The 113,163-nt window shown below is 71.3% G+C and carries 101 protein-coding genes and 1 pseudogene (2 of these 102 only partly in view); 62 read left to right on the top strand and 40 right to left on the bottom strand.

What is annotated here, in order from left to right; translation table 11 throughout:
* On the top strand, positions 1 to 199 hold the 3' portion of the coding sequence (locus tag ACZ39I_RS18375; protein ID WP_467245400.1) for a nucleobase:cation symporter-2 family protein. Its footprint begins 1,190 nt before the window's first position; the window shows 199 of its 1,389 coding nt (coding positions 1,191-1,389); its start codon lies beyond the left edge, outside the window; its stop codon occupies positions 197 to 199.
* Here the strand turns inward: ACZ39I_RS18375 and ACZ39I_RS18370 are convergent.
* Positions 119 to 472 (bottom strand): ArsR/SmtB family transcription factor, encoded by a 354-nt coding sequence (locus ACZ39I_RS18370; protein ID WP_467245399.1) that lies wholly within the window; start codon positions 470 to 472, stop codon positions 119 to 121. The two genes, ACZ39I_RS18375 and ACZ39I_RS18370, sit on opposite strands and share 81 nt — an antisense overlap.
* 160 nt (positions 473 to 632) lie before the next feature.
* Here ACZ39I_RS18370 and ACZ39I_RS18365 point away from each other — a divergent pair, with 160 nt between their 5' ends.
* On the top strand, positions 633 to 1,712 hold the full coding sequence (locus tag ACZ39I_RS18365) for an NADH:flavin oxidoreductase/NADH oxidase (RefSeq protein ID WP_467245398.1): 1,080 nt from the start codon (positions 633 to 635) through the stop codon (positions 1,710 to 1,712).
* 336 nt (positions 1,713 to 2,048) lie between these two features.
* Here ACZ39I_RS18365 and ACZ39I_RS18360 read toward each other — a convergent pair whose 3' ends face one another.
* A complete protein-coding gene (locus tag ACZ39I_RS18360; protein ID WP_467245397.1) occupies positions 2,049 to 3,350 on the bottom strand; it encodes an extracellular catalytic domain type 1 short-chain-length polyhydroxyalkanoate depolymerase in 1,302 nt (433 codons plus the stop codon).
* 1,004 nt (positions 3,351 to 4,354) lie between these two features.
* Here ACZ39I_RS18360 and ACZ39I_RS18355 point away from each other — a divergent pair.
* Positions 4,355 to 5,332 carry a pectate lyase family protein gene (locus ACZ39I_RS18355; protein ID WP_467245396.1) on the top strand — a complete coding sequence of 326 codons (978 nt, stop codon included), beginning with the start codon at positions 4,355 to 4,357 and terminating at the stop codon, positions 5,330 to 5,332.
* A 44-nt stretch (positions 5,333 to 5,376) separates the two neighbouring features.
* Positions 5,377 to 6,180: a pectate lyase gene (locus ACZ39I_RS18350; RefSeq protein ID WP_467245395.1), complete on the top strand. Its 804-nt coding sequence runs from the start codon at positions 5,377 to 5,379 to the stop codon at positions 6,178 to 6,180.
* A 64-nt stretch (positions 6,181 to 6,244) separates the two neighbouring features.
* On the opposite strand, the gene ACZ39I_RS18345 is transcribed toward ACZ39I_RS18350, so the two are convergent.
* On the bottom strand, positions 6,245 to 7,003 hold the full coding sequence (locus ACZ39I_RS18345) for a PaaX family transcriptional regulator C-terminal domain-containing protein (RefSeq protein WP_467245394.1): 759 nt from the start codon (positions 7,001 to 7,003) through the stop codon (positions 6,245 to 6,247).
* Between the two features lie 75 nt (positions 7,004 to 7,078).
* Here ACZ39I_RS18345 and ACZ39I_RS18340 point away from each other — a divergent pair, with 75 nt between their 5' ends.
* Positions 7,079 to 8,737, top strand: a complete 1,659-nt coding sequence (locus ACZ39I_RS18340; RefSeq protein WP_467245393.1) for an acyl-CoA dehydrogenase family protein — start codon at positions 7,079 to 7,081, stop codon at positions 8,735 to 8,737.
* Positions 8,738 to 8,909: 172 nt separating this feature from the next.
* Here the strand turns inward: ACZ39I_RS18340 and ACZ39I_RS18335 are convergent, their stop codons facing one another.
* Complete coding sequence (locus ACZ39I_RS18335; protein WP_467245392.1) at positions 8,910 to 9,497, bottom strand: Rv1733c family protein; 588 nt, start codon at positions 9,495 to 9,497, stop codon at positions 8,910 to 8,912.
* A 285-nt stretch (positions 9,498 to 9,782) separates the two neighbouring features.
* Between ACZ39I_RS18335 and ACZ39I_RS18330 the strand changes: the two genes are divergently transcribed.
* From ACZ39I_RS18330 to ACZ39I_RS18315, 4 genes are all read left to right on the top strand, one after another.
* Entirely contained in the window at positions 9,783 to 10,868 is a 1,086-nt protein-coding gene (locus ACZ39I_RS18330; protein ID WP_451474550.1) for a WD40/YVTN/BNR-like repeat-containing protein, read from the top strand.
* A 392-nt stretch (positions 10,869 to 11,260) separates the two neighbouring features.
* The gene (locus ACZ39I_RS18325) at positions 11,261 to 12,049 is read left to right on the top strand and encodes a DeoR/GlpR family DNA-binding transcription regulator (protein ID WP_467245391.1); all 789 of its coding nucleotides are present in this window, start codon (positions 11,261 to 11,263) and stop codon (positions 12,047 to 12,049) included.
* Positions 12,050 to 12,163: 114 nt separating this feature from the next.
* Positions 12,164 to 12,367: a hypothetical protein gene (locus ACZ39I_RS18320; protein ID WP_467245390.1), complete on the top strand. Its 204-nt coding sequence runs from the start codon at positions 12,164 to 12,166 to the stop codon at positions 12,365 to 12,367.
* Positions 12,368 to 12,458: 91 nt separating this feature from the next.
* Positions 12,459 to 12,581, top strand: coding sequence for a hypothetical protein (locus ACZ39I_RS18315; protein ID WP_467245389.1), 123 nt, complete (start codon positions 12,459 to 12,461; stop codon positions 12,579 to 12,581).
* A gap of 45 nt (positions 12,582 to 12,626) precedes the next feature.
* Here the strand turns inward: ACZ39I_RS18315 and ACZ39I_RS18310 are convergent, their stop codons facing one another.
* A complete protein-coding gene (locus ACZ39I_RS18310; RefSeq protein ID WP_467245388.1) occupies positions 12,627 to 13,304 on the bottom strand; it encodes a uracil-DNA glycosylase in 678 nt (225 codons plus the stop codon).
* 152 nt (positions 13,305 to 13,456) lie between these two features.
* On the opposite strand from ACZ39I_RS18310, the gene ACZ39I_RS18305 reads away from it, so the two are divergent.
* Positions 13,457 to 14,449 carry an N-acetylglucosamine kinase gene (locus ACZ39I_RS18305; protein ID WP_467245387.1) on the top strand — a complete coding sequence of 331 codons (993 nt, stop codon included), beginning with the start codon at positions 13,457 to 13,459 and terminating at the stop codon, positions 14,447 to 14,449.
* A 95-nt stretch (positions 14,450 to 14,544) separates the two neighbouring features.
* Entirely contained in the window at positions 14,545 to 15,468 is a 924-nt protein-coding gene (locus tag ACZ39I_RS18300; protein WP_467245386.1) for a sirohydrochlorin chelatase, read from the top strand.
* A gap of 77 nt (positions 15,469 to 15,545) precedes the next feature.
* On the opposite strand, the gene ACZ39I_RS18295 is transcribed toward ACZ39I_RS18300, so the two are convergent.
* Entirely contained in the window at positions 15,546 to 16,577 is a 1,032-nt protein-coding gene (locus ACZ39I_RS18295) for a lactonase family protein (RefSeq protein WP_467245385.1), read from the bottom strand.
* Positions 16,578 to 16,682: 105 nt separating this feature from the next.
* Entirely contained in the window at positions 16,683 to 18,170 is a 1,488-nt protein-coding gene (locus tag ACZ39I_RS18290; RefSeq protein WP_467245384.1) for an FUSC family protein, read from the bottom strand.
* 210 nt (positions 18,171 to 18,380) lie between these two features.
* Here ACZ39I_RS18290 and ACZ39I_RS18285 point away from each other — a divergent pair, with 210 nt between their 5' ends.
* Both ACZ39I_RS18285 and ACZ39I_RS18280 read left to right on the top strand, forming a co-directional pair.
* Positions 18,381 to 18,857 carry an Lrp/AsnC family transcriptional regulator gene (locus ACZ39I_RS18285; RefSeq protein WP_467245383.1) on the top strand — a complete coding sequence of 159 codons (477 nt, stop codon included), beginning with the start codon at positions 18,381 to 18,383 and terminating at the stop codon, positions 18,855 to 18,857.
* A gap of 20 nt (positions 18,858 to 18,877) precedes the next feature.
* A complete protein-coding gene (locus ACZ39I_RS18280) occupies positions 18,878 to 19,567 on the top strand; it encodes an HAD family hydrolase (protein WP_467245382.1) in 690 nt (229 codons plus the stop codon).
* A 347-nt stretch (positions 19,568 to 19,914) separates the two neighbouring features.
* On the opposite strand, the gene ACZ39I_RS18275 is transcribed toward ACZ39I_RS18280, so the two are convergent.
* From ACZ39I_RS18275 to ACZ39I_RS18265, 3 genes are all read right to left on the bottom strand, one after another.
* Entirely contained in the window at positions 19,915 to 21,312 is a 1,398-nt protein-coding gene (locus ACZ39I_RS18275) for an FAD-binding oxidoreductase (RefSeq protein WP_467245381.1), read from the bottom strand.
* A gap of 100 nt (positions 21,313 to 21,412) precedes the next feature.
* Positions 21,413 to 24,001, bottom strand: a complete 2,589-nt coding sequence (locus tag ACZ39I_RS18270) for an ATP-binding protein (protein WP_467245380.1) — start codon at positions 23,999 to 24,001, stop codon at positions 21,413 to 21,415.
* A gap of 151 nt (positions 24,002 to 24,152) precedes the next feature.
* The gene (locus ACZ39I_RS18265; protein WP_467245379.1) at positions 24,153 to 24,650 is read right to left on the bottom strand and encodes an FBP domain-containing protein; all 498 of its coding nucleotides are present in this window, start codon (positions 24,648 to 24,650) and stop codon (positions 24,153 to 24,155) included.
* 70 nt (positions 24,651 to 24,720) lie between these two features.
* Between ACZ39I_RS18265 and ACZ39I_RS18260 the strand changes: the two genes are divergently transcribed.
* Positions 24,721 to 25,290, top strand: a complete 570-nt coding sequence (locus ACZ39I_RS18260; protein ID WP_451474541.1) for a TetR/AcrR family transcriptional regulator — start codon at positions 24,721 to 24,723, stop codon at positions 25,288 to 25,290.
* Positions 25,291 to 25,306: 16 nt separating this feature from the next.
* Entirely contained in the window at positions 25,307 to 26,476 is a 1,170-nt protein-coding gene (locus tag ACZ39I_RS18255; RefSeq protein ID WP_467245378.1) for a GDSL-type esterase/lipase family protein, read from the top strand.
* Positions 26,477 to 27,319: 843 nt separating this feature from the next.
* Here the strand turns inward: ACZ39I_RS18255 and ACZ39I_RS18250 are convergent.
* Positions 27,320 to 28,105 carry a LysR substrate-binding domain-containing protein gene (locus ACZ39I_RS18250; RefSeq protein WP_467245377.1) on the bottom strand — a complete coding sequence of 262 codons (786 nt, stop codon included), beginning with the start codon at positions 28,103 to 28,105 and terminating at the stop codon, positions 27,320 to 27,322.
* Positions 28,106 to 28,163: 58 nt separating this feature from the next.
* Between ACZ39I_RS18250 and ACZ39I_RS18245 the strand changes: the two genes are divergently transcribed.
* On the top strand, positions 28,164 to 28,547 hold the full coding sequence (locus ACZ39I_RS18245) for a DUF5997 family protein (protein ID WP_467245376.1): 384 nt from the start codon (positions 28,164 to 28,166) through the stop codon (positions 28,545 to 28,547).
* 75 nt (positions 28,548 to 28,622) lie between these two features.
* Complete coding sequence (locus tag ACZ39I_RS18240; protein ID WP_467245375.1) at positions 28,623 to 30,791, top strand: TerD family protein; 2,169 nt, start codon at positions 28,623 to 28,625, stop codon at positions 30,789 to 30,791.
* 261 nt (positions 30,792 to 31,052) lie between these two features.
* On the opposite strand, the gene ACZ39I_RS18235 is transcribed toward ACZ39I_RS18240, so the two are convergent.
* Positions 31,053 to 31,919, bottom strand: a complete 867-nt coding sequence (locus tag ACZ39I_RS18235; RefSeq protein ID WP_467245374.1) for a fructosamine kinase family protein — start codon at positions 31,917 to 31,919, stop codon at positions 31,053 to 31,055.
* Between the two features lie 192 nt (positions 31,920 to 32,111).
* Here ACZ39I_RS18235 and ACZ39I_RS18230 point away from each other — a divergent pair, with 192 nt between their 5' ends.
* Genes ACZ39I_RS18230 through ACZ39I_RS18210 form a run of 5 tightly spaced genes read left to right on the top strand, consistent with a single transcriptional unit; the run spans position 32,112 to position 37,483 of the window.
* Positions 32,112 to 33,446, top strand: coding sequence for an ABC transporter substrate-binding protein (locus tag ACZ39I_RS18230; protein WP_467245373.1), 1,335 nt, complete (start codon positions 32,112 to 32,114; stop codon positions 33,444 to 33,446).
* Complete coding sequence (locus ACZ39I_RS18225; protein ID WP_467245372.1) at positions 33,443 to 34,357, top strand: carbohydrate ABC transporter permease; 915 nt, start codon at positions 33,443 to 33,445, stop codon at positions 34,355 to 34,357. Before ACZ39I_RS18230 ends, ACZ39I_RS18225 begins: the two co-directional genes overlap by 4 nt.
* Positions 34,354 to 35,298 (top strand): carbohydrate ABC transporter permease, encoded by a 945-nt coding sequence (locus ACZ39I_RS18220; protein WP_467245371.1) that lies wholly within the window; start codon positions 34,354 to 34,356, stop codon positions 35,296 to 35,298. The genes ACZ39I_RS18225 and ACZ39I_RS18220 overlap by 4 nt, the downstream gene beginning before the upstream one ends.
* A 26-nt stretch (positions 35,299 to 35,324) precedes the next feature.
* On the top strand, positions 35,325 to 36,233 hold the full coding sequence (locus tag ACZ39I_RS18215) for a 5-dehydro-4-deoxyglucarate dehydratase (protein ID WP_467245370.1): 909 nt from the start codon (positions 35,325 to 35,327) through the stop codon (positions 36,231 to 36,233).
* Positions 36,230 to 37,483, top strand: a complete 1,254-nt coding sequence (locus ACZ39I_RS18210; protein WP_467245369.1) for a glucarate dehydratase family protein — start codon at positions 36,230 to 36,232, stop codon at positions 37,481 to 37,483. The genes ACZ39I_RS18215 and ACZ39I_RS18210 overlap by 4 nt, the downstream gene beginning before the upstream one ends.
* A gap of 60 nt (positions 37,484 to 37,543) precedes the next feature.
* Here the strand turns inward: ACZ39I_RS18210 and ACZ39I_RS18205 are convergent, their stop codons facing one another.
* Positions 37,544 to 38,470 carry a hypothetical protein gene (locus tag ACZ39I_RS18205; RefSeq protein ID WP_467245368.1) on the bottom strand — a complete coding sequence of 309 codons (927 nt, stop codon included), beginning with the start codon at positions 38,468 to 38,470 and terminating at the stop codon, positions 37,544 to 37,546.
* A gap of 95 nt (positions 38,471 to 38,565) precedes the next feature.
* On the opposite strand from ACZ39I_RS18205, the gene ACZ39I_RS18200 reads away from it, so the two are divergent.
* From ACZ39I_RS18200 to ACZ39I_RS18170, 7 genes are all read left to right on the top strand, one after another.
* On the top strand, positions 38,566 to 38,952 hold the full coding sequence (locus ACZ39I_RS18200) for a hypothetical protein (RefSeq protein WP_467245367.1): 387 nt from the start codon (positions 38,566 to 38,568) through the stop codon (positions 38,950 to 38,952).
* Entirely contained in the window at positions 38,949 to 40,175 is a 1,227-nt protein-coding gene (locus ACZ39I_RS18195; RefSeq protein WP_467245366.1) for a hypothetical protein, read from the top strand. Before ACZ39I_RS18200 ends, ACZ39I_RS18195 begins: the two co-directional genes overlap by 4 nt.
* 167 nt (positions 40,176 to 40,342) lie before the next feature.
* A complete protein-coding gene (locus tag ACZ39I_RS18190; protein WP_467245365.1) occupies positions 40,343 to 41,929 on the top strand; it encodes an oxidoreductase in 1,587 nt (528 codons plus the stop codon).
* A gap of 97 nt (positions 41,930 to 42,026) precedes the next feature.
* Positions 42,027 to 43,070: an NAD-dependent epimerase/dehydratase family protein gene (locus ACZ39I_RS18185; protein WP_467245364.1), complete on the top strand. Its 1,044-nt coding sequence runs from the start codon at positions 42,027 to 42,029 to the stop codon at positions 43,068 to 43,070.
* A gap of 137 nt (positions 43,071 to 43,207) precedes the next feature.
* Entirely contained in the window at positions 43,208 to 44,962 is a 1,755-nt protein-coding gene (locus ACZ39I_RS18180) for a C40 family peptidase (protein ID WP_467245363.1), read from the top strand.
* A gap of 199 nt (positions 44,963 to 45,161) precedes the next feature.
* Positions 45,162 to 48,065, top strand: a complete 2,904-nt coding sequence (locus ACZ39I_RS18175) for a glycosyl hydrolase 115 family protein (RefSeq protein WP_467245695.1) — start codon at positions 45,162 to 45,164, stop codon at positions 48,063 to 48,065.
* 208 nt (positions 48,066 to 48,273) lie between these two features.
* Positions 48,274 to 49,044, top strand: coding sequence for a LuxR C-terminal-related transcriptional regulator (locus tag ACZ39I_RS18170; RefSeq protein WP_467245362.1), 771 nt, complete (start codon positions 48,274 to 48,276; stop codon positions 49,042 to 49,044).
* Here ACZ39I_RS18170 and ACZ39I_RS18165 read toward each other — a convergent pair.
* The 6 genes from ACZ39I_RS18165 to ACZ39I_RS18140 form a co-directional block, all read right to left on the bottom strand.
* The gene (locus tag ACZ39I_RS18165; RefSeq protein ID WP_467245693.1) at positions 49,019 to 50,494 is read right to left on the bottom strand and encodes an MFS transporter; all 1,476 of its coding nucleotides are present in this window, start codon (positions 50,492 to 50,494) and stop codon (positions 49,019 to 49,021) included. The two genes, ACZ39I_RS18170 and ACZ39I_RS18165, sit on opposite strands and share 26 nt — an antisense overlap.
* Positions 50,495 to 50,601: 107 nt before the next feature.
* Positions 50,602 to 52,047 carry an alpha-amylase gene (locus ACZ39I_RS18160; RefSeq protein WP_467245361.1) on the bottom strand — a complete coding sequence of 482 codons (1,446 nt, stop codon included), beginning with the start codon at positions 52,045 to 52,047 and terminating at the stop codon, positions 50,602 to 50,604.
* A 62-nt stretch (positions 52,048 to 52,109) separates the two neighbouring features.
* Positions 52,110 to 55,487, bottom strand: coding sequence for a pyruvate carboxylase (locus ACZ39I_RS18155; RefSeq protein WP_467245360.1), 3,378 nt, complete (start codon positions 55,485 to 55,487; stop codon positions 52,110 to 52,112).
* Positions 55,488 to 55,622: 135 nt separating this feature from the next.
* A complete protein-coding gene (locus tag ACZ39I_RS18150; protein ID WP_467245359.1) occupies positions 55,623 to 56,411 on the bottom strand; it encodes a DUF427 domain-containing protein in 789 nt (262 codons plus the stop codon).
* Positions 56,412 to 56,425: 14 nt separating this feature from the next.
* Entirely contained in the window at positions 56,426 to 57,634 is a 1,209-nt protein-coding gene (locus ACZ39I_RS18145; protein WP_467245358.1) for a cysteine desulfurase-like protein, read from the bottom strand.
* A 144-nt stretch (positions 57,635 to 57,778) separates the two neighbouring features.
* Positions 57,779 to 58,156, bottom strand: coding sequence for a MerR family transcriptional regulator (locus ACZ39I_RS18140; RefSeq protein WP_467245357.1), 378 nt, complete (start codon positions 58,154 to 58,156; stop codon positions 57,779 to 57,781).
* A 100-nt stretch (positions 58,157 to 58,256) separates the two neighbouring features.
* On the opposite strand from ACZ39I_RS18140, the gene ACZ39I_RS18135 reads away from it, so the two are divergent.
* The 3 genes from ACZ39I_RS18135 (at position 58,257) to ACZ39I_RS18125 (ending at position 61,434) form a co-directional block, all read left to right on the top strand.
* Positions 58,257 to 59,330, top strand: coding sequence for an alkene reductase (locus ACZ39I_RS18135; RefSeq protein ID WP_467245356.1), 1,074 nt, complete (start codon positions 58,257 to 58,259; stop codon positions 59,328 to 59,330).
* A 74-nt stretch (positions 59,331 to 59,404) separates the two neighbouring features.
* The gene (locus ACZ39I_RS18130) at positions 59,405 to 60,664 is read left to right on the top strand and encodes a glycosyltransferase family 4 protein (RefSeq protein ID WP_467245355.1); all 1,260 of its coding nucleotides are present in this window, start codon (positions 59,405 to 59,407) and stop codon (positions 60,662 to 60,664) included.
* A complete protein-coding gene (locus tag ACZ39I_RS18125; protein ID WP_467245354.1) occupies positions 60,661 to 61,434 on the top strand; it encodes a hypothetical protein in 774 nt (257 codons plus the stop codon). Before ACZ39I_RS18130 ends, ACZ39I_RS18125 begins: the two co-directional genes overlap by 4 nt.
* Positions 61,435 to 61,446: 12 nt before the next feature.
* On the opposite strand, the gene ACZ39I_RS18120 is transcribed toward ACZ39I_RS18125, so the two are convergent.
* Positions 61,447 to 62,604 (bottom strand): cytochrome P450, encoded by a 1,158-nt coding sequence (locus ACZ39I_RS18120; RefSeq protein WP_467245353.1) that lies wholly within the window; start codon positions 62,602 to 62,604, stop codon positions 61,447 to 61,449.
* A gap of 121 nt (positions 62,605 to 62,725) precedes the next feature.
* On the opposite strand from ACZ39I_RS18120, the gene ACZ39I_RS18115 reads away from it, so the two are divergent.
* The 4 genes from ACZ39I_RS18115 (at position 62,726) to ACZ39I_RS18100 (ending at position 67,725) form a co-directional block, all read left to right on the top strand.
* A complete protein-coding gene (locus ACZ39I_RS18115) occupies positions 62,726 to 64,114 on the top strand; it encodes a hypothetical protein (RefSeq protein ID WP_467245352.1) in 1,389 nt (462 codons plus the stop codon).
* A 61-nt stretch (positions 64,115 to 64,175) separates the two neighbouring features.
* Positions 64,176 to 65,420 carry an AAA family ATPase gene (locus ACZ39I_RS18110; RefSeq protein ID WP_467245351.1) on the top strand — a complete coding sequence of 415 codons (1,245 nt, stop codon included), beginning with the start codon at positions 64,176 to 64,178 and terminating at the stop codon, positions 65,418 to 65,420.
* 8 nt (positions 65,421 to 65,428) lie between these two features.
* Positions 65,429 to 66,697 (top strand): vWA domain-containing protein, encoded by a 1,269-nt coding sequence (locus ACZ39I_RS18105; protein ID WP_467245350.1) that lies wholly within the window; start codon positions 65,429 to 65,431, stop codon positions 66,695 to 66,697.
* 128 nt (positions 66,698 to 66,825) lie between these two features.
* Positions 66,826 to 67,725: an amidohydrolase family protein gene (locus tag ACZ39I_RS18100; RefSeq protein ID WP_467245349.1), complete on the top strand. Its 900-nt coding sequence runs from the start codon at positions 66,826 to 66,828 to the stop codon at positions 67,723 to 67,725.
* Here ACZ39I_RS18100 and ACZ39I_RS18095 read toward each other — a convergent pair.
* The gene (locus ACZ39I_RS18095; RefSeq protein WP_467245348.1) at positions 67,709 to 68,143 is read right to left on the bottom strand and encodes a GNAT family N-acetyltransferase; all 435 of its coding nucleotides are present in this window, start codon (positions 68,141 to 68,143) and stop codon (positions 67,709 to 67,711) included. The genes ACZ39I_RS18100 and ACZ39I_RS18095 overlap by 17 nt on opposite strands.
* 26 nt (positions 68,144 to 68,169) lie before the next feature.
* Between ACZ39I_RS18095 and ACZ39I_RS18090 the strand changes: the two genes are divergently transcribed.
* The 4 genes from ACZ39I_RS18090 (at position 68,170) to ACZ39I_RS18075 (ending at position 71,402) form a co-directional block, all read left to right on the top strand.
* Entirely contained in the window at positions 68,170 to 68,697 is a 528-nt protein-coding gene (locus tag ACZ39I_RS18090) for a CGNR zinc finger domain-containing protein (RefSeq protein WP_467245347.1), read from the top strand.
* Positions 68,698 to 68,827: 130 nt separating this feature from the next.
* Positions 68,828 to 69,739, top strand: coding sequence for a metal ABC transporter solute-binding protein, Zn/Mn family (locus tag ACZ39I_RS18085; protein WP_467245346.1), 912 nt, complete (start codon positions 68,828 to 68,830; stop codon positions 69,737 to 69,739).
* Positions 69,736 to 70,536, top strand: a complete 801-nt coding sequence (locus ACZ39I_RS18080; protein WP_467245345.1) for a metal ABC transporter ATP-binding protein — start codon at positions 69,736 to 69,738, stop codon at positions 70,534 to 70,536. The genes ACZ39I_RS18085 and ACZ39I_RS18080 overlap by 4 nt, the downstream gene beginning before the upstream one ends.
* Positions 70,533 to 71,402, top strand: coding sequence for a metal ABC transporter permease (locus ACZ39I_RS18075; protein ID WP_467245344.1), 870 nt, complete (start codon positions 70,533 to 70,535; stop codon positions 71,400 to 71,402). Before ACZ39I_RS18080 ends, ACZ39I_RS18075 begins: the two co-directional genes overlap by 4 nt.
* A 21-nt stretch (positions 71,403 to 71,423) precedes the next feature.
* Here the strand turns inward: ACZ39I_RS18075 and ACZ39I_RS18070 are convergent, their stop codons facing one another.
* Positions 71,424 to 72,200, bottom strand: coding sequence for a helix-turn-helix domain-containing protein (locus tag ACZ39I_RS18070; protein WP_467245343.1), 777 nt, complete (start codon positions 72,198 to 72,200; stop codon positions 71,424 to 71,426).
* A 70-nt stretch (positions 72,201 to 72,270) separates the two neighbouring features.
* Between ACZ39I_RS18070 and ACZ39I_RS18065 the strand changes: the two genes are divergently transcribed.
* The 3 genes from ACZ39I_RS18065 (at position 72,271) to ACZ39I_RS18055 (ending at position 75,236) form a co-directional block, all read left to right on the top strand.
* Complete coding sequence (locus tag ACZ39I_RS18065; RefSeq protein WP_467245342.1) at positions 72,271 to 73,092, top strand: phytanoyl-CoA dioxygenase family protein; 822 nt, start codon at positions 72,271 to 72,273, stop codon at positions 73,090 to 73,092.
* Between the two features lie 2 nt (positions 73,093 to 73,094).
* Positions 73,095 to 73,376 carry a hypothetical protein gene (locus ACZ39I_RS18060; protein WP_467245692.1) on the top strand — a complete coding sequence of 94 codons (282 nt, stop codon included), beginning with the start codon at positions 73,095 to 73,097 and terminating at the stop codon, positions 73,374 to 73,376.
* 90 nt (positions 73,377 to 73,466) lie between these two features.
* The gene (locus tag ACZ39I_RS18055) at positions 73,467 to 75,236 is read left to right on the top strand and encodes a SpoIIE family protein phosphatase (RefSeq protein WP_467245341.1); all 1,770 of its coding nucleotides are present in this window, start codon (positions 73,467 to 73,469) and stop codon (positions 75,234 to 75,236) included.
* A 12-nt stretch (positions 75,237 to 75,248) separates the two neighbouring features.
* On the opposite strand, the gene ACZ39I_RS18050 is transcribed toward ACZ39I_RS18055, so the two are convergent.
* The 3 genes from ACZ39I_RS18050 to ACZ39I_RS18040 are packed head-to-tail and all read right to left on the bottom strand — an operon-like array spanning position 75,249 to position 77,940.
* Positions 75,249 to 75,791 (bottom strand): hypothetical protein, encoded by a 543-nt coding sequence (locus tag ACZ39I_RS18050; RefSeq protein ID WP_467245340.1) that lies wholly within the window; start codon positions 75,789 to 75,791, stop codon positions 75,249 to 75,251.
* Positions 75,788 to 77,248, bottom strand: a complete 1,461-nt coding sequence (locus ACZ39I_RS18045; protein ID WP_467245339.1) for a sensor histidine kinase — start codon at positions 77,246 to 77,248, stop codon at positions 75,788 to 75,790. The genes ACZ39I_RS18050 and ACZ39I_RS18045 overlap by 4 nt, the downstream gene beginning before the upstream one ends.
* The gene (locus ACZ39I_RS18040; protein ID WP_403670151.1) at positions 77,245 to 77,940 is read right to left on the bottom strand and encodes a response regulator; all 696 of its coding nucleotides are present in this window, start codon (positions 77,938 to 77,940) and stop codon (positions 77,245 to 77,247) included. The genes ACZ39I_RS18045 and ACZ39I_RS18040 overlap by 4 nt, the downstream gene beginning before the upstream one ends.
* 173 nt (positions 77,941 to 78,113) lie before the next feature.
* On the opposite strand from ACZ39I_RS18040, the gene ACZ39I_RS18035 reads away from it, so the two are divergent.
* Together ACZ39I_RS18035 and ACZ39I_RS18030 are read left to right on the top strand one after the other, a co-directional pair.
* Positions 78,114 to 78,920: a DUF3152 domain-containing protein gene (locus tag ACZ39I_RS18035; protein WP_467245338.1), complete on the top strand. Its 807-nt coding sequence runs from the start codon at positions 78,114 to 78,116 to the stop codon at positions 78,918 to 78,920.
* Between the two features lie 64 nt (positions 78,921 to 78,984).
* Positions 78,985 to 82,305 (top strand): S8 family serine peptidase, encoded by a 3,321-nt coding sequence (locus ACZ39I_RS18030; protein ID WP_467245337.1) that lies wholly within the window; start codon positions 78,985 to 78,987, stop codon positions 82,303 to 82,305.
* Positions 82,306 to 82,392: 87 nt separating this feature from the next.
* Here ACZ39I_RS18030 and ACZ39I_RS18025 read toward each other — a convergent pair whose 3' ends face one another.
* On the bottom strand, positions 82,393 to 82,842 hold the full coding sequence (locus ACZ39I_RS18025; protein ID WP_467245336.1) for an ArsI/CadI family heavy metal resistance metalloenzyme: 450 nt from the start codon (positions 82,840 to 82,842) through the stop codon (positions 82,393 to 82,395).
* 89 nt (positions 82,843 to 82,931) lie between these two features.
* Here ACZ39I_RS18025 and ACZ39I_RS18020 point away from each other — a divergent pair, with 89 nt between their 5' ends.
* Genes ACZ39I_RS18020 through ACZ39I_RS18010 form a run of 3 tightly spaced genes read left to right on the top strand, consistent with a single transcriptional unit; the run spans position 82,932 to position 84,507 of the window.
* Positions 82,932 to 83,324 (top strand): ArsR/SmtB family transcription factor, encoded by a 393-nt coding sequence (locus ACZ39I_RS18020; RefSeq protein ID WP_352386709.1) that lies wholly within the window; start codon positions 82,932 to 82,934, stop codon positions 83,322 to 83,324.
* Positions 83,321 to 84,091, top strand: coding sequence for an aquaporin (locus ACZ39I_RS18015; RefSeq protein WP_467245335.1), 771 nt, complete (start codon positions 83,321 to 83,323; stop codon positions 84,089 to 84,091). Before ACZ39I_RS18020 ends, ACZ39I_RS18015 begins: the two co-directional genes overlap by 4 nt.
* Entirely contained in the window at positions 84,088 to 84,507 is a 420-nt protein-coding gene (locus tag ACZ39I_RS18010) for an arsenate reductase ArsC (RefSeq protein ID WP_467245334.1), read from the top strand. Before ACZ39I_RS18015 ends, ACZ39I_RS18010 begins: the two co-directional genes overlap by 4 nt.
* 39 nt (positions 84,508 to 84,546) lie before the next feature.
* Here ACZ39I_RS18010 and ACZ39I_RS18005 read toward each other — a convergent pair whose 3' ends face one another.
* Positions 84,547 to 84,972 carry a YjbQ family protein gene (locus ACZ39I_RS18005; RefSeq protein ID WP_467245333.1) on the bottom strand — a complete coding sequence of 142 codons (426 nt, stop codon included), beginning with the start codon at positions 84,970 to 84,972 and terminating at the stop codon, positions 84,547 to 84,549.
* Positions 84,973 to 85,094: 122 nt separating this feature from the next.
* On the opposite strand from ACZ39I_RS18005, the gene ACZ39I_RS18000 reads away from it, so the two are divergent.
* The 5 genes from ACZ39I_RS18000 to ACZ39I_RS17980 all read left to right on the top strand — a co-directional run bounded on the left by ACZ39I_RS18000 (position 85,095) and on the right by ACZ39I_RS17980 (position 89,169).
* A complete protein-coding gene (locus ACZ39I_RS18000) occupies positions 85,095 to 85,178 on the top strand; it encodes a putative leader peptide (RefSeq protein WP_350495123.1) in 84 nt (27 codons plus the stop codon).
* A gap of 124 nt (positions 85,179 to 85,302) precedes the next feature.
* Positions 85,303 to 86,202, top strand: a complete 900-nt coding sequence (locus tag ACZ39I_RS17995) for an ABC transporter permease (RefSeq protein WP_467245332.1) — start codon at positions 85,303 to 85,305, stop codon at positions 86,200 to 86,202.
* A complete protein-coding gene (locus tag ACZ39I_RS17990; RefSeq protein ID WP_467245331.1) occupies positions 86,175 to 86,993 on the top strand; it encodes an ABC transporter ATP-binding protein in 819 nt (272 codons plus the stop codon). Before ACZ39I_RS17995 ends, ACZ39I_RS17990 begins: the two co-directional genes overlap by 28 nt.
* A 43-nt stretch (positions 86,994 to 87,036) precedes the next feature.
* Positions 87,037 to 88,053, top strand: a complete 1,017-nt coding sequence (locus ACZ39I_RS17985; RefSeq protein ID WP_467245330.1) for an ABC transporter substrate-binding protein — start codon at positions 87,037 to 87,039, stop codon at positions 88,051 to 88,053.
* A gap of 39 nt (positions 88,054 to 88,092) precedes the next feature.
* Positions 88,093 to 89,169, top strand: a complete 1,077-nt coding sequence (locus ACZ39I_RS17980; protein ID WP_467245329.1) for an NAD(P)-binding domain-containing protein — start codon at positions 88,093 to 88,095, stop codon at positions 89,167 to 89,169.
* A 13-nt stretch (positions 89,170 to 89,182) separates the two neighbouring features.
* Here the strand turns inward: ACZ39I_RS17980 and mltG are convergent, their stop codons facing one another.
* Together mltG and ACZ39I_RS17970 are read right to left on the bottom strand one after the other, a co-directional pair.
* Complete coding sequence (gene mltG / locus ACZ39I_RS17975) at positions 89,183 to 90,034, bottom strand: endolytic transglycosylase MltG (protein WP_467245328.1); 852 nt, start codon at positions 90,032 to 90,034, stop codon at positions 89,183 to 89,185.
* 63 nt (positions 90,035 to 90,097) lie between these two features.
* Complete coding sequence (locus tag ACZ39I_RS17970; RefSeq protein ID WP_467245327.1) at positions 90,098 to 91,954, bottom strand: ABC transporter ATP-binding protein; 1,857 nt, start codon at positions 91,952 to 91,954, stop codon at positions 90,098 to 90,100.
* Between the two features lie 94 nt (positions 91,955 to 92,048).
* Between ACZ39I_RS17970 and ACZ39I_RS17965 the strand changes: the two genes are divergently transcribed.
* Complete coding sequence (locus ACZ39I_RS17965) at positions 92,049 to 92,486, top strand: MarR family winged helix-turn-helix transcriptional regulator (protein WP_467245326.1); 438 nt, start codon at positions 92,049 to 92,051, stop codon at positions 92,484 to 92,486.
* Between the two features lie 113 nt (positions 92,487 to 92,599).
* On the opposite strand, the gene ACZ39I_RS17960 is transcribed toward ACZ39I_RS17965, so the two are convergent.
* Together ACZ39I_RS17960 and ACZ39I_RS17955 are read right to left on the bottom strand one after the other, a co-directional pair.
* Positions 92,600 to 93,970, bottom strand: a complete 1,371-nt coding sequence (locus tag ACZ39I_RS17960; protein WP_467245325.1) for a cation:dicarboxylate symporter family transporter — start codon at positions 93,968 to 93,970, stop codon at positions 92,600 to 92,602.
* Positions 93,971 to 94,316: 346 nt separating this feature from the next.
* A complete protein-coding gene (locus ACZ39I_RS17955; protein WP_467245324.1) occupies positions 94,317 to 95,042 on the bottom strand; it encodes a hypothetical protein in 726 nt (241 codons plus the stop codon).
* 181 nt (positions 95,043 to 95,223) lie between these two features.
* On the opposite strand from ACZ39I_RS17955, the gene ACZ39I_RS17950 reads away from it, so the two are divergent.
* The 4 genes from ACZ39I_RS17950 to ACZ39I_RS17935 all read left to right on the top strand — a co-directional run bounded on the left by ACZ39I_RS17950 (position 95,224) and on the right by ACZ39I_RS17935 (position 100,054).
* Positions 95,224 to 97,074, top strand: a complete 1,851-nt coding sequence (locus ACZ39I_RS17950) for an ABC transporter transmembrane domain-containing protein (protein ID WP_467245323.1) — start codon at positions 95,224 to 95,226, stop codon at positions 97,072 to 97,074.
* On the top strand, positions 97,071 to 98,852 hold the full coding sequence (locus ACZ39I_RS17945; RefSeq protein ID WP_467245322.1) for an ABC transporter ATP-binding protein: 1,782 nt from the start codon (positions 97,071 to 97,073) through the stop codon (positions 98,850 to 98,852). Before ACZ39I_RS17950 ends, ACZ39I_RS17945 begins: the two co-directional genes overlap by 4 nt.
* A gap of 380 nt (positions 98,853 to 99,232) precedes the next feature.
* On the top strand, positions 99,233 to 99,703 hold the full coding sequence (locus ACZ39I_RS17940) for a DUF5709 domain-containing protein (RefSeq protein WP_467245321.1): 471 nt from the start codon (positions 99,233 to 99,235) through the stop codon (positions 99,701 to 99,703).
* A gap of 90 nt (positions 99,704 to 99,793) precedes the next feature.
* Positions 99,794 to 100,054: a type B 50S ribosomal protein L31 gene (locus ACZ39I_RS17935; RefSeq protein ID WP_020118411.1), complete on the top strand. Its 261-nt coding sequence runs from the start codon at positions 99,794 to 99,796 to the stop codon at positions 100,052 to 100,054.
* Positions 100,055 to 100,077: 23 nt separating this feature from the next.
* Here ACZ39I_RS17935 and ACZ39I_RS17930 read toward each other — a convergent pair whose 3' ends face one another.
* Positions 100,078 to 100,872 (bottom strand): metal-dependent hydrolase, encoded by a 795-nt coding sequence (locus ACZ39I_RS17930; RefSeq protein WP_467245320.1) that lies wholly within the window; start codon positions 100,870 to 100,872, stop codon positions 100,078 to 100,080.
* A gap of 145 nt (positions 100,873 to 101,017) precedes the next feature.
* On the opposite strand from ACZ39I_RS17930, the gene ACZ39I_RS17925 reads away from it, so the two are divergent.
* Positions 101,018 to 103,531, top strand: coding sequence for a DEAD/DEAH box helicase (locus ACZ39I_RS17925; RefSeq protein ID WP_451476171.1), 2,514 nt, complete (start codon positions 101,018 to 101,020; stop codon positions 103,529 to 103,531).
* Between the two features lie 37 nt (positions 103,532 to 103,568).
* Entirely contained in the window at positions 103,569 to 104,435 is an 867-nt protein-coding gene (locus ACZ39I_RS17920; RefSeq protein WP_467245319.1) for an acyl-CoA thioesterase, read from the top strand.
* Positions 104,436 to 104,458: 23 nt separating this feature from the next.
* Here the strand turns inward: ACZ39I_RS17920 and ACZ39I_RS17915 are convergent, their stop codons facing one another.
* Both ACZ39I_RS17915 and ACZ39I_RS17910 read right to left on the bottom strand, forming a co-directional pair.
* On the bottom strand, positions 104,459 to 105,340 hold the full coding sequence (locus ACZ39I_RS17915; RefSeq protein WP_467245318.1) for a DUF6397 family protein: 882 nt from the start codon (positions 105,338 to 105,340) through the stop codon (positions 104,459 to 104,461).
* Between the two features lie 124 nt (positions 105,341 to 105,464).
* A complete protein-coding gene (locus ACZ39I_RS17910; RefSeq protein ID WP_352386747.1) occupies positions 105,465 to 105,878 on the bottom strand; it encodes a roadblock/LC7 domain-containing protein in 414 nt (137 codons plus the stop codon).
* A 94-nt stretch (positions 105,879 to 105,972) separates the two neighbouring features.
* Here ACZ39I_RS17910 and ACZ39I_RS17905 point away from each other — a divergent pair, with 94 nt between their 5' ends.
* The gene (locus ACZ39I_RS17905) at positions 105,973 to 106,401 is read left to right on the top strand and encodes a PPOX class F420-dependent oxidoreductase (RefSeq protein WP_467245317.1); all 429 of its coding nucleotides are present in this window, start codon (positions 105,973 to 105,975) and stop codon (positions 106,399 to 106,401) included.
* Between the two features lie 28 nt (positions 106,402 to 106,429).
* On the opposite strand, the gene ACZ39I_RS17900 is transcribed toward ACZ39I_RS17905, so the two are convergent.
* The 5 genes from ACZ39I_RS17900 to ACZ39I_RS17880 form a co-directional block, all read right to left on the bottom strand.
* The gene (locus ACZ39I_RS17900) at positions 106,430 to 107,035 is read right to left on the bottom strand and encodes a GTP-binding protein (RefSeq protein WP_352386751.1); all 606 of its coding nucleotides are present in this window, start codon (positions 107,033 to 107,035) and stop codon (positions 106,430 to 106,432) included.
* Positions 107,036 to 107,164: 129 nt separating this feature from the next.
* A complete protein-coding gene (locus ACZ39I_RS17895; protein ID WP_467245316.1) occupies positions 107,165 to 107,578 on the bottom strand; it encodes a DUF742 domain-containing protein in 414 nt (137 codons plus the stop codon).
* A gap of 22 nt (positions 107,579 to 107,600) precedes the next feature.
* Positions 107,601 to 108,074 (bottom strand): roadblock/LC7 domain-containing protein, encoded by a 474-nt coding sequence (locus tag ACZ39I_RS17890; protein ID WP_393601061.1) that lies wholly within the window; start codon positions 108,072 to 108,074, stop codon positions 107,601 to 107,603.
* The gene (locus ACZ39I_RS17885) at positions 108,071 to 110,596 is read right to left on the bottom strand and encodes a sensor histidine kinase (RefSeq protein WP_467245315.1); all 2,526 of its coding nucleotides are present in this window, start codon (positions 110,594 to 110,596) and stop codon (positions 108,071 to 108,073) included. The genes ACZ39I_RS17890 and ACZ39I_RS17885 overlap by 4 nt, the downstream gene beginning before the upstream one ends.
* A gap of 64 nt (positions 110,597 to 110,660) precedes the next feature.
* Entirely contained in the window at positions 110,661 to 111,434 is a 774-nt protein-coding gene (locus ACZ39I_RS17880; RefSeq protein WP_467245314.1) for an MHYT domain-containing protein, read from the bottom strand.
* Between the two features lie 151 nt (positions 111,435 to 111,585).
* Here ACZ39I_RS17880 and ACZ39I_RS17875 point away from each other — a divergent pair, with 151 nt between their 5' ends.
* Positions 111,586 to 112,185 (top strand): class I SAM-dependent methyltransferase, encoded by a 600-nt coding sequence (locus tag ACZ39I_RS17875; RefSeq protein WP_467245313.1) that lies wholly within the window; start codon positions 111,586 to 111,588, stop codon positions 112,183 to 112,185.
* A 57-nt stretch (positions 112,186 to 112,242) separates the two neighbouring features.
* Here ACZ39I_RS17875 and ACZ39I_RS17870 read toward each other — a convergent pair.
* Positions 112,243 to 113,163 (bottom strand): annotated as a pseudogene (locus ACZ39I_RS17870) (NAD(P)/FAD-dependent oxidoreductase); it runs 338 nt beyond the window's last position.

Below are 113,163 nucleotides of genomic sequence, written 5' to 3'. Positions count from 1 at the left end.
GATCTACGAGAAGTTCCCCGACTGGTTCCAGACGGTGATGAACAGCGGCATCAGCGCGGGCTGCCTGACGGCGATCGTGCTGAACCTGCTCTTCAACCACCTGCCCTCGAAGACCGCGTCAGGCGCTCCCGACCCGGACGGCCTGGCGGGTGGCGGCGTCGAGGAGGCTGTCGAGAAGCCCCGGGAAGAGATCGTCTAGGTCGTCCCGGCGCAGACCGTTCATCTTGGCCGTGCCCCGGTAGACCTGCCGGATCACTCCGCTCTCGCGCAGCACCCGGAAGTGGTGGGTGGTCGTCGACTTGGTGACGGGCAGATCGAAGTGCGAACAGGAGAGCTCGTCGCTGACCGCGGCGAGCTCTCGCACGATCCGCAGGCGCATCGGGTCGGAGAGGGCGTGCAGGACGCCCTCCAGCCGGATCTCGCCGCGCTCCGGGTGCGGAAGGGTACGACTGCTGACGGCAGGGGAGGTCACGGCGGCTCCACTTCTCCAGGCTTCCCGGGGCTCTGCCGACTCGGGACCGGCCCTCGGGGACCCCCATTGTACGAGACCTCTCGTAGTTTGACATCCGACGTACTACGATGCCTATCGTACGAGTCGACCAGCACCGGTCCCGTGACGATTGGAACCCGCCGTGAGCGCACTCTTCGAGCCCTTCACCCTCCGCGACGTGACGATCCCGAACCGGGTGTGGATGCCGCCGATGTGCCAGTACTCGGCCGCTCCGGACGGCCCCGGGATCGGCGCCCCCGACGACTGGCACTTCGCGCACTACGCGGCCCGCGCGGCCGGCGGGACGGGCCTGATCATCGTCGAGGCCACCGGCGTCAGCCCCGAGGGCTGCATCTCCCCCTACGACCTCGGCATCTGGAACGACACCCAGGTCGAGGCGTTCCGCCGCATCACCCGCTTCCTGGTCTCCCAGGGCACGGTGCCGGGAATCCAGCTCGCCCACGCAGGCCGCAAGGCGTCCACCGACCAGCCGTGGAAGGGCGGCGCGCCGCTCGCCCCGGACGCGGGGGGCTGGCAGCCGCTGGGCCCGAGTGCGCTGGCCTACGACGAGAGGCACCCCGTCCCCACAGAGCTGACGTCCAATCAGATCGCCGAGGTGGTCGGTCAGTTCGCGGACGCGGCCCGTCGCGCGCTCGCCGCCGGTTTCGAAGTCGCCGAGATCCACGGCGCCCACGGCTATCTCATCGGCAACTTCCTCTCCCCGCACAGCAATCACCGCACCGACGAGTACGGCGGCTCGTACGAGAACCGCACCCGCTTCGCGCTCGAGGTCGTCGACGCGGTGCGCGAGATCTGGCCCGACGACAAGCCCCTCTTCTTCCGCATCTCGGCGACCGACTGGCTGGAGGAGGGCGGCTGGACCCCGGACGACACCGTCCGCTTCGCCCACGACCTCCAGGCCCACGGCATCGACCTCCTGGACGTCTCCAGCGGCGGCAACGCGTCCGGCGTCCGCATCCCGGTCGAACCCGGTTACCAGGTCCCCTTCGCCGCCCGCGTCAAGGCGGAGACCACCCTCCCGGTCGCCGCGGTCGGCCTCATCACGGACACCGAACAGGCCGAGAAGATCCTCTCCAACGGCGAGGCGGACGCGGTGCTGCTGGGCCGCGAGCTGCTGCGGAACCCGTCCTGGGTCCGGCATGCGGCACGCGAGCTGGGCGGGGAGGTGCGGGTGCCGGACCAGTACCACCGGTCCGTGTGACGCCGATTCCGTAGGGGAATGGGTCCGGCATCCCTTTCGGGCGCGTCCGCCGAGCGGATCGACGGCGCGTCAATCGCGACAACTTCACACGCGGCCTGCACGCCGGCAGGGCCTCAGTTGATCACCGTCGGTTCAGGGTGGTCGGCCTGAGACACCTGCCATCCTGCCTGCGGCTCGCGCTCGGTTCGATCGCCCTCCCTCTCGGAGGAGGCCCCGAGCATGGAGCCGCGAATCGTCCTGGACATCCTGGGCGCGGCAAGCGGCACGCCGTCCGGCGGGACGCCCGTGCACTGCGCCGGAATGCCCCGCCGGAGGACCGCGATGGCCGGTGAGTCCTCAACTCGATGTGCAGGTCGCTCCGTTGAGAGTGAAGCCAGCCGGAGCCGCGCTGTTCCCGCTGTGGTTCGCCTGATAGCCGATGCTGACGCTCGCGTTCGGCGCCAGCGTGCCGTTGTACGTCGCGTTCGTCGCCGTCACCGCCCCGGAGGACGGGGTGTAGGTGGCACCCCAGCCGTTGGTGACGGTCTGTCCGGCGGGGAGGGTGAAGGCCAGCTTCCAGCCGTTGACCGTCGTCGTGCCCGTGTTGGTGACAGTGACCGATGCGGTCAGGCCGGTGTTCCAGGCGTTCGTCGTGGCCGTCACCTTGCAGGCGCCGGGTTGGGGCTGGGGCTCGGGCGCGGGGCCGCCGGCGTTCAGGCCGAAGAAGGTCAGGGCGCGGTCGGCCATGCCCCAGCTGTACAGGTTGTGGCCGACGCCCTGGAGGCTGATCGCCTCGACGGGGGCGCGGTCACCGGTGGCGCCGTAACGGGTGCGGGTCCAGCCGGAGACGGGCGAGTCGGTGGCGGCGGGCGTCTGGCTGACGCCGAGGACGTTCGTCCACTCCTTGATCTCCTCGCCGAAGTTCGGGTAGCGCAGCACGTCGTCCTCGGTGCCGTGCCACACCTGCATGCGCGGCCGGGGGCCGGTGTAGCCGGGGTAGGCGGCGCGGACCAGGTCACCCCACTCCTGCGGGGTGTGGGTGATGGTGCCGCCCGAGCAGGCGCTGTTCCACTCGGAGCCGTCCGTCGTCGCGAAGCAGCCGAAGGGGACGCCGGAGAACGCCGCGCCCGCCGCGAACACGTCCGGGTAGTCGCCCAGCAGGACGTTCGTCATCATCGCGCCGGAGGAGATGCCGGTGGCGTAGATCCTGCCGGTGTCGGCGGAGTAGCTGTTCACGGTCCAGTCGATCATCGACTTGATGCCGACGGGGTCGCTGCCGCCGCCCCGCTTCAGCGCCTGCGGGGAGGACACGTCGAAGCACTTGCTGGACCGGGTGACCGAGGGGTAGATCACCACGAAGCCGTAGGTGTCGGCCAGTTGGGCCCACTCGGTGCCGTTGTACATGGCCGGGCCCGAGCCGGTGCAGTAGTGCACGGCGACGACGACCGCCGGGTGCGCGGTGACGTTCTGCGGCACGTACAGGTACATCTGGAGGTTGCTGGGATTGGCACCGAAGCCGGTGACCTCGGTGAGGGTCGCCGTGGGGACGGCCTCCGTGCGGGCCGATGCGGTGGGAACGGCGGCGAAGAGCGCCGCCGCGAGTAAGGCCAGCAGGGTCGGCAGTACGGAACTCAGCGGTCTCCTGGAGGTGGTGGACACGTCCTTGCCCCTCTCTTTCGGAAGGATCGGCAGAATGAGTTGATCTGGGTCAACGGGGCGAGTCGCCGCGGCAGTTGGGAGTAGGTGAGACAGCTCGACGTGTCGGGAGATCGTGCCGACCGAGCACAACCGCTTCGGCCTGTTCGAGGTGAGCCACGTGTACCGCGTCGCCGGGACCGCAAATTGCCTGACGCTGGTGGAGGCCCTGGCGACCGACTCCGACTGGCGCCGCTGGTTCCGCGCCTGGACCGCGGCTTCTTGCGTGCGATGGGGAAGCCCCGGGGCACGGCCGCATACCGGCCGCCGTGTCCGGGTGAGTACCCAAGGGGGTCAGGGGCGCCTCGGCCGCCTGCCACCAGCCGACGAGGCTCGCATGGGCGAGGCTCCACGCGCCGGCGGGGTCCGAGGTTGCCATGTGGACGTGCCGGCGATACCTGTACCGGAAGACAGCCGGGCCCTTCACGGAGACGATCGGCCGGCCGGTGTCCCGATCGGGGTCGTTCAGCGGGTCGGCGGAGATCCAGCCGAAGAACTCCGGCAGCGGGTCGGCCCGGTCGCCCGCGACCGCAGGCCCGGGAGCGAGCGACGGCAATCCCGGAGCGAGCAAGGTGAGCACCGAGCCGCCGACAGACGTACGCATGTGTGGAGTCGCCACCGACTCACCCTCTCGGAAGCTCTCGGAGGTCCTCGGAAATCCCGCGGAAGGGAAGCGTCCGGCGAGCATCGTGGCATGCACATGGCCGCCATGGAAGCGCTCCCACACGTCGAAAGAATTCGCTCGCCCCCACCGCCGCCTCCCCCACCTGGGCGACCGAATGTCTTCTGCGCAAAGCGTTGACCAGAAAGCGCTTACCCTCTACGTTCCGTTCAGCGATGTGATCGACCCACTCCACCTGGGTCACACATTGCGGCTCTGCGCTGCATACACGATTCAACATGGAGAACAGCTTTCACGTATATGACCAACCAGGCGTCAGGCAGGCGCCACGAAGGGACGCACCCGCATGCGTACTCGCCCCCCACGTACACAAGCGCAAAGATCCGCTCTTGCCGCCGGTGCGGTCGCGCTCGCGACGGCGGCCGCGCTGGCCGTCCCTCAGTCGGCCGCGGCCGCCGAGACCTCCCCCATCGGTTTCGGCGCCGGAACGACCGGCGGCGGCAGCGCCTCCGCGGTCACCGTCTCCACGCTGAGCGCCTTCAAGACGGCCGTCACCGGCAGCACGGCGAAGGTCGTCAAGGTCAACGGCCTGATCTCGCTGAGCGGCTCGGTCGATGTCGGCTCCAACACCACGGTGCTGGGTGTCGGTTCGTCGTCCGGGTTCACCGGCGGCGGACTGCGGCTGAAGAAGGTCACGAACGTCGTGGTCCGCAACCTGAACATCAGCAAGCCCCTCGCGCCGGCCGACGGCATCGAGGTGCAGGCCTCGACGAAGGTGTGGATCGACCACAACTCCTTCTCGGCGGACCGAGATCACGACAAGGACTACTACGACGGGCTGCTGGACATCAACCACGGCTCCGACAACGTCACGGTGTCCTGGAACACCTTCAAGGACCACTTCAAGGGCTCGCTCGTCGGCCACAGCGACAACAACGCGAGCCAGGACACCGGCCACTTGAAGGTGACGTACCACCACAACTGGTTCAACAACGTCAACTCGCGCATCCCCAGTCTGCGCTTCGGCACCGGGCACTTCTACGACAACTACGTCGTCGGCGCCGAGACCGCGGTGCACTCGCGCATGGGCGCCCAGATGCTCGTGGAGAACAACGTCTTCCGGAGCACCGGAGTCGCTGTCACCACGAACCGGAACAGTGACGTGGACGGCTACGCCAACCTGCGCGGCAACGACCTCGGTGGAGCCGCCACCGAGATCTCCCAGGTCGGCACCTTCACCACCGCTCCGTACAGCTACACCGCCGAGCCCGCCTCCTCCGTCGTCACCTCGGTGACGGGCGGCGCGGGCGCCGGAAAGCTCTGACACCCCCACACATCCACCCCCAGCATGGAAGAAGGATTCGGGACATGACTTCTTCGGCACGTCCACGCGCGCGCAGGCGCGCGCTGACCGGAGCCATGGCCGCACTCGGCCTCTCGGTTGGCATGATCATGACACTCAATGCGCCGACGGCCAGCGCCGCCACCTGGCCGACCGCGAACGGCAGCCAGGGGGTCTCCTCGACCATCCAGCTGTCCGGCACCAAGGACTACGGGATGAAGCGCCTGTACGGCACGGGCGACCTAGGCAGCGACAACCAGGACGAGGACCAGGGGCCGATCCTGAACCTGGCCGCCGGGACCGTCCTGAAGAACGTCATCATCGGGGCTCCCGCCGCCGACGGCATCCACTGCGCGGGCAGCTGCACGCTGCAGAACGTGTGGTGGGAGGACGTCGGCGAGGACGCGGCGACGTTCCGAGGCTCCTCGTCGTCGAACGTGTACACCGTCTCCGGCGGTGGCGCGCGGTCGGCCAGCGACAAGGTGTTCCAGTTCAACGGCGCCGGGACGCTCAACGTCTCCAACTTCGCGGTGCAGAACTTCGGCACCTTCGTGCGGTCCTGCGGCAACTGCTCGACGCAGTACAAGCGGACGATCAACCTCAACACCATCGAGGCGACCTACTCGGGCAACAAGCTCGTCGGCATCAACACCAACTACGGCGACAGCGCGACCCTGAAGAAGATCACGATCGTGGGCGACTCCAGCAAGAAGATCATCCCGTGCCAGAAGTACATCGGGAACAACTCGGGCAAGGAGCCGACCACGAACGGCTCCGGACCTGACGGTACGTACTGCAAGTACGCGGCCTCGGACATCACCTACAAGTAGCCGCTCGGCTGCTGAAGGCGGCCGTACGAAGCGTCACCGCACGGCGCTTCGCACGGCCGCCGTGTCATGTGCGGAGCTGGTGCTGGGGCACGGTGTCCGCCAGTTCCCGCTGATAGGCCGCGTACGCGGAGCGCAACCGCGCGCCCGGCCAGTCGGGCGGCAGGAGGCCGGGCGGCAGCACCGGATCGGTCAGCAGCTGCCGTACGACCGCCGCGAAGCCGGCGAGCCGGTCCGCGGGCCGGTCCGCGCGGGCGACATGGGCGAGCAGCGCCCGGGAGTCGGCCGACCAGCGGTCGAGGGGCCACAGCGCGGCGGCCAGCTCGGGGCCGGAACGGTCCGGGCGGGCCGTGTAGCGCTGGGCTACCCCGTCGAGGACGTCGGGGAGCGGTCGCAGCAGGTTGGCGGGGCGCAGCCAGACACCCTCGCGGAGTTCGGCGAGCCGCAGGGCGGTCAGCCGGGCGCGCATCTCGGCGCGTTCGGCCGGTCCACGGCCCGTCGCGGTGATCACGACCATCTCCCAGTCGCCGCTCCACGCGCGCGTGCGGGGGTGCACGGAGTCGTCCTGACGGCGCTGACGAGCCAGCAGCCGGTCGCTGAGGCCGTAGACGGTGTCGGCGCGCCGCAGGTCACCGGCGCTGACCATCCGGCTGAGCGCGGCACGCAGCGTGGAGCCGCCGATCCCGAACGGCTCCACCGCGCGGACCAGGTCCTTCACCGCCATCTCCGGCGGATGCGCGCCGAGCAGCAGGCTCAGCACGACCGACCGGGCGGACAGTGGCCGCAGGTCGACCTCGCCGGGCTGCTCCGACACGTTCCTCCGCATGGTCACGTACTGTACGACCGGCTTCCTCTTGTTGCACTATTGCTACGGTCGCAGGCTGCGTGCAACATGGAGTCCATGGTCTCCCTTCCCGCGCCCGACCGAGCCACCGCGACCCACGCCGTCACCAACCAGCCCCCTCCCCTGGCCCCCTACGACGCCTCCGACGACCCCGTCCTGCTGGAAGGGCTGCGCCGCGAGGGCGCCGACTGGGCCGAGGAGGGTCTGAGGCGGCTCGGTCTGCGGGCCGGCAGTGCCGAGGCCCAGGAGTGGGCGGACCAGGCCAACCGGCACGAGCCGGCGCTGCGCACGCACGACCGGTACGGCAATCGGGTCGACGAGGTCGACTTCCATCCGAGCTGGCACCACCTGATGCGGACCGCCGTCGCCGAGGGCCTGGCCGGCACACCGTGGGCGGAGGACCGTACCGGCGCCCATGTCGCACGCACGGCGGGCGGCCTGGTGTGGGGACACACGGACGCGGGCCACGGCTGTCCGACGTCGATGACGTACGCGGCGATCCCGGCGCTGCGCAGGGAGCCCGAGCTGGCGAAGGTCTACGAGCCGCTGCTGACCGGCCGCGAGTACGAGCCGGAGCTCAGGGTGCCGACCGAGAAGCGGGGCCTGCTCGCCGGCATGGGGATGACCGAGAAGCAGGGCGGCTCCGACGTCCGGACGAACACCACGACGGCCACCCCCACCGCGGAGCCCGGCGTGTACACGCTGCGCGGGCACAAGTGGTTCACGTCGGCGCCGATGTGCGATGTGTTCCTGGTGCTGGCGCAGGCGCCCGGCGGGCTGTCGTGCTTCCTCGTCCCGCGCGTCCTGCCGGACGGCAGCCGCAACACCTTCCGCATCCAGCGCCTCAAGGACAAGCTCGGCAACCGGTCGAACGCCTCCTCCGAGCCCGAGTTCGACGGGACGGTGGCCTGGCTGGTCGGACCCGAGGGCCAGGGCGTCAAGACGATCATCGAGATGGTCAACTGCACGAGGCTGGACTGCGTGATGATGTCGGCGACCCTGATGCGCAGGACCCTCGTCGAGGCGGGTCACCACGCCCGGCACCGCAGCGCGTTCGGCGCCCGGCTGATCGACCAGCCGCTGATGCGCAACGTCCTGTCCGACCTGGCGCTGGAGTCCGAGGCCGCGACCACCCTCACGCTACGGCTGGCGGGCGCCGCCGACCGGGCCGTGCGCGGGGACACCGGCGAGCAGGCGTTCCGCCGTATCGCCACCGCGGTCGGCAAGTACTGGGTCACCAAGCGGGGTCCGGCCTTCACGGCGGAGGCCCTGGAGTGCCTCGGCGGCAACGGCTACGTGGAGGACTCCGGCATGCCCCGGCACTACCGGGAGGCGCCCCTGCTGTCGATCTGGGAGGGGTCCGGCAACGTCAACGCCCTCGACGTCCTGCGGGCGTTGCGCCGGGAGCCGGACACCGCTCAGGCGCTGTTCGGCGAACTCGCCCTGGCCCAGGGGGCGGACGCCCGCCTGGACACGGCCGTCGCCCGCCTCAAGGACCTGCTGGTAACGGCGTCCGAGGCGGGTGCGCGCCGGCTGGTGGAGTACATGGCCCTGACGCTCCAGGCCTCCCTCCTGGTCCGGCACGCCCCGCCGGCGGTCGCCGACGCGTTCTGCGCGAGCCGGCTCGGCGGCGACTGGGGGCACGCCTTCGGCACCCTGCCCGACGCCGCGGACCTGGACGCGATCCTCGGGAGGGCCCTGCCCGGCGGCGAGTGAGGCCGTGCCGGGGCCGTTTCTGCTCGCGCTGGTGGTGAGCGGGCAGGTCACACCGGATCGGGACGACCGGGTCCTTGACGTCCTGACCGAGAGTCCGGGCCGCTGGAGTTGCCGACGGCACTGAGCACCGCGCCATGACATCGTTCGCTCCACGCGGCCCTGTGCGCCGGTGCTACCTCCCGTCGGCCCGCCTCCCGCCCCACAACGGTCCGAAGTGCGCCCAGTCCGTGTCCCACTGGTCGAGGCGGCGGCGCTCCATGCGGCCGCGCAGGACGCGGGCCCCCACAAAGGGGACGGCCGCGGTACTGAGCCCCACCAGTGCGCCGATCATCCCGGCGCGGATCCGGGCCTGGCCCTCGGTGGCGGGCTGGGTCATCAGGCGGCCGTGGGCATCGGTCCAGACGGTGACCGGCGTGCCCTGGGCACTGCCGGGATCGACGCGCACCTGCCCCTTGTGCGGCGAACCGTCGGCCCCGGTCCAGGCCACCTCGCCCCACACCCGTTCACCGCTCGACGTGCCCGGATCGGCCGTGCCCGGCGCCTGGTCGGCGAGGCGGGCCACGACGGGCCGCCACTCGACGCGCTCCAGCGCCAGCTGGTGCTCGACCGCCCGGCTCACCCCCAGACCGGCGAGCACCCCGGCCACCACGGTGAGCAGCCAGGCACCGAGCACGACCCACGCCTCGAGGGCGTCGGCACGGCGTCGGAGCGGATTGCGCCGCCAGCGCCACAGCCAGACCTTCGGACCACGGAACGCCATCGAAGGCATCCTCCTCATGAGCGACGGGCGCACGAACATGCCGGACCGACCTCCCATACGGGAGATCACCCCTCGATGCTCACGGCTCACGGCGAGTTCTCCGTCACGACGGTTCCACCGGCCGCCCCTCGCCGCGCGCATCATGCCGAAAGCTGCCCGTCAATCGTCGGGGCCGGTTACCATCCCCGCCCTGACCTGCGGTGAAGCCTTTTCCAGAGGTGACTGTCAGTGGCGGGGTGCAGACTGGCCGGTGTCTGGGACAACGACGTCACGGAGGTGATCGGTATGGCCGAGAAGCTGCTTGCCGTAGGGACGCGCAAGGGCCTGTTCATCGGGCGCGAGCGCGGCGGCACCTGGGAGTTCGACGAGAGCCCGTACTTCAACGCGCAGGCCGTGTACTCGGTGGCGATCGACACGCGGGGTGAGCGCCCGCGGCTGCTGGCCGGCGGTGACAGCGCGCACTGGGGGCCGTCGGTGTTCCACTCCGACGACCTGGGCCGCACCTGGGCGGAGCCGGCCCAGCCCGCTGTGAAGTTCCCGAAGGACACCGGGGCCTCCCTGGAGCGGGTCTGGCAGCTGCACCCGGCGGCGGCCGAGCCGGACGTGGTGTACGCGGGCACGGAGCCGGCCGCGTTGTACCGCTCCGAGGACCGCGGGGAGAGTTTCGAGCTGGTCCGGCCCCTGTGGGAGCATCCGACCCGCTCGAAGTGGGTCCCGGGCGGCGGCGGTGAGGGCCTGCACACCGTCCTGACCGACAAGCGGGACCCGCGCGCGGTGACGGTGGCCGTCTCCACGGCGGGGGTGTTCCGCACCAGGGACGGCGGCGCGAGCTGGGAGCCGTCCAACTCCGGTGTCTCCGCGGTGTTCCTGCCCGACCCGAACCCGGAGTTCGGCCAGTGCGTGCACAAGGTCGCACGGGACGCGGCCGACCCCGACCGGCTGTACCTCCAGAACCACTGGGGTGTGTACAGAAGCGACGACGCGGGGGCGCACTGGACGGACATCGGCGAGGGCCTGCCGTCCACCTTCGGCTTCGCGGCGGTCGCCCATCCCCACCGCGGTGAGACGGCGTACGTGTTCCCGATCAACGCCGACGCGGACCGCGTGCCGGCCGGTCGCCGATGCCGGGTCTTCCGCACGGCGGACGCGGGCAAGAGCTGGGAACCGCTCACTTCGGGTCTGCCGCAGGAGGACCACTACGGCACCGTGCTGCGGGACGCGATGTGCACGGACGACGCGGACCCGGCCGGCGTCTACTTCGGCAACCGCAACGGCGAGGTGTACGCCTCGGCCGACGACGGCGATAGCTGGCGGCAGTTGGCCTCACATCTGCCGGACGTGCTGTGCGTGCGCGCGGCGGTGGTCGGGTGAGCCAACAGACCTTGGGGAGGTAGGGGTACTGATCGTCGGCCGGGACCGCAGCCGACACGCGGACCTCTCGACGTCGACGACCGACAGGGTCTGCAGCGCCGAGGTCACGGCGGCGGCCATCGCGTGTCGGGAGCGTGTGCACTCGGTCCTTTCCGCCGATCTCGCCGAGTTCCGCCTCCACTCACAGATTCCGGGCGTTCGCCCACTGCGCCGCCGCGCGCTTGGCCGCGACCTTCTCGGCGTGCGGCAGGTGACGGCTGCGGCAGGTGCCGGGGCTTGCGAAAAGTGCAGCGCGTTGCTTGTTTGACGGTCGTAAAACACCTAATCAAGCACTGTGGTTTCATCGTGCTGCGCACATCGCGGCGCACCCCACCGACAGGGAGTTGTGAGACATGGCGGCACCGCAGGCCCGGTGGAGCGCGCTGCTGGAGATGCTGACGCGTGACGGGCGGATCGAAGTCGAGCCGGCTGCCGAGGAGTTGGGTGTCTCCGCCGCGACCATCAGGCGCGACCTCGACGAGCTGGCCCGCCAGCAGATGGTCACCCGCACACACGGCGGAGCCGTGCTCAACGCGGTCGCCTACGATCTGCCGCTGCGCTACAAGGCCGCGCGCAACGCTCCGGAGAAGGAGCGGATCGCGCACGCGGCCGCCGCTCTGGTGAAGGCCGGTGCCGTGGTGGGGCTGAACGGCGGCACCACGACCACCGAGGTCGCGCGGGCGCTGGCCACCCGCGCGGACCTGAGTTCCGGCGGCGCGGAGACGGCGGTCACCGTGGTGACCAACGCGCTGAACATCGCCAACGAGCTGGTCGTACGGCGCCACGTCAAGCTGGTGGTGACCGGCGGGGTGGCACGGCCGGCGTCCTACGAGCTGATCGGACCGCTGGCCACGGAACTGCTCGCGGAGATCGCGCTGGACCAGGTCTTCCTCGGCGTGGACGCCATCGATGTGGCCCACGGGGCGACCGCCCACCACGAGGGCGAGGCCAGCATCAACCGGGCCCTGGCCCGCCGCGCGCAGCAGGTCGTCGCGGTCGCCGACTCCACCAAACTGAACAGGCGGGCCTTCGCCCGGATCTGCCCGGTGACCGACATCGACGTTCTGGTGACCGACAAGGCCGCCTCCGACGAACTGACCGAGTCGTTCACGTCGGCCGGCGTGGAGGTCATCCGCGCCTGACACCGCGCACCGCTGCCGTCTCTCTGGCGGTTGCGCCTACGGAGTTGGTCGACCGGGTCATCGCGGCAGCGGCCTACACCGGGGCGGGAAGGCGGAAAGGCGCCGGTACGGCTGATGGCCGCGGCCAGGGTCGGCAACCCGTACCGCATGGTCTCCTACAACGACGCGGTGTTCGGCCGGGCCGACGACGCGATCGCCGTCAAGGACGGGACCGTGACCCAGATCGCGGTCACGTCCCAGGACGCGACCGGAGGCTGGGCACCGGAGGGCCTCTCTTCCGCAATGACCTCGGTACGCAGGGGAGCGCGGGCCATGTGAACCTGGCGATCACTCCGTCCAACGGCTGCGGCTGACCCGGTCCGGCGCCTCGTACACCGGTGAGGCCGGCACGGACGGCCTCACCTGGACGGTGGGCGCGGCCACGCCGTCGGGCGCGGCCGCCGCACAGGACGTCGGGGTCTTCATGACGGCGGCCAACGGCTGGACCGACGGACAGGGCAGCGCCACGTTCGACGGATTCACGGCGACCTGATCGCGGTCGGCGGATCTGCCCTCTCCACCGCGCGGCGGAGGGGGCCTACGGCAGTCGCCAGTCCACCGGCTGGGCACCCTGCCGCAGCAGCAGGTCGTTGGCCCGGCTGAACGGACGTGAGCCGAAGAATCCGCGGTCCGCCGACATCGGCGAGGGATGAGCGGACTCAATGGCCGGAAGGTCCCCCAGGAGGGGCCGCAGATTACGCGCGTCACGACCCCACAGAATCGACACCAGCGGCTTGCCACGCGCCGCCAGTGCACGTATCGCCTGCTCGGTGACCTCCTCCCAGCCCTGGCCGCGGTGCGCGGCCGGCTTGCGCGGGGCCGTCGTCAACGCCCTGTTGAGCAGCAGCACGCCCTGCTCGGTCCACGGCGTCAGATCGCCGTTCGACGGCCGGGGCAGCCCCAGGTCGGAATGCATCTCCCGGAAGATGTTCTCCAGGCTGCCCGGCAGAGAACGCACCTCGGGCGAGACCGCGAAACTCAGACCGATCGCCATTCCCGGCGTCGGGTAGGGGTCCTGACCGACGATCAGGACGCGGACGTCGTCGAAGGGCTGCTGGAAGGCCCGCAGGACATTCGCCCCGGCCGGCAGGTAGGTCCGGCCCGCCGCTATCTCGGCCCGGAGGAAGTCCCCCATGGCGGCAATGCGTTCGGCCGCGGGCTCGAGAGCCTTCGCCCAGCCTGCTTCGACAAGTTCGTGCAAGGGTCGTGGTGCCACGGCGTGTCACTCTACTGGCACCCACTGACACCCCGCATGCCCAGGCAAGTCTCCCCGCGCGGGCGGCCCCACGGGGGTTACCCTTCCTCCCCGTCGAGACCTTCGAGCCGGTCGGGCGGAGCGCGCGGCCGGTCATCGGGAAGGCGGGGAGCGTGTCACTTCACGGGACCGGCACGGGGGACGGGTTCCTCGCCGTCGACTCCGGCGGCTCCGGCCTGCGGGTCGTCGTCGGCGCCCCCGGGCGGGGGACCACGGCCCCGCGGGAGTCGCGGGTGCCGGTGCGGACGGGGCCGCGCGGTATCGATCCGGGGCATCTGATGGAGCAGTTGGTGCCCATGGTGCGCGCGTTGCTGCCCGAAGCGGGGGTGAGCGGGCTCGGCACCGCCGTTGTCGGGGCGGCCGGTATGGCGACCCTGGGCGATGCCTTGCGGGCCGATCTTCCCACCGCGCTGGAGCGGGAGTTCGGGGTGCGGACCGTCGCGCTCGTCGCGGACGCGGTGACCGCCTACACCGGCGCTCTCGGATCGCGTCCGGGTGCGGTCGTCGCCGCCGGTACCGGTCTCATCGCGATCGGCACCGACCTCACGTCCTGGCGGCGGGCGGACGGTTGGGGTCATCTGTTGGGCGACTGCGGGAGTGGCGCGTGGATCGGGCGGGCGGGTCTGGAGGCCGCCCTGCGCGCCCACGACGGGCGGCCCGGGGGCTCGGCGGTGTTGCTGGCCCGGGCCGAGGAGTCGTTCGGACCGGTGCGGGAGCTGCCCGGCCGGCTCTATCCGCGCACCGACCGGCCCGCCGTACTCGCCTCCTTCGCGCCCCACGTGGCGGCATGCGCCGACGGCGACCCGGTGGCCGGGCGGATCCTGCGCGAGGCGGCCCGGCACATGGCCGAGTCCGCGGCCGCGGTCTGTCCGGCGCGGGGCGAGGCGCATGTCAGCCTCACCGGTGGCTTGTTCGCGATGGGTGCCGCCCTCGTCGTACCACTGGAGGAGGAGCTGGAACAGCGGTTGCCGCACGCGCGGCGGGTCCCGGCGGCGGGCGGACCGTTGGAGGGATCCGTACAGATCGCCACAGATCTGGCGCGAAGTTCACTCACCCTGCCGGGTGATGAGGCGATGTTGTACGTCGTGACCCCAAAGAGGGGCTGAAGCGGACGTAACTCATCAGACAAAACCGGACGGATACCGCTCACCTGCACCCTCCCCGAACAGGGAAGCCCAGGAAGCCAGTAACATGCGTCGCCATGAGCTCCCCCACTGGACCCGCGTCCGGCCTGCCAGTACGAATGCCGCGACCTCGCCAGCCCGGGCGGCACCGCCGACCCGAGCCGCTGGCGGCTCCCGAGGGCGCGCCCGCGCTCGTCCTCGCGGTGCCGGGCACGCCAGGCCCGGCCACGCGCAGCCTCGCCGAGGAGGTCGTGAGCATCGCCCGCTCCGAGCTGCCCGGCCTCGACGCGCGGATCGGGTACCTGGACGGTGACGACTCGGAGTTCCCCACGCTCCAGACCGTGCTGGCCCACACCGCCGGTGAGCGCACCGCGCGTTACGAGCAGGCCAAGGCCGCCGGCGTGGACGTCAGGGAGCCCGAGGGTCCCGTCGCCGTCGTCGTGCCGCTGCTCGCCGGGCCGGACAGCTCGCTGCTGCGCCGGATCCGCCAGGCCGTCATGGACAGCCGGATCGCCTCCGACCTCACCGACGTGCTGGGCCCGCACCCGCTGCTCGCCGAGGCGCTGCACGTGCGTCTGTCGGAGGCCGGGCTGGCCCGCGCCGACCGCGCTCGGCTGTTCGCCGTGACGACCGCCGCGGACGGCATCATCCTCGGCGCGGTGGGCGGCGAGGAGGCCGTGCAGGCGGCCGGGATCACCGGCATGCTGCTCGCCGCGCGGCTGGCCGTGCCGGTCATGGCGGCGGCCCTCGACCAGGACGGCTCGATCGCGTCCATCGCCGATCAGCTGCGGTCCTCCGGTTCGCAGCAGCTGGCACTCGCGCCGTACCTGATAGGACCGGAGATCGACCCCGCGGTGATCGAGGAGGCCGCCAAGGAGGCCGGCTGTTCCGCCGCCGAGCCGCTCGGCCCCTACCCGGCGATCGGCAAGCTCGTCCTCGCCAAGTACACGACCGCGCTGGGCATCGCCCCGCAGCAGGTACAGGGCGCCCCGGTGCGCTGAGCGCGCGCACCGCGACCGCGACACCGAAAGGGCCCGCTCCGTCCCTCGGAGCGGGCCCTTCGGCGTGGCGGCCGGGATCAGCCGAAGATCACGCAGGACGCGGCCGGTACCTCGATCGAGCCCTCGTACCGGGGCAGGCCGGTCGCCGGGTCCACGGCGAACCAGGTCACCTCGCCGGAGCGCTCGTTGGCGACGTACAGGAATCCGCCGGACTCCGCGAGGGCGCGGGGCCAGCGGCCGCCGCAGATGACCGTGCCGACCAGGCGCAGGTCGTCGCCCTCGACGGCGAACGTGGACAGCACGTCCTCGCCCCGGGTGGCGGTCCACACGAACCGGCCGTCGGGGGACGTGACGACACCCGACGGGTACGCGTCGCCCGCAGGGGCGCCCGTGAGCACATGGGTCTCGCTCAGGGGCTTCAGCAAGCCCTCCTCGGTGTCCCAGCGGCACACGGTGAGGGTCGGGGTGAGCTCGTTGAGGATGTAAGCACGGGTGCCGTCCGGGTGGAAGGCCAGGTGGCGCGGTCCCGAGCCGGGGCGCAGGGCGATCTCGCGGTGCACGTCGAGCGTGCCGTCCGTCAGGGTGCACACCCGCACGGAGTCCGTGCCGAGGTCGACGCTGACGATCCAGCGTCCGCTCGGGTCGGGCTGCACCTGGTGGGCGTGCGGGCCCTGCTGGCGGGGTGCGTGCGGGCCCGAGCCGGTGTGCCGGAGCACGCCGGAGGGGGCGCCCGCGAGGGAGCCGTCGGGGCGCAGCGGCACGGTGGTGACGCTGCCGGAGCCGTAGTTGGCGGTCAGGACGTGTCCGGCGTGCACGGCGAGGTGCGTGGGCGTGTTCCCGTCCACCGTCACCGGCGGGCCGGCCGGTTCGGGCCGGTCGCCGGTCACCCGGTACGCGGCCACCGCGCCCTCGGCCGTCTCACTGACCGCGTACAGCACGTCCCCGTCGGCCGACAGGGCCAGATACGACGGATCGGGTACGCCGTTCAGGCCGCTCAGCACCTTCAGCGCGCCCGTGTCCGCGGTCACCGCCGCCGTCACGATGCCGGGGCCTCCCGCCGCCGTGAACGACCCGATGTAGGCCCGTCGTCGCCCGCCGCCGTCTGCCACAGTCGTCCCCTCTCGGTCTGTGCCGTCCGGGGCGACGGTAGCAGTCGATCACTACCGGTCTAGACCAGCCCGGTGAAATTCACGGGGTCGTCACGGACATGGGGGTCAGGCGCCCACCAACGGCGAGCCGGTCGGCGTCCGCAGGGGCGTCGCCAGCTCCGCGAGCGCCCGTTCCAGTCCGTGCAGATGGGCCAGTGCGGGTTCCTCAGCGGCAGGACGGTCCGCCACCGGGATGTCCCGGCCGTCCGTGAGCGCCTCCACAGCGGCCTCCACCCGTCGGCACGCGCTGGTCAGGCGGGTGTCGTGCGAGGCCTCCGGGTCGGCGGCGACGGTGACCAGGCCCCGGATCTCGCGGGCGCAGTCGTCGAGGAGGGCAAGGACGCGGCGGGCGCGGCGCTTGCGGGCCGGCATGGGGTTGAGGGGGTGGACGAGTGGGGCCACCGAGAGGCGGACCCTGCCGAGCAGGTGCTCCAGTTCCGTCACCCGGCCGCCCGGGTCGGCGCCCGGCACTCCCGCGAGGCGGGCCGCGGCCTCGGCGGTGCAGGCGTGGACGCAGCGCAGGGCGCGCTGGATCCAGGCGTCGGTGACGCTGTGGGTGGTGATCGGCAGGACGAACAGCACGGCCAGGACGGCCCCGACCGCGCCCACGCCGGTCTCCGCGAGCCGCAGCGCCAGCAGGCCGGGGTTCAGGACGCCGAGGAGGCCGTAGAGGAGCTCGGCGAGCAGGGTGACCCAGAGCATCATCCACGTGTACGAGACGGCGGCCGTGTAGAAGATGCCGAAGACACAGACGGCGACCAGGGCGGCCGTGGGCGTCGGCGTTCCATGCAGGGGTACGGCGACGAGCAGGCCGAGGCCGATGCCGATCACCGTGCCGAGGACACGGCGGAAGCCGCGCACCAGGGTCTCGCCGCGGGATGCGGTGTTCACGAAGATCCACCAGGTGGCGCCGACGGCCCAGTACCAGCGCTGGCCGGAGACGAGCTGGCCGACGACGAGGGCGAAGCCGGCACCCGCCATGGCCTGGACCGCCTGGCGGGTGGTCGCGCGGGCGAGGCCGGTGCCGGCGGGCGGGGCGGGTACGGGGGCCGGGGGCAGCCGGCGCTCGTAGCACCACAGGCCGAAACGGACCGTGGCGGCGGTGAGCACGGACAGCAGGACGGCGGCGTACAGCTCGGGCAGCCGGTCGGTCCTCGCGTGCAGGAACTGCGCCACGAAGAAGGTCATGAACGCGAAGACGCCGAGACTGTGGCCGCGCGGTCCCCAGCGCCGGGCGTACACGCCCGCGCCGACCACGGCGAGGAAGGTGAGGTCGCGGGCGACGGGGTGGTCGTGCAGCTCGGCCGCGGCGGTGAGGACCGGGAGGCCGACGGCGGGCAGCAGGGCGGTGGTGAGCGCCTGCCCCCGGACGGTGGCGTCCGTGACGGTGAACAGGGCGAGCAGCGCGGCGAGGCCGCCGGTGACGGCACCGGCGAGCGAGTGGCCCGCGAGGCCGCACACCACGACGGCGAGACCGATGCCGAGCACCGCCCGCGCGGCGAAGCGCAGCCGGACCCGGCCCGGGTCCGGCGCCATGAACACCCTCTTCAGCACGTACCGCCCCCTGAAATCCTTGGACGCCGGCTGGGTACCGGCATGGAAAAGGCGCCGCGGGGTCCGCAGCGCCATCGACGGGCCCATTGCAGCATCCACGCCACTATCGGCTCAAGCGCGGCCGATTATGCTGGGCCATTGGTACAGCAGGGAGAGTCCTGGAGCGTCCGGCGGCGGGCCAAAGAACCAGGCACGAGGAGGTCGTACGCCATGGCCGTGGACGAGCTCGACACCCGTATCCTGCGGCTGTTGCTGGAGCGGCCGCGGACGAGTGTGCGGGAGTACGCGCGGATCCTCGGGATCGCCCGGGGCACCCTGCAGGCGCGCCTTGACCGGCTGGAGCGGGACGGGGTGATCACCGGTACGGGGCCCTCGCTGTCGCCCGCCGCGCTCGGTCATCCGGTGCTGGCGTTCGTGCACATCGAGGTGACCCAGGGGCGGCTCGACGACGTGGGGGACGCGTTGGCGGCGGTGCCGGAGATCGTCGAGGCGTTCTCGATCGCGGGCGGCGGGGATCTGCTGACGCGGGTCGTGGCGCGGGACAACGCGCACCTGGAGGACGTGATCCAGAAGGTGATCAGCCTGCCCGGAGTGGTGCGGACGCGGACCGAGGTGGCGCTGCGGGAGCGGGTCGCCCACCGGCTGCTGCCGCTGGTGGAGTCGGTCGGGCGCACTGCCCGGAGTTGATCTTTGACATCCTGGAAGCCATGAGCAGGCTGAGCGGCATATCGGTCGTCTTCGATCTCGACGGAACGCTCGTGGACAGCGAGCCGAACTACTACGAGGCGGGTCGGCAGACCCTCGCCGCGCACGGCGTCCCGGACTTCACCTGGACCGACCACGAGCGCTACGTCGGGATCAGCACGCGGGAGACGGTCACGCGATGGAAATCGCTGTACGGACTGCGGGCGTCCGTGCCGGAACTCCTCGCGGACAAGAACCGGCGCTATCTGGAGCTGGCCCGCACGGCCACGCGCGCGTACCCGGAGATGCGGAAGTTCGTGGAGCTGCTGGCCGGTGAGAACGTGCCGATGGCGGTCGCCTCGGGGTCCTCCCCGGAGGCCATCGACGCGATCCTCGCCGGGACGGGCCTCGACGCGTATCTCCGTACGACCGTCTCGGCCGACGAGGTCGCCCACGGCAAGCCCGCGCCGGACGTGTTCCTGGAGGCGGCCCGCCGGCTCGGCGCCGAGCCGGCCCGCTGCGTGGTCCTGGAGGACGCCGCCCCGGGCGCGGCCGCGGCCCACGCCGCCGGGATGCGCTGCATCGCGATCCCTTACGTCCCGGCGCAGGCCGACGCACCGGAGTTCACCCGCGCCGCTCTGCTCCTGCGGGGAGGCCAGCAGGAGTTCACGGCCCGGACGGCTCTGGACTGGCTGGTGCGGAAGGGGAGTTGAACGGTGCCGCACACGTCCGCGGCGGCGCGAGGGGACGGCCGCCCTACGGCCTCGGAGCCGTTGGACACCCTCCCGGGTCCCGCCGCCGGAGTTCACCCGCGCCGCTCAGCCCCTGCGGGAAGGCCGCGAACAGTTCACGACCCGGGCGGCTCTCGACTGGCTGGTGCGGAACCGGAGTTGAACGGTGCCGCACACGTCCGCGATTGCTCGGAGGGGCACGCCCTACGGCCTCGGTACCGCGGCGCAGGCCGATGCGCCGGAGTTCGCCCGCGCTGCCCTCGACTGGCCTCCTCGGACACGGAGTTGACGGGGCGGCACACGTCCCCGGCCGCGCGGAGCGATGCGTCCTACAGCCTCGGGGCCGGCTGGATGTTCTGGTTCAGGCGGAACACGTTGTCCGGGTCACGGTCGGCCTTGCTGCGGGCCAGGCGGTCGTAGTTGCCGCGGTAGCTGGCCCGGACGCGTTCCTGGCCCTCGTCCATCATCATGTTGACGTAGGCGCCGCCCGCCGAGTAGGGATGCAGGGCGTCGAAGTAGTCGACGGTCCACCGCTTGACCAGCTCCGCGTTGGCCGGGTCGGGGTCGACGCCGGCGAAGACGGAGGCCCAGTTGGCGTGGCGGTAGGCCCAGGGGGTCTCGTCCTGGCCCACGTCATGGGCGGCGCCGTCGATCGGGTAGAGGTGCATGGTCGACTGGACGGTCGGCACCTCGGCGCCGAACTTGGCGTGGAGCTGGACCGCCTCGTCCGGGACGGTCTCGACGAAGTCGGCCCGCCAGTACCACTGGTGGCCGGGCGGGTAGAGCCCGTCGAACATGGCCTGCAGGTCGGGATGCTGCATGACCATGGGCGCGTGCAGCAGCGGCGCGGGCAGGGCCTCGAGCAGCGGGGCCATCGCGCGCGCCGCGGCCTCGGTGTCGTCGCCGGTGTAGCACCAGACCACGCCGGCCGTCTTGCTCAGTTGGATCTCCTCGGAGAACGGCGGGGCCGGCGGGACAGTGCCGTGCAGGAAGAAGCCGCCCAGTTCGCGGGGCGCGTTCAGGATGAACTCCCGGTACACGGAGAGGACTTCGGCACTGTCCTCGACGGGCCAGAAGGTCGGCCCGGCGATCACCGTACTGATCTCGTGCAACCGGAAGACGAACGAGGTGACGACGCCGTAGTTGCCGCCGCCGCCCCGGATCGCCCAGAACAGGTCGCTGTTCTCGTCGGCGCTCGCCCGCACCCGGCGGCCGTCGGCAAGGACGACGTCGGCCTCCAGCAGGTTGTCGATGGTCAGACCGCACCTGCGGGTGAGGTGCCCGAGCCCACCGCCGGTGGCGATGCCGCCGACGCCGGTCGTGGAGACGATGCCGCTGGGCGTGGCCAGGCCGTGCACGTTGGTGGCGCGGTCCACCTCGCCCCAGACACAGCCGCCGCCGACCCGGACGGTGCGGGCCGCCGGGTCCACCTGGATGTCCTTCAGCGGCGACAGGTCGGCGACCACTCCCCCGTCGACCGTGCCGAGCCCGGCTCCGTGGTGGCCGCCGCCCCGCACCGCGAGCGGCAGGCCGTGGGTGCGGGCGAAGCCGATCGTGCGGGCCACCGCGTCCGCGTCGGCGCAGCGGGCGACCAGAGCGGGACGCCGGTCGATCATCGCGTTGTAGACGGTACGGGCCTCCTCGTAGCCGGCGTCCTCGGGGCCGATCAACTCCCCGGTGAATCCGGTCAGTTCACGGCGTGCGGCTTGGGCGGGTGTACTGGACATGGGGTCCCCCGTTTTCGAATCGGGTCGATTCGCCCGTTCTACTCGCGTCACACCGCGACGGACATCCGTGACCGTCACCCAGCTCGGCGCGCCGGGGTACCTAGGTCGGGGAGCCGTCGGGCACCAGACCCAGCTCGGCCGCGCGCACGGCGGCCTGGCGGCGGCCCGACGCGTCGAGTTTGTCGAGCACCGCCCGCACGTGGTTGTCGACCGTGCGGACCGACACCACGAGCCGGGCGGCGATCTCCGCGTTGGTGAGCCCTTCGGCGAGCAGCCGTATGACCTGGAGCTGCCGGTCGGTGAGGCCCGCGGGGTTCTCCCGGGTCGCGGCGAGGGGGCCGCGCGGGATGTGGCGCACGCCGAGTCGCCGCAGCTCGGCACGGAGCATGCGGGCCGCCGGTTCGGCGCCCAGCGCGTCGAAGGCTGCCAGGGCCTCCAGTTTGTCGGCGGGATCCGGGCTCTCGGCGAGGGCCGAGGCGTGTTCGTAGGGACAGCTCGCGGCCTGCCAGAGCGCGGCGGCCCGGCGCCACTGCCCGCGCGCCTGCAACGCGTACGGATGGTCCGAGTCGTCCGGTGGCACGGGGTGACCGGCTTTCCCGAGCCAGTAGCCGAGTTCGGACCGGCAGGGAGCTCCGGGCAGCCGGCTCGCCGGGGCATGGACGGGCGCGGCCGCCTCGATCAGCGCTCGCTCGTCCCCGCGCAACCAGGCCGACTCCGCCCGTGCCACCGCCACCGGTCCGGTGCGTTGCAGTTCCTTGGTCCCTACGGCGATCTCCCATGCCTCGGTGAGGAGTTCGTCGGCGCCGGGACGGCCGCGGCGGATGCGGATCCGGGCGAGGACGGTCAGGGCGGGGCAGCGGGCCGGGATGAAGTCGTGCATGCCGTACTCGGCGTGTCTCTCGGCGTCGGCCCAGTCGGCGGCGGCGAGCCTGCGCATGGCGAGTTCGACGTGGAGGTAGTTGAGAAAGCCCAAGTGCTCGGCGCGGTCGGCGAGTTCCATCGCCGAGGGCAGGAAGGCGTCGGCCTCGTCGTACTGGAGGTTGTCGAGCAGGTTCCAGATGATGTTGGCGTAGGAGCGGCAGGCGTGCTCGACCTCGCCGGCCGCGAGCGCGACATCGAGGCTCTCCTCCAACTGCTCCCGCCCGCCGGGGTCTCCGGAGCGCCAGCGGGCGGTGCCGACGTTGTTCAGGGCATGGGCGAGGATCGCGGGGTCCTCGACCTTGCGGGCCAGGGCGATGGCGCGCTCGCCGTGCTCGACGGCCTCGGCGTAGCGCTCGGACAGCATGCGCAGCTGGGCGGTGTTGCTGACGGCGAGCGCCAACAGCCGGTCGTCTCCGGCGTGTTCGAGGACCGCCACGGCCTCGCGGGCGGCCTCCTGGGCCTGATCGGCGTCGCCGGCCCACCAGTGGATGCGGGACTGCCAGCGCAGGTCGGCACCGAGGGCGAGGGGGTCGCCGAGGGCGCGGCGCAGGGCGACGGCCTCGCGCTGGGCGGCGACGGCGGCGGCCGAGTCGGCGATGGTGTAGCTCTCGACGGCGTAGCGTTCGAGCAGGTCGGCGAGTTCGGCGGCTGCGTAGCGGTGCCGGTCGCGCAGTACGAGCCGGAGCTGGGCGGCGGCCTCGCGGTGGGCGCCCGTGGCGGCGGCGTCCTTCGCCGCGTCGGGGCCGTAGCGGGCGATGGCGTCCCGGTCGCCGGCCTGGGCCGCGTGGTGGACGACCCGGGCGGCATCGGGTCCGGGGCGGGCGACGAGCGCCGCGAGTACGGCCCGGTTGAGGCCGATACGCCGGGCGGCGGGCAGGGAGTCGGCCAGGGCCCGGCGGATCAACTCGTGCCGGAATACGACGCGTTCCGGGGTGACGGTGAGCAGACCGCGCTGCTCGGCATGAGCCAGTACGGCCACTCCGTCGGCCAGCAGCGCGTCGACCAGCGGGCGTTCGACGGCCGAGGGAACGACGGCCAACTGCTCCAGCGCGTCCACGGTGGTGCCGGGCAGCCCCCGCAGCCGGGCGAGCACGGCGTCGACGACGGTCGGGGGCACTTGTCCGGTGCCGCCGGCGGCGACGATCTCGGCGACGAAGAAGGGGTTTCCGTTGGTGACCGCGTACACCTGGGCGGGGTCGACGCGGCCGGCACTGAGGGTGCGTACGGCGTCCAGGGACAGGCGGGCCAGGGGCAACCGGTGGACGCGGGGTGCCCGGGACACCTGGCCCAGCAGATGCCGCAGGGGATGCGCACGGCTCAACTCGTCGTCGCGGTACGTCAGGACGAGGAGGGTGGGCAGTCGCTCCGTCCGCCGGACCAGGAACCGCAGGGCGTCCAGGGAGGCCTCGTCGGCCCAGTGGACGTCCTCGACGACGAGGACCGCTCCGCGTAGTTCTTCGAGCAGCGCCTCGTGGACGCGATGGCGGTCGCCGCCCTGCGTCACGGCACCGACGAGTTCGCCGCCGACGCTGCCGATCAGGTCGCGGAAGGGGCCCAGCGGTCTGCGGGTGGCGAGGTCGTCGCACTCGCCGACGAGAATCCGGGTGCCGGCCGGAAGGTGGTCCGGGAGGGCCTTCACCAGGCTCGACTTGCCGATACCGGCCTCTCCGAAGACGAGCACCACGGATCCGGCCCCGTCCGCCGCGTCCCGCGCGGCCGAGGCCAGTCGCGCCAGCTCGGGCTCCCGCTCGAGGATCCCCCGATCCACGGCCCCGATTCTGCCACCGGGGGCGCCGAGGAGGGCCCTTCGGGACGGAGAGGCCTTCGGGACGGAGAGGCCTTACGGACGGAGGGCTCTTCAGGACGGAGGGCTCTTCAGGACGGTGGGGCCTGCAATCACGGCAAGCCCGTCCCGCGGCTCACCCGGCGTCCGTCACCTTGGCGACGAAGGCGGCAAGGTTCGCCACCGTCCGCCGGATCTTCTCGTCCGAGGTGAGCGTCTCGTGCAGCCGCGCGCCGGCGCCCACGTCCTTCTTTCCGCGCACATACAGGGAACAGGCCAGGTCGTCGCATATGTACGCCCCGACCGAGTTGCCCTGCTGCCCGGCCCTGCCCGCCTTCGGGGCGACCATCAGGGAGACGCCGCCGGAGTGGGTGGTCAGGCACATCGAGCACATGCTGCGCCGCGCCTGCCGGTAACCGGCGGCCGCGCCGCGCAGCGCGAGTCCCGTCGGACGGCCGTCCAGGACGGTCACCAGATAGGCACGGTCGGGGGCCTGCGGATCGCGCCAGCCGAGGTAGTCCAGGTCTTCCCACGGCCGGTCGGCCAGGTCGCGCGGCACGGCCAGCCGCTTCGCCTCGCCCTTGGTGCAGTTCACGAAGGCGGCGCGGATCTCTTTCTCGGTCAACGGTTCCATAAGTCCACGCTAGGTTGCCTAAAGACTTTAGGCAAATGCATAATCGACTCTGGCATACGAGAGGACGGCTATGGCACGGGTAGGGCTGACCACGGAGCGGCTGGTCCGGGCGGGCGCGGAGCTGGCCGACGAGGTGGGCTTCGAGCAGGTGACCGTCTCGGAGCTCGCCCGGCGGTTCGACGTCAAGGTCGCGAGCCTTTACTCGCACGTGAAGAACTCGCAGGACCTCAAGACCCGGATCGCCCTGTCCGCCCTGGAGGAGCTGGCCGACCTCTCCGCCGACGCGGTGGCCGGACGGGCCGGCAAGGACGCCCTGACCGCCTTCGCGAACGTCTACCGCGACTACGCCCACGCCCACCCGGGCCGTGCCGCGGCGGCCCGGCTGAGGCTCGACCCGGAAACCGCGGCCGCGAGCGCCGGGGTACGGCACGCGCAGATGATGCGGGCCATCCTGCGCGGCTACGACCTGCCCGAACCCGAACAGACCCACGCCGTACGGCTGCTGGGCAGCACCTTTCACGGCTACGCGAGCCTGGAGGGGGCAGGCGGGTTCAGCCACAGCTCCCCCGACTCGGAGGAGTCCTGGACGCGGATCCTGGACGCCCTCGACACGCTCCTGCGCAACTGGCCCACCCGCTGACCGACAGGCTGAGGACATGCCCGACTGGATCACCACCACCGTCACCGCCGAGCTGCTGCGCGGCGCCCTCGATGTGGAGCACACCGAGCTCGGGGTGCTGCCGCACCGGTTGCCGCCCCGGGCCCGAGCCCAGAACACCGACGACCAGCTGGCCATGGCCGAGTCCCAGCCCGCCGGCGTACGACTGGCCTTCCGCACCCGGGCCACCGTGGTGGAGCTGGACACCCTGCCGACCAAGCGGGCCTACGTCGGCGCCCCGCCCCGGCCGAACGGGGTGTACGACCTGGTCGTCGACGGCCGGCCGGCCGGTCAGGGCAGTGTGCTCGGCGGCAACGTCATCACCGTCGACATGACCGCGGGGACGTCCGAGGTCCGGCCCGGATCCCCCGGGACCGTCCGTTTCGACGGGCTGTCGGGCGAGGTCAAGGACGTCGAGATATGGCTGCCGCACAACGAGACCACCGAGCTGATCGCGCTGCGCACCGACGCACCCGTCGAGCCCGCGCCCCGGGGCGAGCGCCCGGTGTGGCTGCACCACGGCAGCTCCATCAGCCACGGCTCGGACGCGGCGAGCCCCACGGGGGTCTGGCCCGCGGTCGCCGCGACACTGGGCGGCGTGGAGCTGATCAACCTGGGCCTCGCCGGGAGCGCGCTCCTCGATCCGTTCACCGCGCGGGCCGTACGGGACACGGCCGCCGACCTGATCAGCGTCAAGATCGGCATCAATATCGTCAACCACGACGTGATGCGGCTGAGGGCCTTCGGTCCCGCGGTCCACGGCTTCCTCGACACGATCCGCGAGGGCCACCCGGACACGCCGCTGCTGGTCGTCTCGCCCATCCTGTGCCCGATCCACGAGGACACACCGGGGCCCTGCTTCCCGGACGTCGGCGAGCTCGGCGAGGGCCGGCTGCGGTTCAGGACACTGGGTGACCCGGCGGAACGCGCGAGCGGGAAGCTGACCCTCCAGGTGATCCGCGAGGAGCTGGCCCGGATCGTGAAGCAGCGCGGCGCCGATGACCCGGACCTGCACTACCTCGACGGGCGCGAGCTGTACGGCGAGAACGACTCGGCCGAGCTGCCCCTGCCGGACGACCTGCACCCGGACGCGGCGACGCACCGGCTGATCGGAGAACGGTTCGCGGGGCTGGTCTTCGGAGCCGACGGGGTGTTCGGCACGGACTGAGCCGCGCTCGCCGGGTGCCCTTCGGCGGACGGGTCGGCAATGGGGGCCGGCGCCTGCGAAGGACCGGGCATCCCCACCGTGGGCGCCACCTTCGACACCGAGCCCCGCCCCCGGGCCAGGTACGCGGGTCCGGCAGTCGGTACCCGCCGGCGGTGGTCTCGACGCGCTTGCCGTCGGGCAGCCGTACGGCGATGGGTGCGAACCTCGACCGGACGACGAGCCCGGCGCGCCTTCCCGGCCCTCTTCGGCCCGGTCGGGCGGATGAGCCGGCGCAACGCCCTGCGCAACCCCCGCCGCACCGGCGCCACCGCGGCCGCCCGCCACGGACAGGACCACGGCCAGCGCGGAGAGCAGCAGCCGTCCCTTGTGGGCGAGGACCTGGCGCCGGTCGGCGCCGAGCGCGCGCAACACGCCCAGTACCCGGGTCCGACACCCGGTTTCGGCACGTGGGTCCGGCACTCGGGCCCAGCCCTCGGATCCCGGCCTGGGGCTCGCGGCACACGGCTTCCCGCCGCGGGCTCCCGGCACCCGGCTCCGGGCCCCGACTCCGGCACGCGATACCCGCACTCGGGTCCGACACCCGGTTTCGGTACGTCGGTCCGGCACGGGCCCAGCCCTCGGATCCCGGCCTGGGGCTCGCGGCACACGGTTTCCCGCCGCGGGCTCCCGGCCCCGGGTCCCGACTCCGGCCTCGGGTCCCGCTCGAGGCTCCCGGCCCCGGATGCCAGGCCGGCACACGCCCGCCGGCACCCCGGTTCCAGCCGCTGGTTTCCGGCCTCCGTACCCGGCCCCGGATTCCCGCTCCCTCAGCAGGACCAACCAGGCCGCCGGCCCAGAAAAGCCCTACCCCTTGCGCCTCGGCTTCCCCCGTCGCGCCCCCGTGCCCTTCGACCCACCACCAGCCCCGCCGCGGGAACCCCTGGACGCGCCGGAAGTCCCCTTCGCCGTGCCCTTCCCTGCGGTGGGGGCCTTGCCGCCGCTCTTCCCCCTGCCCTTCTTGGGTTCCGGTTCCGGCTGCGTCCGCCCCCGTGTGCTGTTGACCGTCCGGCCGCGGACGATGCCGATGAAGTCCTCGACCAGGTCCGTCGTCGCCTCCTCGCGCCAGGACAGGGCGATGTCGGACTGCGGGGCGTCGGTAACGGGGCGGTAGGTGAGGTCGCGGCGGTGGTGGAGGCGGGCCAGGGACTGGGGGACGACAAGAACGCCGATGTTCGCCGCCACGAGCTCGATCGCGTCCTCCGTGGTGGCCGGGCGTTCGAAAGCCGCTTCGCCGGGCGGCCGGTCCCAGCCGAGGACGTCGTCGAGGGGGTGGAGGACGACCTCGTCGGCGAGATCCTCCAACGTGACCTCCTCGGCCGCGGTCACCACATGGTCCTTGGGGACCACCACGACCGTCGTCTCGGTGTAGAGGGGGATCGCGCTGAACACCGTACGGTCGACCGGCAGTCGTACAAGTCCCGCGTCCGCGCCCCCGTCGCGCAACGTGTCGGAGACCTCCGCGGCGGTCACCTGGAGGAGCTCCAGGGGGACGTCCGGCAGGCGCTCGTGCCAGATCCGCACCCACTTGGCGGGCGTCACCCCGGGGACGTACGCGAGTCGGAAGGAACGGGGTTCTGGCGAGTCTGTCACGCGGCAAGGTTACCCACTGTGGTCGGAGGTCTCGCGCGCGGCCGATACCCTGGACTGCATGACGTCGCACCAGAACACCCAGACGATGAAGCCCGCCACCGCGGCGAAGAAGCTGGGTGTGTACCTCCCTGCCACCCCCGCCGAGTTCCAGGAGGGTGTCGTCTCGCGCACCGAGTTCAACGAACTCCAGGCGAACCCGCCCCAGTGGTTGCAGGACCTGCGACGCAACGGCCCGCACCCCCGCCCGGTCGTCGCCGCGCGGCTGGGCGTCTCCATCGCCGGTCTCGCGCGCGGCGGGGTCACCGAGCCGCTCACCACCGAGCAGATCGAGGCGCTGCGGGACGAGAGCCCCGAGTGGCTGGAGAAGGAGCGCGCCACGCAGGCGGAGGTCCGCAAGGAGGCGGCGCGCATCAAGGAGAAGAAGCAGGACCAGGAGTCCTGACCCCGGGGCCCGCGGACGCCCGCGGCCCCGAAAACTCCGGTGCGCCGGATCGAACACCTCTGCGACCATTCCGGCATGGTCCACCGTCTGGAATCCCTGGTCATTCGGCATGCCCTCCGGCTGCCCGCTCCCGCGGGCCCCGCCGGCGAGGGCGACGTCGCGGCGCGGCAGTTCGACGCCGCGCTGATGTCCGTCGGCTTCAAGCTGTCGGCCGACGCGCTGAGGACGTTGTCGGGGCTGTCCGAGGGCACGGTCGTCGACATCGCCGTCCCCGCGCTCGCCACCGTCCGTCAGATGGCCGGCGACCATGTGCGTCACAACGTCTACTTCAAGGACTTCCCGGCGAACGTCCCGGACACGTTCGAGTTCTGGATGCGCTGCGTGCGCGAGGCCCTGGAGGACGGCAAGACACGCTCCGGCGTCCTCGCCCAGCTGCGCAACGGCGTGATCAACCTGCTCACGCTGCCGTCGTACGGCACCTACCGGCACACGTACGACGAGATGCTCGCCGCGCACGACGAGCTGACGGCCGCGGTCGGTGACCGGCTGACCGTCCTACACCTGGGTGGCGCTTTGGAGGACGAGGTCACCGCCCTGTACCTGGCGCTGGCCGGCAGCAGCACGCCGCTCGGCCAGCACCTGGCCGACCTCAAGGTGCTGGCCGAGCACTGCGTGGACGGTCCCCAGCCGGAGGTGATCCCGGTGCGGGAGAACCGTGCCGTCGTCAACGAGGCCCGGCTGAAGGCGGGTTCGGGCCTGCTGCTGGACACCGTGACCGATGTTCTGCGGCTGGCCTGCGCGTTGTCGGGCGGGGACGTGTCCCTCCAGGAGCCGACCCGCTTCCGTGCGCTGTCGCGGCCGGTCCGCCGGGCCCTGCTCGCGGGTCTCGACTCGGTCGTGACGGCGGCCCCGGCCAAGCTCGCCGACGTCCTCGCGCACCGTGAGGCCTTCAAGCGGCTCGGCGAGCGCCTGCACCCGCACGAGTACCCGCGGTGGCCGCGTGCCGCCGAGGTGTTCGCCGTCGCCCGGGGCGAGCAGAAGGCGTACACCTTCGACGCCCGCGTCGAGGCCCTGCTCGGCGCGGACGACGTCACCGGGGCCGCGGAGCTGCTCAGGTCCGCGCCCGGCAGGCTGTTCCGTGCGCTGGACCGGCTGCTGCGCACCGCGCGCACGCAGGAGGAGCGGGACGCCGTGGTGGCCGCCGTCGAGCAGACCGCCCTGGAGGTCTCCGGGCGGGTCGTGCTGTCGGTGCGCGAGTACCTGCACAACCGGGCCGAAGAGGCGGGCAGGCAGCGGGTGTTCATCAACCGTCTCGGCCGTGCGCACGTCGCCGACGACACGCGTGCGGCCGTACCGGAGGCGGACCGTGAGCGGTTGATCGCCGCGCTGGACGCGGAGATCGGTCGCCGACTCCCGTCGCCGCAGCGCCTGTTGGTCGACCCCGACATCCTCGACGTGGCGCTTCCGCTCAGCGGGCGGGCGACCTCGGCGGGGCTCGGTGTGCTGCCCCGCGGTTCCGTCTCGCGGGTCGACGGGGAGCTGCTGCGGTTCTTCGTGTACTGGAAGCAGAAGCAGCGCGTCACCGACTACGACCTGTCGGCGCTGCTGCTGGACGCGCAGTACGACACGGTGTCGTGGCTGTCCTACACCAATCTCAGCGAGATGGGGGGCGAGCACTCGGGTGACATCACCAACGCCCCCGACGGCGCTTCGGAGTTCATCAACCTGCGGCTGGGGGCGATGCGGGGCACGTACATCGTGCCGCAGGTCAACATCTTCTCCGGGGAGCAGTTCGAGGAGGCCGAGGAGTCGTTCTTCGGGTTCATGCTGCGCGAGGCCGAGCAGAGGGGGCAGCCCTTCGAGGCGCGGACCGTGCGCATGAAGTCGGAGCTGCGCGGGCCCGGCCGGGTGGCGCTGCCGCTGGCGTTCCGGCGTGCGGACGACGGGAGTTGGCACGCCAAGTGGCTGCACCTGTACCTGAAGGGTCGTCCGGCGTACAACCGCGTCGAGGGCAACCAGGTGTCGGTGGCGACGCTGTTGCGCGCCATCGTGGAGCGGGAGCAGCTGACGGTCGGGTATCTGACCGGGCTGATGGCGAACGGCGGTACGGACGTGGCGCCTTGGGTCGCCGAGTCGGTGCCGGACGAGCCCGTGACGTACATCGGACTGGAGCGTCCCGAGGGGCTGCACCCGGACTCGGTGGTCATCACCCCGGAAAATCTGCGCGACTTGATCCCCGAGTGACTGTTAGCGTGTGTCGTGGCGAGGCCATGAAGGGGCTTCCTTCTCACCGGTTTCATCACCGGGCCTCCAAAGCTCCAGCCCTTTCGCTTTCCTCGCCGCCGACATCGCACCGGGAGGCACCCGCGGGTCACCGCGGGTGCCATCCGTGGCGAGGCCATGAGGGAGCTTCCTTCTCAGCGACTGCCCCTCGGGGCGTGAAATCAGCTCCCGCGCTTTCCTCGCCGGCGATGTCACAGGCTCAGGCGGTCCGGACCGGTGCGCTCACCGTTCCAGGGCCGCCTTCGCCGTGCTGAGGGCCTGTTCCGCGTAGCCCCGCCCGAACAGCACGGCGTGCACCAGCAGGGGGAACAGCTGGTGGAGCCCGATGCGGTCGGACCAGCCTTCGGCGAGCGGTGCCACCTGTTCGTAGCCGCGCAGCACCTCGTCCAGGTGCGGGCAGCCGAAGAGGTGGAGCATCGCGAGGTCGGTCTCGCGGTGGCCGCCGTGCGCGGCCGGGTCGATCAGCCAGGCATGGCCGTCGGCGCCCCACAGCACGTTGCCGTTCCACAGGTCGCCGTGCAGCCGGGCCGGGGGTTCGGCGGGGCCCGCGAGACCGGGCAGCCGTGCGCAGAGCCGCTCGATCACCTCGGCCTCAGCGACCGCGATCGTGCCGTCGTCCACCGCGCGCCGCAGATAGGGCAGCACCCGGTGCTCGGCGTACCACTGCGGCCACTCGGCGCCTTCGGTGTTCCGCATCGGTGCGCGCCCGATGTACGCCTGCCGGGGGCCACCGGGCGGTGCGGAGCCGAAGGCGGGCGCCCCGGCGAGGTACAGCCCGGCCAGCGCCCGGCCCAGATCGTGCGCCGCCTCCCGGCTCGGCCGACCCCGCTCGATCAGATCGGTCACCAGCCAGGGGTTGTCCTGACCGTGCAGGGTCGGCACCCGGACCGTGCCGGCCTCGGCCAGCCAGCGCAGCCCGGCCGCCTCCGCATGGGCCTCCTCAGGGCTGTCGGCGCGCTTCACCATCACCGTCCGGCCGTCATCGAGGGCCACCTCGGCCAGCGCGCCGGACAGCGGGCGCTCATCCGTCGTCCTACGGCCGGTGAGCCGCGCCGCCACCGCACCCGGGCTCTCGCCTCGGTCGTCCATCCGCGCCTCCTCGACCACGCGCACCACTGCCTTCACACCAGCGTTCCCCGATGGGCCCGTGCACAGCCTCTGTGAAGACTCTCAGCCATGTCTTGACATATGGAAGAAACAATCCGTAGCTTGGCCGATCATTTAGATGCGTGAAGCGAGTTCATGTATATGAACGACCATGAGCAGGAACGGAGAGTGTCCATGGGCGATCGCCGACGACGACGCCGCCTGGCCGCAGCGGCCACCGTCGCGGGAATGATGTTCGCAACGGCCGCCTGTGGTTCCGGCTCCGACAGCGCGGGCAGCAGCGATCCGAACACGTTGGAGGTCTGGACCCGGAGCAATCCGGACTCGGCCGCCACCTACGACCGGGTCTTCGCCGCCTTCACCAAGAAGACCGGCATCAAGATCGACTACCAGCCGGTCATCAACTTCGACCAGCAGCTCCAGAGCCGGGCCTCCACCAAGGACCTGCCGGACGTCATGATCAACGACACGGCCCTGATGGGCAGTTACCAGAGCCAGGGCCTGCTCAAGCCCATCGACCCCGCGTCGGTCGCGGGCGGCGACGAGATCACCGCCAAGTCCTGGTCCTCGACCGTGGGCATCGACGGCAAGCACTACGGCATCCCGTACTCCCGTCAGGCCCAGGCCCTGATGATCAGGGCCGACTGGCTGAAGAAACTCGGGCTGAAGGCGCCGACGACCTGGCAGCAGATGCTCTCCGTCGCCAAGGCCTTCGCCACCGAGGACCCCGACGGCGACGGCAAGGCCGACACGTACGGCATGGTCGCGCCGGCCAGCGCCCAGAACGGCTACGCGGCCTGGTGGGGCGCGAGCTTCCTGTGGCAGGGCGGCGCGAAGATCATCGAGCCGGACGGCCAGGGGAAGTACACCCCGGCCATGGACTCGGCCGCCGCGGTGAACGCCGTGACCTGGATGAAGGACAACCTCTTCTGCGGCAGCAAGGGTGTCGTCCAGCCCGGCGCGATCACCGCCGTGACGGCGACGGCCACCAACTTCCAGGACGGCAACGCCGGGATGTACATGACCGGCCCGTACAACATCACCACCTTCGACACCACGCCCGGCAAGGACACGTACGAGGTCATGCCCGCCCCCGCGGGCCCGGCCGGCGGTGATGTGCTGGCCGACGGCGAGAACGTCTACCTCGGCGCCAAGACCGGCAAGGACCGGCAGGAGTTGGCGCTGGCCTCGTTCCTGGTCTCGCCCGAGGGCCAGAAGATCGCCATGACCAGCGTCGACGGCCACCAGCCGGTCGTCCGCATCCCCGTCAACTCCACGCTGGACGCGGCGAAGGTCAGGAACGACGCCCGCTGGAGTGTCGTACAGAAGGCCTACGAGGACGCCTCCGAGCAGTTCCCGAACGCGCCGGACTTCGCCCCGATCAAGCAGGACACCGCCGACGCCCTGAACTCGATCTTCACGTACTGCGGCGGTGACGTCCGCTCCCAGCTCAAGGAGCTCAACGACACGCTCGCCGGTGACCTCAAGGACCAGGACCTGCTGAAATGACCGCTACCGTCCCCGCCGCACGGAGCGGCTTCACCAAGAAGACCGTCAACAAGAGGGCCGTCGTGCCCTGGCTCTTCCTGGCTCCGGGGCTGCTGCTCGCCCTGGTCTTCAAGTTCTGGCCGATGGCCAGGGGCATCTGGCTCAGCTTCTTCGACGTCAGGCCCTTCCTCGGTGACAAGTGGATCGGCCTCGACAACTACACGAGGGTCCTGACCGACCACCGCTTCCAGGACGCGATCGGGCACACCCTGATCCTGGGCATCGGCCAGGCGGTCGGCGCGATCCTGCTCGGATTCGCCCTCGCACTGCTCCTGGAGGGCCAGGCCCGCTCGCTGAAGTTCCTCCGTACCGCCGTCTTCCTGCCCGCCGTCACGGCCACCGCGGTCGTCGGCGAGCTGTGGCGGCTGATGTACTACCCGACCTCCGACGGCCTCCTCAACAGCGGCCTGCACCTCTTCGGACTCGGCCCGGTCCAGTACCTCGACAACCCGGACATCGCCCTGTACTCGACGATGGTGATGGGCATCTGGATCTGGGCCCCCTACAACATGGTGATCTTCCTGGCCGGTCTCGCGGGCGTGGACCGCTCGCTGTACGAGGCCGCGGCGATGGACGGCGTCTCGCTGTGGCAGCGGCTGCGCTTCGTCACGCTTCCCGCGATCCGCCCGGCGCTCATGATCGTGCTCACGCTCGCCACGATCCGCGGACTGCGGGTGTTCACCGAGGTCTACGTCCTGACCGGGGGCGGCCCCGCCGGGTCCACCGACGTCTGGATGACCCGCGCCTACACCCTCGGCTTCACCCGCAACGACATCGGCGGCGCGTCCGCGGCCTCGGTCGTGCTGCTCTGCGTGACCCTCCTGCTCACCGTCATGGTCAACCACCTCCGCACGAGGGGAGAAGCGCGATGAGCGCCCCCGTCATCGACTCCGTCCGGCCGGCGGCCCCTGACACCCCGGCCGGACGGGCCACCAGGACGCAGCGGACCACCCCGGCCCGCTTCGACACCGCTCTCGGCTGGAACGACAGGCCCGGTCTCGCGTGGGGTCTCAGGATCCTGCTTTGCGCGATCGCCCTCGCGATCTTCGCGGCGCCGTTCCTCACCATCTTCTCGGGCGCCTTCACCACCAACCCCAGCGGCTCCTCGCTGTCGTTCCTGCCGCACGACAGCACACTGTTCAACTTCAGGGTGGCGGGCGAGCGCGGCATCTGGGACTACCTCGGCAACTCGCTCGTCATAGCGGGCGGCGGGCTGCTGCTCCAGCTCGTGGTGTGCACGCTGGCCGCGTACGCGCTGGCCCGGCACCGGTTCCGCGGCCAGGCGCTGATCATGATGCTGTTCATGATGACGCTGATGCTGCCCGAGGAGGTCATCGCGATCCCGCTGTCCCTGGTCCTCGGTGACGTTCCCGTGGTCCACGTGGACCTCAAGGGCACGGTCTGGGGCGTCATCCTGCCGCTGGGCGCCTGGGGTTTCTCGGTGATGATGCTGACCGAGTTCATGCGGGACATCCCCGCGGAGATAGAGGAGGCGGCACGCCTCGACGGCGTCGGCGAACTGCGGATGCTGTGGCAGATCGTCCTGCCGTTGTGCAAGCCCGCGCTCGGCGTGGCGGGCGTCCTCGGCTTCATCATGATCTGGGACCAGTACCTCCTCCCGCTGATCGCCTCCAAGGACCCCACCGACTACACGGTCACCGTCGCCCTGTCCATCCTGCGCACCGATCCCGAGGTCGGCTCGGGGGTGGTGCTGGCCGGTGCGGTCATCGCCCTGATCCCCAGCCTGATCGTCTATCTGCTCCTCCAGCGCTCCCTGGTCACCGGCATCGCCGCCGGTGCCACGAAGGGCTGACCCGACCCCCCACGTTTGAGGGAGACATGAAGTTCCAAGGAGTGCTGTTCTTCCCGGTGACGCCGTTCACCGCGGACGGCTCGCTGGACGAGGAACGGCTCGCCCAGCACATCGCCGGCGGCGTCGCGGCCGGTGCGGGCGGTGTGTTCGTCGCCTGCGGAACCGGTGAGTTCCACGCACTGACCCCCGACGAGATCGAGCGGGCCACCCGGGTCGCGGTAGAGACGACCGCGGGCCGGGTGCCGGTCCTGGCCGCGGCGGGCGGCCCCACCCCGGTCGCCCGCGACCACGCGGCCCGTGTCGCCCGCGCGGGCGCCGACGGCATTCTGCTGCTCCCGCCCTATCTGGTGACGGCCCCGCAGCAGGGCCTGGTCCGTTACGTGGAGGAGGTCACCGCAGCGAGCGACCTGCCCGTCGTCTTCTACCAGCGCGGCACCGCCCGCCTCACCGCGGAGACGGCCGCCCGGATCGCCGCACTGCCCGGCGTCGTCGGCCTCAAGGACGGCCTCGGCGACATCGAGCGGATGCACCGCATCGTGCGCGCGGTACGGGCCGTACCGGGCACGGAGGACTTCCAGTTCTTCAACGGCCTCCCCACGGCGGAGATGACCGCGCCCGCGTATCGGGGCATCGGCGTCTCGCTGTACTCCTCCGCCGTGTTCGCCTTCGCACCCGAGATCGCGCTGGCCTTCCACCGGGCGCTCGCCTCCGACGACGCGGCTCTGGTCGACACGCTCCTCGACGAGTTCTACGGCCCCCTCGTCCAGCTCCGCGACGAGGTACCGGGGTACGCCGTGGCGTTGGTCAAGGCAGGAGTGGCCCTGCGTGGCCTGGACGTGGGTGGCGTACGGGCGCCCCTGGTCGACCCGACCCCGGAGCACGTCACACGGCTGTCCAAACTCATCGACCACGGCCTGGAGGTGGTCGGCGCATGAGCGACCCGACTCGGATCAGGGAGCTGATCGTCACCCCGATCGCCTTCCGCGACCCGCCGCTGCTCAACTCCAACGGCGTGCACGAGCCACTCGCCCTGCGGATCATCCTCCAACTGGTGCTGGAGGACGGCACGGTGGGCCTCGGCGAGTCCCCGGGCGGCATCGCGCGCCTGGAGCGACTCGAGGCTGCCGCGAAGGTCGTCGTCGGCATGGACGTCTTCGACACGACCGCCGTCGGCGCCGCGATCGACGCCGCCCTGCTGCCGACGGTGCCTTCGAGTCACGAACGCGGCTGGACCACCTCCGCCGTGGAGGTGGCCTGCCTCGACGCGCAGGGCAAGCTGCTCGACCGCCCGGTCAGCGACCTGCTCGGCGGGACGGTCCGGGACTCGGTGCCGTTCGCCGCGTACCTCTTCTACAAGTGGGCAGAGCACCCGGCCCTCGACGGCCGCGCCGCCGTCGGCGACGACTGGGGCGCCGCCCTGGACCCGGCCGGAATCGTGGAGCAGGCCCGGCTGATGCAACAGCGGTACGGATTCAGGTCGTTCAAGCTGAAGGGCGGTGTCTTCCCGCCCGACGAGGAGATCGCCGCGATCAGGGCGCTCGCCGAGGCCTTCCCCGGTCAGCCGCTGCGCCTGGACCCCAACACGGCCTGGACGGTGGAGACGTCGCAGTACGTCGCCCGTGAACTCGACGGTGTCCTGGAGTACTTGGAGGACCCGACCAAGGGCATCGAGGGCATGGCCGCGGTGGCGAAGGACGCGCCGATGCCGCTGGGCACCAACATGTGCGTGATCGCCTGGGAGCACCTGAAGCCGGCGATCGAGCAGAACGCCATCCAGGTCCTCCTCACCGACCACCACTACTGGGGCGGCCTGCGCCGAACCCGTGAACTGGCCGCGGTGTGCGAGGCGTTCGGCCTCGCCCTCTCCATGCACTCCAACTCTCACCTGGGCATCAGCCTGGCCGCCATGACCCATGTGGCGGCGGCGATCCCGAACCTCGACCACTCCTGCGACACGCACTACCCATGGAACTCGGCGGACGACGTCGTCCTCCCCGGTGTCCTGGAGTTCCGTGACGGCGAGGTCAAGGTACCGACGGGCCCCGGCCTCGGTGTGGAACTCGACCACGCCGCCCTGGACCGGCTGCACCGCCTCTACATCGACTCGGGCGTACGCAGCCGCGACGACACCGGATACATGCGGCGCTTCCAGCCCGACTACGAACTCCGGCTCCCCCGTTGGTGACAGGGCCCTCTTGAGACAGGGCGCCCGGCGAACCCCGGCGCCCTGCTCTGTGCGTGCCCGCTAGTCGTCCACCTGCTTGATGGCGCGTAGCAGTTCCTCGGGGATGAGCGAGGGGTCCGGCGGGGGCAGCATCTCGTAGCGGACACCGCCCAGGCGGCGTTCTGACGCGCTGCTGATACGGACCAGGCGGCCCTTCCCGCACCCTGTGCAGGGCACGACGGCCCTTCCACCCGACTCGTCGAGGACCGCCAACATGCTTGACGGCAGCGTCAGCCACGTTCCGCAGTCGACGCATCGGCCGATACGCGGGTCCTCGGCCGGAGCGGCGGTGCCGGGATCGCTCGATGGGTCCGCAGCCCGGTCCGCACGGTCGGGCACCTTGGGTCCGTCGAGGCCACCGCGGCCCCGCCGGACTTCCCCCGCCTCGTCCGACCAGGCGCGCGCGTACGCCACCGGGTCGAAGGAGAGGACGTACAGGTACAGGTCCTCGGTGACCTCTTGCGGTTCCTCCGGGAGGAACACGTCGACGTCGCAGCAGTACAGGTGTGTGCCGCCCGCGGACAGGGTCCAGGTGAGGCCACCCCAGTTCTCCGTGCCCCAGTGCAGGAGCCGGCGCCGGAAGGCGAGTTCGGGCTCCCAGTCGGGATCGCGGTGGTCGATCAACTGCTGGAGGAACTCGCTGTCCTCCAGGCGGAATCGGAGGAACAGGGATCCGTCCATGCCGCGCACTTGCGGAAGGACGTCGTCGGACCACCCGGCCTCCACGAGCCGCAGCACTGCCTCGGCGTAGGGACCCCTTGAGGAGACACCGAAGAGTCCGGGACTGAACGGCGTGGTCTCCACCCGAAGTTCGAGGTCGGCACCCACGTGCGCCCGGAGCGCATCGGCCTTGCTCCGCGTGAGCGCCTCCGGATCGCCGGCCCGGGCGGGCGAGACGGGGTAGTAGAGACGTGCAGCTGCATAACCTGGGATCTTCTCGGATCGCACGAATGCCAGAGTACGTCTTCCGTGAACTCCGAGTGGGCTGATCGACGTCATGCCATACTGAGCAACGGCCACCGACCTAACTAACTGGGGGAAAAGTGACAGTCAAGGCCGACATCTCTTTCCGCGTTCCCTCCTCCCTGTCCACCGAAGCTGTTTTCGACGTGCTGTTCCGCTCCGATTCGGGACTGGCGCGCAGTGCGGAAACACCGGCCGCCGAAAGCGATCTGAGCTTCGAGTTCGACACGTTGGTAGGTATCGGAACTCTCGTGGTCAGTGCGGGCCAAGCGGCTCTGGCCCTGGTCCAGCTCGTCGAGTTGGTCAAGCGACGCCGGAGGCAACCCGACTCCGCTGACGAACCGAGCACAAATGCACCGCCCGTACACACGATCCCGCCCGTCGAAATAAACATCACCATCGAGGGCGCGCGGTACAACATCGCGGAATTGACTCCCGAACAGATCAGGCGCCTCCTCGAACCATGACCCACACAGGCAGGATCGGTTCCCACATCATCGGTGTCCCGGTGATCCTCATCCGTTCCGACGTGCTCGCCAGGCACCGTCCCGAGATCTGGAAGGCGCAGGACGGCCCGTCGGCGGATCCGGAAAGGGAACGCCTGCTGGCCGAGGCCACGATCCTCCACGAAATACGCCACTTCCACGACGCGTTGCTCTGTCCTCCGCTCTATGACCGATTCATGGTCGAGGCCGAACGCAATGCGGTGGCCCTCACCCTCATCGCGGCCCTGTCGGAAAACGGCGAGCGGGACCCGGGAAAGGTCCTCGGTGAGGAACATACGGAACTCATCGAAAGACACCGCGTGAACGCCGCGCGCTCGGCGCGCCGCAACACCGTCGCATACGAGCCCACATCGGTTTCCGGAATCGGTCCCGCGATCACCTTGGTCGATCTGCTGGAGGCGAATGCGCTGGTCACCGAACTGTCCTTCCTCCACGAGTCCTTCACCGAGGGCGCATACGACCACTGGCTGTTTCTGCGCAGTTCCCTGCCCGCCAAGTACACCAAAGTCATCAGCCGTTTCATCCGCACCCGGGATTCCTTCGGGGAGGATCTGCAACGGGTCTCCGCCGTACTGATGCGGTGCCTGTACCGACCTGAGCCGTCGGCCGCCGCCCTCGACGAAGTAGTCGGACTCACGGAGGGCGAGATCGACGCCCTGTGCGATGCCCGGGTCATCTGCGAACAGCTCACGGAGACCGAGAAGCGCCACAACTACGCCCTGTTTACGGTCCTGGAGCCCGACCAGCACCCCAGGCGGGTTTTCACCAATGCCGTCGACATCACCGAACTGCACAAGCTCTGCAGAAGCCGGATGCGGGCATCGAGGTTCCGGGTCGACGCGTACCACCGGACCATCCATGACTTCCCCGTACCCGCGACCGGATTCTTCGCCGACGCCGACATGGTCAGCGAGCGACGCCTTCCCTTCGTCCGCAAGGCGGACATCAGAGCGGCCTACGGAGACGCCTTCTCCCTGTCCGGCGCCAAGGACCGGCAGCGAAGGGCGACGCTCGCCTGTGGGTTCTTCCCGACCTTCGGGACAATGCCCTGCCTGGATCTCAGCCGCGTGGACCTCATGCTCGGACTTCGCTTCGGCACCCAGGCGCTCCTCGGCGAGAGGGTCTCCTACAACCATGCGATGGACCAGGCGTATGCCGCGGTGTATCGCCGGTGGATGGTGTGATCCGCTGTCGCACGGGCCGAGTCGTGGCCCGCAATGTTCAGTTGTGCGGTCGGGCAATGGCCGGGCATGGCATGACGTATGCCGTCACCCTTGAAGTGGTCGTCCCGTCCACAGAATCAGCGCCGGGTCTTGTCCCGGAAGGGCCCGCACCGGAATGATCACCGATCATGCCTCTCGGTGAACTCAACCCTGTGGAAAGCCGGTTGTGGGACTCCTACGCGCGGGGCGCTGCCGTCGATGCCGGTGACGGCACGTCATCGGCGGAATCCGCGGTACGGGCCGACGTCATCGCGGCGCTGCTGCTGGGTGCCGGTGCCGATCCCACCCCGGGCGACCGCCCAGCACTGCGCCTCACCGGTGCCCGCATCACGGGCGGCCTGGATCTGAGCTTCGCCGAGGTAGCCGTGCCGGTCGTCCTGGCAGACTGCCGCTTCGACGAGGTGCCTCTGCTTCAGGGCGCCAGGATCCGTGAACTGGCCCTCCCGGGAAGCTCCCTGCCAGGTCTCGCCGCCGACACGGCCCAGATCGACGGCCGGCTGGTCCTGTCCCGCTGCCACCTGACGGGCCCCCTCGTCCTGAACCGCGCCCAGATCAACGGCGACCTGGACCTCCGCGACGCCGTGATCACGGCACCCGGGCCCGAGTCGATATCCGCGGTCCATGTAACCGTCAGCGGTGACGTGCTGTGCGCCAACCTGGCTGTCCAGGGAGGTTTCCGCATCTCCGGTGGCTCCATCGACGGGGAGTTCGACCTTGAGGGTGCCTCCCTGAGCAACCCCGGCGGCCACGCACTGGACGCCTACCACGTCCAGATCACCGAGGACTTCACCTTCCACCCGAACTTCAGGGCTGAGGGGCGGATCATCCTGTCCGGTGCCACGGTCTCGGCAGCGATCGGCTTCTGCGGTGCTCGGCTGAACAACGCCGACGACATCGCGCTGGAGGCGGTCGATGTCAGCGTCGCCCGCAATTTCGACCTCGGCGAGGGCCTCTCCGTCGTGGGTGGCGTCGAACTCGACGGCACCCACGTCGGTACGCGGCTCAGCTTCCGCGACGCCACGTTCACCCATCCTGACGGCACGGCTTTGTCCCTGCGGCTCGTCCAGGCCAGAGAGACGGACCTGCGAACCAAGGGGCCGATCGACGGCACCGTCGACGCACGCAATGCCCAGTTGGGCACCCTGTACGACACCCCGGACACCTGGCCTGCCCACCTCCGGCTTGCCGAGGCCACCTACGACGCCCTCGCACACTCCCTCCCGGCCGTTGAACGGGTCGACTGGCTCCGGCGCGGTGCCGACGGCTACCTCCCTCAACCGTACGAACAGCTCGCCGCCACATACCGACGGCTCGGACACGAGGACGAAGCACGCACCGTGCTGCTGGCCAAACAGCGCCACCGGCGCGACACGCTGCCCCCGCTCGGCCGCGCCTGGGGGCACGTCCAGGGCGCGACCGTCGGCTACGGCTACCGGCCGCTGCGCGCCGGCCTCTGGCTCGTGGCTCTGCTCGCCTGCGGTGCGATCTTCTTCGGCGTACATCCGCCCGCACCGCTCGACGCGGGAAAGGCACCGCCGTTCAACGCGGTCTTCTACACGCTCGACCTGCTGGTCCCCATCATCACCTTCGGGCAGGAGGCGGCTTTCGCACCCCGCGGCATCGGACAATGGTTCGCTCACGGGCTGACCGCTGCCGGCTGGATCCTCGCCACGACCGTCACCGCCGGCATCTCGCGGGCAATCAGCCGTCAGTGACCCACCCCGGCTACGTCGTCCCTCTCGACGAAGCGCGAACTTCGCAGCGGGGTATGCCGGTGCTTCAATGTCACCCCCTGGGTGGAGGAGCGAGGGCATGGGCGGAGTCCTGGTGACCGGTGGCAGCGGTTTCGTCGGCAGCCAGCTGGTACGGCGGCTGCTGGAGCGGAATTACGAGGTGCACGCCACCGTGCGCAGTCTCGCCGACTCGGCGAAGGTGCGCCCGCTGCGGGACCTGCAGGGTGAATTCCCCGGCCGGCTGAGCCTGTTCGAGGCCGACCTCCTCAAGGAGGGCTCTTTCGACGAGGCCATGGCGGGCTGCCGCGTGGTCTTCCATGTGGCCTCGCCGTTCTTCATGCCGGAGAAGATCAAGGACGGCCAGAAGGACATGGTCGACCCGGCCCTGACAGGCACCCGCAACGTCCTGGCCGGCATCGAACGGACGCCGACGGTCGAGCGGCTGGTCCTCACCTCCACGGTCGGTGCGATCTTCGGCGACTACTCCGACGTACGGGACATGGACGGGCAGATCCTGTCCGAGAAGTACTTCAACACCAGCAGCACGGTGCAGAACAACCCGTACCACTACGCCAAGACGGTCGCCGAGCGCGCGGCCTGGGACGCGGAGGCCGCGCAGGACCGCTGGCGCATGGTGTCCGTCAACCCCGGTCTGATCCTGGGCCCTTCCCTCACGCCCGCCTCCGAGTCCGGCAGCCTCTTCCTCCTGGAGGAGCTCTTCAAGGGCTACTTCTTCTACGGCGCCCCGGACTTCAGCTTCACCACGGTCGACGTCCGTGACGTGGCCGACGCGCACATCGCGGCGGCGGAGAAGCCCGACGCGAAGGGCCGTTACATCCTGGCCGCGGAGACGATGACGTCCTTCCACGAGATGTCCCGCATTATCCGCACCCGGTACCCCCGCGACCTGCGCATCCCACGCACCGCGCTCCCCCACTGGCCAGTGCGCGTCCTCGGCCCCGCGTTCGGGCTCACCCAGGACTACATCCGGAAGCACCTCGGCATCCGCTTCCGCGTGGACAACAGCCGCAGCGTGCACGAACTGGGCATCGTCTACCGTCCGGTCGAGGAGACGGTCCTCGACCACTACGAAGCATGGCGCGCACAACGCGGCAGGCGCTGATCGCCACCGGGAGCAGCGGCTCCCACGCGACGAAGGTCACAGTTACATCTCACACTTTTCACACTTCAATCTTCACGTGAGCCTCACAAGTTGGCTAAGTTGACGGCGACCAGCACGACGGAAGGGGCATGACTTTCATGGCGCCGGATCGAACTTCGCGCAATGGAGGGTCCAGCCTCCCGGCCAAGCGCAACTCCGCCCTCGCCACGGCGGCGATGGCCTCCGCGGCTCTTCTCTCGCAGACCGCGAACGCCGCCGCCGACGAGGGACCGAGCCGTGACGAGGTGAGCCGGCGGGTCACCAACCTCTACGACCGCGCCGAGGACGACTCCGGCACCTACAACGCCACACGCGCGGCCGGAACGGCGTCCAGCACCCGTGGACGTACCGCTTCGACGACCGGCGGCGGGCGCAACGCCGAGCGTGATCCCGCCCTCGACGACATCGCCAAGCAGTGGTACGGCATGGCCCGCGCGAAGACGGGTCCGATCATCGCGGCGACCCTGCCCTCCGACCGGGTCGCCGCCCGCCGTGCCGAGCCGCGGCGCCAGCGCCCGTCGGACGCGCCCGCGGCACGCGAACCGAAGCCGGCCGAACGGTCCCTGCCGGAACTGACCGCCAGCCCCGTGCGTGCCCTGCCGAGCGCACCCGAGCCCGCACCGGCCGCCCTCACCGCCGCCCCGGTCCAGTCGCCCGCGTGGGCACCGGAACCGACCCCGCAGAACGTCACCGGCACCGGCGAATTCCCCACCGTGGGCGGTACTGCGCAATCCGTCACCGGCGAATTCCCCACCATGGGCGGTACTGCGCAATCCGTCACCGGCGTGCCGGAGTACAGCCCGCACCTTGTCACCGGGGTCCCGGAGTACACCCCGCGACCGGTCGCCGGCGTTCCCGAGTACCCACCGCAACTCGTCACCGGAGTCCCGGAGTACACCCCGCAGACCGACACCGCGTTCCCGGCGTACACCGCACAACCCGAGACCGGTTTCCCGGAGTACACCGCGCAGGCAGGCACCGGATACCCCGACCACACCGGGCAGTTCCGCACCGCCCTCCCCGACTACACCGGGCAGCCGGGCACCGCCCTCCCCGAGTACACCGCACCCACCACCACCGGTTACTCGGACCACAGCGCTCAACTCGGCACCGGGCTGCCGGAGTACGCCCCCTCAGCCGCCACCGGTTTCCCCGAGTACTCCCCACAGACAACCGCCGGGTTCCCCGAGTACGCGGCGGCACAGACGACCACCGGACATCCCGAGTACGCGGCGCAGACCACCACGGGATACCTCGGGTACTCCGCCCTCACCGCTCCCCTCGCGACGATCGCACCCCCGCCGGTCGACACCACCCGGACGGTCCCGCCCGTCCCGACCGCCCCCGCCGTGGCCCAGAGCATCCCGGCCATCCCGGCTCCCCGCACCTCCGAGCCGGACCGGCAGACAGCCCAGCCCACCCCGGCCGCCACCCCCCTGACCCTGGCCCCGGAACCGAACGCCGCGGACCTCCCCACCGCGGACCCCGGTTACGACTCGAAGGTCATCCAGGTGCTCGCCTTCGCCCGTTCCCAGATCGGCAAGCCGTGTGTCTGGGGTGCGGCCGGCCCGGGGTCGTACGACAACTCCGGTCTCACCCAGGCGGCCTGGAAGGTCGCCGGCGTCTCCCTCCCCCGCACCTGCGTCGGGCAGGCGAGCACCGGCACGGCGGTGCCGCTGTACGCCTTGCAACCCGGCGACCTCGTCTTCTTCCACGACGACTTCAGCCATGTGGGCCTGTGCACCGGCAATGGCATGATGATCCACGCACCGGGCCCTGGGGCGTCCATCCGCGAGGAGTCGATCTACCCGACCGGCGAGTCGATCATCCGCGGCGCGATACGGCCCGTCTGACACCCCGCGAGCCACAGAACGCGACACGGCACTCCCCCTCACGCATCCCCTCCCGCACTCCCATCACGCATACCCCTGGACGCCCCCCGAGCCCCTCCCCTAGGGTGCCGGAGAAAGCGCTTTCTGGCCTGCCCATGCCAACCAGGGGGAGCGTCTCGTGCCGCACCACCAGTGGACCCGCAAGTCCTTCCTCCGGGGAATGGCCGCCGTCGGCGCGGCCCCCTTCCTCCCCGCCCTGATCCCGGCGAGTGCCGACGCGGCCCCGTCGGGCCGCCCCGACTTCCCGCTGGCGGCGGGAGGCACGGCCGTCGGCATCTTCGTGGACGCGGCGGACGACCCCGCCGTCGTCCGCGCCGCGGGCGACCTCCAGTCGGACGTCGAAAGGGTCTCGGGAACAAGACCCGACCTGCTGCGCACGCTCCCACGAAGCACCCCCCTGCTCGTCCTGGTGGGTACCCTCGGTGCGAGCCCCGCCATCGACCGGCTCGCCGCACAGGGCCGCCTGGACGTCTCCCGGGTCAGGGGCCGCTGGGAGGCGTCCGTGACCCAGGTGATCGAGCGTCCCCTGCCCGGCGTCGACCGTGCCCTGGTGATCGCGGGCAGCGACCGGCGCGGAACCGTCTACGGGATCTACGACACCTCGGAGCGCATCGGCGTCTCGCCCTGGTACTGGTGGGCCGACGTCCCCGTCGAGCGCCGTGACACGGTGACCGTCCCCGCGGGACCCTTCACCCGCCGCGAACCCTCGGTCCGTTACCGCGGCATCTTCATCAACGACGAGCAGAACCTGACCACTTGGTCCCACCGCACCCAGGAGACCGACAAGAGCATCGGCCCCGAGACGTACAAGCGCGTCTTCGAGCTGCTGCTGCGCCTCAAGGCCAACTATCTGTGGCCGGCGATGCATCCGTACTCCGACTTCTTCAACAAGTACCGGGAGAACCCCGAACTCGCCGACCGCTACGGCATCGTCGTCGGCTCCAGCCACCCCGAGGCCCTGCTGCGCAACGGCGTCCACGAGTGGGAGCCGTGGATCGCGGAGCACCCGAACGCCGACGGCAGCGCCCCGGTGTACGACTACACGGTCAATCCCGCTGTCATCTCCGACTACTGGAGAGCCCGGGCGAGACAGAACGCCGCGTACGAGAGCAGCTGGACGCTCGGCATGCGGGGTCTGCACGACTCCGCGCTGGAGACGAAGTACGCCACCACGATCCCGGAGAAGGTCGTGGTGATGAACGACATCATCGCCGACCAGCGCCGGATCCTCGCCGAAGAGGTCGGCGCCGCGGCCGAGCCGCAGATCTTCATCCCGTACAAGGAGGTCCTGGACCTGTACAACGCGGGCGTCCGGGTCCCCGACGACGTCACGCTGATCTGGCCGGACGACAACCACGGCAACATGCGCCAGCTGCCGAACGAGACGGAGCGGGCGCGGCCGGGCGGCAACGGGATCTACTACCACCTCTCCTACTGGGGCCGCCCGAAGAGCTACCTGTGGCTGGACACGACCCAAGTGGCCAAGGTGTGGCAGGAGTTGCGTCGGGTCTACGAGCACGGCACCGACCGCATGTGGATCTTCAACGTGGGTGACGTCAAGTCGATCGAGACCGGCCTGTCCTTCGCGATGGACATGGCCTGGGACGTGGACCGCTGGGAGGCCGACGAGGTCGAGGGCTTCCTCGCCGAGTGGGCCGGGAGACAGTTCGGGCGGCGCCATGCCCACGAGATCGCCGCGATCCGTACGGAGTACTACCGGCTCGCCGGGGAGCTGCGGCCGGAGTTCATCGGCGCGGGCCTCGTCTCCGTCGTCCACCACGGTGACGAGGCGGGGCGCCGGATGGCGGCCTACGACCACCTCCTCGCGCGGGTCCGGGCGGTGGGCGCCGAACTCCCCGAGGCGTACCGGGACGCGTTCTACGAGCTGGTCGAATACCCGGTGCACGGCGCCTACTTGATGAACCTGAAGTACTACTGGGCGGACCGCAACGCCCTCGCGGTCCGGCAGGGCCGGGGTGCCGGTACGAACCGTTTCGCGGACCTCGCGCTCGCCGCGCACACAACGGAGGCCGCGCTCACCAGCCGGTACAACACTGAGGTGGCGGGTGGGAAATGGGACGGGTTCATCAATCCGTATCCGTCGCAGATCCCGAAGGCGCCGGGGCGCCCGGCCGTCACCCGGGTCACCCGGCAGGAGACCTCGGGGCTCGGGGTGGCGGCCGAGAGGAACGAGACCGGGGCGGCCCGGCCGCTGTCGTTCTCCTCGTACACCCGCGACCGGCGCTTCGTCGATGTCTTCAACACCGGGTTCCTGCCCCTGGAGTGGGCGGCCGAGGCCAGTCACCCCTGGGTGGTGCTCAGTGCCACCGGAGGCTCGCTGACCGAGCAGCGGCGGGTGTGGGTCGAGATCGACTGGGAGCGTGTTCCCGAGGGGGCGCAGGAGGCCACGGTGGTTCTCACGGGCGCCGGGCAGCGGTTCGAGGTGCCCCTGCGGGTGGTCAACGGCCGCAGAAGGGCTCGTGGTTTCGTCGAGGCCCACGGTTACGTGTCGATCGACGCCGCGCACGCCGACCATCGGGTGTCGCGCGGTGGCTGCCGCTGGCGGACCGTGCGCGGGCTCGGACGTCGTACGGGAGCCGTCGAGGCCGTTCCGTCCACGGCGGCGCCGATCACCGGTGACTTCGCCTCCCGGGCACCGGAGTTGCGGTACCGGGTGCGGTTCAGCGGCACCGGCACCTTCCCCGTCACCGTCTTCCGGCTGCCCTCGCTGGACGAGCGCGGGCAGCGGCGACTGGCCGTCGGGCTCGACGACCGGCCGGTGACCGTCCTGTCGGGGCAGGCCGTCGCGACCGGCAACCGGGGTGACGCCTGGGCCCGCCAGGTGGAGGACGGCGTCGAGAGACTGACCGCCACCGTGACGGTCGCCGAGGCCGGGGAACATGTGCTGAGGATCTTCATGGTCGATCCGGCGATCGCCGTGGACCAGATCGTGATCGACACCGGCGGCCTGCCGGCCACGTATCTCGCGCCGCCGGAGAGCTACCACCCGGTGTTCAACCCGGAGCCCGCGCCGGGCCCCGGTCTGGAGGCGCCGGACCAGTAGGGTTTCACGGCTTCGTGCGGGCCGCCGGTCCCCCGTGCCGGCGGCCCGCACGCGTCGCGGCCGGCGCTGCCGTCCCCAGGGGGAACAGGCGTATCCGACGGGCCGCCCTCCCCCACTGCGGCCCGCCGGAGCTTCAATGTGCTGGAGTACATCCGAGAACGTCGATGTTGCTCGGATGAAGTGTGGGTCAGCGAGGTACTGGGCCGGTATGGGTACAACTGCGTATGAGCGGATGCTGTCGGTCGCCGTGGCCGCGCTCCACGAACGCGACCCCGATCGGCTGTGGCCCCTGCTGGCGGCCGAGCTGCCGGACGTGTGCGGTGGCGACGCCCTGATCTACAAGCTGGACAACTGGAACGAGAACGAGGGCACCCTCGGGCTTTCCCCCGGCGCCGACACGGAGTTCACCTCGCTCGGCGACGAGGAGACGGGACTGCTGCGCTCGGGCTACCCGTTGGCCGGGCACTACGCGGGCCGGGCGGACCGGACGCCCGTCACGGCCCGTCGGGTGGCCGGCCGTTCCTGGTCGGGGAGCCCCACCGCGCGGCTGCTCGACGGTCTCCTGGACGTCGACCACGTGCTGGGGATTCCGCTGCCGCAGTCGACCACTCCGGTCACCGGATGCATGGTGTACCGCTCCGGGCGGGACTTCACCGACGACGAACTGCGTCTGGCCGAGCGGTTGCAGCCGCTGCTGGCCGCCGTCGAACAGCAGCGGCAGCTCCTGCGGCGGCTCAACACCCCGTCCGAGGAGGCCGCGGACCTGGCGCTCACCCCCCGGGAGACGACCGTACTGCTGCTGCTCGGGGACGCCCTGACGGCCGTGTCGATAGGCCGCAGACTCGGGATATCCGAGCGTACGGTCCACAAGCACATCGCGAACATCTACCGCAAGCTCGGCACCCACGACCGTGTCAGCACGGTGCTGCACGCCCAGCGGCTCGGCCTTGTCCCTACGGCAGCGGCGGGCCGCCCTTGAGGCGTTCCAGGTCGGCGGGGCGGACCTGGATGGCCACGACGGCGATGAGCGCGGCGAGCACCGTGAAGATCGCGGCCACGACGAAGGCGGCCGAGACACCGGCGGTCAGGACCTCGTCGCCCCAGGAACCCGGGAGTTCACCGGTGCGGGCGAAGAGCCGGCGCTCCGCCGGGGTGGCCTGGGCGAGGAAGCGGGGGACCTGCTTCTCCGCCTCGTTGGTGCTGGCGGTGCCGAACATGGTGACCAGGATGGACAACCCGAGCGAACCGCCGACCTGCTGCGTGGCGTTGAGGAGTCCGGAGGCCGCGCCGGTCTCCTCGTTGGGCACGTTGGAGAGCGCCATCAGGGTCAGCGAGACGAACTCCATGCCCATGCCGAGGCTGAAGACGAGCATCGGGCCGAGGACACTGCCCGCGTAGGTGGAGTGGACGTCGGTCAGGGTCAGCCAGGCCAGCCCGGCCGCCGCGAGGATCGCGCCGCCCACCATGAAGGGCTTGGGCCCGTACACGGGCAGGAACCGCGAGGCGAGACCGGCACCGAGGGCGATGACCGCGCTGACCGGCAGGAACGCGAACCCGGTCGCCAGCGGGCTGAAGTTCAGGACGTTCTGCACGAAGAGCGTCAGGAAGAAGAACATGCCGAAGATCGCGGCGGCGAGGCACAGCATGATGCCGTAGGTGCCGGCGCGGTTGCGGTCGGCGAACATGTGCAGCGGGGTGATCGGCTGTCGGGACCGCTTCTCGACCAGCACGAACGCCACGAGGAGGACGACCGCCGCGGCGAACGAGGCCAGCGTGAACGGGTCCCGCCAGCCTTCCTGGGCGGCCCGGATGAAGCCGTACACGAGCAGCACCATGCCCGCCGTGGCGGTCAGCGCTCCGGTGATGTCGAAGTGGCCGGGATGACGCTCGGACTCGGGGATGAAGCGGGGCGTGGCGAGCGCGATGAGAAGTCCGATGGGGACGTTGACGAACAGCACCCAACGCCAGTTGAGATACTCGACGAGGATTCCGCCGGCCAGCAGCCCGATCGCGCCGCCGCCCGCGGAGACCGCGGCGAAGACGCCGAAGGCCCGGTTGCGCTCGGGTCCTTCGCGGAAGGTGGTACTGACCAGGGAGAGGGCGGTCGGGGACGCGATGGCCCCGCCGACGCCCTGGAGGGCGCGTGCGGCGAGGAGTTGGCCCTCGTTCTGGGCGAGCCCGCCGAGCAGCGACGCCAGCACGAACAGCAGTACTCCGAAGACGAACATGCGGCGTCTGCCGAGGATGTCGCCGGTTCTGCCGCCGAGCAGCAGCAGCCCGCCGAAGGTGAGGGTGTAGGCATTGACCACCCAGGCGAGGCTGGTGGTGGAGAAGTCCAGGGAGCGCTGGATGTCCGGGAGCGCGATGTTCACGATGGTGATGTCGAGCACCACCATGAGCTGGCAGGACGCGATGACGAGCAGGGCCATGACGTTTCCGCCGCCGCCGGAGTCCGGTGTGGCCGTCCGTGGTGCAGAACTCGCCTGCGGGTCGCTGCTCATGGTCTCCGTTCGACGGTACGCCCCCGCCGTGGCGGTCACCACTCGAGGACGTGGTGGCCCCAGGCCTCCAGGGACACGAACAGACCGGAGCCGGTCAGTTCGTCTCCGTCACGGTCGTACACCGCACCGGTGAGCAGGTCGGTCGCCCGGCACGCGCGGCCCCTGAGGTCGTCCCACGGCAGGGGCAACCTCGCCTGGGCCGGGCGGTCGGAGTGGTTCACGACGACCAGGTGGCGGGCGTCGGCGTGCGTCCACGTCCAGGCCAGCAGGTTGCGGTGGGTGTCGTCGTCCGGCCGGCCCGTCGGTGTCGCCGGCCGCCAGTCTCCCCGGCGTACGGCGGCAGCGGCGGGCAGCAGCCGGCCGTAGAAGTCCCGCAGGGGCTCGTCGACGGGCTCCTGCGGTCTGCGGCGCAGGAACACGGGGAGCCGCACCCGGCGGCCCTCGAACTGGCCCTCGTGCCAGAGCGTGGCGCCGGGCAGGGTCGCGACGGCGACGGCCGCCGTGCGTCCCCGGTCGCCGGGCAGGGCGGCGGCGGCCCGCGGCTCGTCGTGGTTCTCCAGGAAGCGGACGAGACCGCGCTGGTGGGTGAGGTCGGCGGCGAGGTGTGCGCGGACGGGGTCGGCGTCCTCGTGCAGCAGACGGTCGTAGAGGCGCTTGTCGTAGCAGTGGTCGAAGCCCTGCTGCAGGAGGGGCTGTTCGAGGTCCCAGTAGGCCTCGGCGACGAAGAGGAGGCCGGGGTGGCGGGCCCTTGTGCGCGCGATGACGTAGGGCCAGAAGTCCTCGGCGGGGGCAGTCCCCGCGCGCTCTCCCCAGGTCCTGCCGAAGATGTCGTTCATCAGCAGCATGGCCATGTCGCAGCGCACGCCGTCGGCTTGGTCGCCGATGGCCACGAGGGTCGCGACGGTCGCCTCCCGGAGTGCCTCGCTGAAGGCGTTCACCTGCACGACGTCGGGCCAGGGCGGGAAGTACGGGTCCCGGCCGCGGGCGTAGATCCCCGCCCCGGCCTCGATGAAGCCGGCCGGGGCACGGGCCAGGTCGTCGGCAGTGCCCCGCACGAGACGGTCGGGGGCCGAGGTGAGCCAGGGGTGGTCGGGCGCCACGTGGTTGGGGACGTGGTCGAGAATCAACCGCACTCCCCGCGCGGCGAGTTGGGCGCGGGCGGCGGCCAGTCCTTCCGGTCCGCCGAGTGAGGCGTCCACGACGTAGTCGCGTACGCAGTACGGCGATCCTGCGATGTCCGCCCCGGTGAGGTCGGGCAGGGCCTCGCGGAAGGAGGCCATGAGTCCCTGGTCGCGCAGAGCGATCTCCAGCCCGGCCGGACTGCGTTGCCACACGCCCATCAGCCACACGGTGTCGACGCCGGGCGGGGCGACACCGTCCCAGACCTCGCCGGGCACGTCGCCGAGGGTGACGGGGCGGCCGTAGCGGTGACTCAACTCACCCAGCCAGACAAGGGTGTTGATCTCGTGGATCACTGTCATGCCGAGGGCTCCTCCCCGTCACCGGCCGCCCGCGGGTACTCCCCGCGGGCGATCGCGCCGGCTCAGGCGATCTCGACCAGCAGGTCACCGCCCTCCACCTGCTGGATCTTGTTGATGGCGAGGCGGGAGACCCGCCCGGCCTTAGCGGCGGTGATCGAGGCCTCCATCTTCATGGCCTCGATGGTGGCCACGGTCGCTCCGGCGGCGACCTCGTCGCCCTCGTTCACGGCAAGCGTGACGACGCCGGCGAACGGGGCGGCGACATGGCCGGTGTTGGAACGGTCGGCCTTCTCGGTGGCCGGGATGTCCGAGGAGGCGGCGGCATCGCGGATCTGGATGGGCCGCAGCTGGCCGTTGAGCGTGGACATCACCGTGCGCATGCCCCGCTCGTCGGCCTCGCCGATCGCCTCCAGCGCGATGAGGAGCCGCACGCCGGGCTCCAGGTCGACGGCGTACTCCTTGCCCGGACGCAGGCCGTAGAAGAAGTCCTTGCTGTCCAGGAGGCTGGTGTCGCCGTAGGACTGACGGTGTGTCTCGTACTCGCGGGTCGGGGCGGGGAACAGGAGCCGGTTGAGGGTCGAGCGGCGGTCCTTCTCCAGGCCGCTGCGGTCCTCGGCGTTCAGTTCCTTGACGGGCTTGGCATCGGCGCGGCCCTGCAACGCCTTGGTGCGGAAGGGCTCGGGCCAGCCGCCGGGCGGGGTACCCAGTTCGCCGCGCAGGAAGCCGATGACCGAGTCGGGGATGTCGAAGCGGTCCGGGGTCTCCTCGAACTCCTTGGGGGTGACCCCGGCGCCGACCAGGTGCAGGGCGAGGTCGCCGACCACCTTGGAGGACGGGGTGACCTTGACCAGGTGGCCGAGGATCCTGTCGGCGGCGGCGTACATCGCCTCGATGTCCTCGAAGCGGTCGCCGAGCCCGAGGGCGACGGCCTGGGTGCGCAGGTTGGAGAGCTGGCCGCCGGGGATCTCGTGGTCGTAGACGCGCCCGGTCGGGGAGGCGAGGCCCGCCTCGAAGGGGGCGTAGATCTTGCGGACGCTCTCCCAGTACGGCTCCAGGTCGCCGACGGCCCGCAGATCCAGCCCCGTCGGCCGGTCGGAGTGGTCGGTCGCGGCGACGATCGCGGAGAGGGAGGGCTGCGAGGTCGTGCCCGCCATGGAGGCCACGGCGCCGTCCACGGCGTCGGCGCCCGCCTGGATCGCGGCCAGGTAGGTGGCGAGCTGGCCGCCGGAGGTGTCGTGGGTGTGGATGTGCACCGGCAGCTCGAACTCGCGGCGCAGCGCCGAGACGAGTTTGGCCGCGGCGGGGGCGCGCAGCAGGCCCGCCATGTCCTTGACGGCCAGGACGTGGGCGCCCGCGTCGACGATCTGCTCGGCGAGGCGCAGGTAGTAGTCGAGGGTATAGAGGCGCTCGTTCGGGTCGGACAGGTCCGAGGTGTAGCACAGGGCGACCTCGGCGATCGAGGTGCCGGTGGCGCGTACGGCCTCGATGGCGGGGCGCATCTGGCTGACGTCGTTGAGGGCGTCGAAGATGCGGAAGATGTCGATGCCGGTCTCGGCGGCCTCCTGCATGAAGGCGTCGGTCACCTCGGTCGGGTACGGGGTGTAGCCGACCGTGTTGCGGCCGCGCAGCAGCATCTGGAGGCAGATGTTCGGCACGGCCTCGCGCAGGGCGGCGAGCCGCTCCCAGGGGTCCTCGGCGAGGAAGCGCAGGGCGACGTCGTAGGTGGCGCCGCCCCAGCACTCCAGGGAGAGCAGCTCGGGCAGGGTGCGGGCGACCGTCGGGGCGACCGCGAGCATGTCCTTGGTCCGCACGCGTGTGGCCAGCAGCGACTGGTGGGCGTCGCGGAAGGTGGTGTCGGTGACACCGATGGTCGGCGACTCGCGCAGCCAGCGGGCGAAGCCCTCGGGGCCGAGCTCGGTGAGCTTCTGCTTGGAGCCCGCGGGCGGCTCCACCGCGGTGTCCACCCTGGGCAGCTTGCTGACCGGGTCGATCAGGTCGGGCCGCTCGCCGTGCGGCTTGTTGACCGTCACGTCGGCCAGGTAGGTCAGCAACTTCGTGCCGCGGTCGGCGGAGTGACGGGCCGTCAGCAGGTGCGGGCGCTGCTCGATGAACGACGTGGTGACGTTGCCCGACTGGAAGTCCGGGTCGTCCAACACCGCTTGCAGGAACGGGATGTTGGTGGCCACACCGCGGATGCGGAACTCGGCGACGGCACGCCGGGCCCGGTTGACCGCGGTGGTGAAGTCCCGTCCCCGGCAGCTGAGTTTGACCAGCATCGAGTCGAAGTGGGCGCTGATCTCCGTACCGGCGTGGGTGGTGCCGCCGTCGAGGCGGATGCCGGAGCCGCCGGGCGAGCGGTAGGCGCTGATCCGGCCGGTGTCCGGGCGGAAACCGTTGGCGGGGTCCTCGGTGGTGATACGGCACTGGAGGGCCGCGCCGTGCAGCTGCACCGCCTCCTGGGAGAGGCCGAGGTCGGCCAGGGTCGCGCCCGCCGCGATCCGGAGCTGGGCCTGGACGAGGTCGACGTCGGTGACCTCCTCGGTGACCGTGTGCTCGACCTGGATGCGCGGGTTCATCTCGATGAAGACGTGGTTGCCCTCGCGGTCGAGGAGGAACTCGACGGTGCCCGCGTTGCGGTAGCCGATCTCGCGGGCGAAGCGGACGGCGTCGGCGCAGATCCGGTCGCGCAGGTCCGGGTCCAGGTTGGGTGCGGGGGCGAGCTCGATGACCTTCTGGTGGCGGCGCTGAACCGAGCAGTCGCGTTCGTACAGATGGATGACGTTGCCCTGCCCGTCGGCGAGGATCTGCACCTCGATGTGGCGGGGCTCGACGACGGCCTTCTCCAGGAAGACGGTCGAGTCACCGAAGGCCGAGGCCGCCTCGCGCGCGGCCGCCTCGATGGACTCGCGCAGCTGGGCGCGGTCCTCGACCCGGCGCATACCGCGCCCGCCACCACCGGCGACGGCCTTCACGAACACCGGGAAGCCGACGTCCTCGGCCGCCCTGACCAGCTCGTCCACGTCGGTGGAGGGCGCCGAGGAGCCGAGCACCGGTACGCCGGCGGCGCGGGCGGCGGCGACCGCGCGGGCCTTGTTGCCGGTCAGTTCCAGGATGTCGGCGCTGGGGCCGACGAAGGTGATGCCCGCTTCCTCGCAGGCCCGCGCGAGCTCGGGGTTCTCGGAGAGGAAGCCGTAGCCGGGGTAGACGGCGTCGGCGCCGGCCTGGCGGGCGGCGCGGATGATCTCGTCGACGGAGAGGTAGGCCCGCACGGGATGGCCCGGTTCGCCGATCTCGTAGGCCTCGTCGGCTTTGAGTCGGTGCAGTGAGTTGCGGTCCTCGTGGGGGAAGACGGCGACCGTCCTCGCGCCCACCTCGAATCCCGCGCGAAACGCGCGGATCGCGATCTCACCACGGTTGGCGACCAGTACCTTGCGGAGCATTCCCGTTCCCTTCGGCCTGCCGGTGACGCACCCATGTTCTCGGCAAAGACCGCCGGTGGCCATGAGAGTCAGGTCACGTGTCGCGGACGGTTTGGGGGTGATTCGCGCAGGTAAGGCGGTGGCCGCACGGGACGATCACTTCACGGTACCGGTGAAGGGGGTCACCGGCCGCTCCAGGCGCTCCCCGTCCACGGTGAGGTCGACTGCTTCGTTGAAGAACGCGAGCAGCCCCTTGACGGCGGCCACGGCGGGGAGCGGGTCCGGGTAGCTCCAGATGATGTTCGCGTGGTCGCCCAGCGACCAGTACTCGGCGGTGCCCTTGTAGGGGCAGTCGGTGTGGTGGTCGGTGGCTTCGAAGAGGTCGAGGCGGACGTCCTCGCGCGGGATGTAGTAGCGCGTGGGCAGGCCTGTCTCGAAGAGCAGGACGGGACGGTGGGTGTCGGCGACGACCGTCCCGTCGATCTCGACCTGGACATGGCGGCTGCTGGGCATGGCGTCGACGCGTTTGTGCGGGTCACGGGGGTGGACGAAGATCTCTTCCTCCTCCTCGTACCAGTGGTCGAGGCCGGTGCCCCAGCGCCGGAACCACGCGAAGGCGATGTGCCCGGCGAGATCGGCGGACGGGAAGGTCCAGGCGGCGTTCTCGACGAGTTCGCCGTCCACCTCGAGGTCGTAGAAGACCTGCGATCCGGTGTGGGTGCCGGTCGCCGGGTTCTTGGCGGGCCGGAGCAGGTCCTCACGGACGTCGCCGCGCGGGAAGGCGTAGACCGGTACGGGGACGTCGGGCTCCCATACGAGGACGGGGTGCCGGCTGTCGACGACGGTGACGTCTGCCTTGCGGCCGCGCACCCAGCGCTCGCTGGGCTCCCACAGCAGGCCTTCCGGGGTGGTCCGTACGTCTCGTGCGGTGGGGAACGTGGTCATGGGCGGCTCTCCCTTCACCTCTTCAGGAAGTCTGCCAGTCCTGTCAGGAGGCGGTCGACGTCCTGTACGTCGTTGTAGGGGGCGAGGCCGACGCGCAGGCCGCCGGTGTCGCCGAGGCCGAGGTGGCGGGATGCCTCGACGGCGTAGAAGGAGCCGGCCGGGGCCTGGACGCCGCGCTCGGCGAGGAAGGCGTACGCGTCGGCCGTGCTGTGGTGGTCGAAGGTCAGCAGGACGGTCGGGGTGCGGTCGGCGGCCGTGGAGTGGACGGTCACGCCGTCGAGCGCGGCCATCCCCTTGTCGATCCGGTCGCGCAGGACATGTTCGTGGCCTTCGAGGGCGGCGTACCCGGCGGCCAGCCGCTCCCTCCGGCCGCCGGTGGCGTCCGGGTCCAGCCGCTCGGCGAGGAAGTCGACCGCCGCGGTGGTGCCGACGAGGAACTCGTAGGGCAGTGTGCCCAGTTCGAAGCGCTCCGGGACGGTGTCGGTGGAGGGCAGGAGCTTGTCCGGGCGCAGGGTCTCCAGCAACTCCGGTCGGGCGGCGAGGACTCCGTGGTGCGGGCCGAGGAACTTGTACGGCGAGCAGACGAAGAAGTCCGCGCCGAGCTGCTCCAGGTCCACGAGGGAGTGGGCGGTGTGGTGGACGCCGTCGACGTGGACGAGTGCGCCGACCTCGTGGGCCGCCTCGGCGATCGCGGGGATGTCGGGGCGGGTGCCGATCAGGTTGGAGGCGGCGGTGACGGCGACGAGCCGGGTGCGCCCGGACAGTACGGCCTGAATGGCGTCGACCGTCAACTCCCCTGTCTTCGGGTCGAATTCGGCCCACCGCACGGTGGCACCGGCCTGTTCGGCGGCCTGGATCCAGGGGCGGATGTTGGCGTCGTGGTCGAGGCGGGTGACGACCACCTCGTCGCCGGGTGACCAGGCTTTGGCGAGGGTGCGCGAAAAATCGTAGGTGAGCTGGGTGGCGCTGCGACCGAAGACGATCCCCGCCGGGTCGGCCCCGAGCAGATCGGCCATGGCCCGTCGGGCCTCGGTGACGATCCGCTCGGCGTTGCGCTCTCCCAGCGTGATCCGTCCCCGGTTCGACAGGGGCTGCGCCAGGGCGTCGGCGATGGCCCGGATGACCGGCTCGGGGGTCTGGGTACCGCCGGGACCGTCGAAGTGGGCGATACCGGCGGCCAGAGCCGGGAAGTGGGAGCGGAGGGCGTCGATGTCATACGTCACGTAAAGCTCCTCGATCCGACCGACTGCGGTGCCCCCAGCGTGCCACGCCACGCGAGGGCCCTCGCGGCGGGCGGCGGGGATCGTGGCCGTCAGCGGGGGTGAGCGTCGCAGTGCGGACCAGGTTGACTTGACGGTCCCGGGAACTCAGCCCGTCACGGCGGCCCGCAAAGTCTCCCGGTGGGCCCGGTTCACGGCCATCAGGCCGTCCAGGGCGTTCCGGGTGTGGATCAGGTCCTCGATGTGTTCGGAGAGTCGGTCGCGTTCCTCGGCCATCCTCTCCAGCGCGGCGTCGGAGGTCTCCGCGCTGGGGGACTCGACGCACGGGAGGAGCTCGTTGATCGTGCGGCTGGACAGGCCGGCCGCGTACATCCGCTGGAGGAAGACCACGCGCTCGACCGCGGCCTCCGTGTAGTGCCGCTGCCCGCTCGCGCTGCGCGCACTGGAGAGCAGGCCCTGCTCCTCGTAGTAGCGCAGGGCCCGGACGCTGACCCCGGCCCGTGCCGACAGTTCCCCGATGCGCACGTGTTCCTCCTGAACGGACTTGACCCTCACGTCGACGTCAGGTTTTAGCGTAACCGCGTGCCCGGGACACGGGTACGAGGGATCACGAAGGAGACGTGACGTGACGACGCTTTTCACCGGTTTCCGGCTCGGCGGACTGCGGCTGCCCAACCGGGTGGTCATGGCCCCGATGACCCGGGTGCGGGCCGCCGAAGGCGGTCTGGCGACGCCGTCGATGGCCCGCTACTACGCCCAGCGGGCCACCGCCGGCCTGATCGTCACCGAGGGCGTGCAGCCGAGCCTGGTCGGTCAGTCCAACCCGGGCACGCCGGGGCTGTACACCGACGAGCAGGTGGCCTCCTGGCACCCGGTGACCGAGGCCGTGCACACCAACGGGGGCCGGATCTTCGCCCAGATCATGCACGGCGGCCGGGTCTCGCACCCGGACACCAACGGCCTGCGACCCGTCGGGCCCTCCGAAGTCCCGGCCACCGGCGAAGTGTTCACCCCCACGGGACCCCAGCCCGCCCCGGTCCCGCGGGCGCTCGCCACCGACGAGGTGCCGGAGCACGCCGAGTCGTACGCCGAGGCCGCGCGCCGCGCTGTCGACGCCGGCTTCGACGGGGTGGAACTGCACGGCGCCAACGGCTACTTGATCTCCCAGTTCCTCTCCTCCAACGCCAACCTGCGCACGGACCGTTACGGCGGCTCGGTGGCCGGCCGGATCCGGTTCGCCGTCGAGGCGGCCGCCGCGACCGTGGACGCCGTGGGCGCGGAGCGGACCGGTATCCGTCTCTCGCCGGGCGGCACCTTCTGGGGAGTGGAGGAGACCGAGGTCGAGGAGCTGTACACCGCGCTGCTGACCGAGCTGTCCCGTCTCGGACTGGCCTACGTCCATCTGGAGGCCACCGCTCCCGAGGAGACCCTCCTGCACCTGCGTCGGGTCTGGCCCGGTGCCCTCGTCATGAACCCCGTGCTGCCGCTGGGCGGCAAGCAGACCGGCCGCGCCGAGGCCGACCACTGGCTCGGGCTCGGCGCCGATCTCATCAGCTTCGGCCGCGCCTTCATCGCCAACCCGGACCTGGTGGAGCGACTGCGCACCGACCTGCCGATCGCCCCCGCCGACGAGGCCACCTACTTCCAGGGCGGCGACAGCGGCTACCTCACTTATCCCGCATACCAGTACACGGCATGACGTCCGAACGGCGAGGACACCACGAATGGGTAACGGGGGCCAACCGGAGGCAGGGCCGGGTGGTCTAGCCCGGCATGAAGATCTCTTTCCTGCTCCACAACGCCTACGCGATCGGAGGCACCATCACCACCACGTTCAACCTGGCCCAGGCACTGGCCGAACGACACGAGGTGGAGATCGTCTCCGTGCTGCGGCACCGGGAGTTGCCCAACTTCGTGCTGGATCCCCGGGTTTCGCTGCGGCCGCTGGTCGATCTGAGGCAGGAGAAGGAACACCCGGCACATCTGAGACCGGCGCGGGTGTTCCCGCGCTCGGAGTACCGGTACGGGCAGTACAGCGAACTGACCGACCAGCGCATATCCGAGGCCCTCGCCACCATCGACGCGGACGCGGTGATCGGCACCCGTCCCGGGCTCAACGTGCATCTCGCGGGCCAGGCGCCGCCCCATGTCGCCCGGATCGGTCAGGAGCATCTCACCCTGGACAACCATTCGCCCCGGCTGCGCACCGCGCTGCGCCGGGCCTACCGCGGGCTCGACGTCCTCACCACGGTCACCGAGGCGGACGCGGCCGCCTACCGGCGCCGGATGCGGCTGCCCGGCGTACGGGTCGAGGCACTTCCCAACAGTGTGCCGGATCCGGTGCTTCCGGCCGCGGACGGCTCCGCCAAGGTGGTCGTCGCGGCCGGACGGCTGGTCGCGTTGAAGCGGTACGACCTTCTCGTGGAGGCGTTCGCCGCGGTCGCCGCCGAGCATCCGGACTGGCAGCTGCGCATCTACGGCAAGGGCGACGAACACGACCGGCTGCGGCGGCTCATCAACGACCTCGGCCTGTGGAACAACGTCTTCCTGATGGGTGCCGCGGCTCCGATGGAGGCGGAGTGGGTCAAGGGCTCGATCGGGGCGGCCACCTCCGATTTCGAGCCCTTCGGCATGACCATCGTCGAGGCGATGCGCTGCGGGCTGCCCGTGGTGAGCACCGACTGTCCGCACGGGCCCGCCGAGATCATCGCGGACGGGGTCGACGGCCGGCTGGTGCCGGTCGGTGACCGGGACGCGCTGGCCGGCGCCCTGCTGGAGCTGGTCGGCGACGACGAGCGGCGCCGCCGTATGGGCAGGGCGGCTCTGGAGAACGCGCGGCGGTTCGCGCCCGGTCCCGTCGTCGAGCAGGCGGAGCGGCTCATCACGGAGGCGGTCGCGGCACGGAGGGCGGGCCGGCCGGTGGTGCGGCAGCGCCAGGGCGCGGCTCTGACCGCCCGGGGCTCGGCCGCCAGGGACACCGCGCTGATCGCGGCGAGCGGCGCGCTGCGCCTCGTACGGAAGGGACGTTCATGACCACGCCACGCGCCGGATGCACGGTCGACGCGGAGGGCCGGATCGTTTTCGAGCTGGCGGCGGCCGAGGGCCACGGGTTGTTGCTGCGGCTGCGGCCGAAGAAGGGGCAGCCCGAGGAGACACTGCACGTCCTCGACCTGGAAGCGGTCGGCGAGGGGCGCACCCGGGCCGTGCTGGGCCCGGATCCCGTGCTCGCGGAGGGGCGGTGGGACGTGTATCTGCTGAGCGGGCCCGAGCGCAAGCGTCTGCGTCCTGGTCCGCGCGATCTGCGGGCCCTGGTCGACGGGCATCTGCGGGAGCGGCGCGGGCCGTTGGCCGTGCGGGTCCCCTATGTCACCGAGGACGGCTACCTCGCGGTGCGCACCTGGCTGCGTCCCGCCCACGCGGAGGTCGACCGCGTCGACGTCACCGGCGGGACGCTGGGGATCACGGCCCGGCTGCACGGCGCCTCGCTGCCGGACGGAGCCGAGGTGCTGCTGCGGCGGCGGCAGGATGAAGGGACCGTGCGCTCGCTTCCGCCACTGGCCGCGCAGGACGGCCGGAGCTTCTCGTGCACGGTCGCCGACGAGACCCTGGACCTCGGCATCTGGGACATGTTCGTACGACCCGCTCCCGGCTCCCCGCTGATCCGGCTCGCCCGTCTCCTGGACGACGTGGCGGACCGCAAGCGGGTCTTCGTCTACCCAGGCGCCACGGTCGGGAAGATCGTCGTGCGGCCCTACTACACGGTCGACAACGACTTGTCCCTGGAGGTGAAGCAGGCCGGCTGAGCGCCGCTCGGCTCAGCCCCACCGCACGTGCAGCGTCGGCGGCTTGCGGAAGACCAGGCCCTGCGGGGCGGTCGGGTGCTCCGGGTCGAGGCGCAGGCCCGGGAGGCGGTCGAGCAGCTGCCGCAGGGCGATGCGGGTCTCCAGGCGGGCCAGGTGGGCGGCGAGGCAGTAGTGGGGGCCGTGCGCGAAGGCCAGTTGGAGGCGGGAGTTCGCGCGGCGGACGTCGAAGCGGTCGGGGTCGGGGAAGACGGCGGGGTCCCGGTTGGCGCCCGCCAGGGAGACGGTGACGAGGTCGCCCCGGTGGATCGTGGCCGGGCCGAGGGTGATGTCACGGGTGGCGTACCGGTCCACGACGGCCGCGCCGGGTTCGAGGCGCAGCGACTCCTCGATCGCTCCGTCCAGCAGCGTGAAGTCGGCCTGGACGAGCGCGAGTTGGTCGGGGTGCCGGAGGAGGTGCAGCAGCGCGTTGGTGATCATCGCCTCGGTGGTCTCTATGCCGCCGAACATCAGCACCGCGGCGTTGGAGGCCACTTCCGGCAGCGACAGCCGGCCCGCGGCGGAGGTCAGCAGCGAGGAGCCGGCCCCTTCCGTGACCGTGGCCTCGACCGCTTGCCGCAGGTGTGCGTACGCCTCCGGGCCCGCGGGCCCAGCCGCGCGGCCCTCCGTGAGGTCCGAGACCGACCGCACGATGGCGTCGTACCAGGCGAGCACCGTGTCCGTGCCGGCGCCCGCCAGCCCGAGTGCCTCGGTGACGACGGCGACGGCGAGCGGGCCGGCGAAGGCGCGGCGCAGTTCGGCGGCGCCCGCCGGCTCCAGTGCGGTGACGAGACGGTCGGTCTCCCGCTCGATGAACCCGGCGAACCCGTCCCGCACTTCACGTGGGCGGAAGGGCGCGGTGAACGGCTCGCGGTGGCGGGTGTGTTCGTCGCCGTCCAGGGAGAGCATGCTCGGGCCGACGACCTGCGCGGTCGAGAAGCGGGGGTCGTCCACGGTGAAGGTCTCGGCGTCCCGCATCACGTCGAGCGCGAGATCGCGGCGGGTCACCAGCCAGCCGTTCAGCTCGGGCAGCCAGGACACCGGCTCGCGCGCGCGGAGTTCGGCCAGCCGCGGGTGCGGGTCGCCGGCGAGTTCGGCCGGCGTGGTGGCGGCGCCGAGCGGAAATGCGATCACGCCCCAGGCTAACCCCGTGGAAAACCCGTGGCGGATGCGCGGAGGGCGGCTTACGCTGCTCCACGATGACGACTCATACTCCTGAACGATGGGGGGTCCCGTCCGCGCAAGGTGAGTGCTGATGCTCACTTCGACCGCGAACGAGGACATCCGTACGTCCTTCTGGCCGCGCGTGCGCGAGTTCGCCGTGTCGGCCTCCATGATCGAGACCGCGACCGCCCGTCGCCTCGCCGGGGACTGGGCCGGGGCGTGTGCCGCCGCGGGCTTCGACGTCGATCTCAACCTCCGTGCGGTGGCACGCGATCACGGCCGGGAGCTGGCGTCCCGGGTCCGGTCCGATCTCCGCGCCCTCGCTCCCGACCTGCTGCGCTGGCACCTGCCGAGGATCGCCCCGGACGGGCTGCTGCGGCCCGGGCTGACCCTGACACTGGCGCGGTACGCGGCCGTCGAGGGCCCCGTGCATCTCGTGGCCCGGACCGCACCCACCTGGGCCGACGCCGGGCAGCGGATCAGCCTCGCGCTGTGGTCCCGGTCCACGGGCGACGCCGTACGGCATCCGCACCCGCACCCGCACCCGCACCCACGTCCCAACCGACGGTTCCGGCTGGATCTGCACCGGCATCTGTGGGATGCGGGCAGGGTCGGGGAGCTGCCGGGGCGGTCGGGGACCGGCCAGCCGCCACTTCCGTCGGCGTCCGAGCAACGTCCCTTCGCTGAACTCGAGTTGGAGATACCGCCCGGTTGTGCCGTCGACCGTTGGGCGGCCGAGGCGCGGATACTGCTCGCGGCCGAAGGGCGCTTGGGCGGTTGTGTGTCGGTGCGGCTGGGCGGACGGCACCGACTGGTGCTGGAGCTCGCCGCGGACGACGACACGCTAAGGCCCGTGCCGACCCTTTCGGCCGCTGCCGTCTCCGCGCTTCCCGTCCTGCCCGACGCGGCGACCTGGGTGCTGCCCGACCTCCAACTGCTGCGCGCGGGCGCACTCGGAGCGGATCGGCTGCACCCCCTGGTCACCGCTGCGCTGGCTCCGGACAACGCTGCCACCGGACCGCCCCGCACCCCCGACCGACCAAGGCGACCGCGTTTCGTGGAGTGCCGGGGAGCCCGCCACCGGATCGGCCTGGTCGACGGGGTACTGGCCCCGCTGGACCACGATCCGGACGAGATCCGGCGCGAGGAGTTGCTGGTCGCGCTGACCGGCACCCCGCTCCCCTGTCTCCAGGCGATCGACGAGGCACACCGCCGTCCGCACTGCCTGGACGGCGTCCGCGAACGTCTCGTGCACGGCGACACCGCCGGCGCGCTGGCCGTCGTGGAAGGACTGCTCGGGCCCGAGGCGCTGCTGCGCACCGGCCCCCTCCGGGACGAACTGGAGGCGGCCGCGCAACGGCGCGTCACCTACGGCCTGTTCAGGGCGGGCCTGACGGGACCCGGGCCCGTCCGGTTCCGCCCGCGTCCGAGCGAGCGTGGCTCCCGTCACCGGCGTGCCCATCCGCGTCACGCGTACTGAATTCTCCACCGGGAAACCCGTCTCCTCTTCCCTGCCACTCCCAGCCCACAGGTGATGCCTCATGCCCATGACCGCCCCTGCTCCTGCTCCTGCTCCCGCTCTCGCTCCTGCCTCCCAACTCGACGTCGCCGCCGATCTGTTGACCCTCCTGCGCGACTCCACCACGGAACCGCGCCCCGACTCCCAGCTGGAGGCCCTCACCCTGGCCGTGGCCGCCGATCTGCCGGTCCTGCTGTGGGGTGAGCCGGGCATCGGCAAGACCGCGGCCCTGACCCAGCTCGCCGCGGCCCTGGACCTGCCGCTGACCACGGTGATCGCCAGCGTGCACGAGCCGTCCGACTTCTCGGGGCTGCCCGTGGTCGGGGACGATCCCGCCACCCAGGGCGTGCCGATGGCCCCGCCGGACTGGGCGGTACGGCTGGTGCGGGCCGGACGGGGGCTGCTGTTCCTGGACGAGCTGTCCACCGCGCCGCCCGCCGTCCAGGCCGCGCTGCTCCGGCTCGTCCTGGAGCGGCGGATCGGCGCGCTCCAACTGCCGCCCGGCGTAAGGATCGTGGCCGCCGCCAACCCCAAGTCCTCGGCGGCGGACGGCTGGGAGCTGAGTCCGCCGCTGGCCAACCGGTTCGTCCATCTCCAGTGGACGCACGACCATGAGGTCGTCGTACGTGGGCTGGGTGGGACCTGGCCGCGGGCCACGCTGCCGCGGCTCGATCCGCTGAAGCTGCCTCAGGCCGTGGACTTCGCCCGGCGCGCGGTGTGCGGGCTGCTCGCCGCGCGGCCCACGCTCGTGCATCGGCTGCCCACCAACGAAACCCGTCGGGGCGGCCCCTGGCCCTCGCCAAGGAGCTGGGACATGACGCTGTCCCTGGTCGCCTTCGCGACCGCGGCCGGCTCCGCGCGGGACGTGCTCTCCCTGTTGGTCCGGGGCACGGTGGGCGACGGTCCTGGACTGGAGCTGCTGGCGAGCCTGGACCGGCTGGACCTCCCGGACCCGGAGGACGTCCTCGCCGATCCCGCGGGGGCCGCCCTGCCCGAGCGGGGAGACCTGCGGCAGGCCGTGCTCGACGGTGTCGTGGCGGCCGTACGCGCCCGTCCGGACCGGGCCCGCTGGGACGCGGCGTGGGCGGTGCTGGTGCGGGCGCTGGAGACCGGGGCCCCGGATCTGGTGGTCGTGCCCGCGACCACGCTCGCCTCGCTGCGGCAGCAGGACTGGGACGTACCGGCGGCGATCGACAGGCTCGCCGGGACGGTGGCGCTGTCGCAGCGGGCGGACCGGGCCGCGGTCGCCGCCAAGGCCCGCCGATGAACACGCCCATGAGCACGGACACTCCCGGAGAGGCGGGACACCTGGACCGCGACAAGCTCTTCGCCGCCCGTCTGCACGCCGCCCGGGCCCGCCCGTACCTCGCCACCGCGCTGTTCGTGCTGCACACCGTCGAGTCGAAGCGGGTGCCGACGATGGCCGTCGACCGGCACTGGCGGTGCTATGTCTCCCCGGCGTTCGTGGACCGGATGCCCGTGGAGGAGCTGGCGGGCGTGTGGGTGCACGAGGTGTCCCACCTGCTGCGCGACCACCACGGGCGCGGTGACCGGGTGGCCCGGGAACGCGGGCTGACCGGGGTCGGGGACCGGCTGCGGATGAACATCGCCGCGGACTGCGAGATCAACGACGACGTGTACGGCGACGGACTGGTCCAGCCCAAGGGCGCCGTGCGGCCATGGCGGTTGAAGCTGCCAGAAGGGCAGCTCATGGAGGAGTACCTGAGCGGGATCAGCCTCGGGCCGCTCACCCTCGACCTGGCCTGGCTGGACTGCGGCAGTGGTGCCGACGGCCTGGAACGCGAGTGGGACCTGGGGCCCGACGGGGCGGACGGGCTGAGCGAGCAGGAGCGGGACGCGGTCCGCTTCCGGGTGGCGCAGGGCATCAAGGCGCGGCCCGGGAGTACCCCGCAGGGCTGGCAACGGTGGGCGGAGGAGGCGTTCCATCCGCCGCAGCCGTGGCGGGACCTGCTGGGCGCGGCGCTGCGTGCGGCGGTCGCCGGCTCCGGCGCGGGCGACGACTACAGCTACGGGCGTCCGTCGCGGCGCTCGGCGGCGGTGCCCGGCGCGGTGCTGCCGAGTCTGCGGCGCCGGCCGCCCCGGGTCTGCGTGATCATCGACACCTCCGGCTCGGTCAGCGACAGCGAACTGGGCAGCGCCCTGCTGGAGGTCACCGCGATCTCCCGTGCCGTGGGCGGCCGCCGCGACCTGGTCAACGTGCTCTCGTGCGACGCGGCGGCCGGGGCCGTACGTCCGCTGTGCCGGGCCGAGGGCATCCCGCTGGTCGGCGGCGGGGGCACCGATCTGCGCACGGGCTTCGAGAAGGCGCTGCGCTCGCGCCCCCGGCCGGACGTCGTCGTGGCCCTGACCGACGGCCAGACGCCCTGGCCGAGCGCGCGGCCGTCATGCCGTACCGTCATCGGTCTGTTCCCCCGGCCGGGAAGGAGCCGGGCGCGACGCGAGAACGATCCCGAGTACGTGCCGGACTCACCGCCCGCCTGGGCCCGGGTGGTGGAGATCGGCTCGGCGTCCGGAGACCGGTGAGGCGCGACGCTCCGAGCGGGGCGGTCGACCTCACGGTGCCCGCGGGGTGGACGTGGAGGTGGTCGGCCACGAGATCATGGGGGCAGGCGGAGTCCGGAGCACATCGCGGCCCGGGTGGGAGGAGCGCCATGACCAATGTCGACGTGCACCAGCATCTGTGGAGTCCGTCGCTGGTGACGGCCTTGAGGGCGCGGCGCGAGCCGCCGTACCTCGACGGCTGGACGCTGTATCTGGACGGTGAGCCGCCCTACGACCTCCCGCCCGCCGACCACGACGTGACCCTGCGCGCGGAACTCGCCGCCAGTGACGGCCTCGGCCTCGCGCTCGTCTCCCTCTCGGCGCCGATCGGCGTGGAGTGGCTGCCCGCGGCGGAGGCACGGCCGCTGCTGGACGCCTATCACGAGGGCGCGGCCGCGCTGCCGCAGCCGTTCGGGGCGTGGGCCGCCGCCTGTGTGCGGGACATCGATGCCAGGGTGACGGCCGACCACCTCGACCAGGGATTCGTCGGCCTCCAGCTGCCCGCCGACGCCCTGGCGGACGCGGCCGGTTACGCCCGGTGCGCCCCACTGCTCGATCTGCTCGAGGAGCGCGACCTCCCGCTGTTCGTCCACCCCGGGCCCGCGGCCGGTGGCGCGGAGGGGCCCGGCTGGTGGCCCGCGATGGTCCCCTACGTCCAGCAGATGCACGCCGCCTGGTTCGCCTTCCGCGCCTACGGCCGCCCCCGCCACCCGCGGCTGCGGGTCTGTTTCGCCCTGCTGGCCGGGCTGGCGCCGCTGCACGGGGAGCGGTTCGCCGCGCGCGGGGGCGACGGGACACAGCCGGACCCGTCGGTCTTCGTCGAGACGTCCTCGTACGGGCCGCGTGCGGTCGAGTCCGTCGTGCGTGCCCTGGGCGTTCAGGCCGTGGTCCAGGGCTCGGACCGGCCGTACGCGGAGCCGCCGCAGCACCCCGGCCACGGGCTGGGCGGAGCGGCGGCCTATGCCTTCCGTATCGCGAACCCGCGGCGACTGCTCACCGGGAAGGAATGACGGCGCGGTGAAGGGGCGCGCTCCGGACGGGAGCGCGCAGTTCCACCCGGGAGACGTCGTGGTCCCGGAACCAGGCGAGCAGGCCGCCGATGACCGTACGGCTGTGGTCGTCGCGGCGGTGGCCCGGATCGGTGACGACTCCGGTGACGTGCCCGGTCCGGCCGCCGGGCAGGCCCGGTCGGGGCGGGCACCGGTCGACGGCGCCGATGCCGCAGGCGGCGAGCCCGTCGTCCTCGGCGTCCACCACCAGGACGCGCACGTCGTCCGCGGCGAGCTGTTCCCACAGCGCCACGGCCAGTGAGTCCAGGTCGTCGCCGTCGAGATCCCCGGATCGCAGGGCCTGCAGACGGACGAGTTCCACGAGGTCCAACTCCACCGCCTGCCGTACCGCCCATGAGCGTGCGCTGCCTTGTCCCATGCCGATCACCTTGATGTAATGCCCTTGTGCATCTCAACCCTTACGGCGAGGACCCCGTGAAGCTGGCCGCGGATCTGGCCAACCGGCGCCCGGTCGACGTCACGGAGCTTGCGGATCGCTGCCGCGCCGCCGGGGTGGCGCTGGACGGCCCGGTCACCGCACGGGATCTGGCCCGCACGGGTGAGGTGCTGGACGCGTGGGAGAAGGTCGTCGACGCAATGGACGAGGAGGAGCGCGCAGGGTTGCTCAACCGCATGCTGGCGACGGCCGCCGCCTATCCGAGGATGACCGACCACATGGGCACCGGCTGGCATCTGCACTACCGCGACGAGGGCCAGTCGCTCGGCGACGTGCTGTACTCCCTGATCTCCGTGGGCACCGCCCTGCACCTGGCGGGACGCGGCATGCACCGGTTGCGGCGCTGCGAGGTGACGGAGTGCGTCACGATCTTCGCCGACACCACCCGCACCGGCCGGCAGCGGTACTGCTCCCACCGCTGCGCCAACCGCGACGCGGTCCGCCGCCACCGGGCCCGGACCGCGTCCTCGGACTAGCCGGGCGAGGTCCGGACCAGGGGCGGGTCAATTAATGGCAACGGTTTTCACATACCGGCCGTCTGGCCTGTTTACGACAATCATTTTCATCTAGCGTGACGGGGCAATCAGAACCGCGCCTGGAGGATCCATGTCCACGTCCCCGTCCCGCCGTACGGCACTGCTCGTCGGTGCCTCCGTCACCCTGTTGGCAGGCTGCGGCAACTCCTCGGCGGCCCCAGCCGCGTCGTCCCGGGTTGCCGTCGTGGCCTCCACCAACGTGTACGGCGACATCGTCTCGCGCATAGGCGGCGACAAGGTCTCCGTCACCTCGGTCATCAGCGACCCCGACCAGGACCCGCACTCCTACGAGGCCAGCACCCAGAACCAGCTGGCGCTGTCGAAGGCGAAGGTCGTCGTCGAGAACGGCGGCGGCTACGACGACTTCGTGGACCGGATGCTCAGCAGCGCCGGCAACTCCTCCGCCGAGGTGATCAACGCGGTCAAGGTGTCCGGAAAGACCGCGCCCAAGGGCGGCGAGCTCAACGAACACGTCTGGTACGACTTCCCCTCGGTCGCCAAGATCGCCGACCGCATCGCCGCCGCCCTCGGCAAGGCCGACCCCGCGCACGCCGCCGCCTATACGAAGAACGCCGACGCCTTCAAGGCGGACCTGAAGCCGCTGGAGGCCAAGGAGGCGCAGATCAAGAAGGAGCACGGCGGTGAGGCCATCGCCATCACCGAACCCGTGCCGCTGTACATGACCGGCGCGAGCGGGCTGATCGACAAGACGCCCACCGAGTTCAGCGAGGCCATCGAGGAGGGTGACGACGTCTCCCCCAAGGTGCTCCAGGAGACCCTCGCCCTGTTCACCGACAAGCAGGTCGAGGCGCTGGTCTACAACGCCCAGACCTCCGGCCCGCAGACCGAGAAGTCCGAGCAGGCGGCCAAGGCGGCCGGTATCCCGGTGGTCCCGGTGACGGAGACCCTGCCGAGCGGCAAGGACTACCTCGCCTGGATGACCGGCAACGTCGACGCGCTCGCGAACGCACTGGCCAAGTGAGCGCGGTCATCAGCCTGCGCGGGGCCGCCCTCGCCTACGGCCCGCGCCCGGTCTGGCGCGACCTCGAACTGGACGTGCCCGCAGGGGAGTTCCTCGCCGTGCTGGGCCCGAACGGAGCCGGCAAGACCAGCTTCGTGCGGGCCCTGCTAGGCCGACAGCCGCTTTCCGCCGGGGAGTTGACGGTCCTCGGCCGCCCTCCCCGGGAGGCCGCCCGGCACATCGGATACGTCCCCCAGCAGGCGGCCCTGTCCGCGCAGGCGATGCTCCGCGCCCGTGACCTCGTGCGCTTCGGCATCGACGGTCACCGCTTCGGCCCACGCCTGCGAACGGCCGCCGTCCGCAGGCACGTCGACGAGATCCTCGCCTCCGTGGGCGCCTCGGCGTACGCCGACGTGCCCCTCGGCCGGCTGTCCGGCGGTGAGCGGCAACGGGTCCGGATCGGGCAGGCGCTCGCGACCGACCCCCGCATCCTGCTGTGCGACGAGCCTTTGCTCTCCCTCGACCTCCACCACCAGCGCGCCGTCACCGAGTTGGTGGACGCGCGGCGCCGCTCCCACGGCACGGCGGTGGTGTTCGTGACCCACGAGATCAACCCGGTGCTCGGCCTGGTGGACCGAGTGCTGTACCTCGCGCCGGGCGGCCATCGCGTCGGCACCCCCGACGAGGTCCTCACCTCCGCGTCACTGTCCCGGCTGTACGGCACCCGGGTCGACGTCGTGCGGGTGCACGGCCGGGTCGTGGTAGTCGGCGCCCACGACGACCACGCGCACCACCTGCCCGAAGAGGTCCGCCCATGAGCGTCTGGCACCAGCTGTTCGACTTCGAGAACTACGGCGAACTCCTCGTCCTGGTCCGCAACTCGCTCATCGCGGGAGCGGCCCTGGGCCTGGTCGGCGGCCTCGCCGGGGTCTTCGTCGCGATGCGCGACCTGCCCTTCGCGGTGCACGGCATCAGCGAGCTGTCCTTCGCGGGTGCCTCCGGAGCGCTCCTTCTTGGCACGAACATCGTGGCGGGCTCGATCACCGGATCGCTGCTCGCGGCCGGCGCGATCGGCGTGCTCGGCACGCGTGCGCGTGACCGCAACTCGGTGATCGGCATCCTGATGCCGTTCGGACTGGGGCTCGGGGTGCTCTTCCTCGCCCTCTACAAAGGGCGGGCGGCGAACAAGTTCGGCCTGCTCACCGGGCAGATCGTCGCCGTGGACACCCCGCAGACGACCTGGCTGCTCGCCACCTCCGCCGTGGTCCTGATCGCCCTCGCGATCATGTGGCGCCCGCTCGCCTTCGCCAGCGCCGACCCCGACGTCGCCGAGGCCCGCGGGGTCCCGGTGCGCGGGCTGTCCTTCGCCTTCATGATCGTGCTCGGTCTCGCGGTCGCCCTGTCCGTGCAGGTCGTGGGCGCCCTGCTGGTGCTCTCCCTGCTGATCACCCCGGCCGCGGCCGCCGCCCGGGTCACCGCGTCACCGGTCCTGCTGCCGCTGCTGAGCGTGGTCTTCGCCTTGGCGTCGATCGAGGGCGGCATCCTGCTGGCCCTGGGCAGCAGCATCCCGATCAGCCCGTACGTCACGACGATCTCGTTCGTCCTCTACGCCGGCTGCGCCACGGTCGGCAGACACCGGACCCGGCGCCGGGGCGCCCGGCGTACGGCTGCGGCGCCCGCCTGAGCTCCGCTCGCCCCGCTCGCTCTATCCGTGCCCCTCCCGTACGGCCCGCGGCGAGGCCCCCAGCTCCTTGCGGCAGGTCTTGTTGAAGGCCTGGAGGTCGGGGATGCCGACGGTCGCCGCGATCGCCGGGATGGCCAGCGTCGAGGCGATGAGCAGGTGCCGGGCTCGTTCCATGCGGCGGCGCCGGATGTGGGCGACGACGGTGTGTCCGGTGTCCTTGCGGAACAGCCGGGTCAGATGGGTGGGCGAGACCCCGGCGGCACGGGCGATGCCGGGCACGGTCAGGGGGCCGGCCAGGTGCTCCTCGATGTGGGCGATCGCCGTCCGCAGCGCGGGATGCCGGGCCCGGTCCTCGCCGGCGCCGGCCAGGCCGGTCGTGCGCCACAGGACCGTCCACAGCTCGGCGGAGGCCCGGGCCGGGGACTGCGCGGTCGCCGCGACCGTCTGCCGCAACAGCCCGGTCAGCACCGCCGCGTCCGCGCCGGCGTCCTGCATCACCGGGACCCGGCGCCGCTCACCGCCGCCCGGCAGCCGGAAGTGGGCGTACAGGTGCTCGCAGCGCGTGGCGTCGTAGTGGAAGTGGACCTCGGTGCCGGGCGGGACGAGGCTCACGTGGCCGGGGCGGATCGGGTGCCGGGAGCCGCCCAACTCCAGGGTGCCCGAGTAGCCGTAGAGATGGAGCTGCCACAGGCGCGGGAGGCGGAACACGTCGTGCGGGCCCGCGGAGCCGTGGACGCCGACGCCCGCGTTCTCGACGTGGGGCGGCAGGTCGAGGGCCAGGTCGACGTGTCGGGTCATGGTGGAAAATTACCAGTGGTCGTCGATTACAGCCCACGACCGCAGGGCGGGTTGTTCCTACGGTTGCCGTATGTCAACCACACGACAGCTGTTGAACTCCGCTCAGGTGGCGCGGTTCGTGGCCCACGGCTTCCTGCGCCTGGACGGCATCGTGCCCCCGGAGATGAACGAGGAGGCGCTCGGGGTCTTCGCCGCCGGGCTGCCCTCCGTGCCGTACGGCACTCCCGTGCCGAAGGCGTTCCCCGAGGGTTCCTTCGCCCGCCGGCTCGTCGAACTGCCCGCGGTCGCGGGGGCGTTGGAGAGCCTGGTGGGCCCCGATCCGACCGTCGACCACCACTTCGTGCACATCCGTGAGCCGCGTGAGGGCAGTGCGCAGCCGTTGCACGGCGACGCCGTCATCGATGTGCGGCCCGACGCGTTCGACGTCCAGCTCATGTACTACCCGCGGGAGGTCACCGCGGAGATGGGCGGCACGCTCATCGTGCCCGGCAGCCATCTGCGCCGCACCAACGAGTCCGACACCGGCCGCTACCAGAACCTGCGCGGCCAGACCCGGCTGACCTGCCCGGCCGGCACGGTCGTGCTGCTGCACCACGGGATCTGGCACGGCGGGCGGCGCAACGACAGCGACACCGTGCGCCACATGTACAAGATCCGCTTCAACCCGACCGTGCCGCAGGTGCGGCTGTGGGACACCGCGGACCTGGACGCTCCCGCCGTCCGCGAGGAACTGGGGCGCGGTTTCCCCTGGTACGAGCAGGCCACCGGCCGGCTGGAGATCCTGAACCGGATCCGGCTGTGGCGTGCTCTCACCGGCGATCCCGCCTTCGACGTCGATTACTGGGCCACCCGCATCGAAAACCGGCCCGCCGCACGAAGGAGTCAGGCGTGACCATGTCCACCACCGTGCGCCAGCAGGTTCTCGTCCTGTACCTGCACACCTCCGCGCTCGACTCCCGGGTCGTCGGCTGGGCCCGCTACGACGGCACGGGCACCACCCGCCCGACGACCGGGGACAGCGACGAGCCGCCGTACGAGACGGGCGTCGCCGCCCTGGAGGACGGGTGGCGGCTCTTCCAGGCCGCGCAGCTGATCCCGCCGTATCCGGGGACGGAGCACGAGACGTCGTTCCTCAAGCACGAGTTCTTCTTCGAGAAGCTGGTCGGCGGCGGATGAGACCCAGCCCATAGCTTCGTCGCCTCGAATGTGGTCCAATACGCCATAAGTATGACGAATCGGACTACCCCCTTCGAGGAATCACACCCCATGACCCAGCCCCGCGTGTCCGCCCCCTTCCTCTCCTCGGGGACGCTCCGGGAGCTGTCGGAGGCGGCCCGGGAGGCGGGGACCGGGGAGGTGCTTGCCGAGCTGTGGACGGCCCGGCGGTTCCTGGACGGGACACCGGCGGCCGTCGCGGTCCTGGACGCGGACCTGCGCTATCTCTACCTCAACGACACTCTGGCCGAGTTCAACGGGCTGCCCGTCGAGGAGCACCTCGGCCGTCCCATGCTCGAGGTGATCCCCGGCTCCGGGCCCTCGGCCGAGGTGGCCCGCGAGGTGCTCCGCACCGGACGGCCGCAGACGGTCGTCTTCGACGGCCGGGTGCCCGACGACGCCGTGGACGTGCCGCGCTGGTGGCTCGGCGCCTTCCACCGGCTGGCGGGCGAGGACGGCACGATCCTCGGTGTCGCCGCCGTCGTCATGGAGGTCACCGAGGGCATCCGGCAGCGCGAGTCGCTCAGGCGGGCCCAGGAGCGTCTGGAGCTGCTGGAGGAGACCGCCGCCCGGGTCGGCGGCACGCTCGACGCGGCCGAGGCCTGCCGGGCACTGACCGCTCTGCTGGTGCCGCGGTTCGCCGACTACGCCGCCGTCGACGTGCTCGACCCCGAGGGCACCCGCAGGGCTCCGGCCACCCCCGTCCCGGTGCGACTGCGGCGCATGGCCGTGACCGCCGCTCCGGACGTTCCCCAACCGCACACCCCCGCGACCAGAAGCGGCGAGGTGATCTTCCACCAGGCCACTTCGTCGATGTCGCAGGTGCTGACCGGGCACAAGACCGTGGTGCTCAACCGGCCCGACGACGACACCGTGCGGCTGCTCGCCCCCACGCGGCAGCGGCTGGAGCACTACCGGGCGCTGGAGCTGCACTCCGTGGCCTACCTGCCCCTCATGGTCCGCGGGGAGCCCGTCGGGGCGGTCATGCTCGGCCGCAGGGCGCACTCCCCCGAGTTCACGCCGGACGACGTAGAGCTTCTGGAACTGCTGACCCCACGGGCCGCGACGGGCATCGGCCACGCCCTGCGCTACACCCACGAGCACGAGACCGCGCTGGAGATGCAGCGGGCCTTCCTGGCCACCCCGCACATACCGGGGCCTGGCGTGGAGATCGCCAGCCGTTATCTGCCCGCCGGGCGGGGTGCCGAGGTGGGCGGCGACTGGTTCGACGCCGTCGCACTGCCCTCGGGACGCACCCTGCTCCTGGTCGGGGACGTCATGGGACACGGGGTGCGCGCCGCCGCGGCCATGAGCGAGTACCGCTCCCTGCTCCGCGCGCTGGCCCTGCAGGGGCTCGCCCCCGACCGGCTGCTCACCGAGGCGGACCGCACCGCCCACGCCCTCGACCTGGACCGCGTCGCCACCTGTGTGCTGGCCCTGCTGGACCCCGCCGCCGAGGAAGCGGTCCTGGCCACGGCCGGCCATGTCCCGCCCCTGCTGGTCCGGCCCGGCAGCACCTCCGAGCTCGCGGATCTGCCGGTCGGACCTCCGCTGGGCACGGGCTTCGGCGGGTACGAGAGCCGGCGCCGTCCGATGCCGCCGGGCTCCCTGCTGCTGGCCTACACCGACGGGCTCGTGGAAAGGCGCGGCGAGGACATCGACACGGGTCTCGCCGCCCTCGCCCACGTCCCCATCGCCTCCGGACACGCCCTCACGGACATCCTCACCACCGTCGTCGACCGCCTGGCCCCGGCCGACTCGGAGGACGACGTCACACTGCTCGCCGCGCGTACCCTGCCGGAGCCGCTCGGACCCCGGTGACCTTCCGCCTCCTCACCGCTCGGGGCAGCCCTCGTCCGACGCCCTCACCCGCCATCCACCACCGTCGGTCACTTCAGCGGTGACCGCGGCGTCGGACGGACGCGTGAGGCGGTACGCGGCGGCGGCCGTGCAGACCATCTGCCGTACCCCGGTGCCGCTCAGCCTGTCCATGCCCGCGGGGAGCCGGATCGTCATCGCGTTCCCCTGCACCGTCACCGTCGGGGTGTCCGGCGAAGGCGGGTCGCCGGGCCCGTCGGTGGCGGGCGGGAGTGCCATGGCGGTCGGCACTCCCGGCACTTCGGTGGCAAGGCCGTCCTGGCGTCCCTCCCCGGCCAGCGGACCGGCCATCAGCAGCCGCAGCGCCGACTCCGGGTCACCGGGCCGCTCGGTCGTGCGGGGCATCGCGACGAGTGCACCGCCCTCGACGAAGTAGACCGGCGTCTGCGGAAGGGTCCCGCTCGCGGGGCCGCCGGCCTCCACCACGCCGGTGGCGGGGATCCCGCAGGAGGTGAGCGCGAGGAGCGCCAGCAGCGGGACGCGGCGAAGCAGCTTCATGACGTGCCCTCCTCGGGCGACTCGTCCCGCCGCAGCGGAAGTTCTACGGTGAAGACGGCGCCGCCGGCCGGGTGGTTGGCCGCGCGAACGGTCCCGCCGTGGATCCGGACGTTCTCGGCGGTGATGGCGAGACCGAGGCCGCTGCCCTCGGAGCGGATCCTGGCGGTGTCCGACTTGTAGAACCGCTCGAAGACATGGGGCAGGACGTCGTTCGGGATGCCGGGACCGCTGTCCCGCACCTCGATGACGGCCGCCGCGTCGCCGCCGCTCAGGCGCACCTGCACCGGATGCCCACCGTGCTTGAGGGCGTTGCCGACCAGGTTGGCGACGACCACGTCGAGGCGGCGCGGGTCGACACGTCCGCGTACCGCGTCCGGTGGCGGCAGTTCGGTGGTCACCGTGTCCGTCCAGCCGCGGGAGGCGAGGGTGCGGCGGATCGACTCGGCGAGGTCGATCTCGTCGAGGTGCAGCACCGCCGCGCCCGCGTCGAAGCGGGAGATCTCCATCAAGTCGTCGACGAGGCGGGCGAGTTTGAGGGTCTCCTCGCTGATGAGCCGGACGGCGGTGGCCGTGTCCGGGTCCAGTCGGGCGGCGTCCTCGTCGAGGACGTCGGTGACCGCGGACATGGCGGCGAGCGGGGTGCGCAGTTCGTGCGAGACGTCGGCGGCGAAGCGGCGGGCCCGGGACTCCATCTCGCGGAGCTCCGCGACCGACGACTCCAGCGCGGCGGCCGTCTCGTTGAACGTGTGGGACAGGTCGGCGAGTTCGTCCGAGCCGTTGACCGCGAGCCGGGTGTCCAGGCGCCCTTCGGCGATCCTGCGGGTGGCGAGCCGCAGCTTGCGCACCGGCACCAGCACCCCGCGGGCGGCGAGGAGCGCGAGCACGACGGCGAGCGCGAGGGCCACCACCATGGCCCGCTCGACAGCGGTGACCAGGGCGTCGACGTACGCCTGTTCCGTGGTCTGCGGAACGACGAGGAACACGCGGACCCCGGTGACCGTGGCGGCGGTGTCCCGGCCGCCGAAGAGGATCGACATGCCGACGACGAGGGACGTGCGTCCCTCGCCGCGCACCCGCTGGAAGACGGTGGCCCGGCTGGATCCGACGGCCTCCCGCAGTGCGGGAGTCACCTCGGTGAAGGCGTCTCCCGGCACGGAGGAGCCGCTGAGGTCCCCGTAGGTCACCAGCACCCGCCAGCTGCCCTGCGACTCGGTGGCCGCCACGTCCTGCGCGAACTCCCGCAGCGCCGACTCCTCGGGGGGCACGGCGAGTTCGGCGGCATGCTGGTTGAGCTGCGCCCGCAGTTGCCTGATGGTGGCGTCCTGACTCTGCTGGAGGACTCCGGTGCGCGCCTCCCGGAAGGTCAGGGCCCCGGTCGAGATGGCCGCGACGGCGGCGACGAGCCCGAAGGCCACCACCAGACGGGCCCGCAGGCCCCGCAGCCGGCGCTTCCTCACGGCGCCGCGAAGCGGTAGCCGAACCCGCGCACGGTGTGGATGTAGCGGGGTGCGCGGGGCGGCTCGGACATCTTGGTGCGCAGTCGCTTGACGCAGGCGTCCACCAGTCGGGCGTCACCGTGGTAGTCGTGCTCCCACACCGCCTCCAGGAGTTGCTGACGGCTGAACACCTGGCCCGGTGAGGCGGAGAGGGTGAGCAGAAGCCGTAACTCGGAGGGGGCGAGGGCGATCGGCTCGCCGCTCAGCGCGACGGTCAGGCCGGCCCGGTCGACGGCGAGGTCGCCGTAGGTGTCGATCTTCGGCAGGCCCTCGGCCCCCGGCGCGGCCCCCGCCGTCCGGCGCAGGACGGCGCGTATCCGCGCGTCGAGCACCCTCGCCAGTACGGGTTTGACGACGTAGTCGTCGGCGCCCGCCTCCAGGCCGACGACGATGTCCACTTCCTCGCCCCGGGCCGTCGCCATGATGATCGGCAGGGTCTGGTCGACGGCCCGTATACCCCGGCACACGTCCAGGCCGGTCATGCCGGGCAGCATCAGATCGAGGACGACGATGTCCGGCCGGAAGGCCCGCAGCCGGTCCATCCCCTCCTCACCGGTGGCGGTGGCGGCGACGTCATGGTTCTGGCGGCGCAGGGCCAGGGCGACCCCCTCCCGCACGGCGGGGTCGTCTTCGATCAGCAGTACACGTGGCATGCGCACAGTATCCACACGGCCATGACCACGAGGAGGGTTATCGGTTCGTTATCTTCCGGGCCAGGTCCGATCACATGGCGATCACATCGTGAACCACCGTGACAGCGCACAAACGAAACCCCACCGGCAACCGTCGCCGGAAGCGCTCCGAGCGGAGTGTGAAGAGCCAACTGATGGGCGGCCTGGCTGCGTTGGCGGCCTTCGCGGCTGCCGGTGGCGCGGTGGTGGCGTGGCTGCCGTCCGATGCAGGGCGAACGTCCGTGGCCCTCCCACCAGTTGAGAGTCCGGCGGCTCAACGGACCACCGGGTCAACGGAACGGGGGCCGGCACCGGAGGCGGCCTCGGACTCGGACTCGGACTCGGACTCGGACTCGGAAGAGTCGAGCGCGTCTCCCGGTCCCTCCACGACTCCCCTCCCCCAGAGCGGTCCGGGGACCTTCGTCACCGCGCCCGGTGGCAGCGCCCGGGTCGGCACGGGCACGCCGTTGCGCTACCGGGTCGAGGTGGAGCAGGGCATCACGATCTCCCCCGAGGACGTCGCCGAGCAGGTGGAGCGGACGCTGGCGGACCCGCGCGGCTGGACGGCCGACGGCCACTCGGCGTTCCAGCGGGTGTCCAGTGGCCCCACCGACTTCCGGGTCCGGCTCGCCACCCCGGCGACCGTCGACACGTTCTGTGCCGAGGGCGGCCTCGACACCGGCGGCAAGGTCAACTGCAGCGTCAACCGCAACGTGATGGTCAACCTCAGACGCTGGGTCCTGGCCACCGAGTTCTATCCGAAGGACGTGGTCGGGTACCGCTCGCTGATCATCAACCATGAGGTGGGCCACTTCCTCGGCCACGGCCATGTGACCTGCCCCGGAAAGGGGCGGCCGGCCCCGGCGATGATGCAGCAGATCAAGGGCCTGCTCGGCTGCGTCCCCAATGTCTGGCCGTACGACAGCGACGGCCGTCTCCTCACGGGCCCCTCCGTCCCGTGACGCATTGATCCCCCAACTGTCAGGAGTTCAGATGGAGTTACGCGTACGCCACAGACATGCGGCCATGGCCGCGGGAGTGGCTTCCGCGGCCCTGGTCCTCGCCGGTCTCCCGGCCGGTGCGGGAGCCGTCGACACCGGGAGCGGTCGTACGGCCGCCGCGGTACGGACGGTCACACTGGTCACCGGCGACCGGGTCCTGGTCGGCGACAAGGGCCAGGTCTCCGGGGTGGAGCGGGCACCGGGCCGCAAGGACGTGCCGTTCTCGGTCCGGGAGGTCGCCGGGCACACCCGGGTCGTACCCGGTGACGCCGAACTGCTGCTTGCCGAGGGCAAGTTGGACGCTCGGCTGTTCGATGTGACGCAGCTACTCAAGGACGGCTACGACGACGCGGGCCGGTCCGACGTACCGCTGATCGTCACGTTCAAGGGCAAGAAGGCGCCCTCGATGAGCCCGTTCACCGAGGCCGGGGCCCGGATGGGCCGTACGCTGCCCGTGGTCAACGGCAGGTCGATGCGTTCCGTCAAGAAACGGACCACCGACTTCTGGGACACCGTCACCACCGAGGAGTCCGGGGCCGTCGAGAAGGTCTGGCTGGACGGCCGGCGCAAAGCCTCGCTCGACAAGAGCGTCCCGCAGATCGGCGCACCTGCCGCGTGGGCCGCCGGGTACGACGGGACCGGGGTGAAGGTCGCCGTCCTGGACACCGGGGTCGACACCTCCCACCCCGATCTCGCGCACCAGGTGGTCGAGGAGAAGGACTTCTCGGGCTCCGACGGCACCGGCGACAAGTTCGGACACGGCACGCACGTGGCGTCCACCGTGGCCGGAACCGGCGCCAAGTCCGACGGCAGGTTCAAGGGGGTCGCGCCGGGCGCGAAGATCCTCAACGGCAAGGTCCTGGACGACACGGGCTTCGGCTCGGACTCCGGGATCATCGCCGGCATGGAGTGGGCGGTGGCCCAGAAGGCGGACGTCGTCAACCTCAGCCTCGGCGGCACCGACCTGCCGGGCACCGACCCGATGGAGGAGGCCGTGGACCGGCTCTCCGCCGAATCCGACACGCTGTTCGTCGTGGCGGCGGGAAACGAGGGCGAGTTCGGCGAGGGCACGGTCGGCTCGCCCGGCAGCGCGGACGCCGCGCTCACCGTGGGCGCGGTCGACAAGTCCGACGCGCTCGCCGACTTCTCCAGTCGCGGCCCGCGGGTCGGGGACAGCGGCGTCAAGCCGGACCTGACCGCGCCCGGTGTCGAGATCACGGCAGCGGCGGCGGCCGGCAGCCTCCTAGAGAAGGAGTACCCCTCCGGCGTCCCGGGTTACGCCACCCTCGACGGTACGTCCATGGCGACCCCGCACGTCGCGGGCGCCGCCGCCCTCCTCGCCCAGCAGCATCCCGACTGGAGCGGCGAGCGCCTCAAGGCGGTCCTCACCGGCTCCGCGAAGCCGGGGACGTACAGCTCCTTCCAGCAGGGCACGGGACGTACCGATCTGGTCCGGGCGCTGGAACAGAACATCGTCACCGAGCAGGGACCGCTCGACTTCGGCGAGCAGCAGTGGCCGCACGGCGACGACAAGCCGTCCACCCAGCAGCTCACCTACCGCAACCTCGGCACCGAGCCGATCACCCTCGACCTGTCCGTCGACGCCTTCGCGGTGGACGGGAAGCCCGCCGCCGAGGGCATGTTCAGTGTGTCCCCGCAGCGGATCACCGTCCCGGCGGGCGGCACCGCGAGCGCCGAGGTCACGGCGGACACCCGCGCGGGGAGCGCCGACGGCAGCTTCGGCGGTTCGGTGCAGGCCACGTCGGCCGACGGCAAGGTCCAGGTGCGGTCCGCCGTAGGGGTGGCGCGCGAGGTGGAGTCGTACAGCCTGACGCTGAAGCACCTCGACGAGGACGGCCGGCCGACCGGGGACGCCGCCACCGCCGTCGCCGATTTCGACGGCGACTTCTACGCCGAGTACGCCGACGTGCAGGACGGCGAGCTGACGGTACGGCTGCCCAAGGGCGACTACATCCTCAGCGGGATCGTCCACCCGGAGACCTCGTCACCGCTGCACGCCGTGCTGGTGGAGCCGAGGTTCCGGCTGGACGGCGACAAGACCGTCACCGTGGACGCCCGGCAGGCGAAGCCGGTGGACATCACCGTGCCGGACCCGGCGGCCGAGAACACCGACGCCACCGTCGTGATCGGCTTCGGGCGCGGGGAGGGCAAGCGGGACGGTTCACTCCAGTACCTGATGCCGAGCTTTGCGGGCTCGCGGTTCGGGCGGCTGGGCGGCGGGGAGTCCGTGGACGGGCTCAACGCCCTGTACTCCGGTGGCTGGAGCGGCCGGGGCACGGACGGCAGCCGGGTCAACTATCACGCGGCCTGGTACCGGAAGGGCAGCGTGGACGGCTTCACCGCCAAGGTCGAGCGGAAGCAGTTGGCGAAGATCGACCTCCAGGTGGGCGAGGCCGTCGACGGCCGGCGTGTCCAGGCCGAGGTGAGCCCGCACCTGCCCGACGGCGAGCTGGTGTTCGGCTTCACCGACATGCGGGGCGACCTGCCGTTCCGGAGCACCGAGTACGTCCTCGACAACGGCGTGCAGTGGTCCCTGCGCACCTGGCAGGTCTCGGGCGACATCCAGGACTCGGTCTTCGAGAACTTCCTCATGAGGATGCCGCGGATCTGGAAGGCCGGTCACAGCTACCAGGAGCGCTTCAACGTCGGTGTCTTCGGCCCGGCACCGGTCGGCACCGGACAGCTCGGACCGGCCAGGGGCTTCCCCGGAGTCGCCCGCATGGGGAACACCGTCAGGGCGTATCTCCCGCTGTTCGGCGACGGCGACGGACACTGGGGCATCAGCGACACGACGGCGGTGACGACCAGGCTGGAGGCGAACGGCAAGGAGATCACCGACGACTACAGCACCCCTCCGACCGACGGGGTCACCGAGTACACGGTCCCGGAAGGGGACACCGCGTACAGGCTGACGGTGGACAACTCCCGTGACCCTGCCGTGTATTCGGTCAGCACCCGCGTCCACGCGGAGTGGACGTTCCGCTCGGCGAAGACCCCGGACGACGAGTTCACCGCACTGCCCGTGTCGACGGTCCGCTTCAGCCCCGACCTGACCCTGGCGAGCACGGCGAAGGCGGGCAAGCGCTTCGAGGTGCCCTTCACCGTCGAGGGCGCGGCGGCGGGGCAGCGCCCGGCGAAGCTGGCCTTCCAGGTGTCGTACGACGAGGGGAAGACCTGGCAGCCCGCCAAGTCCGTCGGCGGCACACACCTGTCGCTGAAGCACCCGGCGACCGCAGGCTCCGTCTCCCTGCGCGCGGAGCTGACGGACCGGGCGGGCAACACCCTGACCCAGACGATCGAAAGGGCCTATCTGACCACCCCGTAACCCCTCCGCACGCACCCCTGCCCGGGACGGCCTCGCCGCTGTCCCGGGCAGAGGGCCTTGTGGACACTCCGCGCCGGGAGGCAGGGGTCAGCTTCCGCAGGTACATCCTGCGGTGGCCTTCGCCCCGGTGCAGCAGGCGTCCGGGGAGGTGTCGGTCTTCTCCAGGGTGTCGGCATCGGCCTTGACCACGTACACCTCCCACGGCTCCTTGCCCGGGCCGTGCACCCACACCTTGTCCTGCAGGGCGTAGCAGCAGGAGGTGTCGTTCTCCTCGAAGGTGGCCAGGCCGGCCTCCTTCAGCCGGGTCGTGGCGGCGTTCACGTCCTCGGTGCCGGCGACCTCGATGCCGAGGTGGTCGAGGCGGGTCTCCTCGCCGCTCCCGCCCTCGATGAGGACCAGCTTCAGCGGGGGCTCGGTGACGGCGAAGTTGGCGTAGCCCTCGCGCCGCTTGGCGGGCTCGGTGCCGAAGAGCTTGGAGTAGAAGGCGATCGAGCCTTCCAGGTCGGCGACGCGCAGGGCCAGTTGGACTCGGGACATGGCGGTCTCCCATCCGGGACGATGCTGTATCGACGAGCGTCGATACAGCGGAGGTTGCCACCTGGATAGACGGATGTCAACATAGAGCCATGTCGAAACAAGCTGATCTGCCGGTGCTCGGTCAGGACGAGGCCTGCTGCGCCCCGATGGTCCGTGAGCCGCTGGGCGAAGTGGACGCGGCCGAGCTGTCGCGGATGTTCAAAGCGCTGTCGGACCCCGTCCGGCTGCGTCTGCTGTCCCTGATCGCCTCCCACGAGGGCGGCGAGGCGTGCGTGTGCGACCTGACCGGCCCCTTCGACGTCTCCCAGCCGACCATCTCCCACCATCTGAAGGTGCTGCGCGAGGCCGGGCTGGTCGGCTCCGAACGGCGGGGGACGTGGGTGTACTACTGGGTGCTCCCCGAGGCCCTGGGCAGGCTGTCCGCCCTCCTGGAGACACCGGCCGTACCCACACCGTCCGTACCCGCGAGGGCCTCCGCGTGAGCCCCTCCGTCCCTCTCGCGCGGCGGGCGGCGGCCGAGGCCGTCGGCACAGGGGCACTGGTGGCGGTGGTGGTCGGCTCGGGGATCCAGGCGAGTGAGCTGACCCGCGACATCGGTGTGCAACTGCTGGCCAACTCCCTGGCCACCGTGTTCGGTCTGGGCGTGCTCATCGCCCTGCTCGGGCCCGTTTCCGGGGCGCACTTCAACCCCGTCGTGACCCTCGCCGCCTGGTTCACCGGCCGCCGTACGGCCGACGGACCCGGCCCGCGAGAAGTGGCGGCGTACGTGCCCGCCCAGATCGCCGGGGCCGTCGCCGGCGCGGTCCTGGCGGACGCCATGTTCGGCCGGCCTCTGGTGCGGTGGTCGACGCACGACCGGTCCGCGGGACATCTGTGGCTGGGAGAAGCGGTCGCCACGGCGGGACTGGTCTGGCTGATCTTCGGGTTGGCGCGGGCAGGCCGGGCGCACCTGGCACCGGTGGGGGTCGCCTCCTACATCGGCGCCGCCTACTGGTTCACCTCCTCCACCAGCTTCGCCAATCCGGCCGTGACCATCGGCCGGGCCTTCACCGACACCTTCGCCGGCATCGCTCCCGCGTCCGTGGCGCCGTTCCTCGCCGCGCAGTTCGTGGGCGCGGGCATCGGTCTCGCGCTGGTCGCCGTCACGTTCGGCCGCCGCGTGCCCGTGGCCGAGGACGAGGTCGTCGTCCCGCACGGCGATCAGCAGTTCCCCGCCCGACCCGCAGAAGAAAGCGCCGTGTCCTCATGAGCTCTCCCGTCGCCCCGTCCGTGCTGTTCGTGTGCGTGCACAACGCCGGCCGGTCCCAGATGGCCGCCGCCTTCCTCACCCGTTTCGCGGGGGACAGGGTCCAGGTCCGCTCCGCCGGTTCCGCGCCCGCCGACGCGGTGAACCCAGCTGTCGTGGAGGCCATGAAGGAGACCGGTATCGACATCTCCGCGGAGACCCCGAAGGTCCTCACCGCCGACGCGGTCCAGGCCTCCGACGTGGTCATCACGATGGGCTGCGGAGACGCCTGCCCGTACTTCCCTGGCAAGCGGTACCTGGACTGGAAGCTGGACGACCCCGCCGGGCAGGGCGTCGGGGCCGTCCGGCCGATCCGCGACGAGATCGAACGGCGCGTCCGCGGCCTGCTCGCCGAGCTCGACGTGGAGGTGACGCCGTGAGTACGGCACCGGGGTGCGGGCTCCGCTTGAGTTCGCCCACTAGCCCGCGAGAAAAGTGAGGCGCACCTTCCGCTGAGGGTTGTCCCTGTTCGTGTCCACCAGGCACACCGACTGCCAGGTCCCCAGCTCCAGTTGCCCGTTCACCACCGGCAGTGTGGCGTGTGGCGGCACGATCGCCGGGAGGACGTGGTCGCGGCCGTGGCCGGGGCTGCCGTGGCGGTGCTGCCAGCGGTCGTCGGCGGGGAGGAGGGCGTGAAGGGCGGCCAGGAGGTCGTCGTCACTGCCGGCGCCCGTCTCGATGATCGCGACGCCTGCGGTCGCGTGCGGGACGAAGACGTTGAGGAGGCCGTCGCGGCCCGCGGCGGCCTCCCTCAGGAAGGCCGCGCAGTCGCCGGTGAGGTCGACGATCCGCTCCGCGGAACCGGAGGCGACGTTCAGGACTCGGGTGGTGAAAGCGTCTGACATGCCCCTATCCTCACCCCTCCCGCGGGATTCACTCGTCATGGACGGCTCGTCCTGCGATACGGCGGTTCCAGTCCGCGAGACGCCATTGACCGTGGACACGCCGACTGGCTAGCTTCGGCCACATGTTGCGTTCAGTCCTGCTCACCACGCGCGGTCACATCGACCTGCTGCGGGTGGCCTCCGCCGCGTGTCGCCGCGGCTGCTGACGCCCCTTCCCTTTCTTCCCCCACCCTCGCTCCGCTGACGGACGCGTGCACTGATCCGTGCCGTCCTGTGCGGTGGTGTCGAGGCGTGCCCCTCACCGGCCGCTCTCCCCCTCCGTGGAGCATCATGAGCATCAGCCATGCCCCGCCCGGCTCGTCCGCACCCGACATATCGGAAACGTCCCGTCAGGATGCCGTCGAGCTCACCCCCCTCGGCCCCGCTCCCGACCTCGAACCCATCGTCCCCACGTCCTCCCGCCGTACCCGCGTCCCCCGCTGGCTGCGCCGCACCACCGGTCCGGTCCTGCTGCTGGCGTTGTGGCAACTCCTCAGCGGCACAGGCGTGCTGACCGCCGACGTCCTGGCCTCCCCCGGCCGTATCGCCCAGGTCGCGGGCGATCTGATCGCCGACGGTTCACTGACCTCGGCGATGACGACCTCGCTCCAGCGGGTCGCGGGCGGGCTGCTCCTCGGCACCGTCATCGGCACCGGACTCGCCCTCGTCTCGGGCCTGTTCCGGGTGGGTGAGGACATCGTGGACGCACCGCTTCAGATGTTGCGGACCGTGCCGTTCGTCGGTCTGATCCCGCTGTTCATCATCTGGTTCGGCATCGGCGAGGCCCCGAAGATCGCCATCATCACCCTCGGCGTGACCTTTCCGCTCTACCTGAACGTCTACGCGGGCATCCGTGGCGTGGACTCGCAGTTGATCGAGGCCGGGGAGTCCCTCGGTCTCTCCCGGTGGGGGCTCGTACGGCATGTCATCCTGCCGGGCGCGCTGCCCGGCGCCATGACCGGTCTGCGCTACTCGCTCGGCATCGCCTGGCTCGCGCTCGTCTTCGCGGAGCAGGTCAACGCGGACTCCGGCATCGGCTTCCTGATGGTGCAGGCGCGGGACTTCCTGCGCACCGACGTCATCGTGGTCTGCCTGATCGTCTACGCCTTCCTCGGCCTGCTGGCCGACTTCATCGTCCGCTCCCTCGAAAGGCTGCTGCTGCAATGGCGACCGACGTTCACCGGCCGGTGATCCCCCAGGTGTCCCGCACGTCCGACACAGCTGAAGCGGCTGAGGCAGCGGAGGCGCCCGCAGCATCCGACGTTCCCCGCCCCGCACAGGCCGTGCGCGTCGAAGGTCTGACCCGCTCCTTCGACGGCCGTGCCGTCATCGACAATCTCCGACTCGACGTCCGGCCGGGCGAGTTCGTCGCCCTGCTGGGCCGCAGCGGCTGCGGCAAGTCCACCCTGCTGCGCATCCTCGCCGGACTCGACCGGGACATCGAGGGCACCGTGCTGGTCCCGCGCCGCAAGGCGGTCGCCTTCCAGGCACCCCGGCTGATGCCGTGGAAGAAGGTGTGGCGCAACGTCCTGCTGGGCCTGCCCGGCAAGCCGGCCCGTGCCGTCGCCGACCGGGCCCTGCAGGAGGTCGGTCTGAGCCACCGTACGGATGCCTGGCCCAAGACCCTCTCCGGCGGCGAGGCACAACGCGCCTCCCTGGCACGGGCGTTGGTGCGCGAGCCCGATCTCCTGCTGCTGGACGAGCCGTTCGGTGCGCTCGACGCGCTCACCCGGATCAGGGCCCAGCGTCTGGTGGGTGAGTTGTGGCAGCGCCGCGGCTGCGCGGTGCTGCTGGTGACGCACGACGTCGAGGAGGCCGTCCTGCTCGCCGACCGGGTCCTCGTGATGGACGAGGGGGTCATCGCGCACGAGCAGGAGATCGACCTCGACCGGCCGCGCGACATCACCGATCCCCGGTTCGCGGAGATCCGCGGGCAGCTCCTGGAGCGCCTGGGCGTCGACACCGCAGCCGAAGCCGCCTGAACTCCCCCACCCACAAGCCAAGTTCCACAGAACGGATCCCCCAATGCGACGTCGCCTCGCCCCCGCCGCACTGCTCCTCCCCCTCGCCCTTCTGCTCACCGCCTGCGGCGGGAACGCGTCCGCCGGCACCGACACCGACGGCAAGGGCTCCCTCACGCTCGACGTCGGGGACCAGAAGGGTGGTTCGGAAGCGATCCTGCGTGCCGCCGGGGAGCTCGACAACCTCGACTACAAGATCAAGTGGTCGACGTTCACCTCCGGTCCGCCGCTTCTGGAGGCCGTCAACGCCAAGGCCGTCGACATCGGCGGCGTCGGCAACACCCCGCCGGTGTTCGCGGCCGGCGCCGACTCGAAGATCACGGTGGTGGCGGCCTGGCACGGGACGTCCAAGGGCGACGCCATCCTGGTCCCGAACGACTCCAAGCTGACCGATCCCGCGCAGCTCAAGGGCAGGTCCGTCGCCGTGGCGCAGGGGTCCTCGGCCAACTACCAGCTGGTCGCCTCCCTCAAGAAGGCCGGTCTCGGCCTGAACGACGTGAAGGTCAAGTACCTCCAACCGGCCGACGCCCTCGCCGCGTTCACCTCCGGCAAGGTCGACGCCTGGGCGGTGTGGGACCCGTACACCTCGCAGATCCTCCAGTCGAAGCAGGGCCACGTGCTGACGACCGGGGACGGCATCACCAACGGTCTGACCTTCCAGGTGGCGGCGCCGGGCGCACTGAAGGACAAGAAGAAGGCCGCCGCGATCGACGACTACCTGAAGCGGCTGCGACGCGCCTACAAGTGGGTCTACTCCCACGAGTCGGAGTGGGCGAAGGTCTGGGCGAAGGAGACGGGGCTGCCCGAGGACGTGGCGCTGGCCGCGGTGAAGCGGACGTACACCACCCGGGTCGCGGTTGCCGTGGACCAGCAGCTCATCACCTCGGAGCAGGAGATCGCCGACACGTTCACCTCGCTGAAGCTGATCCCGGGGAAGGTGGACTTCGGGAACTTCGTGGACACGCGGTTCAACGGCGATCTGCCCGCGTCGACCTCCGCACCCCGCCCCTCCGAGGACTGACCCGGGAAGATCCACGGCCTCGCCACCGTTAGTAGAAACGTGAACAACACGCGCGAGGTCGAGGTCGTCGTCGTAGGCGCTGGTCAGGCAGGCCTGTCCAGCGCCTACCACCTGCGCCGCACCGGTTTCGAGCCGGAGCGCGACTTCGTGGTGCTGGACCACTCCCCCGCCCCCGGCGGCGCCTGGCAGTTCCGGTGGCCGTCGCTGACGTACGGCAAGGTCCACGGCATGCACGCGCTGCCGGGGATGGAGCTCACCGGCGCCGACCCGCAGCGGCCGTCGTCGGAGGTGATCGCCGAGTACTTCACGGCGTACGAGCGCGCCTTCGACCTTCGGGTACGGCGGCCGGTGGACGTTCGTGCCGTGCGCGAGGGCGAGGGTGGCCGGCTGCTCGTGGAGACCTCGGACGACACCTGGTCGACGCGGGCGCTGATCAACGCGACCGGCACCTGGGACCGGCCGTTCTGGCCGCGCTATCCCGGCCAGGAGACCTTCCGGGGGCGGCAGTTGCACACCGCGCAGTACCCCGGGCCCGAGGCCTTCGCGGGGTTGCGGGTGGTCGTGGTGGGCGGGGGCGCGTCGGGCACCCAGCACCTCATGGAGCTCGCCCCGTACGCGGCCGCCACCACCTGGGTGACCAGGAGTGAGCCGGTGTTCCGCGAAGGCCCCTTCACCGAGGACGTCGGCCGGGAGGCCGTGGCGCTCGTCGAGGAGCGGGTACGGCAGGGACTGCCGCCGAAGAGCGTGGTGTCGGTGACCGGCCTGCCGCTGAACGACGCGGTACGACAGGCGATCGCGGACGGGGTCCTCGACCGGCAGCCCATGTTCGACCGGATCACGCCCGAGGGCGTGGAGTGGAACGACGGGCGGCAGGTGGACGCCGATGTGATCCTGTGGGCGACCGGCTTCCGGGCCGCCGTCGATCACCTGGCCCCGCTGAAGCTGCGTGAGCCGGGTGGTGGGATCAGGGTCGAGGGCACGCGCGCGGTCGCCGACCCGCGCGTCCATCTCGTCGGCTACGGCCCGTCGGCGAGCACCATCGGCGCCAACCGCGCGGGCCGCGCGGCCGTACGCGACATCAGGCGACTGCTGACGGCAACACCCGCCGCCGTCTGACACACCGCCAAGGTCACCCCGTTCCGGCCGCCTTGCTCTGGTTCTTGTTGAACTCGGCAACGTTGCGCCGGTGTTCGTCGAAGCTGTTCGTGAAGCGGGTGTCCCCCGGCTTCACCGTCACGAAGTACAGCCAGTCCCCCGGTGTCGGGTTGATCGCCGCGCGCATCGCGGCCTCACCCGGATTGTCGATCGGGGTCGGTGGCAGCCCCATGCGCTGGTACGAGTTGTAGGGGCTGTCGATGCGCAGGTCGGCGCCGGTCGTCCGCAGCGTGGAACGGTTCAGGGCGTAGTTGATGGTGGAGTCCATCTGCAACGGCATCCCGCGCTCCAGGCGGTTGAAGACGACCCGGGCCACCTTCCCCATGTCCGCCTCGGTCGCCGCCTCGGCCTGGACGATGCTCGCGATGGTGACGGCCTGGTAGACGTTCAACGCGTTGCGCTGGGCGCCTGCCGCGACAGGGGCACCGCTGAACTTCTTGTTCGCGGTGTCGACCATGAACGACAGCAGCGCCTCGGGCGTCGTCTTCCTCCCGTTGCGCTCCAGGGGATACGTCGCCGGGAAGAGGTAGCCCTCCGGATTGCCGTCCGCGTCGGCCGGCAGCCTGAGGTTCGCCTTGGCCAGGGACTTCTTGGCGGTGCCCGGGGGCCGGGCGAGGGCCTTGTCGACGGCGTCGTAGATCTGCCCGGCCCGCCAGCCCTCCGGGATCACCAGGGTGGCGTGCTCCTTCTCCCCCTCGCCCCGCAGGCTGAGCAGCGGCACGGCCACGGCGGTGCCGGCCACGACGGCCCCGGTCGCGATGAGGACGAGACGGCCCCGGCGCGTCAGTCGAATCGTGCTCCGTGGCGGAGGAGTGTTCCTGTACATGCGGGCACGGTAACCCGCACAACGTCACAAACCAGGCATATCTTCGGCTTGTCGGTTTTCGGTTCAGCTGGTCGGTTCCAGTTCCGCGTCTTCGTGCGCGGGGTCCAGTCGGGCATCCTCGTGCGCGGAGTCCAGTCGGACGTCCCGGCGTACGAGCTCCGCGTACCGCCCTTCCTGCTCCAGCAGTTCCTCGTGCGTCCCGCGCTCGGCGACCCGGCCGGAGTCGAGGACCACGATCTGGTCGGCGTTCCGGATGGTGGACAGGCGGTGCGCGATGGTGAGCGTGGTGCGGTTGGCCGACAGCGCGTCGATGGCCTTCTGCACGGCGTGCTCGGTGCGGGTGTCCAGCGCGCTGGTCGCCTCGTCCAGGATGAGGACGGGCGGGTCTCGCAGAATGGTCCGCGCGATGGCCAGGCGCTGCTTCTCACCACCGGAGAACCGGTGGCCGCGCTCGCCGACGACGGTGTCGTACCCGTCCGGCAGCGAGCTGATGTGGTCGTGGATCTGGGCCGCCCGCGCCGCCTGCTCGAGTTCCTCGTCGGTCGCGTCCGGCTTGGCGAAGCGCAGATTGTCGGCGACCGAGGCGTGGAAGAGGTACGTCTCCTGCGAGACGACCCCGATGGCACGGGCCAGGGTGTCGAAGTCCAGGTCGCGGACGTCGATCCCGTCGAGGGTGACCCGGCCGCCCGTCACGTCGTAGAGCCGCGGGACCAGATAGCCGAGCGTGGACTTGCCGGCGCCGGTCGGGCCGACGACCGCGAGACTGCTGCCCGCGGGGACGTCGATGTCGATGCCGTCGAGGATGGGGCCGCCCTTGCCGTCGTACCGGAACTCGACGTTCTCCAGGCGGACCTCGCCCTTGACGCGGTCGAGGTGGACCGGGTCCTCGCGCTCGGTGATGTCGATCGGCAGGTCGAGGTACTCGAAGATGCGCTGGAAGAGCGCGAGCGAGGTCTGGATCTGGACGCCGGTCGACAGCAGGCTCACGGCGGGGCGGAACAGGCCCTGCTGGAGCGAGACGAAGGCGACGATGGTGCCGATGGAGATGTCGGGGCCGCCGGCCTGGAGGGCGATGCCCGCGGTCCAGTAGATGAAGGCGGGCATCGCCGACATGACGATCCCGATGACGGCCATGCGCCAGCGGCCGGCCATGTTCGACCGCACTTCGAGGTCGACCAGCCCCTCGGACTCGTCGGCGAAGGACCGGGTCAGCGAGTCGGAACGGCCCATGGTGCGACCGAGCAGGATGCCGCTGACGGAGAGCGACTCGGTGACGGTCGCGGCCATCGCGGCCATCTGCTTCTGGCGCTGCGTGGTGATCTTCTTGCGCTCGTTGCCGACGCGGCGGCTGATCCACACGAACACCGGGAGCAGCAGCAGCGAGACGACGGTGAGGCGCCAGTCCAGGGCGATCATCGCGATGATCGTGGCGATGACGCTGGTCAGGTTGGAGACCAGGGAGGTGGCCGTCGAGGTGACGGTGGCCTGCATGCCGCCGATGTCGTTGGCGATGCGGGACTGCACCTCGCCGGTGCGGGTGCGGGTGAAGAAGGCGAGCGACATGCGCTGCAGGCGGCCGTAGACCGCGGTGCGCAGATCGTGCATGACGCGCTGGCCGACCGTCGTGGAGATCAGGGTCTGCAGCACGCCGAAGATGCCGGTGAGGACGGCACTGAGGATCATGCCCAGCGCGAGCAGGCTGAGCAGCCCGGTACGGCCCTGGGGGATGGCCACGTCCAGCGTTTCCTTCAGCAGGAACGGGGTGGCCACGGTGACGAGGGAGGCGGCGGCGACCAGCAGGCCGACGACGGCGAGCTTCGCACGGTACGGCTTGAAGAGCCGGAGGATACGGCGCACCTGACGGGGCTGGTCGGTCGAGGTGCCGGGGGTGGGGGTCCAGTCGATGTGATCGCGGGGCATGGTCTCCTACGGAAGGTGAGGTGATGCGGACTGACGGAGCCTAGCTCATTGTTACCTATGCTCACAATGAACCAGGTCCTGATATTGTTCCCGCATGACCACGCCAGATTCCGACAGCCTGCTCGCCGAGCAGTTGCTCAGGCTCACGCGCCGGGTGCACGGCATCCAGAAGCGCCAGCTCCATGAGCGCGGTCTCGGCGTGACTCCGGCCCAGTCCCGGCTGCTGCGCACCCTCGCGCATTGGGACACACCGCCCCGCATGGCGGATCTCGCGCAGCGGCTTGAGGTGGTGCCGCGTGCGGTGACCACGCTCGTCGACGGGCTGGAAGCGAGCGGCAAGGTGCGCCGGGTGCCCGATCCGGCCAATCGCCGGGTGATCCGCATCGAGCTGACCGAGGACGGCCGCAAAACCCTGCAGGGGCTGAGGGATGTGCGCCGGGCCGCCGCGGAGGAGATCCTCGCGCCGCTGACGGACGAACAGCGGGACGTACTCGGTGGACTGCTGGACATGCTGGTGGACGGGCAGCACTGAGCGCGGCGGCACTGGCGAGGGCAGTACTGGGGGACGGCAGTACTGGGTCAACAGGCCTCGGTCACCGTTCCGTACGGCGGGAGCGGTGACCGAGGACTTTTCCGGCAGGCGTGTCAGCCAACCTCTGGGGCGGGTTCCTTGGCGGGTTCCTTGGCGGGCTGAGCCGGTACCAGTGCCTCCACGACGGTGGGCACGGTCTCGCCGTCCAGCACCCTCTTGGCCTTGTCGATGTCCAGTGCCCCCTCCCAGCGGGAGACCGCGAAGACCGCGACACAGTTGCCGAGCAGGTTCGTCACGACGCGCATCGAGTCCATGATGCGGTCCACGCCGAGGAGCAGGGCGACTGCACCGGCGGGGATGGCGCCGAGCGAGGAGGCGGTCGCGGACAGGGCGAGGAAGGCCGAGCCGGGGATGCCCGCCATGCCCTTGCTGGTCAGCATCAGGACCAGCACCACGGTGATCTGCTGGCCCAGGCTCAGGTCGACGCCCACCGCCTGGGCGATGAACAGTGTGCCGATGGAGAGGTAGAGCGAGGCGCCGTCCAGGTTGAAGGAGTAACCGGTCGGCAGCACCAGACCCACGGCGTCGTCGCGGGCGCCGGCCTTGCGCAGCTTCTGCATCACGCGCGGCATGACGGACTCGGTGGACGCGGTGCCGAGCGCGAGGAGCATCTCCTCGCGGATGTAACGCAGGAACTTCCACAGGCTCAGTCCGGTGACCGCCTTGAGCGCGACGGCGAGCAGCGCGATGAACAGGGCGGCGGCCGCGTAGCACAGGACGATCAGCTGGGCGTAGGTCTCGATGACGCCGAGGCCGTACTGGCCGATCAGGACGGCCATCGCGCCGAAGACCGCGATCGGCGCGAGGCGCATCACGAAGCCGACGACCGCGAAGATGATCTCCTGCGCCTGCTCGATGGCGGGCAGCACCTGCGGGACCTTGGTGTGGCCGAGGTGCAGCAGCGCGGTGCCCACCAGACAGGCCAGGATGAGCACCTGGAGCAGGGAGTTCTCGGCGAAGGCGCCGATGAAGCTGGTGGGCAGCGCGTTGACGATGAACTCGGTCGTCGAGGGCAGGTGGCCGCCGCCGGTCTTGGCGTCCACGGCCGCGGTGTTGAGCGTGGCCGGGTCGACGTGCATCCCCGAGCCGGGCTGCACGATGTTGGCGGCGAGCAGGCCGATGATCAGCGCCAGCGTGCTCGCGACCTCGAACCAGATCAGCGCCTTGAGCCCGATCCGGCCGAACGCCTTCAGGTCACCGGCCTTGGCGATGCCGACGACGACCACGCAGAACACGAGCGGCGAGATGATCGTCTTGATGAGCCGGGTGAAGCCGTCGCCGAGCGGCTGGAGGTCCGAGGCGAAGCCGGGCCACAGCTTTCCGACGAGGATGCCGAGCACGAGCGCGCAGGCGACCTGCGCGAAGAGTGAGGTACGCAGTATGCGTGCGACGCGTCGCGGCAGGGACGGGACGGACGGCGGCACGGGCACTCCTTGAGCGATGGGGACGTACAGAAGCCGGGGGAAGACTTCTGCGATACGGAAAGCGGTTTCCGTGCCGATCACTCTGCCGGGACCGTTGATCACGCGCGAGACCGCCGCGTTTCGGCCGGGTAAATCACCTGGTCTGTGACGCACCGCACACCATGTGCCTCAGTAGGCCGTCGACAGTGGCCGACTCGTCGTTCGGGGCTTGATGTCGAACGCGGGGCCGGTGACGGCGTACCGGAGGGACGGCACCTTCGGCGGCACCGCCAGGTACCGGTGTCGAGTGTCAGCACCCGGTCCGCGCCGAGGCCTCGCGCTCCGGGTGGCGCCTCCCCCGACGCCCTCAGTCCTTCAAGTCCGCCCTGTCCCCCATCACCAACACAGGACGCCGGTCCGGATCAAGCGTGCGCAGCAGATACCGCATCGCCGACCTGGACACGCTGACACAGGCCGACGTACCGCTGTCGTGGTCCATGTGCAGCCAGATGCCGCCGCCCTTGCCGTAACCCTCGGGCCGTGTCTGGTTGTTCGGCGGGGTGCCCGTGACCCGGTTGTAGTCGATGGCGATGACGTAGTCGAAGTCGTGCCAGTACGACCTTGGCCACCAGCGCGGGGCCGCGATGCCGGCGGACCTCGTGTACGGCAGCCGGGCCCCGGGGTCAGGGAGCGCGCCGCCCGCGTCGCTCAGCGTGAACACGCCGACTGGGCTGCGTCTGTCGCCCTGGCGGTGGTCGGTGGTCCAGCCCTTCTTGCCGTTGTGCGCGGGCCAGTCGCGGACCCGGTCCCAGACGGAACCGCGCTTGGCGTAGAGCACGACGGTGGCGTCCGGGGAGTCCTTGCCGTCGCCGTAGACCGCGACGACCTGGCGGGAGGCCGCGGGGATACGGCGCTGGAGGCGGTCGCTGACGCCGGGGATACGGGTCGGTCGGTCGGCGGGTTCGCCGGCGGCTTTCGCGTGAGTGTCGCCGGTGCCTGCCGAGCCCGGACCGCCGCATCCTCCCAGGGGGATCAGCAGCGCACCCAGGAACGTCGTCGTCACCACGGCACGCCGTGCGCCTGCACCTCGCATCGCTTCATGGTCGCACCGCGGGCGGGACAAGGCCGCTTCCACGAGCGCAGCGGGATCTGTCCGCGACGGCGGAAAACCTGTTGCCTCCGACCACGCTCTGCCGCGAACCTTTCACGGTTTGCAGCCGCCGTGTGCGGCTCCCTCCCACCCCCTGACACGAGCCACTGGGACGTCACACGTCATGCAGATCCAAGACCTTCCGTACCCCGACCCGGGAGTGCCGGACGCCCGCTCGGGGCCCCGGTTCCTGTGGTGGCTCTTCAGGAACCAGCTGGGCGGACAGCTCAAGTCACTGGCCTGGGGACTGCTGCACTTCCTCTCCATCTCCGCGCTGCCCTTCTGCGTCGGCGTGGCCATCCAGGCGGTCGTCGACCACTCCGGCCGCCGACTCGCCCTCGCGGGCGGCCTGTTGGCACTGTGCTGCGCCGGCAGCGCGCTCGGCGACACCTTCCTGCACCGCACCGCCGTCACCAACTGGATCACGGCGGCCGCACGCGTCCAGCAACTCCTGGCCCACAAGGCCGCGAACCTGGGCTCTGCGCTGACCCGGCGGGTCGCGGCAGGCGAGGTCGTGGCCGTCTCCACCGGCGACGTCGAGAAGATCGGCTGGTTCGTGGAGGCCTGGTCACGGTTCACCGCGGCGGCGGTCACCATCGTCGTGGTCTGCGCCGGCCTGGTCGTCTACCAGCCCGCGCTCGGCGGGGTGGTCGCCGTGGGCCTGCCCTTCCTGGCCCTCGCGGCACTGCCCCTGCTGCCCCGCGCGACCAAACGCGCCGACTTCCAGCGCGAGAAGGCCGGCCGCGCCACCGAACTGGCCTCCGACACCGTCGCCGGCCTGCGGGTGCTGCGCGGCATCGGCGGCGAGGAACTCTTCCTCGACCGCTACCGCAAGGCCTCCCAGGAGGTCCGCCACGCGGCCGTGCGCAGCGCCCGGATGTGGTCCCTGATCGCCGCGATCCAGGTACTGCTGCCGGGGCTGCTGCTGATCGCGGTCGTCTGGTACGGCGTCCATCTGGCCCGGCAGGGCCGCGTGGAGATCGGCGAACTGGTCGCCGTCTACAGCTCGGTCATGATCCTCACCTATCCGCTGCGGCACTTCGAGGAGATCGCCATGGCGTACTCCTTCTCCCGGCCCTCGGCCACACGGGCCGCCCATGTGCTGTCGCTGGAGCGGGCCACGTCCGCCGAGGGCTCGCGGGACAAGGCCGGGGACGACCTGCCGAGCGGGGATCTGTACGACCCGGCCACCGGTCTGCTCGCCCCTTCCGGCCGGCTCACCGCGGTGGTGTGCGGCGACCCGGACGCGGCGGGGCTGCTGGCCGAGCGCCTCGGCGGCCACCCGTCGGAGGAGGCCACCTCGGTGCTGCTGGGCGGGGTGCCGCTGGACGAGCTGCGGCTCGGCTCGGCGCGCACGGCGGTCCTGGTCCAGGACAAGGACCCGGTCCTGCTCTCCGGCACCCTGCGCGACCTGCTCGACGTGCCCGCCTCGGGTGCCGTCGGCGCCGCGGAGGCGCTCGCGGCCGCGCAGTGCGCGGACGTGCTGGCGGCCCTGGTCCAGGGATCCCTGGGCACCGAGGACCCGATGGACGCGCGCATCACCGAACGCGGGCGGTCCCTGTCGGGCGGCCAGCGCCAGCGGCTCGCCCTGGCCCGGTCCCTGTTCACCGACCCGGAGGTGCTCGTCCTGGACGAACCGACCTCCGCCGTCGACTCGCACACCGAGGCACGGATCGCGCAGGGCGTGCGGGACCTGCGGGCCGGACGCACCACCGTGGTGTTCACCTCCTCGCCGCTGCTGCTGGACCACGCCGACCGCGTGGTGCTCGTGCACGAGGGCGAGGTCGTGGCGGTCGGCGTACACCGCGAACTGGTGCGCAAGGAGCCGCGGTACCGGGCGGTCGTCACCCGCGAGACCGACGAAGAGGCGGCCCTCGACGGCGTACGGAACGAAGACGACGTACTCACTGAAGACGCTGTACTGAACGAAGACGCCGTACTGAACGAACTGGAAGAGATCGAGGAGACAGCATGATCGGCGTGGCGCCACCGGCCTACGACCCGGCGGCACCGACGACGGCGAACACCCTGCCCGTCGGAGCCACCGCGACCGTACGCGCCTACGTGGCCGAACTGTTCCACCGGCACCGCCGCGCCTTCGTGCTCCTCGTCGGCGTCAACACCGTCTCGGTGGTGGCCTCCATGGTCGGCCCCTGGCTCCTCGGCGACCTCGTCGAGCGGGTGTCGGACGGGGCTCGCGAACTCCATCTGGAGCTGACGGCCGGGCTGTTCGTGATCGCACTGCTCGTGCAGGCCGTGTTCGTACGGCAGGTGAGACTGCGCGGTTCGATGCTCGGCGAGCGCATGCTGGCCGACCTGCGCGAGGACTTCCTCGTGCGGGCGGTCGGTCTGCCGCCGGGTGTCCTGGAGCGGGCCGGGACCGGTGACCTGCTGTCCCGTATCACCACGGACATCGACCGGCTCGGCAACGCGATGCGCGAGGCGGTGCCCCAGCTGGCGATCGGCGTGGTGTGGGCGGCCCTCCTCCTCGGCGGGCTCGTGATCACCGCGCCGCCCCTGGCCGCCGCCGTGCTGCTCGCCCTGCCGCTGCTGGTGATCGGCTGCCGCTGGTACTTCAAGCGGGCGCCCTCGGCCTACCGCTCGGAGGCCGCCGGGTACGCCGCCGTGGCCGCCGCGCTCGCGGAGACCGTGGACGCCGGACGCACCGTCGAGGCACACCGGCTGAGCGCGCGCCGCATCGAGCTGTCGGAGCGGCGGATCAAGGAGTGGACGGCCTGGGAGCGGTACACGCTGTGGCTGCGGTCGGTGCTCTTCCCGTGCATCAACGTCAGCCACGTGATGATCCTTTCGTCGGTGCTGATGGTCGGCGGGGTGTTCGTCCTCCAGGGCTGGATCGGAGTCGGCCAGCTGACGACCGGCGCGCTGATCGCCCAGATGCTGGTCGATCCGGTCGGGCTGATCCTGCGCTGGTACGACGAGCTGCAGGTGGCCCAGGTGTCGCTGGCCCGGCTGGTCGGAGTCCGCGACATCGAGCCGGCCGGCGCGGACTCCGGGCTCGCTCCCGAGGGGCGGGACGTCCACGCGGACCGGGTGCACTTCGGCTACCTGGAGGGCGTGGACGTCCTGCGCCAGGTGTCCCTTCAGGTCGCGCCCGGCACCAGGCTGGCGCTGGTCGGCCCCTCGGGCGCCGGCAAGTCCACCCTGGGCAGGCTGCTGGCCGGCATCTACGCGCCCCGGGACGGCCGGATCACCCTCGGTGGGGCCGAGCTGTCCCGGATGTCCGCCGAACGGGTCCGTGAGCATGTGGCCCTCGTCAACCAGGAGCACCACGTCTTCGTGGGCTCCCTGCGCGACAACCTCCTGCTCGCCCGGACGGACGCCACGGACGCCGAGCTCTGGGCGGCCCTCGGCGCGGTCGACGCGGACGGATGGGTACGGGCGCTCGACGACGGCCTGGACACCGAGGTCGGTTCCGGCGGACTCACCGTCACTCCGGCCCAGGCCCAGCAGGTCGCCCTGGCCCGGCTGGTGCTGGCCGACCCGCACACGCTGGTCCTGGACGAGGCGACGTCGCTGCTGGATCCCCGGGCGGCCCGTCACCTGGAACGCTCCCTGGCCCGCGTCCTCGACGGCCGCACCGTGGTCGCCATCGCCCACCGCCTGCACACCGCCCACGACGCGGACGTCATCGCCGTCGTCGAGAACGGCCGCATCAGCGAACTGGGCAGCCATGAGGAGCTGGTCGCGGCGGACGGGGCGTACGCGGCGTTGTGGAGGTCTTGGCACGGGTGAGGGGGAGACGGGGCGGGGCGAGTGTCTGGGTGCGTCCTGTGCGTCCTGTGCGTCGTGTGCGTCCTGTGACAGGTGCTGGGGAGGTTCGGGCGCACTGCAGGCCGTACCCCTCCGAAGCCCGACGCAGCCATGCACTCGGCCCCGGACCAGGGCGCAGCCCCCACCCCGGCCCCCCGCACAACCCCCGCTCCGGCGAGCGCAGCGACCACGTGGCGTTGCGCAGTGCCGAAAGGGGGTGGAAGGCTGGACAGCAGCACCGGCTCAGGGAGCGCTCGCGGACGGCACGGTTCGACGGCGGGCGCGGCAAGTGCCCCGTGAGCCCGTGGTCCGCCCCGGGCCGCGGGAGGACCGGGTCCGTCCCCCTTCACCTGGAGGTACCCGTGGACAGCTCCGACGGATGGGGAGACGACGTCTACCAGCCCGACGACTCCGAGATCCAGGACGACGCGGGTCTGCTCGACGCGGAGGACACCCTGGAGGACGACGGAGTCGGTGACCCCCTCGACCGCGGCTGGTCCCCGCCGGAGCGACCGTGGGCGGTGGAGCACAGCGGTGTGACGGCCGCGGAGCGCCGGCAGGGCGAGACGCTGGACCAACGACTCGCCGAGGAGACGCCCGACCTCGCGCCGGCCGACGGTGACGGGATCGGTGACTGCGACGGCACCGACGGCGAGCTCCTGGACAACGAGGTCGGCGCGATGCGTTCCGGCCGTCTCGTGGCCCCCGACGAAGGGGCTCACGAGGACGAGGAGAGCGCGCTGATCGCCACGGACGTCGGCATCGACGGTGCCGCCGCGTCCGCGGAGGAGGCCGCGATGCACATCGTCGACGAGGAGTACCTGCCCGGCTGACCGCTGCGGCCGCCCGGCCGTGTCCGCGCCGTCCACCCCGTCCACCGTCGCACTGCCCGTGCCGTATTCCGCGCCTCCCGAGGAGCAGCCATGCAGCAGGACAAGCACCCCGACTACCACGAGGTCGTCTTTCGCGACCGCTCCGCCGGCTACGCCTTCCTGACCCGGTCCACCGCCACCAGCGACCAGACCATCGAGTGGGACGACGGCGAGACCTACCCGGTGGTGGACGTGGAGATCTCCTCCGAGAGCCACCCCTTCTACACCGGCAAGGCGCGGACGGTGGACTCGGAGGGACGCGTGGCCGCCTTCGAACGGCGCTACGGAGGCGGGACCGGTCAGGGCAGCTGACGGGGGCCTGCGGCGCCCCGGCCTCAGATGAAGTTGAGTGCCGCCGCGCAGCCCACTCCCCCGAGCAGCATGAACGCCGGCATCAGCACCTTCAGCTCGACCCAGCTGCCCGCCCGGAAGCGCATGACCTTGGGCGGGCCGATCGGGTACCAGCGCTTGCGGCCCAGCGGGATCGGCCACAGGATCGGGCAACCGGAGACCGTCAGCGCGTCCCCGATGTCGTGCACGAGCGCGCCCAGCACGACCGGCAGCCCCAGCCACAGGTACTCCTGGCCCGGCTGCGTGAACAGCCAGTCCGAACCGTTGCCCGGCTTGTCCAGGACGCCCGCGACGATCCACGCGCCGGCCGCGGCCAGCAGCCAGACCAGGACGTCCGCGCTGGAGCCTCGGGTCGCGCGCCACAGCAGGCCCTCGATCGCCAGCACCAGGTGCACGAAGAGGATCGTCAGCACCGCCCAGCGGCCACCGGTGATCGCCGCCACCGAGCAGGCCGCGCCGATCAGCACCGCCCACAGCCAGGTGTGCGTGAGCGTGCGGTGCCCGCCGGAGCGACGCGGGTCGCCCTGTTTCCTGGTGGCCTTGTAGACGGCGTACGAGAGCTTGTCGACGATCTCGCACAGGGCCCATGAGATCGGCCCGAAGGCCCGCGAGATCGTGGCCGCTTTGTGGTCGAGGTCGGGAGCGAGCGCGGCGCCCGCGCAGATCAGGGCTCCGGCCAGCAGCACGGGCCACGGCATGGTGTGCCCCGTGGCGGCGGCGGCCGCTCCTACGCCCAGCCAGGCCGCGGCGCCCGACAGTGAGTGTGCTGGTCCCATCATCGGCGTTGATCGCCCCGTTCCTCTTGTGCCACTGTCCAGTTGACCGGCTGCGCTGACGCTCCGTCGGCGACACAGCGTACTGGTCGTGATCTTCGGCCTCGCATCCGATTCCCCCATCGGGCATCCGGGCAGGCAAGATGGGTGGGTGACCCTCATCGATCAGCTGCCGCCGACCGCCGACCCCGACGCCCTCTACGAAGCCTTCGAGTCGTGGGCCGAGGAGCGGGGTCTGACGCTCTACCCCCATCAGGAGGAGGCGCTGATCGAGGTGGTCTCCGGCGCGAACGTGATCGTGTCGACGCCTACCGGGTCGGGCAAGAGCATGATCGCGGCGGGTGCGCACTTCGCCGCCCTCGCCCGTGACGAGGTCACCTTCTACACCGCGCCCATCAAGGCGCTCGTGTCCGAGAAGTTCTTCGAGCTGTGCAAGATGTTCGGCACGGAGAACGTCGGCATGCTGACCGGCGACGCCTCCGTCAACGCCGACGCTCCCGTCATCTGCTGCACCGCCGAGGTGCTCGCGTCGATCGCGCTGCGCGACGGCAAGAACGCGGACGTGGGCCAGGTCGTCATGGACGAGTTCCACTTCTACGCCGAGGCGGACCGCGGCTGGGCCTGGCAGATCCCGATCCTGGAGCTGCCCCAGGCGCAGTTCGTCCTGATGTCGGCCACACTCGGCGATGTCTCGATGTTCGAGAAGGACCTGACCCGGCGCACCGGCCGACCGACATCGCTGGTCCGCTCGGCGACTCGGCCCGTGCCGCTCTCCTACGAGTACAAGTTCACCCCGCTCACCGAGACACTGACGGAACTCCTGGAGACCAAGCAGGCGCCGGTGTACATCGTGCACTTCACGCAGGCGCAGGCCGTGGAGCGGGCGCAGGCGCTGATGAGCATCAACATGTGCACGCGCGAGGAGAAGGACCGGATCGCCGACCTGATCGGCAACTTCCGCTTCACCACCAAGTTCGGCCGCAACCTCTCCCGTTACGTCCGGCACGGCATCGGCGTCCATCACGCCGGCATGCTGCCCAAGTACCGGCGGCTGGTGGAGAAGCTCGCGCAGGCCGGTCTGCTGAAGGTCATCTGCGGCACGGACACCCTCGGCGTCGGTGTCAACGTGCCCATTCGCACGGTGCTCTTCACGGCGCTGACCAAGTACGACGGCAACCGCGTCCGTACCCTGCGCGCCCGCGAGTTCCACCAGATCGCCGGCCGCGCGGGCCGGGCCGGCTACGACACGGCGGGCTTCGTCGTCGCCCAGGCTCCCGAGCACGTCATCGAGAACGAGAAGGCGCTCAACAAGGCGGGCGACGACCCGAAGAAGCGCCGCAAGGTCGTGCGCAAGAAGGCGCCCGAGGGGTTCGTCGGCTGGACGGAGAACACCTTCGAGAAGCTGATCACCTCCGATCCGGAGCCGCTGATGTCCCGCTTCCGGGTCACGCACACGATGCTGCTGTCGGTGATCGCCCGTCCCGGCAACGCCTTCGCGGCCATGCGGCACCTCCTGGAGGACAACCACGAGCCGCGCAAGCAGCAGCTGAAGCACATCCGGCGGGCGATCGCCATCTACCGCTCGCTGCTGGACGGCGGCATCGTCGAGAAGCTCGACGAGCCCGACGCCTCCGGCCGCATCGTCCGCCTCACCGTGGACCTGCAGCAGGACTTCGCGCTCAACCAGCCGCTGTCCACGTTCGCGCTCGCCGCGTTCGAACTGCTCGACCCCGAATCGCCCTCCTACGCCCTGGACATGGTGTCCGTCGTGGAGTCCACGCTGGACGACCCCCGGCAGATCCTCGCGGCCCAGCTGAACAAGGCCAAGGGCGAGGCCGTGGCCGCGATGAAGGCGGACGGTGTCGAGTACGAGGAGCGCATGGAACGCCTCCAGGACATCACGTACCCGAAGCCCCTGGAGGAGCTGCTCTTCCACGCGTACGACACCTACCGCAAGAGCCACCCCTGGGTCGGCGACCATCCGCTTTCCCCGAAGTCCGTCATCCGCGACATGTACGAACGGGCGTTGACCTTCACGGAGTTGGTCTCCCTCTACGACCTCGCCCGCACCGAGGGCATCGTCCTGCGCTACCTGGCCAGCGCCTACAAGGCGCTCGACCACAACATCCCTGACGACATCAAGTCCGAGGACCTGCAGGACCTGATCGAATGGCTCGGCGAGACGGTCCGCCAGGTCGACTCCAGCCTGCTGGACGAGTGGGAGCAGCTCGCCAACCCGGAGGTGATGACCGCCGAGGAGGCCCAGGAGAAGGCCGACGAGGTCAAGCCCGTCACCGCCAACGCGCGCGCCTTCCGCGTCCTGGTCCGCAACGCCCTGTTCCGCCGCGTCGAACTCGCCGCCCTGGACCAGGTCGAAGAGCTCGGTGAGATGGACGGCGAGGCCGGCTGGGACGCCGACAGGTGGGGCGAGGCGATGGACAAGTACTGGGACGAGTACGACGACCTCGGCACCGGCCCCGACGCCCGCGGCCCCAAGCTGCTGCAGATCGAGGAGGAGCCGCAGAACCGGCTGTGGCGCGTCCGGCAGACCTTCGCCGACCCGAACGGCGACCACGACTGGGGCATCAGCGCGGAGATCGACCTCACCGCCTCCGACGCGGAGGGCCGTGCGGTCGTCCGGGTCACCGACGTCGGCCAGCTGTGAGCCACGGACCGGCTGTGAACACAGGAGAATCCCACCCATGACGAACCCGGCCGAGAGGCTCGTCGACCTGCTCGACCTGGAGCAGATCGAGGTCAACATCTTCCGTGGACGCAGTCCGCACGAGTCCCTCCAGCGGGTCTTCGGCGGCCAGGTGGCGGGCCAGGCGCTGGTCGCCGCCGCCCGCACCACGGATGGCGAGCGCCCGGTGCACTCGCTGCACGCGTACTTCCTGCGCCCGGGCCGGCCCGGCGTACCGATCGTGTACCAGGTCGAGCGGGTGCGCGACGGGCGGTCGTTCACCACCCGCCGGGTCACCGCAGTGCAGCAGGGCCGCACGATCTTCAATCTCACCGCCTCCTTTCACAAACCTGAGGAAGGTCCCTTCGAGCACCAGCTGCCTCCCGCCCGCAAGGTCCCGCCGCCGGAGTCCCTGCCGACGGTCGGCGACGAGATCCGGGAGTATCTGGGCGAACTGCCCGAGCAGTTGGAGCGGATGGCGCGCCGCCAGCCCTTCGACATCCGGTATGTGGACCGGCTGCGGTGGAGTGCCGAGGAGGTCAAGGACGCCGAGCCGCGCAGCGCGGTGTGGATGCGCGCGGTCGGGCCGCTCGGGGACGACCCGGTCGTGCACACCTGCGCGCTGACCTACGCGAGCGACATGACTCTCCTGGACGCCGTCCGCCTCCCGGTCCAGCCCCTGTGGGGCCCGCGGAGCTTCGACATCGCGTCGCTGGATCACGCCATGTGGTTCCACCGGCCGTTCCGCACGGACGAGTGGTTCCTGTACGACCAGGAGTCGCCGATCGCGACGGGTGGGCGCGGTCTGGCCCGTGGCCGGATCTACGATCTGGAGGGACGTCTGCTGGTGTCCGTCGTCCAGGAGGGTCTGTTCCGGCCGCTGTAGTTCAGGCGCGGGTCAGGCGTAGGTCAGGCGCTTCTGCGGCGGAGCCAGCCCAGCAGCCCGCGGGACGGTTCCTGCGTCGGCGGCTCTCCCGGGGGCAGTGTGGGCGGGGTCTGCCGGGTTGCCGGGCGTGGCGCGGGACGGAACCGGCGGGCGTCGTCGAGGACTTGGGCCAGCTCGGTCCTCAGCCATGCGATCTCGGCCGGGTCGTCCGCCGTCATGATCTTCTCGCTGAGGTGGGCGGCGGGTGAGCCCTGCGCCCCGTGCGCGGGCGGTCCCGGCCGGAAGCGGCCCAGGTGGGACCGCTCGTAGGGGTCCGGGACGAGCTCCGCGATCTGGGCGGGGTCGAGGAAGGCGGCGAGGGCTCCGGCGCTCTCCCAGGGGTCTTCGGCCAGACGCAGCAGGAAGCCGCGGTGGCGTCCGCGCCAGTTGCGGGCGCGCAGGTCCACGCCCTCGTCCAGCATGTCGCGCAACCCCTCGGGCAGACGCCGCTCGGTCAGCAGCGGGGTGTTCTCCTCGACTGCAGTGAACTCCTCCAGTTCGTCGGCCAGATACAGCCACACGACGGCCCGGTACCGGTTCAGATAAAAGCGCACCGGCGAGAACAGGCCGAGGCGCGCCAGGCGGGTGAACCTGCCGACGGAGATCTCCATGGCCTCCGCGCCCTCGGTGGTGCCCACGAGTCGTACGCGTTGACGCAGTGCGTCGGGGAAGCCGTCCGTGGCTCGCAGCCGGTCGATCTCGGACCGGCTGACGCGTCGGCCTCCGCCCCCTTCGTCGGGCACCGTCCGGATCTGGCCGAGGTGTACGGCGAGGTCGAACTCGCTTCGCTTGAGCCCCAGTTCCCGCGCGGCGCGGCTGGGGGTGTAGGTGTTGCGCTGGAGTGGGGTGATGGTGTTGCTCGTCATGGTCGCTCCCCCGTGGAGTCGTCGCTCACGCTGTGTGCGTTTGCCGTGACAGAAACCGTAGCCGGTGGGGCGGGTTGCGTGGCGAGCCTGTGGATAACTCCAGCGGGCTGAATAAAACCCCAGGTCAGAGGTCTGTCGCCGGACTCCGCTCGGGTCGGCGGGCGTCCACGTCGAGGTGCTCGCCGACCCGGTTGACGAGCAGGGTCATCTCGTAGGCGATCCGGCCGATGTCTGCGTCGGAGCCGCTGAGCACGCACAGACAGCTGCCGGTGCCCGCGGCGGTGACGAACAGCACCGCGTCGTCGAACTCGATCATCGTCTGCCGTACCTTGCCCGCGCCGAAGTGGCGCCCGGAGCCCTTGGCTAGGCTGTGCAGTCCGGACGACACGGCGGCGAGATGGTCCGCGTCCTCACGGCGCAGTCCTGTACTGGCGCCTGTCACCAGCCCGTCGTTGGACAGCACCAACGCGTGCCGCACATGGTCGACGCGCTCGGTCAGATCGTCCAGCAGCCGGCCGAGCCCCTGCTTCTGCGGCATGTGTCCCGTCTCCCCGTGTGACGTCTCCTCCTGCCCGGAGGACCTCCCAGCAAGCCTTCCCCACGACCGTCAACGGGGCAAGGAGAATGGGGACATGGCACAGAAGATGACCGATGAGCAATGGCGGGAGTTCGTCTCGCACGGCACCCGCACCGGCAAGTTGTCGACCGTCCGGGCCGACGGGAGCCCGCATGTGGCGCCGATCTGGTTCGTTCTCGACGGCGACGAGCTGGTGTTCAACACCGGGAAGGAGACTGTGAAGGGGCGCAATCTGGCGCGGGACGGGCGTGTCGCCCTGTGCGTGGACGACGACCGGCCGCCCTTCGCCTTTGTGGTGCTGCAGGGCCGGGCCCGGCTGTCGGAGGATCTCGACGAGGTCCGGCACTGGGCCGGGCGGATCGGGGCGCGCTACATGGGCGAGGAACGGGCCGAGGAGTTCGGCGCCCGCAACGGCGTTCCGGGGGAGCTCCTCGTCCGTGTGAGCATCGACCGGGTGCTGGCGGAGAGGGACCTCGCGGACTGACCTGCCGGTGGGCTGCCTCCGGCCGAGGTCAGCCCACCGAGTCGAGGAGCCGGGCGGTGTGCATCCGCCCGGCGTACTCGACCAGCCGGATCAGCACCTCCTTGCCCGAGTCCCGGTCCCGTGCGTCGCACAGCACCACAGGTGTGCCCTGGTCCAGGTCGAGGGCGCGCGAGACGTCGTGGGCGCCGTAACTCCGGGCACCGGCGAAGCAGTTGACGGCCACCACGAACGGGATGTGCCGGTGCTCGAAGTAGTCCACGGCGGGGAAACAGTCCTCCAGGCGCCGGGTGTCCGCGAGGACGACGGCACCCAGGGCCCCTTGCGACAACTCGTCCCACAGGAACCAGAAGCGGTCCTGGCCCGGGGTACCGAAGAGATAGAGCGACAGGCCGGAGCGGATGGTGATCCGCCCGAAGTCCATGGCGACCGTGGTGGTGACCTTCTGGTCCACGCCATCGGTGTCGTCCACCAACTGCCCGGCCTCGCTGAGCAGTTCCTCCGTACGCAGCGGCCTGATCTCGCTGACCGCGCCCACCAGGGTGGTCTTGCCCACGCCGAACCCGCCGGCGACCAGTATCTTCAGCGCGAGGGCGGTCGTGTCGCCGCCCTGGGCGTCGGAGTTCTCGGAGACCATCGATCACTTCTCTCGGGAGGGCCGGCATCGGGCGGCGACGTCGGTACGGGGTCGCGAAGGCAGCATCATGACAACTGGGACTTCGCTTTGAGGGGTTGGGCCGCTTATTGCCCGGTTCTGAACGTTCATCTACAGGGCCCGGAGCCCTTCGATCACTTCGCGCAGAATCCGTTCGTCGGGCAGCTGCGCGGGCGGCACCGGACGGCTGACGGTGACGCAACCGAGTTCCAGGAGGTCCCCCAGGAGCACCCTGACCACGCCCACGGGCAGGTCGGCGCCCGCCGAGAGTTCCGCCACCGACTGCGTCTCCGTGCGGCACAGGTCGATCAGGGCCCGGTGCTCCGGTCCGAGCGACGTGTCGTCACCGGCCCCGGGCGCGCCGGCGTCGAGGGTGACGAGGGCGATCAGATCGAAACGCACCCCGGTGGGGCCGGGTTTGGTGCGTCCGCCCGTCATCGCGTAGGGGCGGACGAGGGGCCCGGCCTCGCCGTCGTACCACTGGCTGCCCTGTTCGTACGGGACGCCCGCCATGTCCTCGGTCATCGGAGCCGACCGCCCTTCGTTCTCATCCGGCGGCGGGCGGTCGCGCGCCCACGCGCGGCGGCGTGTAGAGGTGCTCGCCGACCCTCTTGACCAGGCGTGCCATCTCGTAGGCGACGAGGCCTATGTCCGCGGTCACCGCGGTGAGGACGGCGAGACAGGAGCCGTCTCCCGCGGCGGCCACGAACAGGAAGCCGTCGTCCATCTCGACCATGGTCTGGCGCACTCCCCCGGCGCCGAAGTGCCGGCCCGCGCCCTTGGCCAGACTGTGGAAACCGGAGGAGACCGCGGCGAGGTGTTCCGCGTCCTCACGGCGCAGGTCCGTCGAAGAGCCCACGGCGAGGCCGTCGTTGGAGAGCACCACGGCATGCCGTACCTCGCTCACGCGCAGCACCAGGTCGTCCAACAGCCAGTCGAGTTCACCGGACCTGCCCCACTCCCGGTTGCGCTCGCGCGGGGGGACCCCCATGTCGGCCCTCATGTTCGGGTCCTGGATCATCCTCGGTCTCCTTCGCTGCTGTCTCTGCCCGCTGGGGGATCTGGGGTGGCACCGCGACCGGACTGCCTGCCGCCGCCGCGCGCCCAGCCCTCCCGGTACGCCGCCATCCGGTCCCGGACGGCTTCGGGTGTACGGCCTTCGTCGTCCCGGCGGTCCGCTGCCGGGGTCGGTTCCTCGGAGCGCTGCTCGCGCAGTTGGGGAGCCAGGCTCGCCTGTCGTACCCGGCGGGGAAGGTCGTCGGACTCCTCCGGCTCGTCGGGCGGCCGGTGCAGACGCAGGGCGGTGACTCCGGAAGGCGGTGACTCGGACGTTCCCCGGTCGGCGGCGGCCGTCAGGGGAGCCACCAGGGCGGGGCGCTCGGCCGGGGCGGGGACGGACTCCTGGTCCCGTTCTGCGGCGGCCACGCGCGCGTACTCGCGTTCTGTGAGCCGTTCCCGGTCGGTGGCCTTGGCGGGGGAACGTTCCGCCGCCTTGATGTGCAGCAGCGCCGTGGGCAGCAGGACGACCGCGGTGGTGCCGCCGTAGGGCGAGGTGCGCAGGTGCACCTTGATGCCGTGCCGCGCCGCAAGCCTGCTGACCACGAACAGGCCCAGCTGGTCACTGTCGAACAGGTCGAGCGCCTCGGACTGCTCGATGCGCCGGTTGGCCTCCGCGAGAGTCTCCTTGCCCATGCCCAGACCGCGGTCCTCGACCTCGACGGCGTAACCGTTGCCGACGGGTTCGCCGGTGACACGCACGCGCGTGTGGGGTGGTGAGAACTGGGCGGCGTTCTCGATGATCTCGGCCAGCAGGTGCGTGAGGTCGGCGACCGCCGCGCCGACGACGGAGGCGTCCGGCAGCTGACGCACTTCCACGCGCGCGTAGTCCTCGACCTCGGAGACGGCCGCGCGGACCACATTGGTCAGCGAGACCGGCATGCGCCAGGCGCGGCCGGGTGCCGCTCCGGAGAGGATGATCAGGCTCTCCGCGTGGCGGCGCATGCGGGTGGTGAGGTGGTCGAGCCGGAAGAGATCGCTCAGTTCGTTGGGGTCGTCGGAGCGGCGTTCCATGCTGTCGAGCAGGCTGAGCTGGCGGTGGACGAGGATCTGGCTGCGGCGGGCGAGGTTGACGAAGACCCCGGAGATGCCGCTGGCGAGTTCGGCGCGCTCCACCGCGGCCCGCAGCGCTGCGCGGTGCACGGTGTTCAGGGCCTCGGCGACCTGGCCGGCCTCGTCCTCCGCGGGCGGTCCCGGCGGGGCCTCGGACCGGATGTCGATCTCGTCGCCTGCGCGCAGCCGCCCCATGGCCTCCGGGAGTTTGCGGCGGGCGATCTCCAGGGCGCTGTTGCGCAGGCTCACGAGCTCGACGACGAGGCCGCGACCGATGCGCACGGAGATGACGAGCGACGCGGCGACGGCGATCAGGCCGAGCAGGACCGCGGCCCCTGCCGGGGTGAGCAGACCCCGGGTGAACGGGTCGGCACGGTGGGCGACCCCGCTGCCCGCCGCCTCTTCGACGGCCCGCATGCCGTCCTGCACACGCGTGTGCCCGGCCCGCCAGGTGGCCTCCGGCGTCGACTCGACGGCGCGGACGCCGGGAGCGGCGGCCAGTATCCGGTCCTCTGCGGCGGTCACGGTGGCGTAGGCGCCGCTGCCGGCGATCTTCTGCCAGGTGGCGCGGTCGGAGCCGCGCAGGTCGGTCACGGCCGCCTCGGTGAGGGTCCGGCGGGTGTCGACGGCCCCGGTGAACAGCCGCAGCCGCTCTCCGGCGAGGCCGCCCGCCAGCCGCGCGCTCGACAGTACGACGTCCTCCTGGGCCAGTGACTCGCCCGCGCGGGAGAACTCGAGCAGCACGCGCGCGTCGGAGCCGAGCTCGGCGTCCTGGATGCCGGTGAGGGCACCGCCCACCGCGAAGGCGCCGGCGATGGTCCTGGTGTAGCGGCCGTACGTCTCGTCCCACCCGGCGCTGCGGTCCAGCACGGCGGCGCGCACGGAGCGCAGCCTTTCCGCACCGGTCACGAAGGCTTCGAGGCGCTGGGCGACACCGGCGGGGAGCTCCTCGCCGTCGGCGACGGTGTTGTCGTCGCCGAGCCGCAGTCGTGCCACGGCCTGGTCGGTGCGCTCGGCGAGCTTGCGGAGGTCGTCGCTCTGCGCGGCGGACGGGTCGGTCGCGTAGCGGACCGCGGCGGCACGCTCCGTCTGGAGCGCGGTCACGGCCTCGGCGACGGGCGAGCGGACGGCGTCGTCCACGCGTTGCAACTGCCGCAGCCGGGACACGTCCTGGGCGGTGCTGACGGTGGCGTACGCCCACAGCGCGAGCAGTGAGACGACGGGCACCATGAGCAGGCAGACGATCTTGGCGCGGACCGTGCGGGGGCGTATCCGCCAGGGTCCCGCGTGCACGGGTATGTCCTCGGCCGGAGGACCCACGGGGTCGTCCGGGCTTTCGTCGGCCGGTGGTCCGGCATGTGCGCGACGCCCGCGCGCGGGGGTCTGGTGCGGCGACTCGGCGCCGGCTCTGGGGGTCCTACGCGATGTACGCATGGCCTCCTCGCTCGGGAGTGGTTCGGGGGCGTGTCGTCGGGCCGTCCGGGGCCCGGCTCCGCCGCTAGGAGGTGACGCTCTCGACCGTGCGCTGAGCCGAGGCGGTTGCCTCGCGCTCTCCTGTCGTGGGCGACAGAGCGACGAAGGCCGAGGTCAGGAACAGGTAGGAGCCGAGTCCGACGGCGAGCGGGAAGATGAACTGCATCGCCGTCGCCCCGGGCAGGACGCCGCCGGAGGGTGAGACCCGCACGCTCACCGCGAACATCCCGGTGTAGTGCATGCTGCTGACCGCTGCGCCCATGATCAGGGAGGCGATGGTGACGGCGACGGGCGACTTGATGTTGAGCGCCGCCCACAGGGCCGCCGTCGCCGCGACGACGGCGATGAGGACGGAGAGTCCGACGAGGACCGGGTCGTACTGGACGCTGCCGTGCAGCCGTACGGCGGCCATGCCCAGGTAGTGCATGCTCGCCACGCCCAGGCCGGTGGTGAGTCCGCCCAGGAAGAGCGCGCGGACCCGGTCATGGCTGTAGCCGACCGCGAAGACGCCGGCGGAGACGACCGCCATCGCGACCAGGAGGCTCGCGATCGTCCGTGGTACGTCGTAGCGGATGTCGGTGCCGCTGACGCTGAAGCCGAGCATGGCCACAAAGTGCATGGTCCAGATGCCGGTCGCGATGGCCGAGGCCGCGGTGATGAGCCAGTTGCGGCGCGAACGTCCGGTGGCTCCGAGGGCACGCATGGTGCAGCGCAGGCCGAGCGCGGCGCCGATACAGGCCATGACGTACGAAAGCGTGGGCGTCAGCCAGCCCAGGGCTGCGTGGTCCAGGTGTCCCATGGCTAAGGGACGCTAGCCGGGGCAGGGGCGCACAAAGAGGGCGCATTTCGAAAGGTGTTGCAATCTGGCGCAAGATGCGTCTGAACGATCGCGTCACGTTCGAACGTGTGCACCGCGCCTTCATCCCTGTCGGTGAGAGACCATGCGGAACATGAGCGACGACCACACACACGTTCAGGAGTTCTTCTCGGCCCGTGCCGCCGACTGGGACAGCCGGTTCCCGGACGACGGTCCGGCCTACGCCGCCGCTGTCACGGAACTCGGTCTGCGCGAGGGCGACCGCGTGCTCGACGCGGGCTGCGGCACCGGACGGGCCCTGCCGCCCCTGCGTGCGGCCGTGGGGCCCTCAGGAGTGGCCATAGGGGCCGATCTGACCCCGGCCATGCTGGAAGCCGCCGTACGGGCCGGCAGGGACCGGGACGGACAGCTGCTGCTCGCCGACGTGGCCGCCCTGCCGCTCCGCTCCGGCTCGCTCGACGCCGTCTTCGGAGCGGGCCTGATCTCCCATCTGCCCCGACCGGCCGACAATCTGCGCGAGTTGGCCCGGGTGGTACGGCCCGGCGGCGTCCTCGCCCTGTTCCATCCGATCGGCAGGGCGGCGCTCGCCGCGCGCCAGGGGCGGCAGATCACCCCTGAGGACCTGCGCGCGGAGCCCAACCTCCGTCCTCTGCTGGCCGGTTCCGGATGGCGCATGACGTCGTACGTCGACGAGGACTCCCGCTTCCTGACCCTGGCCGTCCACGAGGACTGAACGCGTTCATGTCGTCGTGGCGACCGCCGCTGCGAAGGCGTCCGCGGGTGCCGAGCACTACGCCCGGGACGACCCGGTCTCCTCCCGTGTCTCGGGCGGCTCGGTCGGCGTCGGCGCGGGTGGGCCGAAGAGAACGGCCCTGGCCACGGGCGGGGCGAACAGGGCGGTGACGGGTTCGGAGAGGGTCACGACGGCGCGGAAGGTCCGCCCCACGACCGGGTCGCCGGGGGCGCGCTCCTGGACGCGGCTCAGGTACCACCCCGCGAGCCGGTCCGCGGGGCCCCCGTCGGTCGCGGTGCCGACCGCGCCCGGCATCTTGCGGTCCGCCCCGGCGGAGATGTCCCACGCGAGCCGGGACGCCGCGAGGAGCGTCTGCTGCACGCGCCGCGTGGTGGGCGTCCGGCGCCGGTCGGCCAGCACGTCACGCAGGGCGACCGCGCTCATGGCGGCCACGGCCATGCCCTGCCCGTAGATCGGGTTGAAGGTGCACAGGGCGTCGCCGGTGGCGAGGAAGCCCGCCGGATGGCCGGGAACGTCGTAGCGTCGGCGGATGTTCGAGGTCCGGCGGTAGCCGAACGCCGGGGAGAGCGGCTCGGCGTCCTCCAGCCACCGGTGCAGGAGCGGATGCGGCAACCTCTTGGCGTACGTCACGAACTCGTCGTCGCCGGTGGGTGGTTCGTTGCCGCGCAGCCCCGAGACGATCACCAGGTGGCTGCCGTCCTCCAGGGGCAGTGCGCCGCCGGCGTGCACCTGCTCGGGATCGGGATACACGTAGTAGCCGCGGGTTTCGCCGTCGAGTGCGCCGTTCATGCCGCGGTAGACGCGGGAGGCGTAGGCGAGTCCGGTGTCGATGGTCGCCTCGCGCGGGCGCTCGGCGCCGATCGCCGCGAGCCACTGCGGGGCCTTCGTGCCGCTGCCGGAGGCGTCGACGACCAGGTCGGCCTCCAGGGGGCGGGGCTCCACGCGGGTGTCGCCGGA

It is taken from the genome of Streptomyces sp. NPDC024687, assembly GCF_055559055.1.
The sequence above is the reverse complement of the archived record's forward strand: the minus strand, read 5'-3'. Positions and strand labels throughout refer to the sequence as shown.

Coding starts and splice junctions, on each gene's coding strand:
- ACZ39I_RS18355 (WP_467245396.1), top strand. CDS start 4,355: ATGCGTACTCGCCCCCCACGTACACAAGCGCAAAGATCCGCTCTTGCC.
- ACZ39I_RS18350 (WP_467245395.1), top strand. CDS start 5,377: ATGACTTCTTCGGCACGTCCACGCGCGCGCAGGCGCGCGCTGACCGGA.
- ACZ39I_RS18345 (WP_467245394.1), bottom strand. CDS start 7,003: ATGCGGAGGAACGTGTCGGAGCAGCCCGGCGAGGTCGACCTGCGGCCA.
- ACZ39I_RS18340 (WP_467245393.1), top strand. CDS start 7,079: ATGGTCTCCCTTCCCGCGCCCGACCGAGCCACCGCGACCCACGCCGTC.
- ACZ39I_RS18335 (WP_467245392.1), bottom strand. CDS start 9,497: ATGGCGTTCCGTGGTCCGAAGGTCTGGCTGTGGCGCTGGCGGCGCAAT.
- ACZ39I_RS18330 (WP_451474550.1), top strand. CDS start 9,783: ATGGCCGAGAAGCTGCTTGCCGTAGGGACGCGCAAGGGCCTGTTCATC.
- ACZ39I_RS18325 (WP_467245391.1), top strand. CDS start 11,261: ATGGCGGCACCGCAGGCCCGGTGGAGCGCGCTGCTGGAGATGCTGACG.
- ACZ39I_RS18320 (WP_467245390.1), top strand. CDS start 12,164: ATGGCCGCGGCCAGGGTCGGCAACCCGTACCGCATGGTCTCCTACAAC.
- ACZ39I_RS18300 (WP_467245386.1), top strand. CDS start 14,545: ATGAGCTCCCCCACTGGACCCGCGTCCGGCCTGCCAGTACGAATGCCG.
- ACZ39I_RS18285 (WP_467245383.1), top strand. CDS start 18,381: ATGGCCGTGGACGAGCTCGACACCCGTATCCTGCGGCTGTTGCTGGAG.
- ACZ39I_RS18280 (WP_467245382.1), top strand. CDS start 18,878: ATGAGCAGGCTGAGCGGCATATCGGTCGTCTTCGATCTCGACGGAACG.
- ACZ39I_RS18275 (WP_467245381.1), bottom strand. CDS start 21,312: ATGTCCAGTACACCCGCCCAAGCCGCACGCCGTGAACTGACCGGATTC.
- ACZ39I_RS18265 (WP_467245379.1), bottom strand. CDS start 24,650: ATGGAACCGTTGACCGAGAAAGAGATCCGCGCCGCCTTCGTGAACTGC.
- ACZ39I_RS18260 (WP_451474541.1), top strand. CDS start 24,721: ATGGCACGGGTAGGGCTGACCACGGAGCGGCTGGTCCGGGCGGGCGCG.
- ACZ39I_RS18255 (WP_467245378.1), top strand. CDS start 25,307: ATGCCCGACTGGATCACCACCACCGTCACCGCCGAGCTGCTGCGCGGC.
- ACZ39I_RS18245 (WP_467245376.1), top strand. CDS start 28,164: ATGACGTCGCACCAGAACACCCAGACGATGAAGCCCGCCACCGCGGCG.
- ACZ39I_RS18240 (WP_467245375.1), top strand. CDS start 28,623: ATGGTCCACCGTCTGGAATCCCTGGTCATTCGGCATGCCCTCCGGCTG.
- ACZ39I_RS18235 (WP_467245374.1), bottom strand. CDS start 31,919: ATGGACGACCGAGGCGAGAGCCCGGGTGCGGTGGCGGCGCGGCTCACC.
- ACZ39I_RS18230 (WP_467245373.1), top strand. CDS start 32,112: ATGGGCGATCGCCGACGACGACGCCGCCTGGCCGCAGCGGCCACCGTC.
- ACZ39I_RS18225 (WP_467245372.1), top strand. CDS start 33,443: ATGACCGCTACCGTCCCCGCCGCACGGAGCGGCTTCACCAAGAAGACC.
- ACZ39I_RS18220 (WP_467245371.1), top strand. CDS start 34,354: ATGAGCGCCCCCGTCATCGACTCCGTCCGGCCGGCGGCCCCTGACACC.
- ACZ39I_RS18215 (WP_467245370.1), top strand. CDS start 35,325: ATGAAGTTCCAAGGAGTGCTGTTCTTCCCGGTGACGCCGTTCACCGCG.
- ACZ39I_RS18210 (WP_467245369.1), top strand. CDS start 36,230: ATGAGCGACCCGACTCGGATCAGGGAGCTGATCGTCACCCCGATCGCC.
- ACZ39I_RS18195 (WP_467245366.1), top strand. CDS start 38,949: ATGACCCACACAGGCAGGATCGGTTCCCACATCATCGGTGTCCCGGTG.
- ACZ39I_RS18190 (WP_467245365.1), top strand. CDS start 40,343: ATGCCTCTCGGTGAACTCAACCCTGTGGAAAGCCGGTTGTGGGACTCC.
- ACZ39I_RS18185 (WP_467245364.1), top strand. CDS start 42,027: ATGGGCGGAGTCCTGGTGACCGGTGGCAGCGGTTTCGTCGGCAGCCAG.
- ACZ39I_RS18180 (WP_467245363.1), top strand. CDS start 43,208: ATGGCGCCGGATCGAACTTCGCGCAATGGAGGGTCCAGCCTCCCGGCC.
- ACZ39I_RS18175 (WP_467245695.1), top strand. CDS start 45,162: ATGGCCGCCGTCGGCGCGGCCCCCTTCCTCCCCGCCCTGATCCCGGCG.
- ACZ39I_RS18170 (WP_467245362.1), top strand. CDS start 48,274: ATGGGTACAACTGCGTATGAGCGGATGCTGTCGGTCGCCGTGGCCGCG.
- ACZ39I_RS18165 (WP_467245693.1), bottom strand. CDS start 50,494: ATGGCCCTGCTCGTCATCGCGTCCTGCCAGCTCATGGTGGTGCTCGAC.
- ACZ39I_RS18160 (WP_467245361.1), bottom strand. CDS start 52,047: ATGACAGTGATCCACGAGATCAACACCCTTGTCTGGCTGGGTGAGTTG.
- ACZ39I_RS18155 (WP_467245360.1), bottom strand. CDS start 55,487: ATGCTCCGCAAGGTACTGGTCGCCAACCGTGGTGAGATCGCGATCCGC.
- ACZ39I_RS18150 (WP_467245359.1), bottom strand. CDS start 56,411: ATGACCACGTTCCCCACCGCACGAGACGTACGGACCACCCCGGAAGGC.
- ACZ39I_RS18130 (WP_467245355.1), top strand. CDS start 59,405: ATGAAGATCTCTTTCCTGCTCCACAACGCCTACGCGATCGGAGGCACC.
- ACZ39I_RS18125 (WP_467245354.1), top strand. CDS start 60,661: ATGACCACGCCACGCGCCGGATGCACGGTCGACGCGGAGGGCCGGATC.
- ACZ39I_RS18115 (WP_467245352.1), top strand. CDS start 62,726: ATGCTCACTTCGACCGCGAACGAGGACATCCGTACGTCCTTCTGGCCG.
- ACZ39I_RS18110 (WP_467245351.1), top strand. CDS start 64,176: ATGCCCATGACCGCCCCTGCTCCTGCTCCTGCTCCCGCTCTCGCTCCT.
- ACZ39I_RS18105 (WP_467245350.1), top strand. CDS start 65,429: ATGAGCACGGACACTCCCGGAGAGGCGGGACACCTGGACCGCGACAAG.
- ACZ39I_RS18100 (WP_467245349.1), top strand. CDS start 66,826: ATGACCAATGTCGACGTGCACCAGCATCTGTGGAGTCCGTCGCTGGTG.
- ACZ39I_RS18095 (WP_467245348.1), bottom strand. CDS start 68,143: ATGGGACAAGGCAGCGCACGCTCATGGGCGGTACGGCAGGCGGTGGAG.
- ACZ39I_RS18085 (WP_467245346.1), top strand. CDS start 68,828: ATGTCCACGTCCCCGTCCCGCCGTACGGCACTGCTCGTCGGTGCCTCC.
- ACZ39I_RS18075 (WP_467245344.1), top strand. CDS start 70,533: ATGAGCGTCTGGCACCAGCTGTTCGACTTCGAGAACTACGGCGAACTC.
- ACZ39I_RS18070 (WP_467245343.1), bottom strand. CDS start 72,200: ATGACCCGACACGTCGACCTGGCCCTCGACCTGCCGCCCCACGTCGAG.
- ACZ39I_RS18065 (WP_467245342.1), top strand. CDS start 72,271: ATGTCAACCACACGACAGCTGTTGAACTCCGCTCAGGTGGCGCGGTTC.
- ACZ39I_RS18060 (WP_467245692.1), top strand. CDS start 73,095: ATGTCCACCACCGTGCGCCAGCAGGTTCTCGTCCTGTACCTGCACACC.
- ACZ39I_RS18055 (WP_467245341.1), top strand. CDS start 73,467: ATGACCCAGCCCCGCGTGTCCGCCCCCTTCCTCTCCTCGGGGACGCTC.
- ACZ39I_RS18050 (WP_467245340.1), bottom strand. CDS start 75,791: ATGAAGCTGCTTCGCCGCGTCCCGCTGCTGGCGCTCCTCGCGCTCACC.
- ACZ39I_RS18040 (WP_403670151.1), bottom strand. CDS start 77,940: ATGCCACGTGTACTGCTGATCGAAGACGACCCCGCCGTGCGGGAGGGG.
- ACZ39I_RS18035 (WP_467245338.1), top strand. CDS start 78,114: ATGGGCGGCCTGGCTGCGTTGGCGGCCTTCGCGGCTGCCGGTGGCGCG.
- ACZ39I_RS18030 (WP_467245337.1), top strand. CDS start 78,985: ATGGCCGCGGGAGTGGCTTCCGCGGCCCTGGTCCTCGCCGGTCTCCCG.
- ACZ39I_RS18025 (WP_467245336.1), bottom strand. CDS start 82,842: ATGTCCCGAGTCCAACTGGCCCTGCGCGTCGCCGACCTGGAAGGCTCG.
- ACZ39I_RS18020 (WP_352386709.1), top strand. CDS start 82,932: ATGTCGAAACAAGCTGATCTGCCGGTGCTCGGTCAGGACGAGGCCTGC.
- ACZ39I_RS18010 (WP_467245334.1), top strand. CDS start 84,088: ATGAGCTCTCCCGTCGCCCCGTCCGTGCTGTTCGTGTGCGTGCACAAC.
- ACZ39I_RS18005 (WP_467245333.1), bottom strand. CDS start 84,972: ATGTCAGACGCTTTCACCACCCGAGTCCTGAACGTCGCCTCCGGTTCC.
- ACZ39I_RS18000 (WP_350495123.1), top strand. CDS start 85,095: ATGTTGCGTTCAGTCCTGCTCACCACGCGCGGTCACATCGACCTGCTG.
- ACZ39I_RS17995 (WP_467245332.1), top strand. CDS start 85,303: ATGAGCATCAGCCATGCCCCGCCCGGCTCGTCCGCACCCGACATATCG.
- ACZ39I_RS17990 (WP_467245331.1), top strand. CDS start 86,175: ATGGCGACCGACGTTCACCGGCCGGTGATCCCCCAGGTGTCCCGCACG.
- ACZ39I_RS17985 (WP_467245330.1), top strand. CDS start 87,037: ATGCGACGTCGCCTCGCCCCCGCCGCACTGCTCCTCCCCCTCGCCCTT.
- mltG (WP_467245328.1), bottom strand. CDS start 90,034: ATGTACAGGAACACTCCTCCGCCACGGAGCACGATTCGACTGACGCGC.
- ACZ39I_RS17970 (WP_467245327.1), bottom strand. CDS start 91,954: ATGCCCCGCGATCACATCGACTGGACCCCCACCCCCGGCACCTCGACC.
- ACZ39I_RS17965 (WP_467245326.1), top strand. CDS start 92,049: ATGACCACGCCAGATTCCGACAGCCTGCTCGCCGAGCAGTTGCTCAGG.
- ACZ39I_RS17955 (WP_467245324.1), bottom strand. CDS start 95,042: ATGCGAGGTGCAGGCGCACGGCGTGCCGTGGTGACGACGACGTTCCTG.
- ACZ39I_RS17950 (WP_467245323.1), top strand. CDS start 95,224: ATGCAGATCCAAGACCTTCCGTACCCCGACCCGGGAGTGCCGGACGCC.
- ACZ39I_RS17945 (WP_467245322.1), top strand. CDS start 97,071: ATGATCGGCGTGGCGCCACCGGCCTACGACCCGGCGGCACCGACGACG.
- ACZ39I_RS17935 (WP_020118411.1), top strand. CDS start 99,794: ATGCAGCAGGACAAGCACCCCGACTACCACGAGGTCGTCTTTCGCGAC.
- ACZ39I_RS17930 (WP_467245320.1), bottom strand. CDS start 100,872: ATGATGGGACCAGCACACTCACTGTCGGGCGCCGCGGCCTGGCTGGGC.
- ACZ39I_RS17920 (WP_467245319.1), top strand. CDS start 103,569: ATGACGAACCCGGCCGAGAGGCTCGTCGACCTGCTCGACCTGGAGCAG.
- ACZ39I_RS17915 (WP_467245318.1), bottom strand. CDS start 105,340: ATGACGAGCAACACCATCACCCCACTCCAGCGCAACACCTACACCCCC.
- ACZ39I_RS17910 (WP_352386747.1), bottom strand. CDS start 105,878: ATGCCGCAGAAGCAGGGGCTCGGCCGGCTGCTGGACGATCTGACCGAG.
- ACZ39I_RS17905 (WP_467245317.1), top strand. CDS start 105,973: ATGGCACAGAAGATGACCGATGAGCAATGGCGGGAGTTCGTCTCGCAC.
- ACZ39I_RS17900 (WP_352386751.1), bottom strand. CDS start 107,035: ATGGTCTCCGAGAACTCCGACGCCCAGGGCGGCGACACGACCGCCCTC.
- ACZ39I_RS17895 (WP_467245316.1), bottom strand. CDS start 107,578: ATGACCGAGGACATGGCGGGCGTCCCGTACGAACAGGGCAGCCAGTGG.
- ACZ39I_RS17890 (WP_393601061.1), bottom strand. CDS start 108,074: ATGATCCAGGACCCGAACATGAGGGCCGACATGGGGGTCCCCCCGCGC.
- ACZ39I_RS17885 (WP_467245315.1), bottom strand. CDS start 110,596: ATGCGTACATCGCGTAGGACCCCCAGAGCCGGCGCCGAGTCGCCGCAC.
- ACZ39I_RS17880 (WP_467245314.1), bottom strand. CDS start 111,434: ATGGGACACCTGGACCACGCAGCCCTGGGCTGGCTGACGCCCACGCTT.
- ACZ39I_RS17875 (WP_467245313.1), top strand. CDS start 111,586: ATGAGCGACGACCACACACACGTTCAGGAGTTCTTCTCGGCCCGTGCC.